The 115,343-nt window shown below is 53.7% G+C and carries 97 protein-coding genes, 2 rRNA genes and 1 pseudogene (1 of these 100 running past the window's edge); 62 read left to right on the plus strand and 38 right to left on the minus strand.

The features are described from left to right. Positions 1–58 precede the first annotated feature (58 nt). Positions 59–2,965, plus strand: a 23S ribosomal RNA gene (locus OGV93_RS01280). Positions 2,966–3,061: 96 nt separating this feature from the next. Next, positions 3,062–3,177 (plus strand): 5S ribosomal RNA (rrf, locus tag OGV93_RS01285). Position 3,178: 1 nt separating this feature from the next. Here rrf and OGV93_RS01290 read toward each other — a convergent pair. Continuing rightward, complete coding sequence (locus OGV93_RS01290) at positions 3,179–3,319, minus strand: hypothetical protein (protein WP_160289483.1); 141 nt, start codon at positions 3,317–3,319, stop codon at positions 3,179–3,181. A 141-nt stretch (positions 3,320–3,460) separates the two neighbouring features. On the opposite strand from OGV93_RS01290, the gene OGV93_RS01295 reads away from it, so the two are divergent. Continuing rightward, positions 3,461–4,759: an MFS transporter gene (locus OGV93_RS01295; RefSeq protein WP_016154060.1), complete on the plus strand. Its 1,299-nt coding sequence runs from the start codon at positions 3,461–3,463 to the stop codon at positions 4,757–4,759. Here OGV93_RS01295 and OGV93_RS01300 read toward each other — a convergent pair. The 5 genes from OGV93_RS01300 to trxC all read right to left on the minus strand — a co-directional run bounded on the left by OGV93_RS01300 (position 4,756) and on the right by trxC (position 10,478). Beyond that, on the minus strand, positions 4,756–5,079 hold the full coding sequence (locus tag OGV93_RS01300) for a YfiM family lipoprotein (RefSeq protein WP_016157180.1): 324 nt from the start codon (positions 5,077–5,079) through the stop codon (positions 4,756–4,758). The genes OGV93_RS01295 and OGV93_RS01300 overlap by 4 nt on opposite strands. A 44-nt stretch (positions 5,080–5,123) precedes the next feature. Beyond that, the gene (gene pssA, locus OGV93_RS01305; protein WP_003835350.1) at positions 5,124–6,479 is read right to left on the minus strand and encodes a CDP-diacylglycerol--serine O-phosphatidyltransferase; all 1,356 of its coding nucleotides are present in this window, start codon (positions 6,477–6,479) and stop codon (positions 5,124–5,126) included. 114 nt (positions 6,480–6,593) lie between these two features. Further along, positions 6,594–9,254, minus strand: a complete 2,661-nt coding sequence (locus tag OGV93_RS01315; RefSeq protein ID WP_016157179.1) for a bifunctional acetate--CoA ligase family protein/GNAT family N-acetyltransferase — start codon at positions 9,252–9,254, stop codon at positions 6,594–6,596. A gap of 36 nt (positions 9,255–9,290) precedes the next feature. Continuing rightward, positions 9,291–9,989 carry a tRNA-uridine aminocarboxypropyltransferase gene (tapT, locus tag OGV93_RS01320; RefSeq protein ID WP_019077411.1) on the minus strand — a complete coding sequence of 233 codons (699 nt, stop codon included), beginning with the start codon at positions 9,987–9,989 and terminating at the stop codon, positions 9,291–9,293. A 69-nt stretch (positions 9,990–10,058) separates the two neighbouring features. Then, positions 10,059–10,478, minus strand: coding sequence for a thioredoxin TrxC (gene trxC, locus OGV93_RS01325; RefSeq protein WP_003037559.1), 420 nt, complete (start codon positions 10,476–10,478; stop codon positions 10,059–10,061). Positions 10,479–10,685: 207 nt separating this feature from the next. On the opposite strand from trxC, the gene OGV93_RS01330 reads away from it, so the two are divergent. After that, positions 10,686–11,765, plus strand: a complete 1,080-nt coding sequence (locus OGV93_RS01330; RefSeq protein WP_016157178.1) for a tRNA/rRNA methyltransferase — start codon at positions 10,686–10,688, stop codon at positions 11,763–11,765. A gap of 33 nt (positions 11,766–11,798) precedes the next feature. Here OGV93_RS01330 and ung read toward each other — a convergent pair whose 3' ends face one another. Next, positions 11,799–12,488 carry a uracil-DNA glycosylase gene (ung, locus tag OGV93_RS01335; protein WP_016154055.1) on the minus strand — a complete coding sequence of 230 codons (690 nt, stop codon included), beginning with the start codon at positions 12,486–12,488 and terminating at the stop codon, positions 11,799–11,801. 317 nt (positions 12,489–12,805) lie between these two features. Here ung and grcA point away from each other — a divergent pair, with 317 nt between their 5' ends. Then, on the plus strand, positions 12,806–13,189 hold the full coding sequence (gene grcA, locus OGV93_RS01340) for an autonomous glycyl radical cofactor GrcA (protein WP_003037563.1): 384 nt from the start codon (positions 12,806–12,808) through the stop codon (positions 13,187–13,189). 112 nt (positions 13,190–13,301) lie between these two features. Here the strand turns inward: grcA and srmB are convergent, their stop codons facing one another. After that, a complete protein-coding gene (gene srmB / locus OGV93_RS01345; protein ID WP_016157176.1) occupies positions 13,302–14,630 on the minus strand; it encodes an ATP-dependent RNA helicase SrmB in 1,329 nt (442 codons plus the stop codon). A gap of 130 nt (positions 14,631–14,760) precedes the next feature. Here srmB and trmN point away from each other — a divergent pair, with 130 nt between their 5' ends. After that, the gene (gene trmN, locus OGV93_RS01350) at positions 14,761–15,498 is read left to right on the plus strand and encodes a tRNA(1)(Val) (adenine(37)-N(6))-methyltransferase TrmN (protein ID WP_016154053.1); all 738 of its coding nucleotides are present in this window, start codon (positions 14,761–14,763) and stop codon (positions 15,496–15,498) included. On the opposite strand, the gene nadB is transcribed toward trmN, so the two are convergent. Further along, positions 15,483–17,105, minus strand: coding sequence for an L-aspartate oxidase (nadB, locus tag OGV93_RS01355; protein WP_047358259.1), 1,623 nt, complete (start codon positions 17,103–17,105; stop codon positions 15,483–15,485). The genes trmN and nadB overlap by 16 nt on opposite strands. Positions 17,106–17,411: 306 nt before the next feature. Here nadB and rseD point away from each other — a divergent pair, with 306 nt between their 5' ends. The 12 genes from rseD (at position 17,412) to acpS (ending at position 27,050) form a co-directional block, all read left to right on the plus strand. Further along, positions 17,412–17,534, plus strand: coding sequence for a rpoE leader peptide RseD (gene rseD / locus OGV93_RS01360; protein ID WP_223306697.1), 123 nt, complete (start codon positions 17,412–17,414; stop codon positions 17,532–17,534). Continuing rightward, entirely contained in the window at positions 17,531–18,106 is a 576-nt protein-coding gene (gene rpoE, locus OGV93_RS01365; protein WP_003037573.1) for an RNA polymerase sigma factor RpoE, read from the plus strand. Before rseD ends, rpoE begins: the two co-directional genes overlap by 4 nt. A 31-nt stretch (positions 18,107–18,137) precedes the next feature. Further along, positions 18,138–18,788, plus strand: coding sequence for an anti-sigma-E factor RseA (gene rseA, locus OGV93_RS01370; protein WP_019077408.1), 651 nt, complete (start codon positions 18,138–18,140; stop codon positions 18,786–18,788). Continuing rightward, positions 18,788–19,744: a sigma-E factor regulatory protein RseB gene (gene rseB / locus OGV93_RS01375; protein WP_016154050.1), complete on the plus strand. Its 957-nt coding sequence runs from the start codon at positions 18,788–18,790 to the stop codon at positions 19,742–19,744. Before rseA ends, rseB begins: the two co-directional genes overlap by 1 nt. Beyond that, on the plus strand, positions 19,741–20,205 hold the full coding sequence (gene rseC, locus OGV93_RS01380) for a SoxR-reducing system protein RseC (protein ID WP_016157173.1): 465 nt from the start codon (positions 19,741–19,743) through the stop codon (positions 20,203–20,205). Before rseB ends, rseC begins: the two co-directional genes overlap by 4 nt. 215 nt (positions 20,206–20,420) lie before the next feature. Continuing rightward, entirely contained in the window at positions 20,421–22,220 is a 1,800-nt protein-coding gene (gene lepA / locus OGV93_RS01385) for a translation elongation factor 4 (protein WP_003037577.1), read from the plus strand. Between the two features lie 15 nt (positions 22,221–22,235). Next, the gene (gene lepB / locus OGV93_RS01390) at positions 22,236–23,210 is read left to right on the plus strand and encodes a signal peptidase I (RefSeq protein WP_016154048.1); all 975 of its coding nucleotides are present in this window, start codon (positions 22,236–22,238) and stop codon (positions 23,208–23,210) included. Between the two features lie 269 nt (positions 23,211–23,479). Next, positions 23,480–24,160 (plus strand): ribonuclease III, encoded by a 681-nt coding sequence (gene rnc, locus OGV93_RS01395; protein ID WP_003037579.1) that lies wholly within the window; start codon positions 23,480–23,482, stop codon positions 24,158–24,160. Next, positions 24,157–25,062, plus strand: coding sequence for a GTPase Era (era, locus tag OGV93_RS01400; protein ID WP_003037581.1), 906 nt, complete (start codon positions 24,157–24,159; stop codon positions 25,060–25,062). The genes rnc and era overlap by 4 nt, the downstream gene beginning before the upstream one ends. 132 nt (positions 25,063–25,194) lie before the next feature. Continuing rightward, positions 25,195–25,923, plus strand: coding sequence for a DNA repair protein RecO (gene recO, locus OGV93_RS01405; RefSeq protein ID WP_016154047.1), 729 nt, complete (start codon positions 25,195–25,197; stop codon positions 25,921–25,923). A 15-nt stretch (positions 25,924–25,938) separates the two neighbouring features. Further along, positions 25,939–26,670: a pyridoxine 5'-phosphate synthase gene (gene pdxJ / locus OGV93_RS01410; RefSeq protein WP_016157172.1), complete on the plus strand. Its 732-nt coding sequence runs from the start codon at positions 25,939–25,941 to the stop codon at positions 26,668–26,670. Next, positions 26,670–27,050: a holo-ACP synthase gene (gene acpS, locus OGV93_RS01415; protein WP_003037588.1), complete on the plus strand. Its 381-nt coding sequence runs from the start codon at positions 26,670–26,672 to the stop codon at positions 27,048–27,050. The genes pdxJ and acpS overlap by 1 nt, the downstream gene beginning before the upstream one ends. 40 nt (positions 27,051–27,090) lie before the next feature. Here acpS and OGV93_RS01420 read toward each other — a convergent pair whose 3' ends face one another. After that, on the minus strand, positions 27,091–27,351 hold the full coding sequence (locus OGV93_RS01420) for a YfhL family 4Fe-4S dicluster ferredoxin (RefSeq protein ID WP_003037590.1): 261 nt from the start codon (positions 27,349–27,351) through the stop codon (positions 27,091–27,093). Positions 27,352–27,406: 55 nt separating this feature from the next. Next, positions 27,407–28,255 carry a MurR/RpiR family transcriptional regulator gene (locus OGV93_RS01425; RefSeq protein WP_016154045.1) on the minus strand — a complete coding sequence of 283 codons (849 nt, stop codon included), beginning with the start codon at positions 28,253–28,255 and terminating at the stop codon, positions 27,407–27,409. A 117-nt stretch (positions 28,256–28,372) separates the two neighbouring features. On the opposite strand from OGV93_RS01425, the gene murQ reads away from it, so the two are divergent. The 4 genes from murQ to tadA are packed head-to-tail and all read left to right on the plus strand — an operon-like array spanning position 28,373 to position 31,834. Next, a complete protein-coding gene (gene murQ, locus OGV93_RS01430) occupies positions 28,373–29,266 on the plus strand; it encodes an N-acetylmuramic acid 6-phosphate etherase (RefSeq protein ID WP_019077406.1) in 894 nt (297 codons plus the stop codon). A gap of 9 nt (positions 29,267–29,275) precedes the next feature. Next, positions 29,276–30,640 (plus strand): PTS transporter subunit EIIC, encoded by a 1,365-nt coding sequence (locus OGV93_RS01435; RefSeq protein ID WP_101700139.1) that lies wholly within the window; start codon positions 29,276–29,278, stop codon positions 30,638–30,640. 3 nt (positions 30,641–30,643) lie between these two features. Further along, positions 30,644–31,279, plus strand: a complete 636-nt coding sequence (yfhb, locus tag OGV93_RS01440; protein ID WP_016157167.1) for a phosphatidylglycerophosphatase C — start codon at positions 30,644–30,646, stop codon at positions 31,277–31,279. A 57-nt stretch (positions 31,280–31,336) separates the two neighbouring features. Then, positions 31,337–31,834 carry a tRNA adenosine(34) deaminase TadA gene (gene tadA / locus OGV93_RS01445; RefSeq protein WP_019077403.1) on the plus strand — a complete coding sequence of 166 codons (498 nt, stop codon included), beginning with the start codon at positions 31,337–31,339 and terminating at the stop codon, positions 31,832–31,834. A gap of 48 nt (positions 31,835–31,882) precedes the next feature. On the opposite strand, the gene mltF is transcribed toward tadA, so the two are convergent. After that, the gene (gene mltF / locus OGV93_RS01450; RefSeq protein WP_080860023.1) at positions 31,883–33,433 is read right to left on the minus strand and encodes a membrane-bound lytic murein transglycosylase MltF; all 1,551 of its coding nucleotides are present in this window, start codon (positions 33,431–33,433) and stop codon (positions 31,883–31,885) included. Between the two features lie 257 nt (positions 33,434–33,690). Between mltF and purL the strand changes: the two genes are divergently transcribed. The 5 genes from purL to glnB all read left to right on the plus strand — a co-directional run bounded on the left by purL (position 33,691) and on the right by glnB (position 42,069). Continuing rightward, positions 33,691–37,578: a phosphoribosylformylglycinamidine synthase gene (gene purL, locus OGV93_RS01455; RefSeq protein ID WP_287109311.1), complete on the plus strand. Its 3,888-nt coding sequence runs from the start codon at positions 33,691–33,693 to the stop codon at positions 37,576–37,578. Positions 37,579–38,139: 561 nt separating this feature from the next. Further along, the gene (gene qseE / locus OGV93_RS01460) at positions 38,140–39,570 is read left to right on the plus strand and encodes a two component system sensor histidine kinase QseE/GlrK (RefSeq protein WP_287109312.1); all 1,431 of its coding nucleotides are present in this window, start codon (positions 38,140–38,142) and stop codon (positions 39,568–39,570) included. Positions 39,571–39,592: 22 nt separating this feature from the next. Continuing rightward, positions 39,593–40,336 (plus strand): two-component system QseEF-associated lipoprotein QseG, encoded by a 744-nt coding sequence (gene qseG, locus OGV93_RS01465; RefSeq protein ID WP_049041523.1) that lies wholly within the window; start codon positions 39,593–39,595, stop codon positions 40,334–40,336. Next, entirely contained in the window at positions 40,336–41,670 is a 1,335-nt protein-coding gene (gene glrR / locus OGV93_RS01470) for a two-component system response regulator GlrR (protein ID WP_312025979.1), read from the plus strand. Before qseG ends, glrR begins: the two co-directional genes overlap by 1 nt. A 60-nt stretch (positions 41,671–41,730) precedes the next feature. Then, positions 41,731–42,069 (plus strand): nitrogen regulatory protein P-II, encoded by a 339-nt coding sequence (gene glnB / locus OGV93_RS01475; RefSeq protein ID WP_002914032.1) that lies wholly within the window; start codon positions 41,731–41,733, stop codon positions 42,067–42,069. On the opposite strand, the pseudogene OGV93_RS23890 reads toward glnB, so the two are convergent. After that, positions 42,066–42,161 (minus strand): annotated as a pseudogene (locus OGV93_RS23890) (hypothetical protein); the annotation flags it as partial. The gene glnB and the pseudogene OGV93_RS23890 overlap by 4 nt on opposite strands. Positions 42,162–42,164: 3 nt before the next feature. Further along, positions 42,165–43,355: an NO-inducible flavohemoprotein gene (gene hmpA / locus OGV93_RS01480; RefSeq protein ID WP_287109313.1), complete on the minus strand. Its 1,191-nt coding sequence runs from the start codon at positions 43,353–43,355 to the stop codon at positions 42,165–42,167. 326 nt (positions 43,356–43,681) lie between these two features. Here hmpA and glyA point away from each other — a divergent pair, with 326 nt between their 5' ends. Continuing rightward, positions 43,682–44,935: a serine hydroxymethyltransferase gene (glyA, locus tag OGV93_RS01485; RefSeq protein WP_003835277.1), complete on the plus strand. Its 1,254-nt coding sequence runs from the start codon at positions 43,682–43,684 to the stop codon at positions 44,933–44,935. A gap of 78 nt (positions 44,936–45,013) precedes the next feature. Here glyA and hcaD read toward each other — a convergent pair whose 3' ends face one another. From hcaD to hcaE, 5 genes are read right to left on the minus strand one after another with little or no spacing between them, the layout of a single operon-like run. Beyond that, on the minus strand, positions 45,014–46,216 hold the full coding sequence (gene hcaD, locus OGV93_RS01490; RefSeq protein ID WP_287109314.1) for a phenylpropionate dioxygenase ferredoxin reductase subunit: 1,203 nt from the start codon (positions 46,214–46,216) through the stop codon (positions 45,014–45,016). A gap of 9 nt (positions 46,217–46,225) precedes the next feature. Beyond that, the gene (gene hcaB, locus OGV93_RS01495; RefSeq protein ID WP_047358253.1) at positions 46,226–47,038 is read right to left on the minus strand and encodes a 3-phenylpropionate-dihydrodiol/cinnamic acid-dihydrodiol dehydrogenase; all 813 of its coding nucleotides are present in this window, start codon (positions 47,036–47,038) and stop codon (positions 46,226–46,228) included. After that, positions 47,035–47,355, minus strand: coding sequence for a 3-phenylpropionate/cinnamic acid dioxygenase ferredoxin subunit (gene hcaC / locus OGV93_RS01500; RefSeq protein ID WP_016154025.1), 321 nt, complete (start codon positions 47,353–47,355; stop codon positions 47,035–47,037). Before hcaC ends, hcaB begins: the two co-directional genes overlap by 4 nt. After that, positions 47,355–47,873 (minus strand): 3-phenylpropionate/cinnamic acid dioxygenase subunit beta, encoded by a 519-nt coding sequence (gene hcaF, locus OGV93_RS01505; RefSeq protein ID WP_016154024.1) that lies wholly within the window; start codon positions 47,871–47,873, stop codon positions 47,355–47,357. Before hcaF ends, hcaC begins: the two co-directional genes overlap by 1 nt. After that, positions 47,870–49,231 (minus strand): 3-phenylpropionate/cinnamic acid dioxygenase subunit alpha, encoded by a 1,362-nt coding sequence (gene hcaE, locus OGV93_RS01510; protein ID WP_286482656.1) that lies wholly within the window; start codon positions 49,229–49,231, stop codon positions 47,870–47,872. Before hcaE ends, hcaF begins: the two co-directional genes overlap by 4 nt. A 135-nt stretch (positions 49,232–49,366) precedes the next feature. Between hcaE and hcaR the strand changes: the two genes are divergently transcribed. Beyond that, positions 49,367–50,248, plus strand: coding sequence for a DNA-binding transcriptional regulator HcaR (gene hcaR, locus OGV93_RS01515; protein ID WP_181598990.1), 882 nt, complete (start codon positions 49,367–49,369; stop codon positions 50,246–50,248). Between the two features lie 4 nt (positions 50,249–50,252). Here the strand turns inward: hcaR and OGV93_RS01520 are convergent, their stop codons facing one another. From OGV93_RS01520 to OGV93_RS01535, 4 genes are all read right to left on the minus strand, one after another. Beyond that, the gene (locus OGV93_RS01520; protein ID WP_200083819.1) at positions 50,253–51,335 is read right to left on the minus strand and encodes a fimbrial protein; all 1,083 of its coding nucleotides are present in this window, start codon (positions 51,333–51,335) and stop codon (positions 50,253–50,255) included. Continuing rightward, positions 51,326–53,821, minus strand: a complete 2,496-nt coding sequence (locus OGV93_RS01525) for a fimbria/pilus outer membrane usher protein (RefSeq protein ID WP_287109315.1) — start codon at positions 53,819–53,821, stop codon at positions 51,326–51,328. The genes OGV93_RS01520 and OGV93_RS01525 overlap by 10 nt, the downstream gene beginning before the upstream one ends. Before the next feature lie 52 nt (positions 53,822–53,873). Beyond that, the gene (locus OGV93_RS01530; protein ID WP_016154019.1) at positions 53,874–54,566 is read right to left on the minus strand and encodes a fimbrial biogenesis chaperone; all 693 of its coding nucleotides are present in this window, start codon (positions 54,564–54,566) and stop codon (positions 53,874–53,876) included. Positions 54,567–54,642: 76 nt separating this feature from the next. Then, positions 54,643–55,221, minus strand: coding sequence for a fimbrial protein (locus tag OGV93_RS01535; protein ID WP_103928467.1), 579 nt, complete (start codon positions 55,219–55,221; stop codon positions 54,643–54,645). A 489-nt stretch (positions 55,222–55,710) separates the two neighbouring features. Between OGV93_RS01535 and OGV93_RS01540 the strand changes: the two genes are divergently transcribed. Next, a complete protein-coding gene (locus OGV93_RS01540) occupies positions 55,711–56,859 on the plus strand; it encodes a 3-phenylpropionate MFS transporter (RefSeq protein ID WP_016157145.1) in 1,149 nt (382 codons plus the stop codon). Here the strand turns inward: OGV93_RS01540 and csiE are convergent. From csiE to OGV93_RS01575, 7 genes are all read right to left on the minus strand, one after another. Next, positions 56,854–58,131 carry a stationary phase inducible protein CsiE gene (csiE, locus tag OGV93_RS01545; RefSeq protein ID WP_094761050.1) on the minus strand — a complete coding sequence of 426 codons (1,278 nt, stop codon included), beginning with the start codon at positions 58,129–58,131 and terminating at the stop codon, positions 56,854–56,856. The genes OGV93_RS01540 and csiE overlap by 6 nt on opposite strands. A gap of 248 nt (positions 58,132–58,379) precedes the next feature. Beyond that, the gene (locus tag OGV93_RS01550; protein WP_287109316.1) at positions 58,380–58,979 is read right to left on the minus strand and encodes a KpsF/GutQ family sugar-phosphate isomerase; all 600 of its coding nucleotides are present in this window, start codon (positions 58,977–58,979) and stop codon (positions 58,380–58,382) included. Then, the gene (locus OGV93_RS01555; RefSeq protein ID WP_003847100.1) at positions 58,976–60,613 is read right to left on the minus strand and encodes an FGGY-family carbohydrate kinase; all 1,638 of its coding nucleotides are present in this window, start codon (positions 60,611–60,613) and stop codon (positions 58,976–58,978) included. The genes OGV93_RS01550 and OGV93_RS01555 overlap by 4 nt, the downstream gene beginning before the upstream one ends. A 17-nt stretch (positions 60,614–60,630) precedes the next feature. Beyond that, the gene (locus tag OGV93_RS01560) at positions 60,631–61,584 is read right to left on the minus strand and encodes an ABC transporter permease (protein ID WP_003037658.1); all 954 of its coding nucleotides are present in this window, start codon (positions 61,582–61,584) and stop codon (positions 60,631–60,633) included. Position 61,585: 1 nt separating this feature from the next. Beyond that, the gene (locus OGV93_RS01565) at positions 61,586–62,575 is read right to left on the minus strand and encodes an ABC transporter permease (RefSeq protein ID WP_008785467.1); all 990 of its coding nucleotides are present in this window, start codon (positions 62,573–62,575) and stop codon (positions 61,586–61,588) included. Continuing rightward, on the minus strand, positions 62,568–64,076 hold the full coding sequence (locus OGV93_RS01570) for a sugar ABC transporter ATP-binding protein (protein WP_016154014.1): 1,509 nt from the start codon (positions 64,074–64,076) through the stop codon (positions 62,568–62,570). Before OGV93_RS01570 ends, OGV93_RS01565 begins: the two co-directional genes overlap by 8 nt. A 103-nt stretch (positions 64,077–64,179) precedes the next feature. Beyond that, positions 64,180–65,163, minus strand: a complete 984-nt coding sequence (locus tag OGV93_RS01575) for an autoinducer 2 ABC transporter substrate-binding protein (protein WP_003037665.1) — start codon at positions 65,161–65,163, stop codon at positions 64,180–64,182. Between the two features lie 420 nt (positions 65,164–65,583). Between OGV93_RS01575 and OGV93_RS01580 the strand changes: the two genes are divergently transcribed. Together OGV93_RS01580 and OGV93_RS01585 are read left to right on the plus strand one after the other, a co-directional pair. Then, a complete protein-coding gene (locus OGV93_RS01580) occupies positions 65,584–66,222 on the plus strand; it encodes a DUF1007 family protein (protein ID WP_279262830.1) in 639 nt (212 codons plus the stop codon). Continuing rightward, complete coding sequence (locus OGV93_RS01585; RefSeq protein ID WP_287109317.1) at positions 66,213–67,193, plus strand: nickel/cobalt transporter; 981 nt, start codon at positions 66,213–66,215, stop codon at positions 67,191–67,193. The genes OGV93_RS01580 and OGV93_RS01585 overlap by 10 nt, the downstream gene beginning before the upstream one ends. Before the next feature lie 83 nt (positions 67,194–67,276). Here the strand turns inward: OGV93_RS01585 and suhB are convergent, their stop codons facing one another. Further along, positions 67,277–68,080, minus strand: a complete 804-nt coding sequence (gene suhB / locus OGV93_RS01590; protein WP_046275219.1) for an inositol-1-monophosphatase — start codon at positions 68,078–68,080, stop codon at positions 67,277–67,279. Positions 68,081–68,198: 118 nt separating this feature from the next. Between suhB and trmJ the strand changes: the two genes are divergently transcribed. From trmJ to sseB, 11 genes are all read left to right on the plus strand, one after another. Further along, positions 68,199–68,930: a tRNA (cytosine(32)/uridine(32)-2'-O)-methyltransferase TrmJ gene (gene trmJ, locus OGV93_RS01595; protein WP_016157139.1), complete on the plus strand. Its 732-nt coding sequence runs from the start codon at positions 68,199–68,201 to the stop codon at positions 68,928–68,930. Positions 68,931–69,147: 217 nt separating this feature from the next. Next, positions 69,148–69,639, plus strand: a complete 492-nt coding sequence (iscR, locus tag OGV93_RS01600) for a Fe-S cluster assembly transcriptional regulator IscR (RefSeq protein WP_005120405.1) — start codon at positions 69,148–69,150, stop codon at positions 69,637–69,639. Positions 69,640–69,806: 167 nt separating this feature from the next. Then, a complete protein-coding gene (gene iscS, locus OGV93_RS01605) occupies positions 69,807–71,021 on the plus strand; it encodes a cysteine desulfurase (protein ID WP_016154009.1) in 1,215 nt (404 codons plus the stop codon). Between the two features lie 25 nt (positions 71,022–71,046). After that, on the plus strand, positions 71,047–71,433 hold the full coding sequence (iscU, locus tag OGV93_RS01610) for a Fe-S cluster assembly scaffold IscU (RefSeq protein WP_002913991.1): 387 nt from the start codon (positions 71,047–71,049) through the stop codon (positions 71,431–71,433). Positions 71,434–71,453: 20 nt separating this feature from the next. Continuing rightward, on the plus strand, positions 71,454–71,777 hold the full coding sequence (iscA, locus tag OGV93_RS01615; protein ID WP_003835203.1) for an iron-sulfur cluster assembly protein IscA: 324 nt from the start codon (positions 71,454–71,456) through the stop codon (positions 71,775–71,777). 108 nt (positions 71,778–71,885) lie between these two features. Beyond that, the gene (gene hscB / locus OGV93_RS01620; RefSeq protein ID WP_016154008.1) at positions 71,886–72,401 is read left to right on the plus strand and encodes a co-chaperone HscB; all 516 of its coding nucleotides are present in this window, start codon (positions 71,886–71,888) and stop codon (positions 72,399–72,401) included. A 15-nt stretch (positions 72,402–72,416) separates the two neighbouring features. Next, complete coding sequence (hscA, locus tag OGV93_RS01625) at positions 72,417–74,267, plus strand: Fe-S protein assembly chaperone HscA (protein WP_287109318.1); 1,851 nt, start codon at positions 72,417–72,419, stop codon at positions 74,265–74,267. A gap of 1 nt (position 74,268) precedes the next feature. After that, entirely contained in the window at positions 74,269–74,604 is a 336-nt protein-coding gene (gene fdx / locus OGV93_RS01630; RefSeq protein ID WP_003037690.1) for an ISC system 2Fe-2S type ferredoxin, read from the plus strand. Between the two features lie 11 nt (positions 74,605–74,615). Further along, positions 74,616–74,816, plus strand: coding sequence for a Fe-S cluster assembly protein IscX (gene iscX / locus OGV93_RS01635; protein WP_003037694.1), 201 nt, complete (start codon positions 74,616–74,618; stop codon positions 74,814–74,816). Between the two features lie 60 nt (positions 74,817–74,876). After that, complete coding sequence (gene pepB, locus OGV93_RS01640) at positions 74,877–76,160, plus strand: aminopeptidase PepB (protein ID WP_016157137.1); 1,284 nt, start codon at positions 74,877–74,879, stop codon at positions 76,158–76,160. Positions 76,161–76,230: 70 nt separating this feature from the next. Continuing rightward, positions 76,231–77,007: an enhanced serine sensitivity protein SseB gene (gene sseB, locus OGV93_RS01645; RefSeq protein WP_016157136.1), complete on the plus strand. Its 777-nt coding sequence runs from the start codon at positions 76,231–76,233 to the stop codon at positions 77,005–77,007. A gap of 222 nt (positions 77,008–77,229) precedes the next feature. Here the strand turns inward: sseB and sseA are convergent, their stop codons facing one another. After that, a complete protein-coding gene (sseA, locus tag OGV93_RS01650; protein ID WP_016154005.1) occupies positions 77,230–78,081 on the minus strand; it encodes a 3-mercaptopyruvate sulfurtransferase in 852 nt (283 codons plus the stop codon). Positions 78,082–78,287: 206 nt separating this feature from the next. On the opposite strand from sseA, the gene OGV93_RS01655 reads away from it, so the two are divergent. From OGV93_RS01655 to OGV93_RS01715, 13 genes are all read left to right on the plus strand, one after another. After that, positions 78,288–83,222: an alpha-2-macroglobulin family protein gene (locus OGV93_RS01655; RefSeq protein ID WP_287109319.1), complete on the plus strand. Its 4,935-nt coding sequence runs from the start codon at positions 78,288–78,290 to the stop codon at positions 83,220–83,222. Further along, complete coding sequence (gene pbpC / locus OGV93_RS01660; RefSeq protein ID WP_080860038.1) at positions 83,223–85,535, plus strand: peptidoglycan glycosyltransferase PbpC; 2,313 nt, start codon at positions 83,223–83,225, stop codon at positions 85,533–85,535. Between the two features lie 136 nt (positions 85,536–85,671). After that, on the plus strand, positions 85,672–86,103 hold the full coding sequence (gene ndk / locus OGV93_RS01665; RefSeq protein ID WP_003037710.1) for a nucleoside-diphosphate kinase: 432 nt from the start codon (positions 85,672–85,674) through the stop codon (positions 86,101–86,103). Between the two features lie 256 nt (positions 86,104–86,359). After that, a complete protein-coding gene (rlmN, locus tag OGV93_RS01670; RefSeq protein WP_016154002.1) occupies positions 86,360–87,526 on the plus strand; it encodes a dual-specificity RNA methyltransferase RlmN in 1,167 nt (388 codons plus the stop codon). A gap of 284 nt (positions 87,527–87,810) precedes the next feature. Further along, positions 87,811–88,800, plus strand: coding sequence for a cytoskeleton protein RodZ (rodZ, locus tag OGV93_RS01675; protein ID WP_047358237.1), 990 nt, complete (start codon positions 87,811–87,813; stop codon positions 88,798–88,800). Between the two features lie 26 nt (positions 88,801–88,826). Further along, the gene (ispG, locus tag OGV93_RS01680) at positions 88,827–89,945 is read left to right on the plus strand and encodes a flavodoxin-dependent (E)-4-hydroxy-3-methylbut-2-enyl-diphosphate synthase (RefSeq protein ID WP_016154000.1); all 1,119 of its coding nucleotides are present in this window, start codon (positions 88,827–88,829) and stop codon (positions 89,943–89,945) included. A gap of 110 nt (positions 89,946–90,055) precedes the next feature. Further along, positions 90,056–91,330, plus strand: a complete 1,275-nt coding sequence (gene hisS, locus OGV93_RS01685; protein ID WP_016153999.1) for a histidine--tRNA ligase — start codon at positions 90,056–90,058, stop codon at positions 91,328–91,330. A 13-nt stretch (positions 91,331–91,343) separates the two neighbouring features. Continuing rightward, a complete protein-coding gene (locus OGV93_RS01690; RefSeq protein WP_200083830.1) occupies positions 91,344–91,964 on the plus strand; it encodes a YfgM family protein in 621 nt (206 codons plus the stop codon). Between the two features lie 10 nt (positions 91,965–91,974). Next, on the plus strand, positions 91,975–93,153 hold the full coding sequence (gene bamB / locus OGV93_RS01695) for an outer membrane protein assembly factor BamB (RefSeq protein ID WP_016153997.1): 1,179 nt from the start codon (positions 91,975–91,977) through the stop codon (positions 93,151–93,153). A gap of 118 nt (positions 93,154–93,271) precedes the next feature. Beyond that, complete coding sequence (gene der / locus OGV93_RS01700) at positions 93,272–94,744, plus strand: ribosome biogenesis GTPase Der (protein ID WP_016153996.1); 1,473 nt, start codon at positions 93,272–93,274, stop codon at positions 94,742–94,744. 300 nt (positions 94,745–95,044) lie between these two features. After that, positions 95,045–96,586 carry a peptide MFS transporter gene (locus OGV93_RS01705; protein ID WP_016157127.1) on the plus strand — a complete coding sequence of 514 codons (1,542 nt, stop codon included), beginning with the start codon at positions 95,045–95,047 and terminating at the stop codon, positions 96,584–96,586. 63 nt (positions 96,587–96,649) lie between these two features. Continuing rightward, the gene (locus OGV93_RS01710) at positions 96,650–97,732 is read left to right on the plus strand and encodes a Gfo/Idh/MocA family oxidoreductase (RefSeq protein ID WP_181636428.1); all 1,083 of its coding nucleotides are present in this window, start codon (positions 96,650–96,652) and stop codon (positions 97,730–97,732) included. A 51-nt stretch (positions 97,733–97,783) separates the two neighbouring features. Continuing rightward, positions 97,784–97,999, plus strand: coding sequence for a zinc ribbon domain-containing protein (locus tag OGV93_RS01715; protein WP_016157125.1), 216 nt, complete (start codon positions 97,784–97,786; stop codon positions 97,997–97,999). Here OGV93_RS01715 and xseA read toward each other — a convergent pair. Continuing rightward, entirely contained in the window at positions 97,996–99,369 is a 1,374-nt protein-coding gene (gene xseA, locus OGV93_RS01720; protein WP_287109320.1) for an exodeoxyribonuclease VII large subunit, read from the minus strand. The genes OGV93_RS01715 and xseA overlap by 4 nt on opposite strands. A 160-nt stretch (positions 99,370–99,529) precedes the next feature. Between xseA and guaB the strand changes: the two genes are divergently transcribed. Then, positions 99,530–100,996 (plus strand): IMP dehydrogenase, encoded by a 1,467-nt coding sequence (gene guaB / locus OGV93_RS01725; protein WP_287109321.1) that lies wholly within the window; start codon positions 99,530–99,532, stop codon positions 100,994–100,996. Between the two features lie 63 nt (positions 100,997–101,059). Beyond that, entirely contained in the window at positions 101,060–102,637 is a 1,578-nt protein-coding gene (gene guaA, locus OGV93_RS01730; protein ID WP_016153990.1) for a glutamine-hydrolyzing GMP synthase, read from the plus strand. A gap of 555 nt (positions 102,638–103,192) precedes the next feature. On the opposite strand, the gene OGV93_RS01735 is transcribed toward guaA, so the two are convergent. Beyond that, positions 103,193–103,396 carry a YfgG family protein gene (locus OGV93_RS01735; protein ID WP_047416419.1) on the minus strand — a complete coding sequence of 68 codons (204 nt, stop codon included), beginning with the start codon at positions 103,394–103,396 and terminating at the stop codon, positions 103,193–103,195. Between the two features lie 350 nt (positions 103,397–103,746). Between OGV93_RS01735 and OGV93_RS01740 the strand changes: the two genes are divergently transcribed. Then, on the plus strand, positions 103,747–106,017 hold the full coding sequence (locus OGV93_RS01740; RefSeq protein WP_181636430.1) for a bifunctional diguanylate cyclase/phosphodiesterase: 2,271 nt from the start codon (positions 103,747–103,749) through the stop codon (positions 106,015–106,017). On the opposite strand, the gene ppx is transcribed toward OGV93_RS01740, so the two are convergent. The 4 genes from ppx to purM all read right to left on the minus strand — a co-directional run bounded on the left by ppx (position 105,997) and on the right by purM (position 111,498). After that, complete coding sequence (ppx, locus tag OGV93_RS01745) at positions 105,997–107,538, minus strand: exopolyphosphatase (protein ID WP_016153985.1); 1,542 nt, start codon at positions 107,536–107,538, stop codon at positions 105,997–105,999. The genes OGV93_RS01740 and ppx overlap by 21 nt on opposite strands. A 4-nt stretch (positions 107,539–107,542) precedes the next feature. Next, the gene (gene ppk1, locus OGV93_RS01750; RefSeq protein WP_003835119.1) at positions 107,543–109,609 is read right to left on the minus strand and encodes a polyphosphate kinase 1; all 2,067 of its coding nucleotides are present in this window, start codon (positions 109,607–109,609) and stop codon (positions 107,543–107,545) included. A gap of 210 nt (positions 109,610–109,819) precedes the next feature. Continuing rightward, a complete protein-coding gene (gene purN, locus OGV93_RS01755; RefSeq protein ID WP_049041566.1) occupies positions 109,820–110,464 on the minus strand; it encodes a phosphoribosylglycinamide formyltransferase in 645 nt (214 codons plus the stop codon). Then, a complete protein-coding gene (gene purM / locus OGV93_RS01760; protein ID WP_019077369.1) occupies positions 110,461–111,498 on the minus strand; it encodes a phosphoribosylformylglycinamidine cyclo-ligase in 1,038 nt (345 codons plus the stop codon). Before purM ends, purN begins: the two co-directional genes overlap by 4 nt. 295 nt (positions 111,499–111,793) lie before the next feature. On the opposite strand from purM, the gene OGV93_RS01765 reads away from it, so the two are divergent. The 3 genes from OGV93_RS01765 to uraA form a co-directional block, all read left to right on the plus strand. Continuing rightward, entirely contained in the window at positions 111,794–113,224 is a 1,431-nt protein-coding gene (locus tag OGV93_RS01765; protein WP_287109322.1) for a 6-phospho-beta-glucosidase, read from the plus strand. Between the two features lie 183 nt (positions 113,225–113,407). Beyond that, a complete protein-coding gene (gene upp / locus OGV93_RS01770; protein ID WP_003835110.1) occupies positions 113,408–114,034 on the plus strand; it encodes a uracil phosphoribosyltransferase in 627 nt (208 codons plus the stop codon). 95 nt (positions 114,035–114,129) lie between these two features. Beyond that, positions 114,130–115,343 carry the 5' portion of a uracil permease gene (uraA, locus tag OGV93_RS01775; RefSeq protein ID WP_016157119.1) on the plus strand. The gene runs 76 nt beyond the window's last position, so the window shows 1,214 of its 1,290 coding nt (coding positions 1–1,214); the start codon lies at positions 114,130–114,132; the stop codon falls past the right edge of the window.

Consider the following 115,343-nt stretch of genomic DNA (forward strand, 5'->3'; position numbering starts at 1 on the left):
CGAGTCTCTCAAATTTTCGCAACACTGAAGTGTTTTACGAAACATCTTCGGGTTGTGAGGTTAAGCGACTAAGCGTACACGGTGGATGCCCTGGCAGTCAGAGGCGATGAAGGACGTGCTAATCTGCGATAAGCGTCGGTAAGGTGATATGAACCGTTATAACCGGCGATTTCCGAATGGGGAAACCCAGTGTGATTCGTCACACTATCATTACGTGAATACATAGCGTAATGAAGCGAACCGGGGGAACTGAAACATCTAAGTACCCCGAGGAAAAGAAATCAACCGAGATTCCCCCAGTAGCGGCGAGCGAACGGGGAGCAGCCCAGAGTCTGAATCAGCATGTGTGGTAGTGGAACGGTCTGGAAAGTCCGACGGTACAGGGTGATAGTCCCGTACACAAAAGTGCATGTGTTGTGAACTCGAAGAGTAGGGCGGGACACGTGGTATCCTGTCTGAATATGGGGGGACCATCCTCCAAGGCTAAATACTCCTGACTGACCGATAGTGAACCAGTACCGTGAGGGAAAGGCGAAAAGAACCCCGGCGAGGGGAGTGAAAAAGAACCTGAAACCGTGTACGTACAAGCAGTGGGAGCCTCTTTATGGGGTGACTGCGTACCTTTTGTATAATGGGTCAGCGACTTATATTCTGTAGCAAGGTTAACCGAATAGGGGAGCCGAAGGGAAACCGAGTCTTAACTGGGCGTTAAGTTGCAGGGTATAGACCCGAAACCCGGTGATCTAGCCATGGGCAGGTTGAAGGTTGGGTAACACTAACTGGAGGACCGAACCGACTAATGTTGAAAAATTAGCGGATGACTTGTGGCTGGGGGTGAAAGGCCAATCAAACCGGGAGATAGCTGGTTCTCCCCGAAAGCTATTTAGGTAGCGCCTCGTGAATTCATCTTCGGGGGTAGAGCACTGTTTCGGCTAGGGGGTCATCCCGACTTACCAACCCGATGCAAACTGCGAATACCGAAGAATGTTATCACGGGAGACACACGGCGGGTGCTAACGTCCGTCGTGAAGAGGGAAACAACCCAGACCGCCAGCTAAGGTCCCAAAGTCATGGTTAAGTGGGAAACGATGTGGGAAGGCACAGACAGCCAGGATGTTGGCTTAGAAGCAGCCATCATTTAAAGAAAGCGTAATAGCTCACTGGTCGAGTCGGCCTGCGCGGAAGATGTAACGGGGCTAAACCATGCACCGAAGCTGCGGCAGCGACACTATGTGTTGTTGGGTAGGGGAGCGTTCTGTAAGCCGTTGAAGGTGGCCTGTGAGGGTTGCTGGAGGTATCAGAAGTGCGAATGCTGACATAAGTAACGATAATGCGGGTGAAAAACCCGCACGCCGGAAGACCAAGGGTTCCTGTCCAACGTTAATCGGGGCAGGGTGAGTCGACCCCTAAGGCGAGGCCGAAAGGCGTAGTCGATGGGAAACAGGTTAATATTCCTGTACTTGGTGTTACTGCGAAGGGGGGACGGAGAAGGCTATGTTAGCCGGGCGACGGTTGTCCCGGTTTAAGCATGTAGGCGGAGATTCCAGGTAAATCCGGAGTCTTGTTAACGCTGAGGTGTGATGACGAGGCACTACGGTGCTGAAGTAACAAATGCCCTGCTTCCAGGAAAAGCCTCTAAGCATCAGGTAACACAAAATCGTACCCCAAACCGACACAGGTGGTCAGGTAGAGAATACCAAGGCGCTTGAGAGAACTCGGGTGAAGGAACTAGGCAAAATGGTGCCGTAACTTCGGGAGAAGGCACGCTGATATGTAGGTGAAGTGATTTACTCATGGAGCTGAAATCAGTCGAAGATACCAGCTGGCTGCAACTGTTTATTAAAAACACAGCACTGTGCAAACACGAAAGTGGACGTATACGGTGTGACGCCTGCCCGGTGCCGGAAGGTTAATTGATGGGGTTATCCGTAAGGAGAAGCTCTTGATCGAAGCCCCGGTAAACGGCGGCCGTAACTATAACGGTCCTAAGGTAGCGAAATTCCTTGTCGGGTAAGTTCCGACCTGCACGAATGGCGTAATGATGGCCAGGCTGTCTCCACCCGAGACTCAGTGAAATTGAACTCGCTGTGAAGATGCAGTGTACCCGCGGCAAGACGGAAAGACCCCGTGAACCTTTACTATAGCTTGACACTGAACACTGGTCCTTGATGTGTAGGATAGGTGGGAGGCTTTGAAGTGTGGACGCCAGTCTGCATGGAGCCAACCTTGAAATACCACCCTTTAATGGCTGGTGTTCTAACGTAGACCCGTGATCCGGGTTGCGGACAGTGTCTGGTGGGTAGTTTGACTGGGGCGGTCTCCTCCTAAAGAGTAACGGAGGAGCACGAAGGTTAGCTAATCCTGGTCGGACATCAGGAGGTTAGTGCAAAGGCATAAGCTAGCTTGACTGCGAGAGTGACGGCTCGAGCAGGTGCGAAAGCAGGTCTTAGTGATCCGGTGGTTCTGAATGGAAGGGCCATCGCTCAACGGATAAAAGGTACTCCGGGGATAACAGGCTGATACCGCCCAAGAGTTCATATCGACGGCGGTGTTTGGCACCTCGATGTCGGCTCATCACATCCTGGGGCTGAAGTAGGTCCCAAGGGTATGGCTGTTCGCCATTTAAAGTGGTACGCGAGCTGGGTTTAGAACGTCGTGAGACAGTTCGGTCCCTATCTGCCGTGGGCGCTGGAGAATTGAGGGGGGCTGCTCCTAGTACGAGAGGACCGGAGTGGACGCATCACTGGTGTTCGGGTTGTCATGCCAATGGCATTGCCCGGTAGCTAAATGCGGAAGAGATAAGTGCTGAAAGCATCTAAGCACGAAACTTGCCCCGAGATGAGTTCTCCCTGACCCTTTAAGGGTCCTGAAGGAACGTTGAAGACGACGACGTTGATAGGTCGGGTGTGTAAGCGTAGCGATACGTTGAGCTAACCGATACTAATGAACCGTGAGGCTTAACCTTACAACGCCGAAGGTGTTTTGGCGGATGAGACATCGAAATTCAGCTTGATTACAGATTACATCGACATGCGAAAAGCGTGTTGATAAACAGAATTTGCCTGGCGGCTGTAGCGCGGTGGTCCCACCTGACCCCATGCCGAACTCAGAAGTGAAACGCCGTAGCGCCGATGGTAGTGTGGGGTCTCCCCATGCGAGAGTAGGGAACTGCCAGGCATCAAACAAGTGAAGAAGCCCATCCTGCCGGATGGGCTTTTTTGCGTCTGCAGAGAATGGAACTGCCGGATGCAGCGTACCATTTTATCCAGCCCATAAAAGCCCACTCTATTTCAAACCGATTTTTCTCTTTCTCGAACATATCTGAATCCTTTCTCTGCTAATGAAAACCGTGATCTTTCTCTCATAATAAATTATAACAATTATATAACATTTATTTCACCAAAAAATACACAACCACCATTGATAAATTAATGCAATCGTTGGCAGGGGTACAATTCTAATGGCTGATAGCAGTGTAACTGAGAACGGGGCGCTGGCAGACGGCGATACTCGGCGTCGTATATGGGCGATTGTCGGAGCATCATCAGGGAATCTGGTCGAATGGTTTGATTTCTATATCTATTCTTTCTGCTCTCTCTATTTTGCTCATATCTTTTTTCCATCAGGAAACACCACCACGCAACTCTTACAAACAGCCGGAGTTTTTGCTGCAGGCTTTCTGATGCGACCGATTGGCGGCTGGCTGTTTGGTCGCATCGCGGATAAGCACGGGCGTAAAAAGTCGATGCTGCTGTCAGTTTGTATGATGTGTATGGGATCGCTGGTGATCGCTTGTCTTCCGGGATATGAAACCATCGGTACCTGGGCTCCTGCTCTATTGCTGCTGGCTAGGTTATTTCAGGGGCTGTCTGTCGGTGGTGAATACGGGACCAGCGCTACCTATATGAGTGAAGTAGCAGTTGAAGGTAAGAAAGGTTTTTATGCTTCCTTCCAGTACGTGACGTTAATCGGCGGGCAGTTACTGGCACTGCTGGTTGTGGTCATATTACAGCAAACGTTAGAAGACTCAGCGCTAAGATCGTGGGGTTGGCGTATTCCATTTGCGTTGGGCGCCGTACTGGCTATTGTTGCGTTATGGCTGCGTCGACAGTTGGATGAAACCTCGAAACAGGACGTTCGCGCGCTGAAAGAAGCTGGTTCTCTGAAAGGTCTGTGGCGTAATCGCAAAGCCTTCATCATGGTGCTTGGCTTTACCGCTGCTGGCTCGCTCTGTTTTTACACGTTCACAACCTACATGCAGAAGTACCTGGTTAACACTGCCGGTATGCATGCCAACGTAGCCAGTGGGATTATGACGGCGGCACTGTGTGTGTTTATGCTAGTGCAACCGTTGTTCGGTGCCTTGTCAGATAAAATTGGCCGACGTACTTCAATGCTGTGTTTTGGCGCGTTGGCCGCGATTTTCACCGTCCCCATTCTGACAGCGTTGCAAAGCGTGACGTCCCCGTATATGGCGTTTGCTCTGGTGATGTGTGCCTTGCTGATTGTGAGTTTCTATACGTCAATCAGCGGTATTCTGAAGGCCGAGATGTTCCCGGCACAGGTGCGCGCTCTTGGGGTTGGATTATCTTATGCGGTGGCCAATGCTCTGTTTGGTGGCTCAGCCGAATATGTTGCGTTATCCCTGAAGTCTGTCGGTATGGAAACAACATTCTTCTGGTACGTTACAGCACTGGCAATAGTCGCATTTTTGGTATCGCTGATGCTGCATGGGAAGGGGAAAGGTCTGCGCCTCTAGTGATGTGCCAGTTGCCAGACCGCATAGCCGGTAGACGCGCCTGCAACATCCCAGGCGAAGTCTTTCCAGCTCCAGCCGCTCCCAGCGGGACGGCTGTCCCATAACTCTTTTGACGCGCCCAGGCTGACAGAGAACATCAGGCCGATAGCCGCGCTGCGATCGCGGCTGTTGCCCTGATGTTGAGCATATTCGTTTCCAGCTGCGGAGAGCATAGCGGAGGCGATAAAGTGTTGAGCCTTGTCTTGTCCGCTCCAGCGGTCGTTTGCCATGTGGCTGCAGCCAGAAATGGCCAGGATACTGAAAAGAATAAACAAGCGCACCGTTGCCTCCATAGGAAAAACCCCGTCACTGGACGGGGTCTTGGTTACAGAATACGGCTAATTAGTCTGTCGATACGGATACGGCGTAGTCGACGGATGAGCTTACGCACTTTGACTGGATAGTCGGCAATGCTTTGCAGGTCGCGATAGTGCTTAACGACGGTAGTATGCGTGCGAATAAGCTCCAGTTCTTTATCGCGCTGGGGAGTCAGCTCTTGCTTCGGATCGTGGATAAGGATGGCGTTTTCCAGATCCAGACGCCAGGCGCGAGGGTTAAGGTTGTTGCCGGTGAGCAGCATCCATTTATCATCAACCCACATGCCTTTCAGATGATAGGTGTTGTCATCATCTTTCCATAAGCGCACGACCAGTTGGTCGGTATTCACGTAATATTGCAGTCTGCTCAGGAAACGGCGCAGGTTAATTTCATACAGGTAGGGCAGCGCGCCGATGATTTTAAATGGCTCATCTTCTGGAATGAAAAAGTCGTTGGCGGTTTTATCACCGACAATGATCTCGACCTTTTTGCCTTCACGCAGCAGCTGAATGATATTGCGCACCAGTATAGCGGGCAGGTTGAAATAAGGGGTACAGATTGTGAGCTTGTGCTCCGCGCAGGGCATAAGGTGGAAAATGGTCTTATTTAACAGACTGGATTTTCCAAGGCCTACCAGAGGCGTTACCGAGAGCTGTTCATTATCCGCATCACCCTGAAAATGGAATGACGCATCGCGCAGTTCCTGACGGTAAAGGCGGATGTCGTTTTTAATTTCCGGGCTTTTAGGGCGATTAATATCATCAAGACGATTAACGCCGCGACCGTTCATCAGGTTCTGCGTGACCCAATCGAACATGATATCGGCCATTTGCGCGTTGCGAATCAACTGATAACGGTCATAGCGATATTTATCATGCTGATGCAGATAAACATCATTCAGGCTGGCCCCGCTGTACAGGACGCTGTCATCGATGATAAAGCCTTTAAAATGCAGGACGCCAAGCGCTTCTCGGGTGTTAATCGGAACACCGTAGACAGGAATATCAATACCTGGGTTTTCTTGTGCCATTCGGCAATACCAGTCAGCGTTGGTATTCGATGCCGCAGCACCAATACGTCCGCGCTGGGCTCGGTGCCAGTCGACAAGCACCCGGACATCCAGTTCAGGACGCTGCCGTTTTGCCGCATAGAGCGCGTCGAGTATGCCTTTGCCACCGTCATCCTGTTCCAGGTACAGCGCAATAATGCAGATCCGTCGCGTCGCGCTGGCTATTTTTTCCAGCAGAGTCTCCCTGAAATTAGCGGGAGCATAAAAGAAATCTACATCATCAACTGACTGAGAAATCTTGGGTAGTTGGGCAAGGTGTTGTTGATGTTTATTACGCTTAAATTTTGACAACATCACAGTGCATTTCTTCTCTGTTCATTGAAGGGTCCTCTGTGCTATGCAGACGACATAAGCGGGTAATGATACCACCAGTACCTATTAATGTGGTCAACATTTCCAGTACCTTACTCACGATTCCTCAAATTGGGCCAGATTAAGCGTTAGCCCAACAATTCCCTCTTCGAGTTGGACGTCAACAGCGAACCCGAGTTTCCGGGCCAGGGCGACCATCCCACGATTGTTTGGCATCGTAATACCATTCAAACGTCTAAGTCCGTGATCTCGGGTATATGCAATTAATTTTTCCATCAACCGGCGACCCAGTCCAAGCCCTTTGAGATCTGAACGAACCAGCACGGCGAACTCGGCGTCAATGTTATCAGGATCCGAGATTGCTCGCGTTACGCCGAGGATCTCTTGCTGATTGTTTTTACAGCGTACCGCAACAAAGGCCATTTCCCGATCGTAGTCGATCTGCGTCATATTGGCTAAATCTTCGTGGGTAAATTCGTTGATCTCACTGAAATAGCGATAATAAAGATCTTCTTTTGTTACCTGAGAAATGAACTGCTGCAGATGAGGTTCATCCTCGGGCAAAATAGGGCGGAACAAGCAACGCTCGCCGTTCTTCAACTCCACCCATTCTTCAAGCTGATGAGGGTAGGGACGTATAGCCAGTCTGCTTTCGTTATCGCCCGTGAAAGGGGCAATGTCCAGCGTGACATCCAGCGCGGTAAATTCACCGGCGGAGGCCAACAGCGGATGAATATCCAGACGCTGAATTTCCGGGCAATCGACGATCAGATTGGAGACCTGCACCAGAAGCTGACTTAACCCGGCGATATCCAATGGGCGTAATGCGCTGCGAGCGCGGATCTTTTTATTTTTGATCCCCTGGATCACCAGATAACGCGCCAGATTCATGTTCAATGGCGGCAACGCCACCACGGCTTGTTCTTCTGGTCGCCACTCAACTCCGCCTTCACCAAGCATAATCAACGGGCCAAATACCGGGTCGTGTTCAACGACGACGCGCAGCTCCTGAGCGCCAGCGCGATTCGCCATACTTTGTACTAATAAACCGTGAATGCGCGCCTGCGGCCAGGCCATTTTTACCCGATCAAAAATCGCATTGGCTGCCTGCTGCACCTCTGTTGCTGTCCGCAGGTAGAGCATTACCCCCTGAACTTCTGATTTATGCGGGATATCAGGAGAACGCAGCTTTAGCGCCACCGGGTAACCGATTTGCTCCGCGATGTGTACGGCTTCAGCGCTGTCGCTGGCGATCCACGTCGGCAGCGTGTGTAAGCCATAGGCTTGTAAAATCGGCTGCACTTCATGGGTATCCAGCGACGTTGCTCCTTCAGCAATCGCCTGCTGTAACAGATTATGCGCCTCGGCGGTGTTGGTGGTCAGGTAGTCGGGCAGCGCAGGGGTTTCCCGCAGTTGCTTCTGGTTACGCCGGTACTCCACCATATGCATAAACGCGGTGATGGTGCCTTCTGGCGTGCGGTAGGTAGGTAATCCGGCTTCGCTAAACAGTCTACGGGCTTCCTGGGAGGAAAACTCTCCGCACCAGTTGGTCAGCAACGAGACGAACTTACCGCGGGGATGACGTTTTACCGCTTCGATTAACGCTTGTGCGCTTTCTGTTCCCGGGGCGGCTGCGCTGGGTGAGTGAATCACCATCAGTGCGTCGAAATCCTGGCTGGCGAGCAAGATATCCAGCGTCTTAACGTAGTGTTCGCTGCTGGCGTCGTCACGCAGATCCAGCGGGTTGGCGATATCAATATGTTCAGGTAAAGCATCGCGTAATTTCTGGCAGGTATCTTCACTCAATGTCGCCAACTTGCCATTTTTTGACCACAGCTCATCTAATGCCAGTGCGGCAGGCGCGGCCCCATTGCTGATGATCATCAGCCTGTCGCCGCGCAGTGGACGCATGTGGCTCAGGGTTTCTACCGCAGAGAAGAGCTCGTGAGTGTCTTGTACGCGTAATAAACCGGCGCGCTGGATAGCCGCGTCCCACGCAGGGTCCATCCCTGCACTGGTATGCAGTAAACGCTGTGCCGCCGGACTACGACCACTCTTAATCACCAGAATGGGTTTATTGCGCGAGGCGCTACGGGCGGCGGAGACAAAGCGCCGGGCATCACTTAAATGTTCGAGATAAAGTAATATCGCGCTGGTTTTACTGTCGCGCGCCAGGTAATCCAGCAGTTCATCAACGTCGATATCAAGGCTGTCGCCCAGCGCGATAAACCAGGAAAAACCCATGTCGCGCTGTTGCGCCCAGTCCAGAATGGTGTTGGAAATCGCCGCTGACTGGGAAATAAATGCCAACTTACCGCGCTTGATGGGAACGGGGGAAAAGCTGGCGTTAAGCCCCTGCCAGGGCGCGAGAAGTCCCAGGCTGTTTGGGCCGAGGAGACGTATGTTGTAGCGTGCGGCGCAGGCCAACAATTCCAGGTGCTGCGATGCGGGAGCTGAAAGAATAATGCAGGTTTTACAGCCTTTCTCGCCAAGCGCTTCGAGTAATGCCAGGTTGCGGCTGGCATTGGTGCACAACACGGCAAGGTCTGGGCTAAAAGGCAGGCTGTTGATATTGGGCCAGGCCAGGACGCCCAACACCGCTTTCCATGCTGGCGTCACTGGTAAAACAGGTCCATTGAAACCGCCGGCAAGCAGGTTACGCATCATCAGGTAACCTGCGCGATTAGGCTTCATTGACGCCCCAATCACCGCAATGGATTTCGGTCGCAGTAGTGCTTCCAGACCACGCTGACTCATATCGGCTTCCTTAATGACACCAGTGACCGAATGATTTTAAACGCTTTCTGGCGAGTCTGCTGTGACGCTTCCCTGATGTTGAGTTTTTCCTGCCAGGTAGCGGGTTTTAAAGCGAGTGAAATGATCGCTCAACCCCTCCGCGGCTTGCGTATCGCCCGCCAGATCCAACAACGCGATGGCCACTTCGGCAGTACAGTATTGCCCTTCTGCGTGAATGCCACGCAGGTGGTAAGCGGAAAGTCGCGATAAATCAACGGAGATCACCGGCAGGTTATCAAGATACGGGCTTTTGCGGAACATTTTACGCGCTTCAGGCCAGGTACCATCAAGCATGATAAACAACGGTGGTTTACCGGCTGGTGGCGCGAAAATCACTTCACGCTCTTCGCCCGCATAGGATGCCGGGAATACAACCATCGGCTGGTAATCCGGATTTTTCACCAGTTCGAGCAGCGCCTGCGGCGGTTCGGTGCGTGACCACTGAAAAGCCGTGGTATCGGGCAAAATATCGGCAATCAAACGTCCCGTGTTGCTGGGCTTCATCGGCTCGGTATCAAACATCACCAGACAAAAGCGGCTTTTGGCCTCAGACGGCACCAGCGTTGCGCACAAGCAGAGCTTCAGCGGCAGCAGGCAGCGCTGACAGCGGCGAATGCGATTACCTCGGGCAAGGAAAGGGCGCGTGGCGCGCGCGAGGCGCTCAGCGCGTAACTGAAGAACAGCGTTATCGGTCATGGGAGAACACGTTGAAAAACGCTATTGTCGCAGAGGTGAAAACGGGGCACAAGATGCGCCCCGTAGAGATTATAATGATTCGTTAAGCCAGCTATCAAACGGGGCTTTAGGTACGGCGCCATTAAGCATGTCGACGATTTCACCTTTTCTGAAGATCATAATGGTCGGGATGCTGCGGATACCGAAACGGGCGCTGAGTTCTCGCTCGGCTTCTGTATTCACTTTAACAAAACGCACTTTACCGCTACGCTCTTCCGCGACATCTTCAAAAATCGGGGCGAAGTTACGGCATGGACCACACCAGGGGGCCCAAAAATCAACCACCACCGGGAGATCGTCTTTTAACAGTTTATCCAGTGTTTCACCGGTCGCATTGATCACCTCCCCATCAAACAGGTCGTGACCACAGCGTCCGCATTTAGCCGCTTCCTGGACACGATCGTCGGGGATGCGGTTGATAGCCTGGCAGCTGGTACAAACGGTATTCATAACTAACCTCTGGATGAGTGGAGTGGACTTCACGGCAGTAACGCCAGTATGTTTCTATTATGTTACATATTATCGGGGAGTCTGTTCTAAACAACAATGCGTTTTATTCAATGAGTACAATAGTCCTTAGCTTTTAAATGAAATAATGGCTAACGACGTGCACATCGGGTAATCTTCGCGCTTCGCGCAGAGCAGGTGGAGAAAAACATGAGCGACGAACTGAAGAATAAAAACGGCAAGGTCAAAGTGATGTACGTCCGCAGTGACGATGACTCGGACAAACGCACCCAAAATCCACGTACTGGTAAAGGCGGCGGTCGCCCCGGTACTTCCCGAGCCGAAGGCGGTCGTCGCCCTGCCCGTGATGACAGAAAGGGTCCGAACAGCGAACGTGGTCGTGAACGTGGTCGTGGCCGCGATGTAGAACGCGACCGTGGACGTGAAGATTCACCATGGCGTACCGTGTCCCGCGCACCGAATGATGATGCAGCAGACAAAGCCGATCACGGTGGTATCAGCGGCAAAAGCTTTATCGATCCTGAAGTATTACGTCGTCAGCGCGCGGAAGAAACCCGCGTTTACGGTGAGAATGCCTGTCAGGCTCTGTTCCAGAGTCGTCCGGACGCTATTGTTCGCGCCTGGTTTGTTCAGAGCGTAACCCCGCGCTTTAAAGAAGCATTACGCTGGATGGCGGCGAACCGCAAAGCCTACCACGTGGTTGACGAAGCCGAGCTGGCGAAAGCCTCCGGCACTGAACACCATGGCGGCGTCTGTTTCCTGATCAAAAAACGTAACGGTACCACTGTTAAGCAGTGGGTTGGTCAGGCCGGGGCGCAGGATTGCGTGCTGGCCCTGGAAGACATTGCTAACCCGCACAATCTGGGCGGCATGATGCGTAGCTGCGCGCACTTCGGTGTGAAAGGCGTAGTGGTACAGGATGCGGCGCTGTTGGAATCAGGTGCGGCTATCCGCACTGCTGAAGGCGGAGCTGAGCACGTTCAGCCGATCACCGGTGACAGTATTGTCGATGTGCTGGACGACTTCCGTAAAGCGGGTTACACGGTAGTGATGACCTCAAGCGTGAAAGGCAAGCCGCTGTTTACTACCACGTTGCCGGAAAAAATGGTGCTGGTATTAGGGCGTGAGCGTGAGGCTCTGCCAGAAGCAGCATGCTCAGCCGACGACCTGTGCGTGGCGATAGACGGTACGGGCAACGTAGAAACGCTCAACGTTTCTGTCGCGACCGGCGTGCTGCTCGCGGAGTGGTGGCGTCAGAACAAAGCCTGATAATAAAAATGCCAGCGATTCGCTGGCATTTTTTTACTCGCTTTCTGCTGGTAATACCGGCGTCCAGTCAATCGGCTTTTCACCTCGCTGTTCCAGCCACTCATTAGCCAGTACAAAATGATTGCAGCCAAAGAAACCGCGATGCGCAGAGAGCGGTGATGGGTGCGGCGCTTTCAATACATGGTGACGCTGCGCATCAATAATCGCACCTTTCTTTTGTGCGTGTGAACCCCAGAGCAGGAATACCACGCCTTCCCGATGTTGGTTAATCAGGCTGATGACTTTATCGGTAAATGTTTCCCATCCCAGACTGGCGTGCGAATGTGCCTGCCCGGCACGGACGGTAAGCACGGTGTTGAGTAACAGCACACCCTGGCGTGCCCAGCTTTCCAGATATCCGTGCGTTGGGCGTGTGAAGCCAGGAATCGTTGCTTCCAGCTCTTTGTACATGTTCAGCAACGAGGGCGGGGTGGCAATACCGGGGCGGACAGAAAACGCGAGACCGTGTGCCTGGCCCGGACCGTGGTATGGATCCTGCCCCAGGATGACGACTTTCACGTCGCCAAGTTCGGTAAAGCGAAAAGCGTTGAATACATCTTTTTGTGGCGGATAAATTGTCATACCTGACTGACGCTCGCCCGCCACAGTATGCAGCGTGTTAACAAAATAAGGCTGCTGTTTCTCTTCTGCCAGCACATCGTGCCAGGTTAATTCGGTGGCCATCTCGCTCTCCTGCGAATTTTCAATCCCCCTAGCTTAACTGCTTCTTTCGACGTCGCAAAATTCTGTACGTTTCTCAAGGGTCTACCCCTTAAAGATAGTTGAAAATTTATGTAAAAAGTTTAGCTGCGCATGTGGCGTAAGTTGATGTAAAACAATAAAATCCACCTATCACCACTTTTCATGTGTGGTTTTTATTGATTTAAATCAAAGATTCAAGGGGGTGTGAGGGGTATATATACACTCAAGCAACAATGGTTTTACCAATTGGCCGGATGACGGCCAACCGAGATCAAATAATTTTGCCGGGGAGGCATCAAATGATTACAGGTATCCAGATTACTAAAGCTGCAAATGACGACCTGCTGAACTCTTTCTGGCTGCTGGACAGCGAAAAAGGCGAAGCACGCTGCATCGTTGCGAAAGCAGGTTTCAATGCTGATGAAGTCGTTGCTGTCAGCAAACTGGGTGAGATCGAATACCGTGAAGTACCGGTAGACGTACAGCCGGAAGTCCGTGTGGAAGGTGGTCAGCACCTGAACGTGAACGTTCTGCGTCGTGAAACGCTGGAAGATGCGGTTAAGCATCCGGAAAAATATCCGCAGCTGACCATCCGTGTTTCTGGTTATGCCGTGCGTTTCAACTCTCTGACGCCAGAACAGCAGCGCGACGTTATTGCTCGTACCTTTACTGAGAGCCTGTAAGGTTCACGGGGAATAACCCCGTCTGGCAGAGAATCTGAAAGCGGAAGATGCCAACGTATCTTCCGCTTTTTTGTGCACAAAAAATGCCGGGCTAAATGGCCCGGCATTCGGTTTACTCTTTGTCGGACTGCTGGGTAGCAGCTCCGCTCGGCTTACGGCGTTTGCCGACATTTTTGGCGTCGCGGTGACGTTTTTTCACCCGCGGTTTCTCTTTCTCTTTCGCTTTTTGCTCGGCGCGCTTCGCCAGCACTTTCTTGGATGGCTTACCGTTAGATTTCTCACTTGGCGCGCGCGTGGTTGGACGCAGTTCGTCGATGACGCGTGCTTTCAGTGGCTCGTCAATGTAGCGGCTCGCTTTGCCGAGCAGCAGATGGTCGTGGGCTTCAACCAAAGAGATCGCAGTACCTTTACGGCCTGCACGACCGGTACGGCCAATGCGGTGCAGATAGGCATCGCCACTGCGCGGCATGTCGAAGTTAAACACGTGGCTGACGTCAGGAATATCGATCCCACGAGCGGCAACGTCGGTTGCTACCAGCACGTTCACACGACCATCGGTCAGGCGTTTGATCGCTTCATTACGTTTGTTCTGCACCATCTCGCCTTCGAGATAGCAGTTATTAATGCCCGCCTGGCGCAACCAGCCTGCCAGCTCGTGCACACGCTCGCGTTTACGTACAAAAACAATCGAGCGGGTCGCTTCCGGCTGTTTTAACAAATGGATCAGCAGGGCCGTTTTGTGCTCGATGTCATCGGCACGGTAGTAAAACTGATGAATCTTCTTGCGTTCGCGGGTAGACGGATCCGCCGAAACTTCAACCGGATCCTCCAGCAGACGCTCAGCAAAATCTTTAATCGCATCGCCTTCCAGCGTGGCGGAGAACAGCATAGTTTGCTTACGCCAGCGGGTTTCTCCAGCGATATGCTCGATGTCCTGGGCAAAGCCCATGTCCAACATGCGGTCTGCTTCATCGAGGATTAGTGTCTCAACCGCATGGCAGTCAAAGTTTTCTTCTTTAATGTACTGCAGCAGACGACCGGTAGTGGCGACCACGATGTCCTGGTTTTCGCTAAAGACTTCCATGTGGTTCATGTAAGCCACGCCGCCGGTAATCGTGGCGATATCCAGATGCGTATTCTTCGCCAGTTCACGGGCGTGTTCGGCAACCTGCATCGCCAGTTCGCGCGTCGGTGTCAAAATCAAAATGCGCGGCGGGCCAGATTTCTTGCGCGGGAAGTCGAGCAGGTGCTGCAACGCTGGCAGCAAATATGCCGCCGTTTTACCGGTGCCTGTCGGCGCAGAACCGAGTACATCACGGCCATCGAGCGCAGGCGGAATGGCGGCAGCCTGAATGGCGGTCGGGCGAGTGAAACCTTTTTCCTGGAGGGCATCCAGAAGGCTTTCATCGAGTTCAAGTTCGGAAAAAGTCGTTACAGTCATGTTCTACCTCTGAGTGGGGCGCTGATTATAGACGTTACGGCTGCAATCTTCATCTGTTTGTATGGATATACCTTCTCAGGTATTGTTTTTATCCTATGTTATCGTTTTTTTTCCAGGAAGGTTGTTCTTCATGCCCCAGTCTACATCCGTACTTAGACGTAATGGATTTACTTTTAAGCAGTTTTTTGTGGCACACGATCGTTGTGCAATGAAAGTCGGAACGGACGGCATTTTATTGGGGGCCTGGGCCCCTGTTGCTGGCGTAAAGCGGATCCTGGATATTGGTACCGGGAGCGGCCTGTTGGCGCTGATGCTGGCCCAGCGCACAGATGAAAACGTCATCATTGACGCTGTGGAGCTTGATGTTGATGCCGCGCAGCAGGCGCAGGAGAACATCGCGCAATCCCCGTGGATGCATCGCGTGAACGTTCATACGGAAGATGTGCAGCAGTGGGTACCGCGCCAGACCGTGCGCTTTGATTTGATCATCAGCAACCCTCCCTATTATGAACAGGGAGTGGAATGTGCCACGCCGCAGCGCGAGCAGGCTCGCTACACCACCACGCTCGATCATCAAGTATTGCTGACGCTGGCGGCAGACAGCATTACGGAAGAAGGTTTTTTCTGTGTGGTGCTGCCCGAACAGATTGGTAACGCCTTTTCCCAGCAGGCACTGGGCATGGGCTGGCATCTGCGATTGCGCACGGATGTAGCAGAAACTGAGGCCCGACTACCGAATCGGGTACTGCTGGCATTCTCCCCGCAGGCCGGGGAGTGCTTTAGTGACAGGCTGGTGATCCGTGGGCCAGACCAACGTTACTCTGAAGGTTACACGGCGCTGACCCAGGCGTTTTATCTGTTCATGTGATGACTTAGCGGTGAGAGAATGGACGGGCCCGCCTCTGGAAGCTGTTCTGGATAATCCAGCGTATAGTGCAGGCCCCGACTCTCTTTACGCATCATCGCGCAGCGGACAATCAGCTCAGCAACCTGCACCAGATTGCGCAGTTCCAGCAAGTTGTTCGACACGCGGAAATGAGCGTAATACTCGTCGATTTCCTGTTGCAACATGGTGATACGGCGTAGGGCGCGCTCCAGACGTTTAGTTGTGCGCACGATACCGACGTAATCCCACATAAATAGCCGCAGCTCATGCCAGTTATGCTGAATCACAACCAGTTCATCCGGGTTTTCTACCCGGCTTTCATCCCAATCCGGGAGGGTGCTGACGCTGCGAGCATAAGGCATTCGCCTGTCGATATCTTCAGCCGCGGACCAGCCGTAAACCAGGCACTCCAGTAATGAGTTTGACGCCATCCGGTTGGCTCCATGCAGGCCGGTGTAACTCACTTCGCCGATCGCATACAGCCCGTCGACATCCGTACGGCCAAAGTCATCCACCATCACGCCGCCGCAGGTATAGTGCGCGGCAGGAACGATGGGAACCGGCTCTTTGGTCAAATCGATGCCCAGTCCCAGCAATTTTTCATAAATCATCGGGAAATGCTGACGAACAAATTCTTCCGGTTTATGGCTGATGTCGAGAAACATGCAGTCAGCGCCCAGGCGCTTCATTTCGTGGTCAATGGCGCGGGCAACAATATCGCGGGGAGCCAGTTCGCCACGCTCGTCAAAATCGGGCATAAAGCGCGAACCGTCCGGGCGCTTCAGATGTGCGCCTTCGCCACGCAGCGCCTCGGTTAGCAGAAAGTTGCGCGCCTGCGGATGATACAGCGCCGTCGGGTGAAACTGGTTAAATTCCAGGTTGGCGACACGGCATCCCGCGCGCCAGGCCATCGCAATCCCATCACCCGAGGAAATATCTGGATTGGTGGTGTATTGGTACACCTTTGACGCGCCGCCGGTGGCCAACACTACTGACTTGGCATGGCAGGTTTCTACGGCTTCTTTATTACGGTTCCAGATCCAGGCTCCGACAACCCGACGCGTTCCCGGCAGACCGATTTTATCGGAGACAATCAGATCGACGGCATTACTGCGCTCAAGAACCCGTATGTTGGGGTGATTTTGTGCCTGGCTGACGAGGGTGGTTTCGACTTCTTTACCGGTGGCATCCGCAGAGTGCAGAATGCGTCGATGGCTATGACCACCTTCACGGGTCAGGTGATAGCTCTCTTCACCGTTGGGCTGAACCTGCGTATCAAATAAGACGCCCTGATCGATAAGCCACTGAACGCAGGTGCGGGCATTGCTGGCGACAAATTCAACCGCATGGCGATCGCACAGGCCGGCCCCGGCAATCAGGGTATCTTCAACGTGGGAATCGATGCTGTCGGTTTCATCAAACACCGCGGCAATACCGCCCTGGGCATAAAATGTCGAGCCTTCGCTGACCGGACCTTTGCTCAGGACAATAACCTGATGTTTTTCGGCCAGGCGCAGCGCCAGTGAGAGTCCGGCAGCCCCGCTGCCAATGATCAGCACGTCACAGGATAATTCAGGAGTCGTATTCATGATTTTTGTTTAATTTACTAAACAGTGTTTGGTCACCATAGCACCACATTGCGCGATACTGCACGTTTTATTTTTAAATGTGTTGCAGTGACTAAACATGAAAAAAAAAGCATGACGAGGACGAAATGAGCAAAAATATTTTGTGAAGCAGGCCGTTAGCACCAGATTATGTGATGAAATAAAGTGGCCGTTGGGTTACTCTGCAAGCGGTGAAATGGGCATTTCTAAACAGATAGTGCGTCGATCGGATTATGTAGACTTATAATGAGAGATAAGACCTGTCTACAACATGACAAACAAAAAACAATGCGTAACGGAACTTTACGAAACTTGAGCACTCTAAGCATTTGCTTGCTCATAGTGAAGCTGATGGAGTGGCGTTTCGAAGGCGCGTGGAAATTTGGTTTGGGGAGACTTTACCTCGGATGAGCGAGCAGTTAACGGACCAGGTCCTGGTAGAACGGGTCCAGAAGGGAGATCAGAAAGCCTTTAACCTACTGGTAGTGCGCTATCAGCATAAGGTGGCGAGTCTGGTTTCTCGCTATGTACCGTCGGGCGATGTACCCGATGTAGTACAAGAAGCATTTATCAAGGCCTATCGTGCGCTGGACTCGTTCCGGGGAGATAGTGCTTTTTATACCTGGCTGTATCGTATTGCAGTCAATACAGCGAAGAATTACCTGGTCGCTCAGGGGCGTCGTCCACCTTCCAGTGATATTGATGCGATTGAAGCAGAAAATTACGAAAGTGGCGGTGCGCTGAAAGAAATTTCGAACCCTGAGAACTTAATGTTGTCAGAAGAACTGAGACAGATAGTTTTCCGGACTATTGAGTCCCTCCCGGAAGATTTACGCATGGCAATAACCTTGCGGGAGCTGGATGGCCTGAGCTATGAAGAGATAGCCGCTATCATGGATTGTCCGGTAGGTACGGTGCGTTCACGTATCTTCCGAGCGAGGGAAGCTATTGATAATAAAGTTCAACCGCTTATCAGGCGTTGACGATAGCGGGATACTGGAAAAGGTATTAGGCATGCAGAAAGAAAAACTTTCCGCTTTAATGGATGGCGAAACGCTGGATACTGAGTTACTCAAAGAGCTGACTCAGGACCCGGAAATGCAAAAAACCTGGGAGAGTTATCACCTGATTCGCGATTCCATGCGAGGTGATACCGCCGACGTTCTCCATTTCGATATTTCCGCCCGCGTAATGGCTGCCATCCAGGATGAGCCAGTACGTCAGACGGTGCCATTGATTCCTGAGGCCCAGCCAGCACCGCACCAGTGGCAGAAAATGCCATTCTGGAAAAAAATGCGTCCATGGGCCGCGCAGCTTACCCAAATGGGTGTGGCCGCGTGTGTATCACTTGCAGTTATTGTTGGCGTCCAGCACTATAATGGGCAATCTGAAACGTCCCAGCAGCCCGAAACGCCGGTATTTAATACATTACCGATGATGGGTAAAGCCAGTCCGGTAAGCCTGGGTGTACCCTCTGACGCGACGGCCAGCGGCGGTCAGCAACAGCAGGTACAGGAGCAGCGTCGTCGTATTAATGCCATGTTGCAGGACTACGAACTGCAACGTCGACTGCACTCTGAACAGCTTCAGTTTGAGCAGGCCCAAACACAGCAAGCCGCTGTGCAGGTGCCAGGAATTCAAACTTTAGGAACGCAATCGCAGTAATGAAGCAACTTTGGTTTGCCATGTCACTTGTGGCTGGTAGCCTGTTTTTCTCTGTAAACGCCTCGGCCAATCCTGCGTCCGGGGCGTTGTTGCAGCAGATGAATCTGGCCAGCCAGTCGCTAACCTATGAGCTGTCATTTGTCAGCATCAATAAGCAGGGTGTTGAATCCCTACGTTATCGCCATGCCCGCTTGGATAACCGTCCGCTAGCGCAACTGTTGCAAATGGATGGACCGCGCCGGGAAGTGGTGCAGCGTGGCAATGAAATTAGCTATTTTGAGCCTGGTCTCGAACCGTTCACGCTGAACGGCGACTATATCGTTGACTCTCTGCCCTCTCTGATTTACACCGACTTCAAACGTCTTGCTCCCTACTATGACTTTATCTCAGTAGGTCGCACCCGCATTGCCGATCGGCTCTGTGAAGTGATCCGCGTAGTCGCCCGTGACGGTACGCGTTACAGCTATATCGTCTGGATGGACACGGAGACTAAGCTGCCGATGCGCGTCGATCTTCTCGACCGTGATGGTGAGACGCTGGAACAGTTCCGTGTTATCGCGTTTACCGTAAACAACGGCGTTAGCGATAGCATGCAGGCGCTGGCGAAAGCCAATCTACCGCCGTTGCTGTCAGTTCCTGCGGGTGAGAAAACCAACTTCAACTGGAGTCCGTCGTGGTTGCCGCAAGGCTTCAGCGAAGTTTCCAGCAGTCGACGTCCGCTGCCGACGATGGATAACATGCCGATCGAATCGCGCCTATATTCTGATGGCCTGTTCAGTTTCTCCGTGAACGTAAACCGTGCGATGCAAAACAGCGCCGATCAGCTGTTGCGAACCGGGCGTAGAACGGTTAGTACCAGCGTGCGTGATAACGCAGAAATTACGATTGTGGGCGAGCTTCCACCGCAAACGGCGAAGCGTATCGCGGACAATATTAAGTTCAGGGCTGCACAATGATTAAAGAGTGGGCGACAGTCGTCTCCTGGCAAAATGGTCTGGCGACGGTCAGCTGTGATGTTAAAGCATCATGTAGCAGCTGTGCTTCGCGGGCCGGATGTGGGAGCCGCGTGCTGAACAAACTTGGGCCGCAGACCACGCATACCATCGTGGTGCCCAGCGACGAACCCTTAGCGCCCGGTCAAAAAGTTGAACTGGGTATTGCCGAGGGTAGCCTGCTGGGTTCAGCGATGTTGGTCTACATGTCTCCGTTGGCGGGGCTCTTTCTCTTCGCGGCGTTATTCCAGGTGCTGTTTGGTTCCGACCTTGCGGCATTAAGCGGTGCCGTGCTGGGGGGCGTGGGCGGATTCCTGATTGCCCGTGGATACTCTCGTAAGCTTGCTGAGCGCGAAGCCTGGCAGCCGGTCATTCTGAACGTTGCTCTTCCACCCGATCTCATTCGCGTCGAAACCCAACAGTGATAGCTTTGCCTGATGGCGCTTGTGTCGCCATCCGGCAAAAGTTTCACCGACTTTGCAAAGTTGTTTCCAGTTCCCGCTATCCTTGCTCTATGAACATTTCCTCGCCTCAGCGTTGTAGTGTAGAATGCGGCGTTTCACTTAAACAGACGTTAAGCTCAGATCAGCGACTTCTCAGAGCCTGCTCAGGCGGGCGTAAGGCACAATAATTACACTATATGAAGAACATACGTAACTTTTCAATCATAGCTCACATCGACCACGGTAAATCGACGCTGTCTGACCGTATTATCCAGATCTGCGGTGGCCTGTCTGACCGTGAAATGGAAGCGCAGGTTCTCGACTCGATGGATCTTGAGCGTGAGCGCGGTATTACTATCAAAGCGCAGAGCGTGACGCTCGATTTCAAAGCATCTGATGGTGAAACCTATCAGCTTAACTTTATCGACACCCCGGGCCACGTTGACTTCTCGTATGAAGTTTCCCGCTCGCTTGCTGCCTGTGAAGGCGCACTGCTGGTGGTTGATGCCGGACAGGGCGTCGAAGCACAGACCCTGGCTAACTGCTATACCGCCATGGAAATGGATCTGGAAGTGGTGCCGGTACTGAACAAAATTGACCTGCCAGCCGCCGATCCTGAGCGTGTGGCGGAAGAGATCGAAGATATCGTCGGTATCGATGCGACGGATGCCGTTCGCTGTTCGGCGAAAACCGGCGTTGGCGTCACTGACGTTCTTGAACGTCTGGTGCGCGACATCCCGCCGCCGGAAGGCGACCCGGAAGGTCCGTTACAGGCGCTGATCATCGACTCCTGGTTCGATAACTACCTGGGCGTCGTATCACTGGTGCGTATTAAAAACGGCACCATGCGTAAAGGCGACAAAATTAAAGTGATGAGCACCGGTCAGGTCTATAACGCTGACCGTCTGGGTATCTTCACGCCAAAACAGGTTGACCGTACCGAGCTGAAATGCGGCGAGGTGGGTTGGTTGGTTTGTGCGATTAAAGACATCCTGGGCGCACCGGTTGGCGATACCCTGACGCAGGCGCGTAACCCGGCGGACAAGCCGCTGCCAGGCTTTAAAAAAGTGAAGCCGCAGGTTTACGCCGGTCTGTTCCCGGTGAGCTCTGACGACTACGAAAACTTCCGTGACGCGCTCGGCAAGCTGAGCCTCAACGACGCCTCCCTGTTCTATGAACCGGAAAGCTCAACCGCGCTGGGCTTCGGCTTCCGCTGTGGCTTCCTCGGTCTGCTGCACATGGAGATCATTCAGGAACGTCTGGAACGTGAATACGATCTGGATCTGATCACTACCGCGCCGACCGTAGTCTACGAAGTCGAAACCACGGCGAAAGAGACGATCTACGTCGATAGCCCGTCCAAGCTGCCGCCGTTGAACAACATTTACGAACTGCGTGAGCCGATTGCTGAGTGTCACATGCTGCTGCCGCAGGCTTACCTCGGTAACGTCATCACGCTGTGTATCGAGAAGCGCGGCGTACAGACCAACATGGTTTACCACGGTAACCAGGTGGCGCTGACCTATGAAATTCCGATGGCGGAAGTGGTACTCGACTTCTTCGACCGTCTGAAGTCAACTTCTCGCGGCTATGCGTCGCTGGACTATAACTTCAAACGTTTCCAGGCGTCTGACATGGTGCGCGTTGATGTTCTCATCAACAACGAACGTGTCGATGCGCTGGCGCTGATTACCCACCGCGACAACTCCCAGAGCCGTGGTCGTGAACTGGTCGAGAAGATGAAAGATCTGATCCCTCGCCAGCAGTTTGATATCGCGATCCAGGCGGCCATTGGTACGCACATCATCGCGCGTTCAACGGTTAAGCAGTTGCGTAAAAACGTTCTGGCGAAATGCTACGGTGGCGATATCAGCCGTAAGAAAAAGCTGCTGCAAAAACAGAAAGAGGGTAAAAAGCGCATGAAGCAGATCGGTAACGTCGAACTGCCACAGGAAGCCTTCCTCGCCATTCTGCATGTCGGTAAAGACAGCAAATAATCTTAAGGAGTTGGCATGGCGAACATGTTTGCCCTGATTCTGGTGATTGCCACACTGGTGACGGGCATTTTATGGTGCGTAGATAAATTCATCTTCGCGCCTAAACGCCGGGAGCGTCAGGCAGCAGCGCAAGCTGCTGCAGGTGATTCACTGGATAAAGCAACGCTGAAAAAAGTGGCCCCTAAGCCAGGCTGGCTGGAAACCGGGGCATCCGTTTTCCCGGTTTTAGCTATTGTGCTGGTGGTGCGTTCATTTATTTATGAGCCGTTCCAGATCCCGTCTGGTTCGATGATGCCGACACTGCTTATCGGTGACTTTATCCTGGTGGAGAAATTTGCCTACGGGATTAAAGATCCGATTTACCAGAAAACGCTGATCGAAACCGGCCATCCGAAACGCGGTGATATCGTGGTGTTTAAATACCCGGAAGATCCGCGTCTGGACTACATCAAACGTGCTGTCGGTTTACCGGGAGACAAAGTGACGTACGATCCGGTGGCGAAAGAGGTAACTATTCAGCCAGGATGCAGTTCCGGTCAGGCGTGTGAAAACGCGCTGCCGGTAACGTACTCTGATGTTCAGCCAAGTGATTTTGTGCAGACATTTGCGCGTCGTAACGGCGGTGAAGCGACCAGCGGCTTCTTTGAGGTTCCGCTGAATGAAACGAAAGATAACGGTATTCGCCTCTCCGAGCGTAAAGAAACGCTGGGTGAGGTAACGCACCGCATTCTGACCGTGCCAATCGCGCAGGATCAGGTGGGGATGTATTACCGCCAGCCAGGCCAGCAGTTGGCAACCTGGATCGTCCCGCCGGGACACTACTTCATGATGGGTGATAACCGTGACAACAGCGCGGACAGCCGTTACTGGGGATTTGTGCCGGAAGCGAATCTGGTTGGTAAAGCAACCGCTATCTGGATGAGTTTCGATAAGCAAGAAGGCGAATGGCCGACCGGTGTGCGCTTAAGCCGTATTGGTGGCATTCACTAATCGCTGATAATCGTTCACGTTGTCGTCATTATGGCGACAGCGTGAATTATTTCTCGGATAAATTCCCGCAGACTAACGACATCCCTTGTCGTTGTGTATAGAATATTCCCCCGAAGTTTGAGGTTGGCACCGACAGGTTGCCACGGCACACGAAACAGCGTTGGTTTGTGTATAAATGCATTCAGCCGAAGCGGGATGGCTAAGCGAAATGCGTATATCAGGTCTGTTTCGTGTGCTGAATTGTTGACGCATTCATTTATTGGTATCGCATGAACCCCATCGTAATTAATCGGCTTCAACGGAAGCTGGGCTACACTTTTAATCATCAGGAGCTGTTGCAGCAGGCATTAACTCACCGTAGCGCCAGCAGCAAACATAACGAGCGTTTAGAATTTTTAGGCGACTCTATTCTGAGCTTTGTTATCGCTAATGCGCTGTATCACCGTTTTCCGCGTGTGGATGAAGGTGATATGAGTCGCATGCGCGCGACGCTGGTTCGCGGCAATACGCTGGCTGAATTAGCCCGTGAGTTTGACCTCGGTGAATGTTTACGTTTGGGGCCAGGCGAGCTGAAAAGCGGCGGTTTCCGTCGTGAATCGATCCTGGCAGATACCGTTGAAGCTTTGATCGGCGGCGTCTTCCTCGACAGCGATATTCAAACCGTTGAACAACTGATCCTGAACTGGTATCAGACTCGTCTGGATGAAATTAGCCCAGGCGATAAACAAAAAGATCCGAAAACGCGCCTGCAGGAATATTTGCAGGGTCGCCACCTGCCGCTACCGTCCTATCTGGTGGTGCAGGTTCGTGGTGAAGCACACGATCAAGAATTTACTATCCACTGCCAGGTCAGCGGCCTGAGTGAACCGGTGGTTGGCACAGGTTCGAGCCGTCGTAAGGCTGAGCAGGCTGCCGCCGAACAGGCGTTGAAAAAACTGGAGCTGGAATGAGCGAAGAGAAAACTTACTGCGGATTTATTGCCATCGTCGGTCGCCCGAACGTCGGCAAATCCACCCTGTTGAATAATCTGCTTGGGCAGAAGATTTCCATAACCTCACGTAAGGCTCAGACAACACGTCACCGTATTGTTGGCATCCATACCGAAGGTGCGTATCAGGCAATTTATGTTGATACCCCGGGCCTTCATATGGAAGAAAAACGGGCGATTAACCGCCTGATGAACAAAGCGGCAAGCAGCTCGATTGGTGATGTTGAACTGGTTATTTTCGTTGTGGAAGGCACCCGCTGGACGCCGGACGACGAAATGGTGCTCAACAAGCTGCGCGACGGTAAAGCCCCGGTTATTCTGGCTGTGAACAAAGTTGACAACGTTCAGGAAAAAGCCGATTTACTGCCGCACCTGCAGTTTCTGGCAAGCCAGATGAACTTCCTTGATATTGTCCCGATTTCTGCCGAAACCGGCCTGAATGTTGATACCGTTGCGGGCATCGTGCGTAAGCACCTGCCGGAAGCCATTCATCACTTCCCGGAAGATTACATCACCGACCGTTCTCAGCGCTTTATGGCGTCTGAAATCATCCGTGAAAAGCTGATGCGTTTTCTGGGGGCTGAACTGCCGTACTCCGTTACCGTGGAGATTGAGCGCTTTATATCTAACGAGCGCGGTGGTTACGATATTAACGGTCTGATCCTCGTTGAACGTGAAGGGCAGAAGAAGATGGTTATTGGCAACAAAGGGGCCAAAATTAAAACCATCGGCATCGAAGCGCGTAAAGACATGCAGGAGATGTTCGAAGCGCCCGTTCACCTTGAGCTGTGGGTGAAAGTGAAATCCGGCTGGGCCGATGACGAGCGCGCGCTGCGTAGCCTCGGTTACGGCGACGACGTCTAATTTTTCATAGGTTATGGCTTTCGAGGTGCAGGAAGGCGGCAAGACCGCAGATCCTCGGGAGTTTACTCAAGTGAGTGACTGGGGTGAGTGGGCGCAGCCAACACACCTGCAGCTTGAAAGACGGCGGGTATGATGGAAGGATGGCAACGCGCTTTTGTCCTGCATAGCCGCCCGTGGAGCGAAACCAGTCTCGTGCTGGACGTCTTCACGGAAGAATCGGGTCGTGTGCGCCTGGTGGCTAAAGGCGCGCGCTCCAAACGTTCTAATCTCAAAGGCGCGCTCCAGCCTTTTACTCCGTTGTTGCTTCGCTTTGGTGGACGTGGTGAGGTCAAAACCTTACGCAGTGCCGAAGCCGTTTCTCTGGCTCTCCCCCTTAGCGGTATCACACTGTACAGTGGCTTGTATATCAACGAGCTTATCTCTCGCGTACTTGAGTATGAGACCCGCTTTTCTGAACTCTTTTTCGACTACCTGAACTGTATTCAGGCGCTGGCTGGCGCGACGGGTTCGCCAGAGCCTGCGCTGCGTCGCTTTGAGCTGGCCTTACTTGGACATCTGGGGTACGGCGTCGATTTTACCCACTGTGCGGGTAGTGGCGAGCCGGTGGACGACACCATGACCTATCGTTACCGGGAAGAAAAAGGGTTTATCGCAAGCGTAGTGATTGATAACGCCACCTTTACCGGACGCCATCTGAAAGCACTCGAATCGCGGGAATTTCCGGATGCTGATACGCTTCGCGCCGCGAAACGCTTTACCCGCATGGCGTTAAAGCCGTATCTTGGTGGTAAGCCGTTAAAAAGCCGGGAACTGTTCCGGCAATTTATGCCAAAACGCGCAGTAAAAACAAAAAATGATTAACGAGGATGGATTGCCATGGCCGAATTACTGTTAGGCGTCAACATTGACCACATTGCCACTTTACGTAATGCACGCGGCACCGCATACCCTGACCCGGTTCAGGCGGCGTTTATCGTTGAGCAGGCGGGCGCAGACGGCATTACCGTGCACTTGCGTGAAGACCGTCGCCATATTACCGATCGCGACGTGCGCATTTTGCGCCAGACGCTGGATACGCGTATGAATCTGGAAATGGCGGTAACCGAAGAGATGCTGGCGATTGCCGTTGAGACTAAGCCGCATTTTTGCTGCCTGGTGCCGGAAAAACGTCAGGAAGTGACGACTGAAGGTGGCCTGGATGTCGCTGGTCAGCGTGACAAGATGCGTGATGCCTGCAAACGCCTGGCGGACGCAGGCATTCTGGTTTCGCTGTTTATCGATGCTGATGACGAACAGATTAAGGCCGCTGCTGAAGTCGGCGCGCCGTACATCGAAATTCACACCGGCTGTTACGCCGATGCGAAAACCGACGCTGAACAGGCCAGCGAACTGGCGCGTATCGCCAAAGCGGCGACCTTTGCCGCCAGCCTTGGTCTGAAGGTGAATGCGGGGCACGGCCTGACGTACCACAACGTTAAAGCCATCGCCCGAATCCCGGAAATGCACGAGTTGAACATTGGCCATGCCATTATCGGCCGCGCGGTGATGAGCGGTCTGAAAGATGCAGTAGTCGAAATGAAGCGCCTGATGCTGGAAGCGCGTGGCTAATGGCGATTCTGGGATTAGGTACGGATATCGTGGAGATTGCCCGCATCGAAGCGGTGATCTCCCGTTCCGGCGACCGTCTGGCAAGACGCGTGCTCAGCGACAACGAATGGGCAATCTGGGAGACGCATCAGCAACCGGTGCGCTTTCTGGCGAAGCGTTTTGCGGTCAAAGAGGCGGCAGCAAAAGCCTTTGGTACCGGTATTCGCAACGGTCTGGCGTTTAATCAGTTTGAAGTCTTTAACGACGAACTCGGTAAGCCGCGTCTGCGGTTATGGGGGGAGGCGTTAAAACTGGCGGAAAAACTCGGTGTCGCACATATGCATGTGACGCTGGCCGATGAGCGTCACTACGCCTGCGCCACGGTGATTATCGAGAGCTAACGTTTTGTCGGCCTGATAAGCATAGCGTCATCAGGCAACGTTACAGCTTATCGGCGTGGTGCATCAGTACAAACTTATCCCACAGCTGCTCTTCCGTTTCGACATGTGCCGGATCTTTCAAAATAGTATTGGGGATCGGGCACACCTTCTGGCAGGTTGGCGTGTCGTAATGGCCTACGCATTCCGTACACTTGTCGCTGTTAATCTCGTAAATGCTGTCACCCATCGAAATCGCCTCATTCGGGCATTCGGGCTCGCACATATCGCAATTGATACACTTTTTAGTGATTAACAGGGCCATCAGGAAACTCTCAAAACATCACAAATCGGGCGGGCATTATACGCGCATTCTTTGCTCAGACCAGTTTTTTTACCAGTGCTTCGCTGTGGCGAATGCGTTCCGGGGCATGCTCCAGATCTTGCTGCACCAGCGCCATAAACAGTAAATCAGTGAGCATCATTTGCGCATGGGTAGAGGAAATCGCTGCGCTGCGCGTGGCCTGTTCTTCAGCAATCGTGTACAGACAATGAGTTGCGCGCTGTTGCAGGGCGTTAGGTGTAAATCCGGTGATGGCGAGAATTTTGGCTCCGGCGCGCAACGTTTCATCCGCAGCCAGGTTGAGTTCGCGGCGTTCTCCGGTATACGAAATGGCCAGCAGCAGATCGTTGGGTGAAAGCGCCTGCACCGCCGCCAGCAGGGCGTGCATATCGCGTTCAACCACCGCGTTAAACCCAATCTTTAGCAGTTTCCAGGCAAAATTCTGCGCTACCAGACCCGATGCGCCAATCCCGGTCAGGATAATGCGCCGGGCTGAGCGCAGCATCGTGACGCTCTCTATCAGTTTCTCTTCGCTGTTGACGTCCAGCGTCGCATGCATCGCCGCCACGTTCTCTTTAATCAGTTTTTCGCCCACCATACGCATGGGGTCGTCACCGCGAATCTGATTATGCACCGGAATGGAATGAGGGTTGGGATTGCTGGCCAACGCTTCGCTAATCGCCAGTTTCAGCGCCGGAAACCCTTTAAAGCCCATCTTTTGCGCGAACTTCACCACGCTGGACTGGCTGACGCCTGCTTCAAAGGCCAGCTGCTGTGAGCTGAGATGACGCGCGGTATCCGGCTGAGCAAGAAGATAATCCGCAAGTTTTTTATCGCTTTGCGCGAGGTCCGGGTAACGCTGACGAATGCGAATTAAACAGTTCATGCTGTCTCCTGGCGAAAACGTGATGGCGATTGCAAAACAAAATTTCACTCGCCTGGATGAATATAATATTCCATTATGACAGATTATTATGAATTAAAAATTCCTAAGGAACAAAAAATGAATCTCGGTGCATTAGTTTCAGAAACCCGCAATCCACAGACCATGGATCTGGATGCGCTCTCAACGTTGGAGTTGGTTCATCGATTTAATCAACAGGATACGCTGGTAGCGGAAGCAGTAAAAGCAACTCTGCCTCAAGTTGCGTGTGCGGTCGATGCGGCAGCCAACGCGTTAAAAGCCGGTGGACGCATTATTTACATGGGCGCAGGGACCAGCGGACGTCTTGGAGTGCTGGACGCGTCTGAGTGCCCACCGACCTTCGGTGTACCGCATGGTCTGGTGGTTGGGCTGATTGCCGGGGGGCCGGGCGCGCTGCTCAAGGCGGTAGAAGGCGCGGAAGATAACCCGCAGTTAGGCGAGGATGATCTGCGCGCACTCAACCTTACCGCACAGGATCTGGTGGTTGGTCTGGCGGCTTCAGGTCGCACGCCGTATGTGATTGGCGGGCTGAAATATGCGCGTTCGGTGGGTTGTACGACGGCGGCTATTTCCTGCAATCCGGATTCTCCTGTCGCGCATGAAGCGGATATTGCAATCTCCCCGGTGGTGGGACCGGAGGCGTTGACCGGGTCAACACGACTGAAATCCGGCACCGCGCAAAAATTGGTGCTCAATATGATCTCCACCGGTGCGATGGTGAAATTTGGCAAGGTGTACCAGAACCTGATGGTGGATATGCAGGCAACCAACGTCAAACTGGTCGATCGGGCGTGCCGTATGGTGGTTGAAGCCACCGGCATTGCGCGTGAACAGGCGCAAGCGCTGCTAAAGCAGACTGATTTTGATGTTAAGCCAGCGATTTTAATGGCGCTCACCGGCCTGGATGCCGCTACCGCCCGCGAAAAGCTTGCCGCTCACCAGGGTTTTTTACGCGCGGCGTTAGAACACTAAGAGGTGTATATGGATAAGACGGCGGTGCTGGCCAGCGACATTCTGCTGGGCGTAGGCGGAGAGCAAAATATTCTGCGCCTGGAAAATTGTATGACCCGCGTCAGGGTGGAAGTTCAGGATGACGGTCAGATTGATATTCCCCGTCTCAGGCAACTGCCCGGTGTTAGCGGTTACGTGAAGCAGGGCGCGCAGCATCAGATAATCGTCGGCCCCGGTAAAGCTGCCAAGGTGGTGGATGCCATGCGCTCCCTGATTGCCGGTGGCGGCGAGCGTGCAGATGTGAATAATATCGAGCGCACCAAATCAGAGGCCAAAGCGAAGTACAAAGCGCCAATGAGCGATGCGCTGCGCAAGCTGGCGAACGTCTTTATCCCTCTTATTCCTGCGTTTATCGCCTCCGGTTTGATCACCGGCATTATAAACATCCTTAAGCGACCGGATATCGTGGGGGATTTTGCGACCCATTATCCGAATATGCTGGGGCTGATGGGCATATTTGGCAGCGCCGTGTTTGCCATCATGAATATTCTGGTTGGGGTGAATACCGCCAAAGTCTTCGGCGGCTCTCTGGCGATGGGCGGGGTGATGGCGGGGATCCTCTCCAGTCCGCAGCTGGCGCAGATTACCCTGTTTGGCGAAGCGTTGCAGCCGGGGCGCGGCGGGGTGATCGCAGTGCTGCTGGTGGTTGCGCTGATGTGTTGGATCGAGCGCAAATTCCGCGAGCTGTTGCCGGAATCGCTGGAGCTTATACTTAACCCGCTGCTGACCACCATCATTACCGGGGCTATCGCGATTGTGGCGCTACAACCGCTTGGAGGCTGGATTTCTGAATCTATCGCTCACGGCGCATCCTGGGCTATCGACCGCGGCGGTTTCCTGGTTGGTGCCATACTGGCGGGAACTTTCCTGCCATTGGTGCTCACCGGACTTCATCAAGGGTTGGTGCCCATCCACGTTGAGCTGGTACAGGCGCACGGTTATAACGCGCTCTTTCCTATCCTGGCGATGGCAGGCGTTGGACAAGTAGGGGCTGCGATAGCGGTGTTGATGAAAACCCGCAATGCGCGGCTAAAGAAAGTGATCAAAGGAGCGCTGCCGGTCGGGCTGCTGGGCATTGGCGAGCCGCTTATTTTTGGCGTCACGCTGCCGTTGGGTAAACCGTTTATCGGTGCCTGCCTTGGCGGAGCGGTAGGCGGGGCGCTGATTAGCTACTGGAAGGTGGCGACGGTTATCACCTTTGGCATCTCCGGTTTGCCGCTGGCACTGACGATTGTTGCCGGAAAAGTGATGTTCTATCTGTTAGGCTATCTGGTAGCAGTTATCGCCGGGTTCCTGTTTACCTGGCTATTGGGGTTCAACGATCCAGAGGAATAAGGTTTGACCAATCACCAGCGCCGCGTTGTTTTTTTTGATTTGGATGGCACGTTACATCAGCAGGATATGTTCGGTAGCTTTATACGTTATCTGCTGCGTCGCCAGCCGCTGAACGCGTTGCTTGTGCTGCCTCTGCTACCGGTGATTGCGCTGGCGCTGCTGATACAAGGGCGCGCCGCCCGCTGGCCAATGAGCCTGCTGTTGTGGGGATGCACTTTTGGTCGTAGCGAGGCGCGTCTGAAAGGGCATCAGGCTGACTTTGTGCGCTGGTTTCGCAGTAACGTGACGGCCTTTCCGCTCGTGCAGCAGCGGCTGACAACCTACCTGTTAAGCTCTGACGCCGAAATCTGGCTTATTACTGGCTCCCCGCAGTCGCTGGTCGAGCAGGTGTACTTCGACACGCCGTGGCTACCGCGTGTCAATCTGATCGCCAGTAAAATGGCGCGGGGATTCGGCGGGTGGGTGCTGCCTCTGCGCTGTCTGGGCCATGAGAAAGTGACGCAACTGGAACGCCACATTGGTGCGCCGCTTCAGCTTTACAGTGGCTACAGCGACAGTAATCAGGACAATCCTCTGCTCTCTTTTTGCCAGCATCGCTGGCGCGTCACGCCGCGCGGAGAGCTGCAACAACTCGAATAGAGTAAACGATAGCGTCTGTGTATAATGCGCCCGCTTTGATTACTGGAGTTACCCCCTTTGTCTGAAGTTGAATTTAGCCACGAATACTGGATGCGTCATGCTTTAACGCTGGCTAAGCGCGCCTGGGATGAGCGTGAAGTCCCGGTGGGCGCGGTATTGGTACATAACAACCGCGTGATTGGCGAAGGCTGGAACCGTCCGATTGGTCACCATGATCCGACTGCCCACGCTGAAATTATGGCGCTGCGTCAGGGCGGCCTGGTGCTGCAAAACTACCGTCTGTTGGATACCACGCTGTATGTCACTCTGGAGCCGTGTGTGATGTGCGCAGGCGCGATGGTGCACAGCCGTATCGGCCAGGTCGTTTTTGGCGCGCGCGATGCGAAAACGGGGGCAGCCGGGTCATTAATGGATGTACTGCATCACCCTGGAATGAATCATCGGGTGGAGGTGACCGAAGGGGTGCTACGAGATGAATGCGCCACGTTGCTCAGTGATTTCTTTCGCATGCGTCGTCAGGAAATCAAAGCGCTGAAAAAAAACGCCAATTTGTAAATGCCGGTCTGATTGCCTGATGACGCTGCGCTTATCAGGCTTCCGAGGCTACTTGCCCTCTTTTTTCTGCGGTGAAAACAGCAGGGAAGGGGAGTGCGACAGGTAATTTGACGACGTCTGAGACAAAAACGCCGAAAGCGGCAATTCATTTTTACCTATTAGCTCTGCCGGCGTCACCGCCGGGTAATCCTGCGCCAGTTGCTGCGTTTCAAGCGCCCGTTTTTCTTTCTCCTGCAGATACCCCACCAGGCTAATCTGGTACTTACGGATATTTTCTACATAAGCGTAGGCTTCGTGGCCTCGCGCATAACCATAGGTCAGCTTGTTGTAATACGGCTTTTGGCTGAGCAGTGGCAGACGCTGTTTTACGTCGGACCAGCTGTTCGGATTGCCTTTGGTTTTCACTGTCAGCGCCCGTGCATCCAGCATGTGCGCATAACCCATGTTGTAGGCTGCGAGCGCAAACCAGATGCGTTCCCCTTCGGGGACGGTATCGGGCACTTTACTCATCATATCCTGCAAATACCGTGCGCCGCCGCTGATGCTTTGTTCGGCATCGGTGCGGTCAGTCAGTCCGAGACTTTGAGCGGTATTTTTGGTCAGCATCATCAACCCGCGTACGCCGGTCGGGGAAGTGGCCTGCGCGTCCCAGTGTGACTCCTGATAAGAGATTGCGGCGAGCAGTCGCCAGTCTATCTCCTGCGCATATTTCTCAAACAGCGGCTTAAGGTCCGGCAATACGCTGTCTACGGCGCGTAAAAAGGTGCGGGTATCAACATAGTCAAAATCATCGCCATGTCCGAGATACTTTTCTTCTAGTCGCGCCAGAGAGCCGTCTTCATTCATGGTGTTAAAAAAATCCAACAGGGCGGCAGACAGCGTGTTGTCATCGTCCAGGCGACTAAACCAGGTCACCGGCTGTTCGTCAGATACGTCCAGCGCTACGGCCAGTTCAGGATGTACGCGCTGGTATAAGCTGATGGCGACGGAATCGGCAATGGTGTAATCCAGCTTCCCGGCGATAACATCATCAAGCAGTTCAGTAGTGCCCTTTTTGTCATCCACCTTCCAGCTCAGATCGGGAAATTTATTCTCTTTAAGTAACTGGAGATCGTTAACCACCACGTGTCCCGGGGCGATGGTCAGCTGATTTTCGTTCACAGTGGCAAGAGTGCGCGGGCGGTATTGCCCAACCCGATACACCAACTGTTGTGAAACCGAATAGTAGGTTGGGCCGGGCTGGTAATTTTTCACCCGCTCGCTGTTATATACCAGGCCTGCGGCTAACAGATCGGCATGGCCGTTATCCAGGTCGTCAAAAAGCTGGCTGATGTTCTGGCGCACGGTGACTTTTAACTTCACGCCCAGGTAGTTGGCGAACGCCTGAGTCAGTTCATAATCCAGGCCGAATTTCTTGCCGTTGAGGGTCGCGTAAGTTAACGGCGAGTCGAGGGTACTGACGCGCAGTTCTCCCCGCGACTGAATGGCGGCGATACGATTTTCGGCTTTACCGAACCAGGGAATAGATGGCCAGAGGGCCGCTGCCAACAACAGCGTTAATATGCCGATGAACAGATAATTAATCTTTAATTTTTTCAATTAGTTAATTCTCTGAACCGTACGTTGTCTCTGCCTGCTGTGGTGATGATTAAGAAGTGAAGTCGTCATTAATGAGCGGCATTTTGCTTAAACTTGCGTCAGTTGGCAACTTATTCAGAAACCAGACCGCATTTGATGATAAGAGACGGTCGTGATTTTATTTCGACGCAAACGGTTTCGTCGGCGCGGTAGATTCTTTATAATGACGCCCGTTTCCCCCACTTGGGCACACCGAAAGCTTAGAAGACGAGAGACTTATGATGGAAATTCTGCGTGGTTCACCTGCACTGTCTGCATTCCGTATTAACAAACTGCTGGCACGTTTTCAGGCTGCCAACCTCCAGGTCCACAATATTTACGCCGAGTACGTCCATTTTGCCGATCTGAATGCACCGTTGAATGAGGATGAGCACGCCCAGCTTGTACGCCTGCTGAAATATGGTCCTGCTCTTCACAGCCATGCCCCTGAAGGCAAACTGCTGCTGGTTACGCCTCGCCCTGGCACCATCTCCCCGTGGTCTTCTAAAGCGACTGATATTGCCCACAACTGCGGCCTGCAACAGATTAGCCGTCTGGAACGTGGCATTGCCTGGTATGTAGAAGCCTCTACGCTGACCGCTGAGCAGTGGCAGATGGTTGCCGACGAACTGCACGACCGCATGATGGAAACGGTTTTCTCTGCGCTGAACGATGCCGAAAAACTGTTTGTCCATCACCAGCCTGCGCCGGTCTCCAGTGTTGATCTGCTGGGTGAGGGACGCCAGGCGCTGATCGACGCTAACCTGCGTCTCGGTCTGGCGCTGGCGGAAGACGAAATCGACTATCTGCAGGATGCGTTTACCAAACTGGGACGCAACCCGAACGACATTGAACTGTACATGTTTGCGCAGGCTAACTCCGAGCACTGCCGCCACAAAATTTTTAACGCCGACTGGGTTATCGACGGTAAACAGCAGCCCAAGTCGCTGTTCAAGATGATTAAAAACACTTTCGAAACCACGCCGGACCACGTGCTGTCTGCTTATAAAGACAACGCCGCGGTAATGGAAGGTTCTGAAGTGGGCCGCTACTTTGCCGACCACAAAACCGGCCGCTACGATTTCCATCAGGAGCCAGCCCACATCCTGATGAAGGTTGAAACCCACAACCACCCGACGGCTATCTCTCCGTGGCCGGGCGCGGCTACCGGCTCCGGCGGCGAAATCCGCGACGAGGGTGCAACCGGTCGTGGTGCAAAACCGAAAGCCGGGCTGGTGGGCTTCTCCGTTTCCAACCTGCGTATTCCTGGCTTTGAACAGCCGTGGGAAGAAGACTTTGGTAAGCCGGACCGTATTGTTACCGCGCTCGATATCATGACCGAAGGTCCGTTGGGCGGCGCGGCATTTAACAACGAATTCGGTCGTCCGGCGCTGACCGGCTACTTCCGAACCTACGAAGAAAAGGTCAACAGCCACAACGGCGAAGAGCTACGCGGTTACCATAAACCGATCATGCTGGCGGGGGGGATCGGTAACATCCGTGCCGATCATGTGCAAAAAGGTGAGATCGTCGTTGGCGCCAAGCTGATCGTCCTCGGCGGCCCGGCGATGAACATCGGGCTTGGCGGCGGGGCGGCCTCCTCTATGGCTTCCGGCCAGTCTGATGCCGATCTTGATTTCGCTTCGGTACAACGCGACAACCCGGAAATGGAACGTCGTTGCCAGGAAGTTATCGACCGCTGCTGGCAGATGGGCGATGCGAACCCGATCCTGTTTATCCATGACGTTGGCGCAGGCGGTCTGTCTAACGCCATGCCGGAGTTGGTAAGCGATGGCGGTCGCGGCGGTAAGTTCCAGCTGCGCGATATCCTTAGCGACGAGCCGGGTATGAGCCCGCTGGAAATCTGGTGTAACGAATCCCAGGAGCGTTATGTGCTGGCGGTTGCCGCTGACCAGCTACCGCTGTTTGACGAACTGTGTAAGCGCGAGCGCGCGCCGTATGCGGTGATCGGTGAGGCCACTGAAGAACAGCATCTCACACTGAGCGACAGCCACTTCGATAACCAGCCGATCGACATGCCGCTTGATGTGCTGCTGGGTAAAACCCCGAAAATGACCCGCGATGTGCAGACGCTGAAAGCCAAAGGCGACGCCCTGAATCGTGGCGAAATCTCGATTGCAGATGCGGTTAACCGCGTGCTGCATCTGCCGACTGTCGCTGAGAAAACGTTCCTCGTGACGATCGGCGACCGTACCGTTACCGGCATGGTGGCGCGTGACCAGATGGTTGGTCCGTGGCAGATCCCGGTAGCCAACTGCGCGGTCACCACCGCAAGCCTGGATAGCTACTACGGTGAAGCGATGTCTATCGGTGAGCGTGCGCCAGTTGCGCTACTGGATTTCTCGGCTTCTGCGCGTCTGGCGGTAGGTGAAGCGCTGACTAACATTGCGGCAACGCAGATTGGCGATATCAAACGCATTAAACTGTCGGCCAACTGGATGGCGGCTGCGGGTCACCCCGGTGAAGATGCCGGGCTGTACGAAGCGGTAAAAGCCGTTGGGGAAGAATTATGTCCGGCGCTTGGCCTGACTATTCCGGTGGGCAAAGACTCTATGTCGATGAAAACCCGCTGGCAGGAAGGTAATGAGCAGCGTGAAATGACTTCGCCGCTGTCGCTGGTGATCACCGCCTTTGCCCGCGTGGAAGACGTGCGCCACACGATAACCCCACTGCTCTCTACTGAAGACAACGCCCTGCTGCTGATTGACCTCGGTCTTGGTCACAACGCGCTGGGCGCGACGGCGCTGGCACAGGTTTATCGTCAACTGGGCGACAAGCCTGCCGACGTGCGTAACGTTGAGCAACTGAAAGGCTTCTACGACGCCATTCAGGCGCTGGTCGCGCAGCGTAAGCTGCTGGCCTACCATGACCGTTCCGACGGCGGACTGCTGGTTACGCTGGCGGAAATGGCCTTCACCGGTCACTGCGGTATTGACGCTGATATCCACTCTCTGGGTGACGATCGTCTGGCGGCGCTGTTTAATGAAGAGCTGGGCGCAGTGATCCAGGTTCGCGCTGCTGACCGTGAAGCGGTTGAGGTGTTGCTGGCACAACATGGCCTGGCAGATTGCGTGCACTATCTCGGCCAGTCGGTAACGGGTGACCGTTTCACCCTGAGCGCCAACGGTCAGCCGGTGTTCAGCGAAAGCCGCACCACGCTGCGCATGTGGTGGGCGGAAACCACCTGGCAGATGCAGCGTCTGCGCGACAACCCGGAGTGTGCCGATCAGGAACACGACGCGAAAACCAACGATGCCGATCCTGGCCTCAACGTTAAACTGTCGTTTGATATCAACGAAGATGTTGCCGCCCCGTTCATCGCTACCGGCGCGCGTCCAAAAGTGGCCGTGCTGCGCGAGCAGGGCGTGAACTCCCACGTTGAAATGGCGGCTGCCTTCCACCGTGCGGGCTTTGACGCCATCGATGTGCATATGAGCGACCTGCTGGGCGGACGTATCGGTCTGGGTAACTTCCAGGCGCTGGTAGCCTGTGGCGGTTTCTCTTACGGCGATGTGCTCGGTGCAGGGGAAGGCTGGGCGAAGTCGATTCTGTTCAACAACCGCGTCCGTGATGAGTTCGAAACCTTCTTCCATCGCCCGCAAACGCTGGCGCTCGGGGTGTGTAACGGTTGCCAGATGATGTCTAACCTGCGTGAACTGATCCCGGGAAGCGAGCTGTGGCCACGCTTTGTGCGTAACCACTCCGATCGTTTTGAAGCCCGCTTCAGCCTGGTCGAAGTGACGCAAAGCCCGTCTTTACTGCTTGCCGATATGGTTGGTTCGATGATGCCGATTGCCGTTTCTCACGGTGAAGGCCGTGTGGAAGTGCGTGACGGCGCGCATCTGGCCGCGCTGGAGAGTAAGGGACTGGTGGCGCTGCGCTACGTTGATAACTTCGGTAAGGTGACCGAGACCTACCCGGCTAACCCGAACGGTTCGCCGAACGGAATTACTGCCGTTACTACTGAAAATGGTCGCGTCACCATTATGATGCCGCACCCGGAACGCGTATTCCGTACCGTGAGCAACTCCTGGCACCCGGAAAACTGGGGCGAGGACAGCCCGTGGATGCGTATCTTCCGCAACGCGCGTAAGCAGCTCGGGTAATCAGCTCGATAACCCTTAAGCCCCTCTGCGTGAGGGGCTTTTTTTTGTCTGTCATTTTGTATGCCGCTATCCGACAATGCGTTTAAGTGTCGGGAAATCCCGACATAGGTGGGGTTACGTTGTCGTCAAAAAGAGACACTTAATTATATGATTTATAATGAATTTGTTTTTAAGTGCTGCAAGTGTTGCTGATTGGAGACGGTAAGGGTGAAAAATAGCCAAAATCATTTTTCATATGAATAAGAACATTTTCTATATTTATCATTGTGTTAATAAAGTGTTTTGAATATTGGCACAGATGCTGCATAATATAGCCCAGTGGCTCATTCACCTTCTTATGTCAGCCCCTTCGGGACGTGCTACATAAACTTCGAATGACGCACAACAAGGTGCCTGCCGTCCAACATCTGATATTAGCATCGCTCATATCAACCTTCGGGCGAAACGTCGAGTTAGGCACCGCCTTATTCCACAACAAAGCCGGGTTAATCCCGGCTTTGTTGTATCTGACGTTCCCCTCAGTTAGCATCAACCTAATTCCTGTCCATTGAGAGTAACGCCTTGAAGCGCTGGTCTGTTTTCCCCCGATCTTTACGTCAATTGGTTACGTTGGCATTTTTGCTTATCCTGCTGCCGTTGTTAGTTTTGGCCTGGCAGGCGTGGCAAAGTCTGAATGCCCTGAGCGCGCAGGCGGCGCTGACGAACCAAACCACGCTGATTGACGCCAGACGCAGCGAAGCGATGACCAATGCCGCGCTGGAGATGGAGCGTAGCTACCGGCAATACTGTGTGCTTGATGACCCGACGCTGGCTAAGGTTTACCAGAGCCAACGTAAACGCTACAGCGACATGCTGGATGCGCATGCGGGCGTGTTGCCGGATACCAAGCTTTATCAGGCACTGCGTCAGGACCTCAACGATCTCGCGCAGTTGCAGTGCACTAACAGCGGTCCTGACAGCGTGGCGGCGGCGCGGCTGGACGCTTTCGCCAGTGCCAATACTGAAATGGTACAAGCGACGCGCACGGTCGTCTTTTCTCGTGGGCAGCAGCTACAGCAGGAAATCGCCGAACGTGGGCAGTTCTTTGGCTGGCAGGCGCTGGTGCTGTTTCTTGTCAGCCTGGCGATGGTGTTGCTGTTTACCCGCATGATAATCGGTCCGGTGAAGGGCATAGAAAAAATGATCAATCGTCTGGGGGAAGGGCGCTCGCTGGGCGATAGCGTATTATTTACGGGACCCCGGGAGCTGCGCTCCGTGGGGCAGCGCATTATCTGGCTGAGCGAACGTCTCTCCTGGCTGGAGTCACAACGACATCAGTTTTTACGCCACCTGTCTCATGAGCTGAAAACGCCTCTGGCGAGCATGCGCGAAGGTACCGAGCTGTTAGCCGATCAGGTCGTTGGGCCGTTAACGCCAGAGCAAAAAGAGGTGGTCGGTATTCTCGATGACAGTAGCCGCAACCTGCAAAAACTGATTGAGCAACTGCTCGATTACAACCGCAAGCTGGCGGATGACGAGGTTGAGCTTGAACGAGTGGAAATCGCGCCGCTGGTGGAAAGTGTCGTTTCTGCACATAGCCTGCCCGCTCGCGCCAAAATGATACATACTGATGTTGCGCTTGCGGTGAACGCCTGCCTGGCAGAACCGATGCTATTGATGAGCGTGCTGGACAATCTTTATTCCAATGCGGTGCACTATGGCGCTGAATCCGGTAACATTTGGATCCGCAGCAGTTTGCATGGCTCAATGGTATACATTGATGTAATGAATACCGGCACACCGATTCCAGAAGCAGAACAGACCATGGTCTTCGAGCCTTTTTTCCAGGGTAGCCATCAGCGAAAAGGGGCGGTAAAAGGAAGCGGGTTGGGGCTGAGCATTGCCAGAGATTGCATCCGCCGTATGCGGGGCAAACTGTATCTGGTTGATGAGCATGCGCAAAACGTTTGTTTTCGCATAGAACTGCCGCTATCTGCAGCGAAAAATCACTAAAATAAACCTAAGTCTGGTGAGTATGCCATACGTTGTTGTCCGAATGCTTAAACGACATTTTTTCCGTCGCGTCATCCTCGCAAGCCTGCCGTGTCTGGCGCTGGTAGGCTGCGTCCCGAACGCGGTGAATCATATTATCGGCGACCCCTCGCAGGAGAAAATTCCGCCTCATCAACTGGCGGACTACCTTGCAACCGACTGTAGCGATATCTGGTCGCTGTCTGGTCAGCCCACAGAGACCAATCCGCTGTACTGGCTGCGGGCGATGGATTGCGCCAATCGCCTGATGCCGGTACAGGCGCGTAGTGAAGCCAGCACGATGATGCCTGATACCTGGCAGGGGGCTTTCAGGCGCGGGATCCTGCTTGATAACGCCAACATTACGCCGCCTGAAAGGCGGGAGACGGTTACGCGCCTCGACGCATTAAGCCCGCAAATTCCGCCACAGGTACGCCCGCTGTATCAGGTCTGGCGCAGCAGTCAGACGTTGCAGTTGCAACTGGCCGAAGAGCGTATGCGCTACAGCAAGCTTCAGCAGGCGTCAGACAGCGATCTTGATACGCTACGTCAGCAGCAGCAACATTTGCAGTCTCAGCTCGATCTCACGACCCGCAAGCTGGAGAATCTGACCGATATTGAACGCCAGCTTTCCACGCGCAAACCTGCCGGTAGTTACAACCCTGATGCGCCGCACGGGAACGATAAACTCACCCCACCTGATAACGAGGAAGGCGCAGCGCCGTCTGCCGATGAGGTCACGCCATGATAAGCCGTAAGCCCGCGCATCTGCTGCTGGTGGATGACGATCCCGGCCTGTTGAAATTACTTGGAATGCGCCTGACCAGCGAAGGCTACAGCGTCGTAACCGCAGAAAGCGGGCAGGAAGGGCTACGAGTGCTGAACCGTGAAAAAGTGGATCTGGTTATTAGCGATCTGCGCATGGATGAAATGGACGGCATGCAGCTGTTTACTGAAATCCAGAAAGTGCAGCCGGGAATGCCGGTTATTATCCTCACCGCTCACGGTTCCATCCCCGACGCCGTTGCGGCGACTCAGCAAGGGGTGTTCAGCTTTCTCACTAAGCCGGTGGATAAAGACGCGTTATACCATGCGATCGACGGGGCGTTGGAACAGTCTGCGCCTGCCGCTGATGACAGCTGGCGTGAGTCCATCGTCACCCGCAGCCCACTGATGCTGCGCCTGCTGGAACAGGCGCGCATGGTGGCGCAATCGGACGTAAGCGTATTGATCAACGGCCAAAGCGGAACCGGGAAAGAAGTTTTTGCCCAGGCCATTCATAACGCCAGCTCGCGCAGCCACAAGCCCTTTATTGCCATTAACTGCGGCGCATTGCCGGAACAACTTCTGGAGTCTGAACTGTTTGGTCATGCGCGCGGCGCCTTTACCGGCGCGGTGAGCAATCGTGAAGGGCTGTTTCAGGCCGCGGAAGGCGGGACGCTGTTTCTCGATGAGATTGGCGATATGCCCGCGCCGTTGCAGGTTAAATTGCTACGTGTATTGCAGGAGCGAAAAGTCAGGCCGCTGGGCAGTAACCGCGATATCGATATTGATGTGCGGATCGTTTCCGCGACCCACCGTGATTTACCCAAAGCGATGGCTCGGGGGGAATTTCGCGAAGATTTGTACTATCGCCTCAACGTGGTGAGCCTGAAGATCCCAGCGCTGGCCGAGCGTACGGAAGATATTCCGCTGCTGGCAAACCATCTGCTGCGCCAGTCTGCTGAACGACACAAACCGTTCGTGCGCGCCTTTTCTACCGATGCCATGAAACGACTAATGACCGCCAGTTGGCCTGGTAACGTGCGTCAGTTGGTTAACGTGATTGAGCAGTGCGTGGCGTTGACCTCTTCGCCGGTGATCAGCGACGCGCTGGTGGAGCAGGCGCTGGAAGGGGAGAACACCGCGCTGCCGACCTTTGTTGAAGCGCGTAACCAGTTTGAACTCAACTACCTGCGTAAGCTGTTGCAAATCACCAAGGGCAATGTGACCCATGCGGCGCGAATGGCGGGGCGCAACCGCACCGAATTCTACAAGTTGCTCTCTCGCCATGAGCTGGATGCAAACGATTTCAAAGAATAAATCTGCGGATTATGTTAGTTTTATTCGATCAAAAGACAGGCGACCTTTTCAAGGAATAGCATGAAAAAGATTGATGCGATTATTAAACCCTTCAAGCTGGACGACGTCCGCGAAGCGCTGGCTGAAGTCGGCATTACCGGTATGACTGTAACAGAAGTGAAAGGGTTTGGCCGTCAGAAAGGCCATACTGAGCTGTACCGTGGTGCGGAATATATGGTGGATTTTCTGCCGAAGGTAAAAATTGAAATTGTGGTCACCGACGACATCGTCGATACCTGCGTCGACACCATTATTCGTACTGCCCAGACCGGTAAAATCGGTGACGGTAAGATTTTTGTCTTCGACGTGGCACGCGTGATTCGTATTCGCACCGGTGAAGAAGACGACGCGGCAATCTAAGCCGCGCCGTGCTTGCCGGATGGCGGTGTAAACACCTTATCAGGCCTACAATATCCCGTAGGCCTGATAAGCGCAGCGCCATCCGGCATGAGTAATTACAAGACTTTATGCGGGCCGAAGCATTCGTAATGAATGTTCTCGTTTTTCACGCCCAGATCGACCAGCTGCTTCGCGGCAAACTGCATAAAGCCAACCGGACCGCACAGATAAAACTGCATCGCCGGATCGCTGATTGCGCCTTCCAGTTTGTTCAAATCCATCAGACCAACGCTATCAAACGCACCTTTCGCGCGATCGGCTTCGGTTGGCTCACGATACCAGGTGTGTGCGCTAAAGCGTGGCAGCGTTTTGCCCAGTTCATTCACTTCATCGGCAAAGGCATGTACATCGCCATTTTCTGCCGCGTGGAACCAGTTAACCTGCGCCGTATGATTCGCTTTTGCCAGCGTATCCAGCATCGCCAGCATCGGGGTTTGACCCACGCCTGCTGAAATCAGAGACACTGGGGTATCGGTCGCGACGTCCATAAAGAAATCGCCCGCAGGTGCGGCTAAGTGAACGATGTCGCCAACATTCGCATGGTTGTGCAGCCAGGTGGAAACCTGACCACCGTCTTCACGCTTCACAGCAATACGGTAGCCTTTGCCATCGGGTTTACGGGTCAGTGAGTACTGACGAATTTCCTGATGCGGGAAACCTTCCGGCTTCAGCCAGACGCCCAGGTATTGCCCCGGATGATATTCAGCCACTGCGCCACCGTCGACAGGTTCAAATTCAAAGCTGGTGATAAGCGCACTGCGTGGGGTTTTTGCCACGATGCGGAAAGGACGGGTACCTTCCCAGCCGCCATTTTTATTGGCATTTTCGCTGTAGATCTGCGCTTCACGGTTGATGAAAACGTTCGCCAGCACGCCGTATGCTTTGCCCCATGCCTCCAGAACTTCCTGGCCCGGGCTGAACATTTCGTCCAGCGTTGCCAGCAAATGGCCACCTACGATGTTGTACTGCTCCGGTTTAATCTGGAAGCTGGTATGCTTCTGCGCGATTTTCTCAACGGCAGGCAACAGCGCCGCCAGGTTCTCGATATTGCTGGCATACGCGGCAATAGCGTTAAACAGCGCTTCCCGCTGATCGCCATTACGCTGGTTACTCATGTTGAAGATTTCTTTCAGCTCTGGGTTATGCGTAAACATGCGATCGTAGAAATGGGCGGTCAGCTTCGGGCCTGTTTCAACCAGCAGGGGAATGGTGGCTTTCACTGTAGCGATGGTTTGTGCGTCAAGCATACGGTCTTCCTTTATCTGAAATTATAATGATGTATGTCAAATGCATCTTATAAAAAATACCCCTGCATTGTAAATGGTTCTTTGTCACTTTGCGTTGTAAAGGTTACATCGTGAAAAATCTGCATCACAAACCTGAAAAGAAATCCGTTGAAATTCAGCAGACCTTTGTTCTCCAAAGCCTTGCGCGCCGTGAAGGTAATCGTTTGCGTAAAATCCTTTGTCAAGACCTGTTATCGAAGAATGATTCGGTTATACTGTTCGCCGTCGTCCAACGGGACTGCCTTTTTAGGCCGAAATTCTATTGTTAGCTGAGTCAGGAGATGCGGATGTTAAAGCGTGAAATGAACATTGCCGATTATGATGCCGAACTGTGGCAGGCTATGGAGCAGGAAAAAGTACGTCAGGAAGAGCACATCGAACTGATCGCCTCCGAAAACTACACCAGCCCGCGTGTTATGCAGGCGCAGGGTTCTCAGCTGACCAACAAATACGCTGAAGGTTATCCGGGCAAGCGCTACTACGGCGGTTGCGAGTACGTTGATATCGTTGAGCAATTGGCTATCGATCGTGCAAAAGAGCTGTTTGGCGCTGACTACGCTAACGTACAGCCGCACTCCGGCTCTCAGGCTAACTTCGCTGTTTACACCGCTCTGCTGCAACCGGGTGATACCGTTCTGGGTATGAACCTGGCGCAAGGCGGCCACCTGACTCACGGTTCCCCGGTTAACTTCTCTGGCAAGCTGTACAACATCATCCCTTACGGTATTGATGAGTCCGGTAAAATTGACTACGAAGATATGGCTAAGCAGGCCAAAGAGCACAAGCCGAAGATGATCATCGGCGGCTTCTCTGCTTACTCTGGCGTTGTTGATTGGGCAAAAATGCGTGAAATCGCCGACAGCATTGGCGCATACCTGTTCGTTGACATGGCGCACGTTGCGGGCCTGATCGCCGCAGGCGTTTACCCGAACCCGGTTCCACACGCACACGTAGTGACCACCACCACCCACAAAACCCTGGCGGGTCCGCGCGGCGGCCTGATCCTGGCTAAAGGCGGTGACGAAGAGCTGTACAAAAAGCTGAACTCCGCGGTGTTCCCAAGCGCGCAGGGCGGCCCGCTGATGCACGTGATCGCGGCGAAAGCCGTGGCGCTGAAAGAAGCGATGGAGCCTGAGTTTAAGGTTTACCAGCAGCAGGTTGCCAAAAACGCCAAAGCGATGGTGGAAGTGTTCCTGAACCGTGGCTACAAAGTGGTTTCTGGCGGTACTGAAAACCACCTGTTCCTGCTGGATCTGGTTGATAAAAACCTGACCGGTAAAGAAGCTGACGCCGCACTGGGCCGCGCTAACATCACTGTTAACAAAAACAGCGTGCCGAACGATCCGAAGAGCCCGTTTGTGACTTCCGGTATCCGTATCGGTTCTCCGGCTGTAACTCGCCGTGGCTTTAAAGAAGCGGAAGTGAAAGAGCTGGCTGGCTGGATGTGTGACGTTCTGGACAACATCAATGACGAAGCCGTTATCGAGCGCGTCAAAGGTAAAGTTCTGGATATCTGCGCACGCTTCCCGGTTTACGCGTAATTCTGCTTAACGCAAAACGAAAGGCCGCTGATGCGGCCTTTTTTCATGCCTGATAGCGCTGCGCTTATCAGGCTGCTATCACAACGACTTCAGCGCTACGCCTTCATCGCACAGCGCTTCCTCGCTTACTACTCGTCCTGAATGAATTAACTTACGCAGTGCGCGCACTTCGCGTCCGTTGTTGAGCGCTACTGCGCCAATTAGCTTCCCATCATGCAGTTGGAACCAGATAGCCTTGCCGTCATCCGGATTGCCACGACATAACCATGTTTGCCCTTGCATATCGCCAACAAATTGCAGATTGTCATTAAATTGGTCGGTCCAGAACCAGCCTGGCGTCTTCTCCGGCAACGGCAGATTAAGCATTGCGGCAGCGGCAATCTGTGCCTGGTTATTGGCATTTTCCCAGCTTTCTACCCGTTCTAACGAACCGTCAGGCTGGCGCGTTATCGCCACATCACCGGCGGCAAAAATCGCGGGATCGGAGGTGATGCAGGCGGAGTCAACGATAATACCGTTAGCCGTCTCCAGCCCCGCTTCGCGAGCCAGCGCATCATTCGCCACGATGCCGATGCCATAAACCAGCGCATCGGCCTGTAGCGTCTCGCCGTTTTGCAGGGTAAGCGAGAGAAACTCTCCCGCTTCAGCGTGCTCAATGGCGCTGTTGAGCAGCACCCGCACCCCTGCCTGTCGGTGGCGGTTTAGCAGACAGTCGCGCACCGGAGCAGGGGCGTTGCGACCCATTACCGTTGAGGCCAGCTCCACTAACGTCACCCGACAGCCGCGTTGGATCGCGCTGGCCGCTAATTCCAGGCCAATGGTGCCCGCACCGACAATCACAATCGACTTGCCCGGCAGCAAGGCACCGCGCAGACGCTCGGCATCTGTGGCGTGACGCAGGGTAAAGCAACGTTCGCCCAGTTTATCCAGTAACGGCAGCGGTCTGGCGGCGGCCCCGGTCGCCAACAGCAACTGCGACCAGCGGTAGGACTGACCATCGGCGAGCATCAGCGTGCGCGAGGTGCGGTCAATCTGACGCAGCGTGACGCCAAGATGCAGCTGTACGTTGTTCTCCCGCCACCAGTCAGCGTTCAGGATCGGCTGTCGCTGTGGATTTTCGTCCAGCAGCATCGCTTTGGAGAGCGGAGGGCGTTCATAGGGCAGATACAGCTCATCAGAAAATAGATGCAATTCGCCGTTAAATCCTTGCTGACGCAGTGCGACGGCGGCCATTGCCGCAGCCTGACCACCGCCGACGATAGCGATAATTTTATGGCTCATAACGCCTCCTCAGAGATCCAGTCCGGCGGCAACGTGACGAATACCGCGAATGCCCAAACCGGCATCGGCATTGATCATCACGCCACTCAATGTGCGATTGTTGCGCTTTGACGCCAGCATCACATACGGGCCGGTAAAATCCGCTGGCTCAGGAAAAAACTGCAACGGCAAAATGGCGGCGATTTTTTCCGGCGTCAGCGACTGCATAATCGACGTATCGCCCTGGCCCAGCGCCTGTGGGCCGCGCAGATCGGTCGCCATGCCGCACGGACCGACGCCGTTGACGCGCACCTTTGGCGCCAGCTCGTAGGCTAACTGGCGAATCAACCCGGTGGCGGCATGTTTAGAGGCGGTATACAACGGACCGCCGCCGCCGGGATACCACGCCGCGTTGGAAAGGGTAAAGATGATGTTGCCTTCGCTGGCGATAAGCGCAGGGGCGCAGGCTTTTGCGCCCAGCAGATAGCCCAGCACGTTGACGTTAAACAGCTCATGAAAGCCGCTCTCCAGCGCGTCCGCTGGCGTATTGACCAGCGAGGCGTTGTGATCCCATATCCCGGCGTTGCCGATCAAACAGTCCAGGGTGCCGTAGCGCGCCAGAATTTGATCCACCGCGCGCTGATAGTCGGCGTAGCAGGTGACGTTGCCTTCTACTGCCAGCACATGTTCGCCAAAATGTTGGCGCAGGCTGGCGACTTTGGCTGGCGAAAGTTCCAGCGTGGCGACCCGCGCGCCTTCCTCAATGAAACGCTCGACCAGCGCCAGGCCAAGACCGGAGCCGCCGCCGGTGATAAAGACCACGTTATCGCGTAAATCGCTCATCTCGCGTCCTCTGGAATATCAACGAACACATCGCTACCTTCCACGTACACCGCGTAGGTGGTCAGCGGATCGGTGGCAGGTAAACACAACGCCTTACCGGTTTTCAGGCAGAAACTGGCGGCATGCAGCGGGCATTCCACCGTCGCGTCGTCTTCCAGATAACCTTCCGACATCGAGGCATTACCGTGGCTACAGCGATCGTTAATGGCATAAAACTCGCCGCCAACGTTGAACAGCGCGATGACGGGCGAGGTGTCGAGCCGGAGCGCTTCACCCTCCGGCAAATCCCCTACGGGGCAGGCATAAATACGACTCATCAGAACAATACACTCAGGTTATGGGAGGTGATCACCGCTTGATCCAGCACGATCTCACGCTCCAGTAAGCGCCACTCATCGCCCGGTAAACGGCGCACTTTGTCCATGCGCATGCCGACGTAAAAGGTTTCATCGCGCTCTTTTTGCGCGCGATACAGCAGATAGTTAAGACGCACGGCGAATACATCCGGCACTTCGGTTTCACTGACCTGGCAGTTGCTGATCAGGTGCCGGGTACGCGACGGCGGCTCCTCTGCCCAGGCCATCCCGGTTTCCAGTCGTGCAATACGGCGTTCAAGCTGATCTTTGTTGTCGTTAAAAATCCAGGTGGTTGGCGGCTGCACGCCTTTGCGACGGTCGCGCGTCTGGGCATTGACCGTTGTGCGCATGGTATAGCGAATGTCGTCATCCAGCTGTGCCAGCCAGTCGCGAAACTGCCAGTCATCCAGCAGGCTGGCTTCATGGTAGAGAAACTGCGTAATGCGGTGATGCAGTTCCAGGGAAACTAAAGCACTCATTTCATCACCTCCTGCTGGTAAGCGGCGGTTTTTTCCTGCACTTCCTGCCAGCTTTCGCTGCTGAGTAAATCAGCCCAGCGCTGATACATGCCGCGGGCGGCGGTTTCTGAGAAGATGTAGTTGGTGATCCCCGGAATGCCGTCTTCACGGCGTTTCTCCTGACCTAACCCCATTTCCAGGCACAGTTTGCTATTACGCGCCCGATGGCCCTTCAGAAGTTTTTGAATTTCACTCCAGTTTTCCGAGTCGTCCTGCTCAAGGAATCCGGCGGGGCCAAAAGCGCGCGTAGCGCTGTTTTCAAATGCGGCTTTCACTTCATCAGAGGCGGCTTTATCGGTAATACAGAACGCCCACACTTCAACCTGATCAGGACCGCGCGGATGCCAGACGCGCAACGTAGCGGTACCATTGAGCCAGGAAAGCGTTGGAAAAATGTTGTTGTGACCGGCCAGACGCAGGGCACGAACCTTACCCAGACGCTGTTCAGCTTCCGCGTAGGTGTCGCGGTAGTAGCTGGAGACTTCGCCGTCGACCCACACGTTGGCATCCGGCTTTTCGGTAAAGAAGAAGCCGCTGCCGTGCCCGTCCTGGCCGAACTGTAGTGCATCTTTGGCGGTTTCCCACACCGGGCGAGCGGTTTGTCCGTCACCGAGGCGTTTATCGCTACCGTCGTCTTTTGCCCCCAACACCTGCACAGCGGAGGCATGACTGAACAATGCGTGATACTGATCGCTGGCAAACTGTTCGGCGGGGAATTTCCAGTTACAGTCGATGGTCCACTTCTGTACGCCGCCGACGATTTCTGTGCCGCCTTCGCGGCGGTCAAGCACACCGTCGAGATACCACGCGATGTCGCCGAGATAATCGTGTAGCGTGGGCGCGGTGGTGTCCCAGTTGCCGAAAATCAGCCCTTTATAGCTCTCTACGCCAGGAACTTCGTTCAGTCCCCAGTGCGATTTGCATAGCCCTTGCGGGTAAGCGCGAGGCTCCAGCGGGACGTCGATCAGCTCGCCATTGATACCGTACGACCAGCCGTGATACGGGCAGGTAAAGGCGCGAGTGTTCCCGCAGTCGGCGTAGCTGACGCGCATCGCCCGGTGGCGGCACTGGTTGAGAAACGCTTTGATGCTGCCGTCTTTCTGGCGAACCACCACGACCGCATCCTCGCCCATGTAGGTGTTAAAAAAATCACCGGCTTTGGGGATTTGGCTTTCGTGGGCGAGAAATAGCCAGCAGCGCCCGAAGATGCGCTCCAGCTCCAGTTGGTAAATTTCTGGGTCAGTATAAATCCGTGGGGTTACACGACCGTTTTGCGTGTCGATCAGTTGGTAGATGTCTAAATTTGAGGGTGTGGTCATATTTTTTAATCCTGAAAGATAAGATGTATTGACCTTCTATTTTTGTGCCATAAGGATGTTGCTGGTTAGTTATCAATCTGTGAAATAGTAAATTTCTACCAGTTGAGACATTTTTTCGATAACAAGGAGAAGGGCATGGAACTGAGGCACTTACGCTATTTTGTGGCGGTGGCGCAGGCGCTGAATTTCACCCGGGCGGCAGAAAAGCTGCATACCTCTCAGCCGTCGTTAAGCAGCCAGATCCGCGATCTGGAAACCTGCGTGGGCGTTCCGTTACTGGTGCGGGACAAGCGAAAAGTTGCGCTGACGGCGGCCGGGGAGTGCTTTTTACAGGATGCGCTGGCGATCCTTGAGCAGGCGGAAAATGCCAAAGTTCGCGCCCGTAAAACGGGGCAGGAAGATAATCATTTCGCTATTGGTTTTGTCCCTTCCGCTGAGGTGAATTTGCTCCCGAAGGTGCTACCCTTATTTCGTTTAAAACAACCGGATACGCACATTGAGCTGGTAAGCCTGATAACCACCGAACAGGAAGAAAGGATCCTCAACGGAGAACTGGACGTGGGCTTAATGCGTCACCCGGTGTACAGCCCGGAGCTGGATTATCTGGAGCTGATTCATGAGCCGCTGGTCGTGGTGTTACCGGTGAATCATCCGTTAGCCAATGAGCAAGCGATCTCCGCAGAACAGCTGCACGGCGTAAATTTTGTCAGTACCGATCCTGCTTATTCCGGGGCGCTAGCGATGATTGTCAAAAACTGGTTTCAGCAGCAGAAAAGCCAGCCCAATATTGTGCAGGTAGCGACCAATATTCTGGTGACCATGAATCTGGTCGGCATGGGGCTGGGGGTGACTTTGATACCCGGTTATATGAATAATTTTAATACCGGGCAGGTGGTTTTTCGGTCAATCGTCGGTGAAGCGCCAACGCTGGCATTGTTGATGGCATGGAAGAAGGGCGAGCTAAAGCCCGCCCTGCAGCAATTCATCGAACTGGCACAACGCCAGAGGATAGAGTAAACCGCTATTTCACGAGAACGGTAATCGTGGCTGTACCGCTAAATTTACCTGGGGCTGGCGTTCCACCGAGGAGATTGATCGGCCATGCCTCCAGGCTGATGCGCCCCTCGCCGGTATCACCGATAGCGATCAACCCATTTGTGAACGGGATATTGATGTGGGTGTCGTCGATACGAGCCATTCTCACGCCGATGTCCGGGATATTATCGGCCTCCCGGCGGCGGGCGACTAACGTGTACTGATCAAGCACATCATCGCCATCAATCCTCATTTCCATATCATTGTTGATGCTTGATGTATCGCCACAGTTGTAGACAATATCAAAATTGACTGGTGTATAGCCGTCCGGCATCTCATTGCGGGTAGTGAAACGACTGGTGTTGATATAACCGAGATCGACCTGAATGACGTCGCCCTGGTTGATTTTACAGTCCTGGGGCACGGTAATGCTCCCCTGGATGTGCAGCTCGGCGATATTTCCCAGGCGGTTCATTAACGGAGGGGAGGTCGTCGTGCTCCATCCGGCCCGTACGGAGGCGATTGGGGTATCTGGAATCACCAGTTCACCTAAGAAGGGTTTGGTGACGTACAGCGTAAAACGGGTACGTGCACCAATCGTCACCGGCGCGGCGCGATTCTCCGCCGGATCGTAGATACACACGCTGTCTTTTTCGCTGCTTATCCCATACGAGCCGCTTTCTCTCAATGGGTCACGGTTTGTCGGTAAGACGGCTGTGGCGCCGGGAATATCGTCAACTTCGGTTTTAATATCCAGATTATCATTCAGATGGTAAAAGCCGCTGAGTTGACCGATTCCGGGTAGCGCGCTGGTGACCGTATAGAACAGCGCCACTTTGCTACCCGCGCCACAGTCGCAATCAATTTGATAGGCACCGCCTGAGAGCGGTGTCGGCAGCTCCAGCGAGGTTCCGGCGACGTTCTGGGCTTGCGTCCAGTCGCTGGAAACATCGGCGTTAAAGCGACCTGCTGCGACGCAGGACCCGTTCGCCGCGTAGACCGGGGCGATAGATAGCGCCAGCAGCGCGGCGGCAATCCCATTTTTCATCCACGAATTCTTTATTGACATAGTGCGTTCCCATTATGTATTGCGGCGCTGCGAGCGGCATCTTCCTGCAGGCTGAAGGTAAACTGGCACTGTTGATCAGGCTGATTGCCCCAGCGCACGGACCACCTCTGCGGCTGATTGTTCACGCCGGTGATATACAGCACGCCGCCTTCATCGACGATGCTTTGCTGCGTCTGGCTGCTGGCTACTGCGCCGAAGGACAGCGCATTCCCTCGCGCATCGGTGAGTTTCAACAGCACGCGGTAGCCGGTCTGGGCAATAAAGTGCGCCGTTACGGCGGCACCGCGATTAGGCACCACGGTACGCACGGTTTCGGTCACATCGACATTATCCGGCATCATAGTGGTATCGAGAGAGATGGCGTTTTCCTGATACGCGGTCAGATAGGGGATAATGGCATAGCCAAAATAGTCGGTGGCGATGCCCGGATAGTTTTTCACCCGGATACCTGCCGCGCCGTTGGCGTCAATCAGCGCAAAGGCATTACCCAGCGGCTGCGACAGCGTCACGCCGTGGGGATGGGCGACAATACCACCGGAGAGGCCGTAGCTCATCTGCTGGCTATCGCTGCTGTAGTCGTAGCCCGCATTCATGGTGCCATAGGCAGAGCGATAGCTGCCGTACAGGCTGCTGCTATCACCACCGCCGCCTTCGCTTTGCCGCTGTTTGAGGCTATAGCTCAGTCGACGGTCTTCCAGCAGCGAGCCGTTGATACCCACTTCGTGCTGTGTGGCGCGATCGCGTTGATCGGTGGTGCGCCAGGTTGCCCGCGCATGCGACAGCCAGCGATCCAGCGGTACGCTCAGGCTGAGCGACAGCGTGCGATCGTTGTCGCTGTCCTGCGAATCGGTGAACTGGCCGCTGAGGTTATAGCTCACGCCCCATAGATTGCCGTTCAGGCCGATGGACAGGTTTTTATCCTGCCCCCCGCGATCCCAGTACTTCTGCTGCGAGCCGGAGGCGTAGAAGCTGATACCAGAAAACAGCGACTGGCTGACGGTGAACTGAGCTTCATCGCGCAGGCGGTCGTCGGCGCTGATGTCCTTCTGGTTGGCGTCGGAGAAGTTGAAATAACCGCTGCTGGTGTAGCGATAGTAGCTTACTGACACGCTGGTGCCGCTTTCCGGTAGATCTTTGATGTACTGGGTACGCCAGCTGTAGCCGTGATAGTTTTCATCGTTATCAAGCTGGGTATCCGCACGGCTGACATCCATCGATACCGCTCCAAGTTCGCCGAGTGTAGAGCCGAGACCCAGCGCCAGCGCCCGATAGTCCTGCGAGGCATTCAGGCCACCGTACAGGGTCAACACGTTGTTCAGGCCATAGCTGGCGGTGCTTTCAAGGAACTCCGGTTCGTTGCTGTCCTGCGAGCTGGCGGCGCGAAAGCGCCCGGCGGTGGCGCTGTATTTGAGATATCCCGGCCTCTGCATCTGCGGTAGCGCGGAGAACGGCTGGACGAAGTGCCGCACGCTACCGTCGGCCTCTTCGATAGTGACGTCTAAATCGCCGCTGAAGGAAGAGGGGTAGAGGTCGTTGATTTCAAAAGCGCCGGCCGGGACATTGCTTTGATACAGGGTGTAGCCGTTTTGCCGTACCGTGACGATAGCGCTGGAGTTGGCGATACCGCGAATGGTCGGCGCAAAGCCGCGCTGGCTGTTGGGCAGCATGGTTTCATCGGAGTACAGCCGCACGCCGGTAAACTGATAGCTGGTGAATACCGTGCCTTCCGTTGCACTCTCGCCCATTACCAACTGCGATTTCAGACTTTTGATATCCCGCTGCAACCAGCTATTAATGCTCTCCCAGCGTGTGTCGTTATCGTTGTGCGTCCAGGTGGAATAATTGCGCAGCCGCCAGGGGCCGATATTGGCGCCGTTTTGCATATTCAGATACTGGCGCTGGGTGTTATCGCTGTCGTATTGGTTCTGCGAGCCGCTAAAGGCGTAGTTGGTAAACAGCACCGGCATACCGTCGTCCCAGCGGGAGGGGTCAATATAGCCGCGGGCGTCGCGGTACAATGCAATCTGCGGTACGCTGAGATTCAGCCGGCTGTGGTTGAAGTCGAACTGAGAGACGCTGCCGGGGATGGCCTGCGCCAGATCGGCAATTATCGTACGGTTGTCCTGCTCCGCAAGCTGCGGATAGTTGTCGATCTTAAAGCCCAACTCACGTAGCTGCCCAAGGGTGAACTGAGGAATCAGCTGGTGGTCTTTACCGGCGATGAACGGCAGCGTACGTTGTACCGTTTTCTTTTTATTAATATAAATATCAACAATATATTCACCAGGGAGCTGGGCGTTATTCTGAGAAAATACGTTGAGATCCACTGCCCGCTGGCCACTTTTCTCCGTTTCCAGCAGCGCCGGGTCAAAATAGAGATCGCTGGCCCAGGCCTGGCATGCGCTCAGGCATCCGCTGACAATCGCGCAATGTATCCAGAAAGAGAGCCGTTTCGTGGTTAATAAATGCGGTGTTAATTGCACCATTTCGCTTGTCATTCCTTGAGAGCTATTATCGTGTGGTCAACGTGGGGGACGGCTATTGCAGCGTTCGGGTTTCCGTTTTGGTGGCCCCGCCGTAGTCGTTAATGGCTGCCCACTGCACCGTTTTCCCTGCAGAAGCGGGAACCTCGATCTGTTTATGCTCGCCGGGAGCGATATAGTCGATTTTACTGGTGAGATCGGTTTTCCCGAGCGCAATACCGGCAAAGACGACGTGATAAGCCGATGGGTTATAGATGTCTAACTTATTATTGCTATATTTATATTCGAGAGATTTATAGGCATCGTAAGGTTTACCCGTTAAATTGGCTGGCCGATAGAATAGTTTGATACGCGTTTTAAATACCAGGGTCAGCATATTATTATCGCTGTCGGCAGACTGGCTTTTTGCCGGGATCGCGCGGACGTTAATAAAGAAAAGTGATTCTTTGTTATTAATGATGTTTTCAGATGATTTAATTATTCGTAGTGATGAATCGCTGCCTGAATCCAGACGAAATAGCGGTGGCGTAATAATAAAAGGACCACGCGCCGTTCCTTGCGCATTATCGACCCACGACTGTAATAAATAGGGCAGGTTCTCGCTGCGGTTAGCCACTGGCAGGGCGGCCTCTTTTTTCCCGGCATCGTAGATGACGCGAGTTCTCTCTAGCACAATTCCACCCGCGAGGCACTGGCTGACCCAGCCGCCAAGCAGCATCGATAATACGAGAATAGTGTGTTTTTTCATCACAGTCATCCTTAACCAGACGTCAGAAAACGTCTCTTTCCGTCCTTGCTGGAAGAAAAGAGACGACGTACGGGAATTAGCGGTAGTCTATGGTGACATCCACGCTGGCGTTGGCTTCCCCAGGGGTGATCAGTGATGAATCAACGGTGGAGACGTAATAGGCTTGCAGACCTACGGTAGTGGTGCCATCGGCTTCCGGGGTAAAACTAACTTTCGGCGTGGTGAGCTTATTCAGCGACATTTGCTGGCCGTCGCTGGCTCTGTCGATACGGATACCCACGCCTGTTGCGGCGGTATCCAGGCCGCTAACGGCGACCAGAGCGTCGTGATCGGGCGCAGTCACGGTGCTGCCTGTGCGCGTTTCCAGCCACACCTGGAACGAGTTGTCCGTTGTACCATCAACGTGTTCCCACGGGGTGGTTGGGCAATTTTTTAACGGAATATCAACCGGAATCGCCGGGGAACGGTCGCCGACGCTTTTAAACTGAGCAGCGGCGTAGTGACCCAGTTCTACGTTGATGACATCGCCATTAGAAAACTCACAGGTGCTGGTTAGAATTTCACCCGTAAATTCAATGGTGCCATCTGTCGCCCATGCGCTTCCCGCAGAAAGCGCTATCAGGCTAACTGCTATAGATTTTGTAATTTTGTTCATTAAATTCCCTCTTATCCGATAAACCTATTGACAATTAAATTTATGAAAACATACAGGTTAAAATTAATTGCGGGGCGATGGTATTCGATATTCGTGCATAAGCAAGTTAAGGCGTGATGTTTTCAGATTATATTTATTAAAAATAAGCGAATTAACTGTCATTGTATTAAATAATATTAAATTAGTGAGGGGTGAAATATTATAATAACGAATGTTTTTGCTAAGTATTATACTCGTGATGATATTAAGCCCTTAATATTCAGTTGCGTGTTTTTTAGCTAAATATTTTCCTTTCTTGCATTCCTGTTTACTCATCCCATCACATCTTCTGCTGTAAAATTGTACAGGTGTAAATGATTGTGGATTCGGATAGCCAACAGTGTTGGTTAAAAGTGATGTTTGTCACAATTATCTGGTAAATGTGAACAGTAGTACTCTTCAGAATGCGGCTTGTGTCATTAGACTAGGGCTTCTAAAACGGGAGGACCCATGGCTTTGCATTCCACGCGCTGGCTGGCGCTCGGTTATTTCACCTACTTCTTTAGCTACGGTATTTTTCTGCCTTTCTGGAGCGTCTGGCTCGAAGGGCTGGGGCTGACGCCGGAAACCATCGGTTTACTGCTGGGCGCGGGGCTGATTGCCCGTTTTCTCGGCAGTTTGCTGATTGCGCCGCGCGTAAGCGATCCCTCTCGTCTGATCTCTGCTTTACGTATTCTGGCGCTGTTGACGCTGGTGTTTGCGCTGGCCTTCTGGGCGGGCACCAACGTGGCGTGGCTGATGGTGGTGATGGTCGGCTTTAACCTGTTTTTCTCGCCGCTGGTGCCGTTGACCGACGCGCTGGCCAACACCTGGCAAAAACAGATAACCATGGACTACGGTCGGGTAAGACTGTGGGGATCCGTTGCCTTTGTGATTGGCTCCGCGCTGACCGGCAAGCTGGTGAGCCTGTTTGACTATCGGGTGATCCTGGTCCTGCTGTCGCTTGGCGTTGCGTCGATGCTATTGGGGATGATGATCCGCCCGAGCGTGCAGCCGGCGGGGGAAAACCGTCAGCAGGAGAGCGCGGGATGGCCCGCCTGGCGTGGGTTGATAACCCAAAGCTGGCGTTTTCTGGCCTGTGTGAGTTTGTTGCAAGGTGCGCATGCCGCTTATTACGGGTTCAGCGCCATCTACTGGCAGTCTGCCGGATATTCCGCTTCGGCGGTGGGCTATTTGTGGTCATTAGGCGTGGTGGCGGAAGTGATTATTTTTGCGCTCAGTCACAAGCTATTCCGCCGCTTTAGCGCGCGCGATTTGCTGCTGCTTTCCGCCGTTTGCGGCGTGGCCCGTTGGGGGTTGATGGGCTGGAGCACTGAGCTACCGTGGCTGATTGTGGTGCAAATCCTCCATTGCGGAACCTTTACCGTCTGCCACCTGGCGGCAATGCGCTATATCGCGACGCGCCAGGGCAGCGAAGTGATACGTTTGCAGGCGGTGTATTCTGCGGTGGCGATGGGCGGCAGCATCGCCATCATGACCGTATTCGCAGGCTACCTGTACCAGAATCTGGGCAACGGCGTATTCTGGGTGATGGCGCTGGTGGCGCTACCGGCAATCTTTCTGCGCCCGAAGGTGGTGGCGCAGCCTGCAACGTTATGATTCGAGGATTTTGCGGATCTGCTGCTGCTGATGCGGCGTAAGTGCCAGATCCGCATGAATCAACGGCGGTGAAAACAGCGGCAGCGGCGTGGTATACGGCGTAATAATCAGCGTGACTCCGCGCGGCGAACCCTGTTTTTGAAAGTCCTGCATCGGCATATGTTTTACGTTGAGCGGCAGCAGCGTCAGTTCGCGCAGCTGTTGCTCAATATGCGCTTCAAGTTGTTCATTGTTGCCGGTCAGCAGGATAATCTGCTTCTCGTGCAAATCCTTCTCCTGCATCAGCCAGGCACCGAAAATAACGGCGACCAGCCCGATCTCTTCTTCTGAAAACTGCACATCGTACTCCGCTTCGAAGCCATGTATCGCCTCGCGGGTAGTACGAACCAGACGGGGATAAAGTCGGCTGAACTCCTCCGGCAGCGTGTTATCTATGCCAATGGCAAACACGCTGCGGTTAAGCGCCTGGGCAAGGTGAATATACAGCTGATCGTTCAGTCCTTGCTCATCGCTGAAGCGTACATTGCCATACTCGCGAAAACGCAGCACCAGCCGTGCAATAGCAAGACGCAGGCGACGATCCTGCTGGTGGTTATCGCGCACAGGGTCGGGGATACGGAGCATTGAGAACAACAACGCCATAAACAGCGATTCGCCCGGCGGCGCACTCTGCATGACGTGGCGCTGCCAGTGGCGGCCAATTTCCTCAGCGAGCGGATACTCTGCGCAGGATTGCGCCCAGCGTTGCTGGAGCGGATTAAATTCCGGGGTGACTCCCGCGTGATGCTGTAGCAGACAATACTGTAAATACAGGCGCAGGAACTGGATGTCACGGTACTCAAACGGCTTCTGCAAGCGCCGGGAGCACAGATTAATGAGCGCATGCAGATTGGTGTCGTCATACAGCGTACGCGCGATACCTTGTTGTTTCAGCGCCATTTTTAATGCGGGTGTGAAATGCTGGGCGATAAAAGTCGGGCAGATCCGCAGACCGCGGCGCAGCCACTGCAACAGACACAGGCGCTGATTTAGCGGGGTCCCTTCGATCGTATAGCCGCCATTCAGCGCGGTGGTAATCGCGAGTCGGTGATAGCGCTGGATTTCGAGTCCTGCGCCAATAATATCTTCCTCAACAGTGGCATCATCAACGCCATTGAGGCGACTGAAGGTTTGAGCTGTAGCGATTTGCCCTGGCAGGAAAAGCGTCAGCAGCACCTGGCAACGGCGCTGGGGAGCGGAAAGTACAGATGGTGGAGCAAGCGTTGACATCATCTGTAGGATCTCCCGTAAGTATGTTTGATAAGAATAGCTAAAGTTTGCTCATAGATTTGGAGAATGGAATGCTTTCCACCAGGAATGCTGGAGAGCGTCACAGAATTTTTAACGTGCGGAACAGATAGCAGGAGTGGAACGCAGCGCGTTAACTGGCTTTTTCACTGTTTTATCTTCTATTGAGACATAAAAAAAACCCGCCTGAGGGTGACGGGTTGAGAAGACGAGTGGAAATGCGCGGTCTGGTGTTACTGCTCGCGGCTCAGCGTTAATCCCACATCACCGCCAGGATGTACAGACAATAGCGTCTCTTTTGAGTAACCGCTTTCGCTCATCAGACAGGCGCAGGCGGCGTCAAAGATAGCCAGGACCAGTAAAATTGAGGTGGTGGCCAACATGTTCAACGGGTCGGCCTCACGCTGGACGCCGGTGGAAATCACCAGCCTCGACGCTTTAGCAATGGCTGAGTCGGCGTTTTCAGTCACGCTCAGGATGGGCACATTTCTCGCAGCCAGTCCGGGCAGCAGTCGGGTGAGTTCATCCGAATTTCCCCCGCGTGATAGCATAATGACCAGGTCGTCGGCGCGTAAAAAACCGAGATCGCCATGCGCCGCATCCGTCGCGTTGAGGTAAATCGCCGGACGTTCCACGCAGGCGAGCATGTGCGCAACTTTACGCGCCGCAATACCGGATGTACCGACGCCAGTGACGACGATTTTCCCCTGGCAACCGCGCAGCTCCGCCATTAGCGACTGCCAGACCGGTTCAGTCAGATGCTGTCCCAGACCTGCGAGGGCATCGCTATAGAGCTGAAATACGTCGGTGGCCTGAGACCAGGAGTCACTCATGCGTCCTCCTGCATCAGTTGGCGGTATTTCATATGATCCTGATACATCTCGTGGAATACCCGATATTTGCGATCGTAGTACTGCTTAATGCGATTGGTCTGCGGGGTGACCGTTTTACCAATCCGGCTCATTGCCGACATCGCTTCCGGGAAAGTGTCGAACACGCCTGCGGCGATAGTCCCCATCATGGCGCCGCCCAGCAGCATGGCTTCGCTCTCTTCAGGCAGCAGCATGGCGCAACCGGTGGCGTTGGCATGCTCCTGAACGAAGATCGGGTTTTTCGTCCCGCCGCCGCTGGCCATAATCGTATCGATGGTGTAGCCGCTTTGGTTCATCGTTTCAATGATATGGCGCGTTCCCAGCGCAATGGCCTGGATGGTTGCGAGGTACTGGAGCGCCATATCTTCCGGCGTGCGGGACAGCTTCAGTCCGGTGATTGCTCCCGTGAGCGTGGGGTTAGCGCGCGGCGAGCGGTTGCCGTGGAAATAGGGCAGGATGTGCATGTCACGGGTCAAAAAGGCGATATCTTCCGGCTCACCAGCCATTTTGCGCAGCAGCGCATTCAGCACTTCATAAATGGTTTGCCCCTGAGACTTAGCCTGCGTCAGCAGGGTTTCGTAACACGGATGCGACTGAATAACGTGGTCGATTAACGCCCCGGTTGCTGACTGCCCGCCTTCATTAAGCCAGTATTCCGGCAGTACGGCTGAGTAGTAAGGGCCCCAGACGCCGCCGATAAAACGCGGCTCTTTGGAAATCGCCATGTGTCCGGTGGAGGTGCCACCAATTAGCGCGACACGACGGTCAAAATCCGCCACCTCGCCGGAAACACCGCTTGCGCCGAGCGTACCGAGTGTGCCGGCGTGGGCATCGATTATTGAAACGCTGACCGCGGTCCCCGGAATCAGTCCCATTTCGCTGGCGGCGCGCGCGGACAGCCCGTGACCGAGCGGTTCGCCCATGGTTTTCACGTAGCGACCAATTTTGGCAGCATCATGTTCCAGCAGGTCTTCCAGACCAATCTGGCGGAAGTAGCTGGCATCCCATTTGTCTTCATGGCCCATATAGGTCCATTTACACACTGTCGAACACAATGAGCGTGTGTCATCGCCTGTTGCGCGCCAGGTCAGGAAATCGGGCAGATCAAAGTAGTAACCCGCATTGGCCCAGGTATTGGGCATATGCTGCTTCAGCCACAGCAGCTTTGGCGTTTGCATTTCCGGGGAGATAATGCCGCCAACGTAGTCCAGCACCCGATGATGCAGGGCGTTAATGCGTTCAGCCTGGGTAATGGCGCGGTGATCCATCCACACAATGATGTTCTGTTCGCTGCGCCCGGACGGGCTGATGGTCAGCGGTTTACCTTCTTTATCCAGCACCACCAGTGAGCAGGTAGCGTCAAAGCCCAGACCTTTCACCTGGATTGGGTTGATATCTGACTGGTTAATCGCATCGCGAACCGCGTTACACACCGCCTGCCAGATGTTATCGGAAGACTGCTCAACAAAATCGGCCTGCGGGCGGTAAATCTCGATAGCCCGACTGGCCTGGCCGACCATTCTGCCGTTGAGATCAAACACGCCGGCACGGGCGCTTCCGGTTCCGACATCCACACCAATAAAGTAACTTGCCATAATTTTTTCTCCTGAAATCAGGCTTTACGATTCTGTAATGCGATAAAGAGGATCAGCACCGCGCCCCACAGCGCCATCGTCAGATAGCTGCTGACCCCCAGCAAGTTAAGGCCGCTTTCCAGCATTTGCAGCACAATCAGCGCCAGTACCAGGCCGATAATGCGCCCGAAACCGCCATCCGGGTTGATGCCGCCGAGGACGGAGGCAAGGATGGTGACCAGCAGGTATGACTCACCGTATCCGGCTTTTGCCGAGTTGAATTTCGCCATCATCAGAATGGCGGCGACCCAGCCGAGCAGGGCAGAAATCACGTACACGGAAATTTGTACCCGGACGGTATTTACGCCGCTGTAGCGGGTAGCCTGTTCATTGGAACCCACGAGATACAGACTGCGCCCAAGCGTGGTGTGCTCCAGCAGTACCCACAGCAGGATTGCCACCAGGAAAAAGAGCAGCAGTGCTACCGGAATACCGGCAATCGTGGCGTTACCAAGATATTGAATGGCGGTCGGGAAACCGGAAATCACCGTCCCATTGGAAAGCAGAATATTCAGCCCGGAGATAAGCGTCATCGTGCCGAGCGTGGCGAGAATCGGCGAAACCCCGACCCAGGCAATCAGCGCGCCGTTGAGCGTACCGATTGCGACCGCCACGGCAGCGCCTGCCAGCAGCGCCAGCACCAGAAACAACGGGTTATCCGGATGGGTGACGATAATCGCCGCCATTACCAGCGAGCAGGCATTCGCTCCTGCAATTATCGACAGGTTTATGCCGCCGGTCAGCATGGTCATGCCCATCCCGAGGGCCAGCATGCCAAGGATTGGCAGCTGCGAGCCAATCGACTGGAAGTTAGCGACGCTGAAAAAACGGCTGCCGAGCAGGGCCGAGAAGACCAGGGCGACGACCACAATAATGACGCATTGCAGACGAATGATGGCATCACCGGGTAAAAATCTGGCGATTGTTTTCATCTCAAAGCTCCCTTGCCAGTTTGCGTTTTTCGTTCCAGGCCGTGGCGCTAATGCTGACCAGGATAATGGCGCCGCTGAACACGGTGTGCCAGTAAGAGGAGACGCTGAGCAGCGTCAGGCCATTTTGTAAGAAGGCCAGCAGAACCACGCCGAGCAGTGTTCCGGTTAATGTTCCGCGTCCGCCGCTCATGCTGGTTCCGCCGAGCACGACCGCCGCCAGTACCGTCAACTCAAAGCCGAGCAGCGAATTGGGCGCAACTGACTGGGTGATTTGCGCCTGAACCACGGCGGCAACGCCTGCCAGAATGCCCATGTAGCCATACACGTAGAAATGCAGCTTCAGCAGATTCAGCCCCAGGCGCGAAGCCGCATCACGATTACCGCCCATGGCGTAAACCTGACGGCCAAGACGGGTATAGTTCATCAGCACGGCGGTAAAGATGATCACAGCCGCCAGGCACAGCAGGGGCAGTGTCAAGCCGTAGTCGTAGCCATCCGCCGCGGTGAACGAGAACCAATTGATGCCGTTCATAAACCAGTCCGGAAAGCCGTACAGCCAGGTGCCTTTGGTGGCGTACACCAGCAGACCGTAGTAAACGTTCAACGTGGCGATGGTAATGATGATGGCCGGAACGCGCAGCCAGTAGACCAGGAAACCATTAATAAGTCCCAGCAGCAGACCCACCGCAATCGCGATGATTAACGCCAGCGCGAAGTTGCCGCCGTGGCCGATAACCCAACTGGCCATCGCATACTGGGCTATCGCGGTCATCGCCGGAAATGAGATGTCGATCCCGCCGGAAATCAGTACCACAAACAGCCCGCAGGCAAGGATGCCGAGAATCGCATAGCTGGTAGCCACATCCGTCAGGTTCCCCAAAGACAAGAACTCATCGGTGCTGATGCTCAGCCCAACGGCAAGGGCCACAACCAGCAGGCCCAGCCAAAACTCATGTTGCCCGATTAAACGGGAGAGATGCATCTTATTCATTGATTACCTCGACCACTTCAGCAATCTCCTCTTCACGGCACTGATGAGGATTAAATTCCGCCACCAGCCTGCCGCGACGCATCACCAGCACGCGGTGGCTGTTGTAATACGCTTCCGGGATTTCATCGCAAATCATCAGCACCGCCATACCCTGTTCCGCCAGATCGCGGGCTATCTGGTAAATACCCTCTTTGTTGGCGATATCTACGCCTACGGTAGGGGAGTCGAGGATCAGGATGCGGGGATTAGTCGCCACCCATTTGGCAATGGCGATACGCTGGGCATTACCGCCGGAAAGGGTTTTAACCGGCAGGTGTGGATCGGACACTTTGATATTCAGCTCGCGGATCAAGTCGGCGACCAGCTTTTGCGCTTTACGGTGATCGAGCAGGCCGCTGCCGGTATGCAGTTGATCAAACACCGTGACGATGGTGTTGTCGTAGATCGACTGCTCCATGATCAGCCCTTGCGTCAGGCGATCTTCTGAGACGTAGCCGATCCCATGTTTGATGGCATCATGGTTATTGCGAAGAGTGACCGGCTGGCCGTTAATGCGAATCTCACCGCTTTCTGGGTGCGTCATGCCAAACAGGCTCAGACAAAGTTCGGTGCGTCCGGCGCCCAGCAGGCCCACAATGGAGACAATCTCGCCGCCGTGCAGCGACAGATTAATGTTTTGGTATTTGCCTCTGCGGCTGAGGTTGCGCAGCTCCAGCAGGGGCTCTTGCTCAATAGCGGGTCTTTCCGGCAGCGGGCTATAGTGGAAGCGTTGTCCGGTCATCAGGAAAGCCAGCTCGTGGCTGTCGAGTTCGCTGGCAGGATAAGTGCCCACCAGTTTGCCGTCGCGCATCACGCTGATGCGGTCAGCCACTTCCATCACTTCATCCAGACGGTGGCTGACAAACACTACACAAATTCCGGCAGCTTTTAGTTCGTTAACGACCCGTAGCAGGCCATTAACCTCCTGACGGGTTAGTGAGGCGGTGGGCTCGTCCATAATCACCAGACGCGCGTCGGCGGCAATCGCCCGGCAAATGGCGACCAGTTGTCGGTCGGCAATCGAGAGTTTTTCAACCTTTTTATCGGGATCGATGTTCACACCGATGCGCTTCATGGCTGCCAGCGCCTGCTGCTTCATGGCGCCACGACGTACCCAGATATCGCCACCGGGCAGATAGCGGTTGACCGCGATATTCTCCGCGACGCTAAAGTTAGGGAACAACGACAGGTCCTGATAAATAACCTGAATGCCATAATGGGAAGAGAGCTGCGGCGTCAGGTGATGGAACAATTTGCCATCGAGTAAAATCTGCGCGCCTTTTTCCGGATGATAAACTCCGGAGATCACTTTAATAATGGTACTTTTACCACAGCCGTTTTGACCCGCCAGACAGTGAACTTCGCCTTTTCTCAGCGTCAGATTCACGTTATCCAGCGCCAGCACGCCCGGGAATTGTTTGCTGATATTCTCAAGAGTGATAAATGCGGTGGTGTCTGCCATGGACAATACCCCTGCGAGCGCCCGGATGGACGCTGAGTGTTAGTTTGGTTGATAGCGCCGGCCAGACGGCCGGCGTTAAGGTTCCCTGGTGTTGGCTAAAGCCTTAGAAACCAAGTGATTGTGCGTTGTCTTTGGTGACTTCGAGGATCTTGTTAAAGCGGATCACTTTCTTCTCCGTGTCGATATCGGCTTTCCCTAAACCATCGATACTCAGGTCGGCGTTAACTTCTTTGCCCTGCAACAGCTGATCGGCAACCGTTACCAGCGCGTAGCCCGCGTCTTTTGGATCCCACAGCAGCGCTTTTTTGATATCACCGCGCATCAGGTAAGGTGCAGCCTGTGCTGGCATTGCAATCCCGACAACGGCGATTTTATCTTTGGCGCGTTTTTTCTGCACAGCCTGACCCGCCCCGATTGGACCCAGCGAGCCGAAACCGATAATGCCTTTCATCTGCGGATAGGTTTTCATCAGGTCCAGCGTCGTGGCGTAGGATTTATCGATGCTTTCCGCGACCGGCAGACGTGAAGTGACCTCAAACATTTCCGGATATTTTTCTTTCTGGTACTTAATTGCATAATCCGCCCACGCGTTATGCAGCGGCACAGTTAGTGAACCGACATAGATGGCGTAACCCCCTTTGCCGCCCATGTTTTTTGCTAACTCATCGACGTTGGCCTGCGCGTATTTTTCACTATCGATGGTTTCGATATCCCATTGGCCAATTTGCTCATCCGGGGATTCGTGCGTCAGAACGACAATGCCTTTATCGCGCGCTTTTTTCAGTACTGGCTCAAGGACCTTGGCATCATTCGGTACCACGATGATGGCGTTGACGTTTTTGGCGATCAGATCTTCAATCACTTTGACCTGCTGTGCCGGATCCGGCGTGGAAGGCCCGGTCTGGTAAGCATTCACATCCAGTTTTTTTGCTGCTTCATTAACACCGGTTTCCATCCGGTTAAACCACGGAATCCCGGTGACTTTGGCAACCACAGCAATTTCATATTTTTCCGCCGCAAAGGACGTGCCGGACAACATGCATGCAGAAACCAGGGTTGCACTGAGTAATGCGAGTTTGAATTTCATAGTTGTACCTTTCGTAGGGGGCAGGACATGTCACGGCGTGAAGTTAACAACGAATGGAAGAGGGAATGAATTACAAGTTTGGTGAATGTGATCGATGCCCATTATTGTAATTTTATGGAAAATAAACGGTTAAATATTAGTTAAATTTGCACGGAAATACACTCAGGGATTTAAATTTAGTGTTAACAAAACATTAAAATGAAACCATAAATTAACAAATTGTTATCATTTTACTTAAGTTGTGGCGACGAAAAGGTATTTGGGAGGATGTTGCTGAAGAAGAAATTGTTGAAATTGAGAACTGAATCGATACCGGAAAAGGGGGCTCAACATTTTTTCGTTCAATGGTATCCTCAGCACACTTTCGCCAAACACGGCATCATTATTTGTGGCGGTGTAGATTTTTCTCGTGGAGAACTCATGCAAGGCGTTAAACGTATCATTATGACGTTGTTTCTCGCGATCCTGCCCTTTGGCGCAGGTGCGCATCCCCACAGCTTTATCCATTTGAAAACCGAGATAGTGAGCGAGAATGACCAGTTCGTCGCGCTAAAAATGCGCTGGACGATGGATGAAATCACCTCGGCAGATCTGCTTTACGATGCGGGAAATGCCAAACCTGGTGATGAGATCTGGAAAAAACTGGCGGCAGAAGTGATGGCCAACGTCCTCGGGCAGCACTATTTCACCGAAGTGTGGCACGACGGGAAAAAGGTAAAGTTTAAAAACAGGCCGACGGAATATGGCATGGAGCGTGAAGAACATCAGGCAGTGCTGACGTTCGTGTTGCCGCTGGCGGAAGCTCAGCCGCTGAGCGGTCAAAAATATACCATTTCAACCTTCGACCCCACCTACTACGTTGATATGAGCTATGACAAAGACAGCGATGCCTGGCTGGCGCAGGCCATAAGTCAGCAATGCCGTATTTCAGTACATACGCCGACGCCGAATGAACAAATGCTGAGCTTTGCGCAGTCGCTGGATAAAGAAGACGCACCGCCGGAGGATATGGAATTGGGTAAACAGTTTGCACAGACGGTGACGCTGCAATGTCCGTAGTTTATCAACAACGCGCCGCCAGACGCCGCTGGCTCACGCTATGGCCGCTGGCGGTGTTTTTACTGCTGGCTGCAGCCGGCATACTGTGGCTATGGCAGGCCTGGCCGCAGGTGATGATGAAGAGTGTCGTCTGGCAACGTGACGTTAACCAGCAGATGAGTGGTTTGCTGAAAGCCGTTGCCGCCAATCCGGCCCAGGCCGGGGGATCGCTGCTGCTGTTTAGTTTTCTCTATGGCGTGCTGCATGCGTTGGGACCAGGACATGGAAAAGTCGTCATTACCACCTGGCTGGCAACGCATCCCTCGAAGCTGAGATCGAGTATTGGCCTGACGCTGGCCTCATCTTTATTACAGGGACTGGTCGCCATCGGGCTGGTGGTTGTGGTGCTCACCATTTTGCAGTTGCCTGCACGACGGCTACATATGAGTAGTTTCTGGTTGGAGAAAGGGAGTTATGCGCTGGTTGGCGTGTTGGGCGTTTTATTGTGCGTCCGTGCGCTGAAGAAATTGCGCCAGTTGCTGCGTCGCCCGAAATTTATCGCCTTCACGCCGCACCATGTGCATCACGAGGGCTGTGGCTGTGGGCATCAGCATTTGCCTGATCCTGAACAGCTGCAAAGCGGTGATGACTGGCGCGCCCGGCTGATGATCGTTTTGTCTATGGGAATGCGGCCATGCTCCGGGGCAATTATGGTTTTACTGTTTAGCAAAGTGGTTGGCGTTTTTAGCTGGGGCATGGCGTCGGCGCTGGCGATGGCGGCCGGAACCTCTTTGACGATTACGTCACTGGCTTTGCTGGTACACAGTTTCCGCTCGCTGGCGGTGAGACTTAGCGGACATAAAGCGCCGGTGCTGTGGCGACAGATTGGCTGGACGACGCTGGCATTAGCCGGTGGTGCGGTGCTGATTGCTGCTGCGGTAGTGATGTGGGTGAGCGCGGTGCCGATGGGGCGAGGGATTAGACCGTTTTAATCAAAGCCGGATGGCGGCTTCGCCTTATCCGGCCTGTATCAACACGTGGCCCGGTAAGCATGACACCACCGGGCTGTACTGAATTAACGCTTCAGCGCGTCGCTCAGTTCGTCACGCATGTTAGCCAGCATGGCTTTCACTACGCGCGGATTACCTGCAACGATGTTGCCAGTCGCCATGTAGTTATGACCGCCGGTGAAGTCGCAAACCAGTGCGCCTGCTTCACGAGCAATCAGCTCACCTGCGGCGAAATCCCATGGTTTCAGACCGATTTCGAAGTAACCGTCAACACGTGCAGCGGCAACGTAAGCCAGATCCAGCGCAGCAGAACCTGTGCGGCGGAAGTCAGCGCACTCGGTAAACATCTTGCCAAGAATTTTCATGTAAGACGCGGCGTGCTGTTTCGCTTTGAACGGGAAACCGGTGGCGATGATGGTGCCGTCCAGATCGCGTGCGGTGCTGCCACGCAGACGGTAGCCGTTCAGCTGTGCGCCCTGGCCGCGGGTTGCGGTGAACAGTTCGTTACGCATTGGATCGTAAACAACGGCGACTTCAGTACGGCCTTTAATGCGTACTGCGATGGAAACCGCGAAGTGCGGCAGACGTTTTACGAAGTTGGTAGTGCCATCCAGTGGATCGATAACCCATTGAACATCCTGATCTTCACCAACATGCTCACCGCTTTCTTCGGTGATGATGGTGTGCTGTGGGTAAGATTTGCGAATTGTTTCGATAATAATCGCTTCGGCGGCTTTATCGACATTAGTCACGAAATCATTGCTGCCTTTCTGGCTGGTTTCTACAGAGTCTGGCGTTTCGTAGTGTTTGGCAATTACATTACCCGCCTTGCGCGCTGCGCGCACGGCGATGGTCAGCATCGGATGCATCGGTCTCTCTCACTGGATGTTAAAGAACGGGAAAACGGCGCAGAGTATAGCAGCGAGTTCGGAATATGTCTTCGTTTTATGATAATATGCCCGAATAATCTTTAGCCGAAGAAATACAATGCTGCAAAATATTCGAATCGTGCTGGTGGAAACCTCTCACACTGGCAACATGGGCTCTGTGGCCCGCGCAATGAAAACCATGGGTTTAACTAATCTGTGGCTGGTAAATCCACTGGTTAAACCGGACTCCCAGGCCATCGCCCTGGCGGCAGGTGCCAGCGATGTGATCGGCAGCGCGCAGATCGTCGATACTCTCGATGAAGCGCTGGCGGGTTGCAGCCTGGTGGTGGGTACCAGCGCGCGCTCCCGTACGCTGCCGTGGCCAATGCTGGATCCGCGTGAATGCGGTTTAAAAAGCGTCTCTGAAGCAACGAACTCGCCGGTGGCGCTGGTGTTTGGACGTGAACGCGTTGGCCTGACCAACGAAGAGCTGCAGAAGTGCCATTATCATGTCGCCATTGCCGCGAACCCGGAATACAGCTCGCTCAACCTGGCGATGGCGGTGCAGGTCATCTCTTATGAAGTTCGCATGGCCTGGCTGGCAACGCAGGAAAGCGACAAGACCGCAGAATACGAAGAAGCTGAGTATCCGCTGGTCGATGATTTAGAGCGTTTTTACGGTCATCTGGAACAAACGCTGCTGTCGACTGGGTTTATCCGCGAAGGACATCCGGGGCAGGTGATGAACAAGCTGCGCCGTCTGTTCACTCGTGCGCGTCCTGAGAGCCAGGAGCTGAACATTTTGCGCGGAATTTTAGCTTCTATAGAGCAGCAGAATAAAGGCAAGTAAGCGTTTTGATGCCGGATGGCTGCACGATTTCCAGGCCGGATTAGCGAAGCGCCATCCAGTAAGTGAAAATGGCACTGAAGGTTAAATACCTGACTAAATTAGTCAAGTAAATAGTTGACTGATTTAGTCGGGAATGTCAGACTTGCCCCTGCTATGCAATACCCCCATTTTACAATAAAAAACCCCGGGCAGGGGCGAGTTTGAGGCTAAGTAAGACATGAGACTGACATCAAAAGGGCGTTATGCCGTGACCGCAATGTTGGACGTTGCGCTCAACTCCGAAACGGGCCCGGTACCGTTGGCTGATATTTCTGAACGTCAGGGAATTTCCCTGTCATATCTGGAGCAGCTGTTTTCCCGTTTGCGTAAAAACGGTCTGGTTTCCAGCGTACGTGGACCAGGCGGCGGGTATCTGCTGGGTAAAGATGCCGGCAGCATCGCAGTAGGTGAAGTGATTAGCGCTGTTGACGAGTCTGTAGACGCGACCCGTTGCCAGGGCAAAGGCGGTTGTCAGGGCGGCGATAAATGCCTGACCCACGCGCTGTGGCGCGATCTGAGCGATCGTCTGACCGGTTTCCTCAACAACATTACGTTGGGCGAACTGGTGAATAATCAGGAAGTCCTGGATGTGTCTGGTCGCCAGCACACACATGACGCTCCACGCAGCACCCGCACGCAAGACGCTATCGACGTCAAACTGCGTGCCTAATAAAAATTACGCAATATCTTCTGGTTGCATCAAGGCAGCCAGAAAGATGAAGCGTAAAAAGTATTTCAGAATCAGGCCGGGGTGCCAGACGCCCCGTTAACTCGGTCGTACATCCAGCCGGTTGCCTGATTCCTTGCATTGAAGCGATGTACGGAGTTTATAGAGCAATGAAATTACCGATCTATCTCGACTACTCCGCAACCACGCCGGTGGACCCGCGTGTTGCCGAGAAAATGATGCAGTGTCTGACCCTGGACGGAAACTTTGGTAACCCAGCGTCTCGTTCACACCGTTTCGGCTGGCAGGCTGAAGAGGCGGTAGATATCGCCCGTAACCAGATTGCCGACCTCGTGGGCGCTGACCCGCGTGAAATCGTCTTTACTTCCGGTGCGACTGAATCCGATAACCTGGCGATTAAAGGTGCAGCCAACTTTTATCAGAAAAAAGGCAAGCACATCATCACCAGCAAAACCGAACACAAAGCCGTGCTGGACACCTGCCGTCAGCTGGAGCGCGAAGGGTTTGAAGTGACCTACCTCGCCCCGCAGCGTAACGGCATTATCGACCTGAAAGAACTTGAAGCGGCAATGCGTGACGACACCATTCTGGTCTCCATCATGCACGTTAACAACGAAATCGGCGTGGTACAGGATATCGCAACCATCGGCGAAATGTGCCGTGCCCGCGGTATCATCTATCACGTTGATGCGACTCAGAGCGTGGGCAAACTGCCTATCGATCTGAGCCAACTGAAAGTTGACCTGATGTCCTTCTCCGGCCACAAAATCTATGGTCCGAAAGGTATCGGCGCGCTGTACGTTCGTCGTAAACCGCGTATTCGTATTGAAGCGCAGATGCACGGCGGCGGTCACGAGCGCGGCATGCGTTCCGGTACGCTGCCTGTGCACCAGATAGTCGGGATGGGTGAAGCTTACCGTATCGCCAAAGAAGAGATGGAAACCGAGATGGCGCGCCTGCGCACTCTGCGTAACCGTCTGTGGAACGGCGTGAAAGATATGGAAGAGGTGTACCTCAATGGTGACCTCGAGCAGGGCGCGCCGAACATTCTCAACGTTAGCTTCAACTTTGTTGAAGGCGAGTCGCTGATTATGGCGCTGAAAGACCTGGCTGTGTCCTCCGGTTCTGCATGTACCTCTGCAAGCCTGGAGCCATCCTACGTGCTGCGCGCGCTGGGGATGACCGACGAGCTGGCACATAGCTCAATTCGTTTCTCTTTAGGTCGTTTCACTACCGAAGAAGAGATTGACTACGCCATCAATCTGGTTCGCAACTCCATCGGCCGCCTGCGCGACCTTTCCCCGCTGTGGGAAATGTTCAAACAGGGCGTGGATTTGAACAGTATTGAATGGTCACATCACTAATCGGTACCGATAAGGAGAATTCATCATGGCTTATAGCGAAAAAGTAATCGATCATTACGAGAATCCACGTAACGTGGGCTCTTTTGACAACAGCGACGAGAACGTGGGCAGCGGCATGGTGGGTGCACCGGCCTGTGGCGACGTGATGAAGTTGCAGATCAAAGTCAACAATGAGGGTATCATTGAAGACGCGCGTTTCAAGACTTACGGCTGCGGTTCCGCTATTGCCTCCAGCTCTCTGGTTACCGAATGGGTAAAAGGGAAATCTCTGGACGAAGCACAGGCGATCAAAAATACCGATATCGCCGACGAGCTTGAACTGCCACCGGTGAAAATTCACTGCTCTATTCTGGCTGAAGACGCGATTAAAGCCGCGATTGCGGATTACAAAAGCAAACGTGAAGCAAAATAATTAAGAGTTGAGGTTTTATTATGTCGATTACCTTAAGCGACAGTGCAGCAGCGCGTGTAAATACCTTCCTGGCAAACCGCGGTAAAGGGTTTGGTCTGCGTCTGGGCGTGAGAACCTCCGGCTGCTCAGGTATGGCTTATGTACTGGAATTTGTTGACGAGCCGGCGGCTGAAGATACCGTGTTTGAAGACAAAGGCGTAAAAGTCGTGATCGACGGTAAGAGCCTGCAATTCCTCGACGGTACGCAGTTAGACTTCGTCAAAGAAGGTCTGAACGAAGGGTTTAAGTTCACTAACCCGAACGTGAAAGACGAATGTGGATGCGGCGAAAGCTTCCACGTGTAACGCGCTTACTGATAACCCCACCGTGGTCGCCTGCGCGTGGGGTTTGTTTTACCTGACTCTCTGGTTTTGCCTCATCGAACAACAGAGAATCGATGCCCTGAGAATGTTATGGACTACTTCACCCTCTTTGGCTTACCGGCCCGTTATCAGCTCGATACTCAGGCGCTGAGCCTACGTTTTCAGGATCTGCAACGTCAGTATCATCCTGATAAATTCGCCAGCGGTTCTCAGGCGGAACAACTTGCTGCGGTTTCGCAGTCCGCCACTATCAACCAGGCCTGGCAAACGCTGCGTCATCCTTTGATGCGCGCCGAATACTTGTTGTCTTTACACGGCTTTGATATCCGCAGCGAGCAGCACACGGTGCGCGATACCGCGTTTCTGATGGAACAGCTGGAGCTGCGCGAAGAGCTGGACGAGATTGAACAGGCAAAAGACAATCAACGGCTGGATGCGTTTATGCAACGCGTCAGCGAAATGTACAACGTTCGCCATCAACTGATGGTGGAACAGCTGGATAGCGAGACGTGGGACGCAGCGGCAGATACCGTGCGTAAGCTGCGTTTTCTCGATAAACTGCGAAGCAGTGCAGAACAACTCGAAGAAAAACTGCTCGATTTTTAATTTCCGGAAGCGAAAATGGCCTTATTACAAATTAGTGAGCCTGGTCTGAGCGCCGCGCCGCACCAGCGTCGTCTGGCGGTCGGTATCGATTTAGGCACCACCAACTCCCTGGTTGCGACCGTACGCAGCGGCCAGGCCGAAACGCTGGCAGATCATGAAGGTCGCCACCTGTTGCCGTCAGTGGTTCACTATCAGCAGCAGGGCTACTCGGTCGGTTACGATGCCCGCGCCAATGCTGCGCTGGATACGGCAAACACCGTCAGCTCGGTAAAACGCATGATGGGCCGCTCTCTGGCGGATATCCAGGCGCGTTACCCGCATCTGCCTTATTCATTCCAGGCGAGCGAAAACGGCCTGCCGATGATTGAAACCGCTGCCGGTTTGCTTAATCCGGTGCGCGTATCCGCTGACATTCTGAAAGCGCTGGCCGCGCGGGCAACCGAATCGTTGTCCGGCGAACTGGATGGCGTAGTGATCACCGTTCCGGCTTACTTTGACGATGCACAGCGTCAGGGGACGAAAGACGCCGCGCGTCTGGCGGGCCTGCACGTATTGCGTCTGCTGAACGAACCGACCGCTGCGGCGATCGCTTATGGCCTGGATTCCGGTCAGGAAGGCGTGATCGCGGTCTATGACCTTGGTGGCGGTACTTTTGATATTTCTATTCTGCGCCTGAGTCGCGGCGTGTTCGAAGTGCTGGCGACCGGTGGTGATTCCGCGCTGGGCGGCGACGATTTTGACCATTTGCTGGCCGACTATATTCGCGAGCAGGCGGGCGTTGCCGATCGCAGCGATAACCGCGTACAGCGCGAACTGCTGGATGCCGCGATTGCAGCGAAAATCGCACTCAGCGACGCCGATTCTGTGACGGTTAACGTGGCGGGATGGCAGGGTGAAATCAACCGTGAAACCTTTAATGAACTCATTTCCGCACTGGTTAAACGTACGCTGCTGGCCTGCCGCCGTGCGCTGAAAGATGCGGGCGTTGAGCCGCAGGATGTGCTGGAAGTGGTAATGGTCGGTGGTTCAACGCGCGTGCCGCTGGTACGTGAACGCGTCGGTGAATTCTTTGGCCGTACGCCGCTGACCTCTATCGACCCGGACAAAGTGGTCGCTATCGGTGCGGCAATCCAGGCGGATATTCTGGTCGGGAATAAGCCGGACAGCGAAATGCTGCTGCTTGACGTTATCCCGCTGTCTCTGGGACTGGAAACCATGGGCGGTCTGGTGGAGAAAGTGATCCCGCGTAACACCACTATCCCGGTGGCGCGCGCGCAGGACTTCACCACGTTTAAAGATGGCCAAACCGCGATGTCCATTCACGTGATGCAAGGCGAGCGTGAGTTGGTGCAGGACTGTCGTTCACTGGCGCGTTTTGCGCTGCGCGGTATCCCGGCGTTGCCGGCAGGCGGCGCGCATATCCGCGTGACCTTCCAGGTCGATGCTGATGGGCTGCTGAGCGTCACCGCTATGGAGAAATCCACCGGCGTTGAGTCCTCGATTCAGGTCAAACCGTCCTACGGTCTGACCGACAGTGAAATCGCCTCCATGATTCAGGATTCGATGAGTTTTGCCGAGCAGGACGTTAAAGCTCGTATGCTGGCAGAACAGAAAGTCGAAGCGGCACGCGTACTGGAGAGTTTATCCGGTGCGCTGAACGCTGATGCCGCGCTGTTAAGCGCCGCAGAACGTCAGGCTATCGACACCGCCGCCGCGCACTTGGGCGAGGTAGCACAGGGTGACGATGTTGACGCGATAGAACAAGCCATTAAAAACGTAGACAAACAAACCCAGGAATTCGCCGCTCGCCGTATGGACAAATCCGTCCGTAGCGCGCTGAAAGGCCATTCCGTGGACGAGGTTTAATATGCCAAAGATTGTTATTTTGCCTCATCAGGATCTCTGTCCCGATGGCGCAGTTCTGGAAGCTGAGACCGGCGAAACCATTCTCGACGTTGCCCTGCGTAACGGTATCGAGATTGAACACGCCTGTGAAAAATCCTGTGCCTGCACGACCTGCCACTGCATCGTACGTGAAGGTTTTGATTCTTTGCCGGAAAGCACAGAAGAAGAAGACGACATGCTGGATAAAGCCTGGGGACTGGAGCCGGAGAGCCGTTTAAGCTGTCAGGCACGGGTAACCGAGGACGATTTAGTGGTCGAAATCCCACGTTACACAATCAATCATGCACGTGAGCATTAACAGAGGGTAGTATGGGACTGAAGTGGACCGATAGCCGCGAAATCGGCGAGGCGCTGTACGACGCGTTCCCCGATCTCGATCCCAAGACCGTTCGTTTCACCGATCTGCATCAATGGATCTGTGACCTGGAAGAGTTCGATGATGATCCACAGGCATCGAACGAAAAAATCCTTGAGGCCATTTTACTGGTCTGGCTGGACGAAGCCGAATAAGTCAACGGGCTGCCCACGGGTGGCCCGTTTTCCTGTATGCGCGAAATAAGGATAAATAAAATGACAGAAGCCATGAAAATTACGCTTTCCACGCAACCCGCTGACGCTCGCTGGGGTGAAAAGGCGACATACAGCATTAATAATGACGGTATTACCCTGCACCTGAACGGAAAAGATGATCTCAGCCTTATCCAGCGCGCCGCGCGTAAAATTGACGGCCTGGGTATTAAACATGTCCAACTGGATGGTGAAGGCTGGGATACCGAACGTAGCTGGGCGTTCTGGCAGGGTTACAAAGGACCAAAAGGCACCCGCAAAGTTGAGTGGGCCGCTCTGGACGAGGCGCAGCGCAAAGAGCTGGATAACCGTCTGAAGATTATTGACTGGGTGCGCGATACCATTAACGCACCTGCAGAAGAGCTGGGCCCGGAACAGCTGGCGCAACGCGCGGTAGACCTGCTGTGCGGCGTGGCCTGCGACAACGTCTCGTACCGTATCACCAAAGGTGAAGATCTGCGCGAGCAGAACTACATGGGGCTGCATACCGTGGGTCGAGGCTCTGAACGCCCGCCGGTGCTGCTGGCGCTGGATTACAACCCGACTGGCGACAAAGAAGCTCCAGTTTATGCCTGCCTGGTTGGCAAGGGAATTACCTTTGACTCCGGCGGATACAGCATCAAGCAAAGCGCATTTATGGACTCAATGAAGTCCGATATGGGCGGTGCGGCAACGGTCACCGGCGCGCTGGCTTTTGCCATCACCCGTGGCCTGAACAAGCGTGTGAAGCTGTATCTGTGCTGCGCGGATAACCTGATCAGCGGCAACGCCTTTAAGCTTGGCGATATCATTCACTATCGCAACGGTAAAAAAGTTGAAGTGATGAATACCGATGCTGAAGGGCGTCTGGTACTGGCCGATGGCCTGATCGATGCCAGCGCGCAAAAACCTGAATTGATCATTGATGCTGCCACGCTGACCGGCGCGGCGAAAACCGCACTGGGCAACGATTACCACGCGCTGTTTAGCTTTGATGACCAACTGGCCGCGCGTTTGTTGGCAAGTGCGGCTCAAGAAAACGAGCCGTTCTGGCGTTTGCCATTGGCAGAGTTCCACCGTAGCCAACTGCCGTCAAATTTTGCCGAGCTGAACAATACCGGCAGTGCGGCCTACCCGGCGGGTGCAAGCACCGCGGCGGGCTTCCTGTCCCATTTCGTGGAAAATTACCAGCAAGGCTGGCTGCACATCGATTGCTCTGCAACCTATCGCAAAGCGCCGGTTGAGCAGTGGTCTGCGGGCGCAACCGGTCTGGGTGTGCGCACCATCGCGAATCTGCTGACCGCATAATTCATGACTGTATTGCCGGATGGCGCTACGCTTATCCGGCTTACATGTATTCATCCAATTTGTGATACTTATGTCCGAAACAAAAAATGAATTAGAAACGTTGCTGGAGCAAGCAGCGACAGAGCCTGCGCATCGTCCGGCATTTTTCCGTACATTACTGGAATCCACCGTCTGGGTGCCGGGTACTGCCGCAGAAGGCGAGGCGGTAGTAGAAGACAGTGCCCTCGACCTTCAACACTGGGAAAAAGAAGACGGCACGACCGTGATCCCGTTCTTCACCTCCCTGGAAGCCCTGCAACAGGCGGTTGAAGATGAGCAAGCATTTGTCGTTATGCCGGTGCGTACGCTATTTGAAATGACGCTTGGCGAAACGCTCTTTCTCAACGCTAAACTGCCGACCGGCAAAGAGTTTATGCCGCGTGAAATCAGCCTGCTGATGGGGGAAGAGGGTAATCCGCTAAGCACCCAGGAAGTACTGGAAGGTGGTGAATCGCTGATCCTTTCTGAAGTCGCCGAACCTCCGGCGCAGATGATTGACTCACTGACCACGCTGTTTAAAACCATTAAGCCGGTAAAACGCGCATTTCTCTGCTCAATCAAAGAAAGTGCGGAAGCCCAGCCGAATCTGCTGATTGGTATTGAAGCTGAAGGTGATATTGAAGAGATCATCCATGCTGCGGGTAGCGTCGCGACCGATACGTTGCCGGGTGATGAACCCATTGATATCTGCCAGGTGAAGAAAGGTGAGAAGGGCGTGAGTCACTTTATCACTGAGCACATCGCACCGTTCTACGAACGCCGCTGGGGCGGTTTCCTGCGCGATTTCAAACAGAACCGGATTATCTGAGTGAAGGAAAGCCGCCACGAAGGATAATACCTCGCGCACTGAATAATTTTGCCGCTAACTCAGTTGGCTTTTTCTCCCTCAAAAGGGAGTATTAGTTCGCTACGATGAGCCTGCTTTGCTAAAGCAGCACAGCCTGCTGGAAAGGCCCCGAACCGGACTGGCACAAAAAAACCGCTCATTGAGCGGTTTTTTTGTGGGTGAAAAAGATGAGTAAATGAGAATTTATTGAGTCTCAGCCGGTTCTACCGGTAAATCGTTACGCGCGCCCCATTCGCTCCATGCGCCGTCATACAATGCGACGTTAGAAACGCCCAGCGTGGCAAGCGCCAGCACAACCACCGCCGCCGTGACGCCTGAGCCGCAGCTGGCGATAATGGGGCGGTCAAAGCTTACGCCATGGCTGAAGAAAATAGCATCCAGTTCGTCGGTAGTTTTCAGTTCACCGTCACGAACCAGCTCTGTCCACGGTACGTTAAGCGCACCAGGCACATGGCCACGCTTGAGGCCCGGACGCGGCTCGTCAACTTCGGCATTAAAACGCGCAGCCGGTCGGGCATCGACAATCTGCGCCGTTTTTTCATGACTGGCCAGCAGTACGTCGGTAACGCGCACAACCGCTTCAGGCGTAAATGCCACGTTAAATTCACCTTCCGGTAAATCCTCATTTCCTTCTTTGAGCATTAGCTCATCGCGCTGCCAGCCAGCCAGACCGCCCGCCAGAATGGAGACATTCTCGACACCAAATGTCCGCAGCATCCACCATGCGCGTGGCGCGGAAAACAGGTTGCCATCATCGTAGACAACCAGGTGTTTATCCTGATGAACGCCCAATTCGCGCATCGCTACGGCAAAGGCTTCCGGTCGCGGCATCATATGCGGTAGCGGTGACGTATGGTCGGAAAGCGCTTCAATATCAAAAAAGACTGCGCCAGGAATATGGCCCGCGCGATACTCCTCGCCAACATCGCGATCTTCCTGTCCTGGAGGTGCCATCCGGGCATCAAGAATTTGTATTTCCGGGTCGTCAATGTGTTCGGCAAGCCAGTCGGCAGCGACAAAAAAGGCGGTGGTCATAGGCATCTCCATTTTTACCAGGTATTGGCAAATTGTCGGATGTTTAGTGCAATGCGACAAGTAAAAGAGGCTGATTTGTCAGGCGAATCCACATTAATCACGAAAAATAGGACAACGTAGAACAGTTACTGGCTTCCACAGCCGAAAATCTGACGCATAATAGTTGTTCTACGTAGCTAACGGGCCACTACGGCCAGGGATGAAAAATGAAACATTTACGCGTAGCGGCCTGTATGCTGATGCTGGCACTGGTTGGGTGCGATAATAATAACGAAAAATCACCGACGGCTGCGAAGCCTGATGCGCCTGCACCGCAGACTGCGCCAGCAAAAGATAAGGCCCAATTACAAAAGCTGATTCAGCAAAGCCAGGGTAAGTCGCTGACGCTGCTTGATGCCTCCGAGGTCCAACTCGACGGCGCGGCAACGCTCGTTTTGACCTTTTCCATTCCCCTCGATCCGGAACAAGATTTTTCTCGCGTAGTGCACGTTGTTGATAAAAAAAGCGGCAAAGTGGATGGTGCCTGGGAGCTGGCGCCAAATCTAAAAGAGCTACGCTTACGCCATCTCGAACCTAACCGGGAACTGGTGGTTACCATTGAGCGTGATTTGCTGGCGCTGAATAAAGCGACGTTCGCTATCGATTATGAAAAAAACATTACCACCCGCGACGTCCAGCCAAGCGTAGGGTTCGCTAGTCGCGGCTCGCTGCTGCCGGGAAAAGTGATTGAAGGGTTACCGGTGATGGCCCTTAACGTTAATAGCGTGGATGTGAACTTCTTTCGCGTGAAGCCTGAATCGCTCGGTGCGTTTGTCAGCCAGTGGGAATACCGTAATTCGTTGTCAAACTGGGAGTCAGACAATCTGCTGAAAATGGCGGAGCTGGTTTATACCGGACGCTTTGACCTCAATCCTGAGCGTAACACCCGAGAGAAGCTGCTACTGCCACTGAGCGATATCAAGCCGTTGCAGCAAGCAGGCGTTTACATTGTGGTGATGAATCAGGCCGGACACTATAACTACAGCAATGCTGCTACGCTGTTTACGCTCAGTGACATTGGTGTCTCTGCGCACCGTTACCACAATCAACTGGATGTCTTTACGCAGAGTCTGGAAAACGGCGCTGCGCAGCAGGGTATTGAGGTCACGTTACTCAACGAAAAAGGGCAGACGCTGGCGCAGGCTACCAGTGACGCGCAGGGTCACGTCAAGCTGGAAACCGATAAAGACGCGGCCTTATTGCTGGCCCGTAAAGACGGGCAAACCACGCTGCTGGACCTGAAGCTCCCGGCGTTGGATCTGGCTGAATTTGATATTGCCGGCGCGCCGGGATACAGCAAGCAGTTCTTTATGTTTGGCCCCCGTGACCTCTATCGCCCTGGCGAAACGGTGATCCTCAACGGATTACTGCGAGATAGCGACGGCAAAACGCTGCCTGACCAGCCGGTGAAGCTGGAGGTCGTTAAGCCCGACGGACAGGTGTTACGCTCGGTAGTGAGCCAGCCAGAAAACGGTCTGTATCGCTTTAGCTGGCCGCTGGACAGCAGCGCGCCAACCGGCATGTGGCATATTCGTGCCAATACTGGCGACAACCAGTCGCGGATGTGGGATTTCCACGTCGAAGATTTCATGCCTGAGCGGATGGCGCTCAATCTCACCGCCAATAAGATGCCGGTGGCTCCAACTGATGAAGTGAAGTTCTCGGTGGTGGGCTACTACCTGTATGGCGCGCCCGCCAACGGCAATGCTCTGCAAGGGCAGCTTTTCCTGCGCCCGCTGCGGGAAGCGGTGCAGGCATTACCGGGGTTCCAGTTTGGTAATATTGCCGAAGAAAATCTTTCTCGCAGCCTCGATGAGGTTCAGTTGACGCTGGATGACCACGGTCGCGGCGAAGTGACTACCAACAGCCAATGGCAGGAGACGCATTCTCCGTTACAGGTGATTCTGCAAGCCAGCCTGCTGGAGTCGGGTGGCCGTCCGGTGACGCGTCGGGTTGAACAAGCCATCTGGCCTGCGGATACGCTGCCAGGTATTCGTCCGCAGTTTGCGGCGAGAGCCGTTTATGACTACCGCACCGATACCACCGTCAATCAGCCTGGCGTTGATGAAAACAGCAATGCCGCTTTTGATATTGTGTATGCCGATGCGCAAGGCGAGAAAAAAGCGGTGTCCGGTTTACAGGTGCGTTTGATCCGTGAACGCCGTGATTATTACTGGAACTGGTCTGAAGGCGAGGGCTGGCAATCGCAGTTCGATCAAAAAGATCTGGTTGAGGGTGAGCAGACCCTGGATCTGAAGGCCGATGAGACCGGTAAAGTCAGCTTCCCTGTCGAGTGGGGTGCCTATCGCCTGGAAGTGAAAGCTCCGAATGATGCGGTGAGCAGCGTTCGCTTCTGGGCTGGTTATAGCTGGCAGGATAACAGCGACGGCAGCGGGGCAGTGCGTCCCGATCGCGTGACCCTGAAACTGGATAAACCCGGCTATCGTCCCGGCGATACCATGAAGCTACACATTGCCGCACCCGCTGCAGGCAAAGGTTACGCGATGGTGGAGTCCAGCGAAGGCCCGCTGTGGTGGCAAGAGATAGACGTACCGACGGATGGTCTTGATATCTCCATCCCGGTCGATAAAACCTGGAATCGCCATGACTTGTATCTCAGCGCGCTGGTGGTTCGTCCTGGCGACAAGTCTCGTTCGGCAACGCCAAAACGGGCAGTCGGCTTACTGCATTTGCCGTTAGGCGATGAAAACCGTCGTCTGGCGCTGGAGCTGGAAAGCCCGGCGAAAATGCGTCCAAATCAGCCGTTGACCGTCAAGATTAAAGCCAGCGTTAAAAATGGCGACGTGCCAAAACAGGTTAACGTGCTGGTCTCAGCCGTTGACAGCGGGGTGTTGAACATTACCGATTACGCCACGCCGGATCCGTGGCAGGCGTTTTTCGGGCAAAAACGCTATGGCGCGGATATTTATGATATTTACGGCCAGGTGATCGAAGGGCAAGGACGTCTGGCGGCGCTGCGCTTTGGTGGTGATGGCGATGAGTTAAAACGCGGCGGCAAGCCACCGGTTAATCACGTCAATATCGTGGCGCAACAGGCGCTGCCGGTGACGCTTAACGAGCAGGGCGAAGGTACGGTGACGTTACCAATTGGTGATTTCAACGGCGAGCTGCGGGTAATGGCGCAAGCCTGGACGGCGGATGACTTTGGCAGTAGCGAAAGCAAAGTGATTGTCGCCGCGCCGGTAATTGCTGAACTGAACATGCCGCGCTTTCTGGCGGGGGGCGATACCTCGCGCCTGACGCTGGACGTGACCAATCTGACTGACAAACCGCAAACGCTGATTATTAATCTTGCGGCAAGCGGTCTCCTGGAGCTGATCGGGCAAGATCCCGCGCCGGTGAATCTGGCGCCAGGCGTACGGACTACGCTGTTTATTCCGGTGCGTGCGCGGGAGGGCTTTGGCGATGGCGAAATTCAGGCGCAAATTAGCGGTCTGAATCTACCGGGTGAAACGCTGCCTGTTCAGCATAAACAGTGGAAAATTGGCGTGCGACCGGCGTTCCCGGCGCAAACTGTTAATTACGGCGTCGCACTTCAGCCGGGCGCAACCTGGCAGCTTCCGGGCGAAGAACTGACGAATTTCTCTCCTGTGACGATGCAGGGACAACTGCTGTTCAGCGGTAAGCCACCGCTGAATCTGGCGCGCTATATCCGTGAACTGAAAGCTTACCCTTACGGTTGCCTCGAGCAAACGGCGAGCGGGTTGTTCCCATCCTTATACACCAATGCCGCGCAGTTGAAGGCATTAGGTATCGCGGGCGACAGCGATGAAAAACGCCGTGCGGCAGTAGAGATTGGCATCTCTCGTTTACTGCAAATGCAGCGTGATAACGGCGGTTTTGCGCTGTGGGATAAGAACGGGTCGGAAGAGTACTGGCTGAGCGCGTATGTGATGGATTTCCTCGTTCGCGCGAATGAACAGGGCTATAGCGTTCCGGCAGAGGTGATTAACCGGGGTAACGAGCGGCTGCTGCGCTATTTGCAGGATCCGGGCATGATGTCGATTCGCTATACCGACGACGCATCAGCAAGCCGGTTTGCCGTACAGGCCTACGCCGCGCTGGTGCTGGCTCGTCAGCAGAAAGCCCCGCTCGGCGCGCTGCGTGAGATCTGGGAGCGTCGTGCACAGGCGGCTTCCGGTTTACCGCTGATGCAACTGGGGATAGCGCTGAAAAACATGGGCGACGCCAACCGCAGTGAACAAGCGTTGACGCTGGCGCTGAATACGCCACGCCGTGATGCGCAGCAGTGGATGGCGGATTACGGCAGTCAGCTACGTGACAACGCGCTGATGCTGGCATTGTTGGAAGAGAACAAGCTTAAACCTGAAGTGCAGAATACGCTGCTGAACACTTTGTCAGAACAGGCCTTTGGGCAGCGCTGGCTCTCTACTCAGGAAAACAATGCGCTGTTCCTTGCCGCGCGTACGTTACAGGACTTGCCTGGCTCGTGGCAGGCGCAAACGTCACTCTCTGAACAGGCGTTAGCCGGGGAGAAATCACAAACGCGTAATCTGGATGCTGACGCGCTGTCTACGCTGAACGTCACCAATACCGGTAATCTGCCGCTGTGGCTGCGTCTGGATGTGAGTGGTTACCCGCAAACCTCGCCGACGCCTGCCAGCAACGTCCTGCACATCGAGCGTCAGATCCTGGGGCTCGACGGGAACAGCAAAGCGCTGGATTCTCTGCGCAGCGGCGAGCTGGTACTGGTCTGGCTGGAGGTAAAAGCCAGCCAGAATGTACCGGATGCATTGGTGGTTGACTTACTGCCAGCCGGCCTGGAGCTGGAAAACCAGAATCTGGCCAACGGCAGCGCCAGCCTGCAGGACAGCGGCAGCGAGGTAGCGAATTTGCTCAATCAGATGCAGCAGGCGGATATCCAGCACGTTGAGTTCCGTGACGATCGCTTTGTCGCCGCGGTAGCGGTCAACGAAGGACAGCCTGTGACGCTGGTCTATCTGGCGCGGGCGGTAACGCCGGGGACCTATCAGGTTCCTGTGCCGCAAGTGGAGTCAATGTATGTTCCGCAGTGGCGCGCGACCGGTGCGACAGAGGGGCTTTTGATTGTCAGACCGTAAATGATGCGCGGGTTGGGGAAACGCGGCTGCTGGCTCTGGCTGGCAGCCGTTGCGCTATTGCTGGTAGCGGTGGTTTGGGCGGCAGATAAAATCTGGCCGCTGCCGCTTCACGAAGTCGATCCGGCACGTGTCGTGGTGGCTTACGATGGTACGCCGCTATGGCGCTTCGCCGACGCGGACGGTATCTGGCGTTATCCGGTGACTATTGATGAGGTGTCCCCCCGTTACCTTGAGGCGTTAATCAACTACGAAGACCGCTGGTTCTGGAAACATCCCGGCGTCAATCCGTTTTCAGTGCTGCGCGCGGCATGGCAGGACCTCTCCTCAGGTCGCGTCGTTTCAGGCGGCAGTACGCTCACCATGCAGGTCGCACGATTGCTCGATCCCCACCCGCGAACTTTCGGCGGCAAGTTCCGCCAGCTCTGGCGCGCATTGCAGCTGGAATGGCATCTTTCTAAGCGCGACATCCTGACGCTATATCTTAACCGTGCGCCGTTTGGCGGCACGCTGCAGGGCGTGGGGGCGGCGAGCTGGGCCTACCTTGGTAAATCTCCCGCACAGTTGAGTTATTCCGATGCCGCGCTGCTGGCCGTGTTGCCGCAGGCACCGAGCCGTCTGCGCCCGGACCGCTGGCCGGATCGCGCTGAAGCGGCGCGCAATAAAGTGCTTGAGCGCATGGCTACGCAGGGCGTTTGGCCTGCCAGACAGGTGCAGGAGTCACGCGAAGAACCGGTCTGGCTGGCGCCCAGACAAATGCCGCAGCTAGCGCCGTTATTCTCGCGCATGATGCTGGGAAAAAGCCGGAGCGATAAAATCGTGACCACCCTTGACGCCGGATTGCAGCGCCAACTGGAAGAGCTGGCGCAAAACTGGAAGGGCCGCTTACCTGCGCGCAGTTCGCTGGCGATGATTGTGGTCGATCACACTGATATGAGCGTGCGTGGCTGGGTGGGGTCGGTAGATATGAATGACGACTCCCGCTTTGGCCATGTGGATATGGTGAATGCGATCCGCTCGCCGGGCTCGGTGCTGAAGCCGTTTATCTATGGTCTGGCGCTGGATGACGGATTAATTCATCCTGCTTCATTGTTGCAGGATGTGCCGCGTCGAACCGGAGATTATCGACCAGGGAATTTTGACAGTGGTTTTCATGGTCCGGTGAGTATGAGCGAAGCGCTGGTGCGCTCGCTGAATTTACCCGCCGTGCAGGTACTTGAAGCCTATGGCTCGAAGCGTTTTGCCGCATCGTTACGTAACGTTGGCTTACCGTTGTATCTGCCCGCAGGTGCCGCACCGAATCTGTCGCTGATTTTGGGCGGGGCAGGGGCCAGACTGGAAGACATGGCGGCGGCGTACAGTGCGTTTGCCCGTCAGGGAAAAGCGGGGAAACTGCGCCTGCAGCCAGACGATCCACTGCTGGAGCGTCCGTTGATGTCGGTGGGCGCGGCGTGGATTATTCGCCGCATTATGGCCGACGAAGCGCAACCGCTGCCGGATAACGCGCTGAGCAGAGTGGTTCCGCTGGCGTGGAAAACGGGTACCAGTTATGGCTATCGCGATGCGTGGGCGATTGGCGTTAACGCCCGTTATGTGATGGGTATCTGGACTGGCAGACCCGACGGTACGCCGGTGGTGGGCCAGTTTGGTTTTGCCAGCGCCGTGCCGCTGCTCAATCAGGTCAACAATCTTTTGCTCTCTCGCGGGACAAATCAGCCGGAGGATCCGCGCCCTGAATCCGTTAGCCGCGGCGTAGTGTGCTGGCCGGGTGGGCAGTCACTTGCGCCCGGAGACAGTAACTGTCGACGCCGTCTGGCAACCTGGCTGCTGGACGGCAGCCAGCCGCCCACGTTGTTATTGCCCGAACAGGAGGGCGTGAGTGGCATTCGTTTCCCCGTCTGGCTGGATGATGAAGGCAAACGTGTGGCGGCGGATTGCCCGCAGGCGCGCGAACAAACGTTAATCGTCTGGCCTTTACCGCTGGAGCCATGGCTGCCGGAGTCAGAGCGCCGTGGGGCGAGATTACCACCGGTTTCTGCCACGTGTCCGCCGCTGGGGCAGGATGCTTCGCTGCCGTTGCAGTTGACAGGGGTTCGTGATGGCGCGATTGTGAAGCGTTTACCCGGCTCTGCGCTGGCCTCATTGCCGGTACAAACCAGCGGTGGGACTGGCGATCGCTGGTGGTTTCTTAACGGTGAACGGCTGGATGAACGCGGACGCCGTCTTACGCTACGGCTGGCGACCAAAGGGGATTATCAACTGCTGGTGATGGATGACGCCGGACAGGTGGCGACGGTGAGATTTTCGTTGCAGTAGACCACCAGGTGACTTTTGTTGCTAAAATTCATCTTATTTTAAAGAAATGTTATCTTCGTCAATAGTCAATTGCCGGGATGCTCTTTATAATCCGCGCCAGGTAAACAACAACAAAACATCTTTTTCAGAGGTAATCATGGCTATTGAACGTACTTTTTCCATCATCAAACCAAACGCGGTGGCAAAAAACGTTATTGGGAGCATCTTTGCGCGCTTTGAAGCAGCAGGGTTCAAAATTGTCGGTACTAAAATGCTGCACCTGACCGTTGAGCAGGCGCGTGGCTTCTATGCTGAGCATGATGGTAAGCCGTTCTTTGACGGTCTGGTTGAATTCATGACCTCCGGTCCAATCGTTGTTTCTGTTCTGGAAAGCGAAAATGCCGTACAGCGTCACCGTGATCTGCTGGGTGCAACCAACCCGGCGAATGCGCTGGCGGGTACTCTGCGTGCAGACTACGCTGATAGCTTCACTGAGAACGGTACTCACGGTTCCGACTCCGTTGAATCTGCCGCGCGTGAAATCGCCTATTTCTTCGGTGAAGGCGAGGTTTGCCCGCGCACGCGCTAATCTCCTGCGTCTTTCACATCGCATCGTTTTCTATGCTTTCGGGGAGGCTCGAACGTGCCGCTTTCCTGCGATGCGAAATCCTTTGGAGAGGAATTAGCGATTTACATATTATTTTCGCTAATGCTTCGTGCAAACGTGGCATACCTGCGCCAGACTTTGTACAATGCAACGCCCCGGAAGAGCAGAACGCTTGCCGGGGCGTTTCTTTTTAACCCTCCACGGGCCACAACGTGTAACAACGAGGCCGGAAAAAATTATGTCTGAATTAGTTAACACCTCTGAAGTCGTCATTCCTGCGGTTCCAAATAAAAATGGAAAAATCAACCTGCTGGATCTGAACCGTCAGCAAATGCGCGAATTCTTCAAAGATATGGGTGAAAAACCGTTTCGTGCCGATCAGGTCATGAAGTGGATGTACCACTATTGCAGCGACAACTTTGATGACATGACTGACATCAATAAGGTGCTGCGTAACAAGCTGAAAGAAGTGGCTGAAATTCGCGCCCCGGAAGTGGTGGAAGAGCAGCGTTCCTCTGACGGTACGATCAAATGGGCCATCGCGGTTGGCGATCAGCGCGTAGAAACCGTGTATATCCCGGAAGACGATCGCGCGACCCTGTGTGTTTCTTCACAGGTCGGTTGTGCATTAGAGTGTAAATTCTGCTCTACGGCGCAACAGGGCTTTAACCGTAACCTGCGGGTGTCGGAAATCATTGGTCAGGTCTGGCGTGCGGCGAAAATCGTCGGCGCGGTGAAAGCAACGGGCGTGCGTCCTATCACTAACGTAGTGATGATGGGGATGGGCGAGCCGCTGCTCAACCTGACCAACGTGGTGCCAGCGATGGAAATCATGTTGGATGACTTCGGTTTTGGGCTGTCCAAGCGTCGCGTCACGCTCTCCACCTCAGGCGTTGTCCCTGCGCTGGATAAGCTGGGCGATATGATTGATGTCGCGCTGGCGATTTCTCTGCATGCGCCGAACGATGAAATTCGTGACGAAATTGTACCTATCAACAAAAAGTACAATATCGAAACATTCCTTGGCGCGGTTCGTCGTTATCTGGAGAAGTCCAACGCTAACCAGGGTCGTGTGACCATTGAGTATGTGATGTTAGATCACATCAATGATGGTACTGAACACGCGCATCAGTTGGCAGAGCTGCTGAAAGATACGCCGTGTAAGATTAACCTGATTCCGTGGAACCCGTTCCCAGGCGCGCCATATGGCCGTAGCTCTAACAGCCGTATCGATCGTTTCTCCAAAGTGTTGATGAGCTATGGTTTCACTACCATCGTGCGTAAAACACGTGGCGATGACATCGATGCAGCCTGCGGTCAGCTGGCGGGTGACGTTATCGACCGTACCAAGCGTACTCTGCGTAAGCGTATGCAGGGCGACGCTATCGATATCAAGACCGTTTGATGTTGAGTGCACTACGGTATAATTCATGTACCGTAGTGCAACGTAAGCCAAATGAGGTTCTTTGTTGTTGTTGTCAGGTCAATAATAACGGTGCGTTTTTGTCGACTTTAAGGCAGTATGTAACGGCGCAACAAGCCTTTAGCCCTCAGGTTTACGTTGTTTTGTCTTTGATAGTCTGACCGTTTTATACTGTCTGACGAAGGTTAACTGACCAGATGTTTCGCGGTGTGGGTGAGCATTGTGGCTCGCCGTCATCAGAACCCAAATTTACGCAGCTGTAGCGAATGAATACTGAAGCCACGCACGACAAAAATGAAGCACTATCCACCGGCGTTCGTCTGCGCAATGCCCGTGAACAACTCGGATTCAGCCAGCAGGCAGTCGCGGAGCGACTTTGCCTGAAGGTCTCCACGGTACGTGATATTGAAGAAGATAAGGCACCAGCCGATCTCGCTTCAACATTCCTGCGCGGGTATATCCGTTCTTATGCGCGTCTGGTGCATATTCCTGAAGAAGAACTGTTGCCAGGGCTGGAAAAACAGGCTCCGATTCGCCCAGCCAAAGTCGCACCGATGCAGAGCTTCTCGCTCGGTAAGCGTCGTAAAAAACGCGACGGCTGGTTAATGACCTTTACCTGGCTGGTGCTGTTTGTCGTTGTCGGACTGACGGGAGCCTGGTGGTGGCAGAACCATAAAGCGCAGCAGGAAGAGATCACCACCATGGCCGATCAATCCTCCGCTGAGCTGAATGCCGGTAAAGATGGTGCGCAGAACGTACCGTTAGATACCAGCGCCGCAGCGGGCCAGGGTACTACCCCGGCTCCAGACGATGGCGCGGTGGCGGACGCAGCGCCTACGCCAGATGTTGCTGCAACCCCGGCACCTGCCGCTGATGCGCAGCAGAATGCCGTTGTGGCACCTTCTCAGGCTAACGTCGATACCGCAACTGCAGCGCCAGCTACCGCGGCGCCGCTGCCGACTGACCAGGCGGGTGTCACTACCCCTGCCGCCGATCCTAACGCACTGGTAATGAACTTTACCGCCGATTGCTGGCTGGAAGTGACCGATGCGACCGGAAAAAAACTGTTCAGTGGTATGCAGCGTAAGGACGGCAATCTGAATCTGACGGGTCAGGCGCCGTACAAACTGAAAATTGGCGCTCCGGCGGCAGTGCAGATTCAGTTCCAGGGTAAACCTGTCGATCTGAGTCGTTTTATCAGAACTAACCAGGTTGCGCGTCTGACCGTTAATGCCGAACAATCACCGGCTCAGTAACAGACGGCAATGCGGGAGATTTTTTAATGCATAACCAGGCTCCAATTCAACGTAGAAAATCGACACGCATTTACGTTGGGAACGTGCCGATCGGCGATGGCGCGCCCATCGCCGTACAGTCTATGACCAATACGCGTACCACAGATGTGGAAGCGACGGTTAATCAGATCAAAGCGCTGGAACGCGTCGGCGCAGATATTGTTCGTGTCTCTGTACCGACAATGGATGCCGCAGAAGCGTTCAAGCTTATCAAACAGCAGGTTAATGTTCCGCTGGTTGCCGATATTCACTTCGACTATCGTATCGCGCTGAAGGTGGCGGAATACGGCGTCGATTGCCTGCGTATCAACCCAGGCAATATCGGTAATGAAGAGCGTATTCGCATGGTAGTGGACTGCGCTCGTGATAAAAATATTCCTATCCGTATCGGCGTCAACGCCGGATCGCTGGAAAAAGATCTGCAGGAAAAATACGGTGAACCGACGCCGCAGGCGCTGCTGGAATCCGCTATGCGCCATGTGGATCACCTCGATCGTCTGAACTTCGATCAATTCAAAGTCAGCGTTAAAGCGTCTGACGTTTTCCTCGCCGTAGAATCCTATCGCCTGCTGGCGAAACAGATCGATCAACCGCTGCATTTGGGGATCACCGAAGCCGGTGGTGCACGCAGTGGGGCGGTAAAATCAGCGATCGGTTTAGGATTGCTGTTGTCCGAAGGGATCGGCGATACGCTGCGTGTCTCTCTGGCGGCGGATCCGGTGGAAGAGATCAAAGTTGGCTTCGATATCCTGAAATCGCTGCGCATTCGTGCCCGCGGGATCAACTTTATCGCCTGCCCAACCTGCTCGCGTCAGGAGTTCGACGTTATCGGTACGGTGAACGCGCTGGAACAACGTCTGGAAGATATCATTACGCCAATGGATGTTTCGATCATCGGCTGCGTGGTGAACGGTCCTGGCGAAGCGCTGGTTTCTACGCTGGGCGTGACGGGCGGTAACAAGAAAAGCGGTCTGTATGAAGACGGCGTGCGTAAGGATCGACTCGATAACGACGATATGATTACGCAGCTTGAAGCCCGCATTCGCGCCAAAGCGAGTATCCTGGACGAAGCGCGTCGTATTGACGTGCAGCAGCTTGAAAAATAACAACGTGATGGGAAGCGGCGTGCTTCCCGTGTATGATTGAACCCGCATGGCGCCCGCATTGTTCGGGTTAGCGCTGAGGGTTCATTTTTATATTCATAAAGAGAATAAACGTGGCAAAAAACATTCAAGCCATTCGCGGCATGAACGATTATCTGCCTGGCGAAACCGCCATCTGGCAGCGCATTGAAGGCACTCTCAAAAACGTGCTCGGCAGCTACGGTTACAGTGAAATCCGCTTGCCGATTGTAGAGCAGACCCCGTTATTCAAACGCGCGATCGGTGAAGTCACCGACGTGGTTGAAAAAGAGATGTATACCTTTGAGGACCGTAATGGCGACAGCCTGACGTTGCGTCCTGAAGGGACTGCGGGCTGCGTACGCGCCGGCATCGAACATGGTCTCCTGTACAATCAGGAACAGCGTCTGTGGTATATCGGGCCGATGTTCCGCCACGAACGTCCGCAAAAAGGGCGCTATCGTCAATTCCATCAACTGGGTGTCGAAGTGTTTGGCCTGCAAGGTCCGGACATCGATGCTGAACTGATTATGCTGACCGCTCGCTGGTGGCGCGCGCTGGGTATTTCTCAACATGTCAGCCTTGAGCTGAACTCAATTGGTTCGCTTGAAGCCCGCGCTAACTACCGTGATGCGCTGGTCGCCTACCTGGAACAGCACAAAGAGAAACTGGACGAAGACTGCAAGCGCCGTATGTACACTAACCCGCTGCGCGTTCTCGACTCCAAAAACCCGGAAGTACAGGCGCTGCTCAACGACGCACCTGCGCTGGGCGACTATCTTGATGACGACTCTCGCGAGCACTTTGCGGGCCTGTGCAAACTGCTGGAATCCGCAGGTATTGCCTATACCGTCAATCAGCGTCTGGTTCGTGGTCTTGATTATTACAACCGCACCGTATTTGAGTGGGTTACCAGCAGCCTGGGCTCTCAGGGTACCGTGTGTGCCGGTGGGCGTTACGACGGTCTGGTAGAGCAACTTGGCGGTCGCGCAACGCCGGCCGTGGGCTTTGCCATGGGTCTGGAACGACTTGTTTTGTTAGTTCAGGCAGTTAATCCGGAATTTAACGCAGATCCTGTTGTCGATATATACCTGGTCGCTTCGGGGGCGGATACGCAGTCGGTTGCAATGCGGCTTGCAGAACGTCTGCGCGATGAAGTTCCTGGTGTGAAACTGATGACAAACCACGGTGGCGGCAACTTTAAGAAACAGTTCGCCCGCGCCGACAAGTGGGGCGCCCGCGTTGCACTGGTACTGGGCGAGTCCGAAGTGGCTGACGGTACTGTTGTAGTGAAGGATTTGCGCTCTGGTGAGCAAACGGCAGTAGCGCAGGATAGCGTTGCCGCGCATTTGCGCACTCTACTGGGCTAAGGAGAAGGACAGCGTGGAAATTTACGAGAACGAAAACGACCAGATTGATGCAGTAAAACGCTTCTTTGCTGAAAACGGCAAAGCGCTGGCTGTTGGGGTCATTTTAGGGGTTGGCGCGCTGGTTGGCTGGCGTTACTGGACCAGCCATCAGACTGAGTCCGCACGCTCTGCTTCTCTGGCATATCAAAATACGGTGACTGCGGTTAGCGCGGGTAAACCGGATAGCCTTCCTGCTGCAGAGAAATTTGCCGCAGAAAACAAAAATACCTACGGCGCGTTAGCTTCACTGGAACTGGCGCAGCAGTTTGTTGACCAAAATGAACTTGAGAAAGCCGCAAGCCAGCTGCAACAAGGCTTAGCAGCGACCAACGATGAGAATCTCAAAGCGGTGATTAACCTGCGTCTGGCTCGTGTTCAGGTTCAGCTTAAACAGGCTGATACCGCGCTGAAAACACTCGACACCATTAAAGGTGAAGGGTGGACGGCCATTGTTGCCGACCTGCGCGGTGAAGCATTGCTGAGCAAAGGCGATAAACAAGGTGCGCGTAGCGCATGGGAAGCGGGCGTGAAAAGCGATGCCTCTCCTGCTCTGAGCGAAATGATGCAGATGAAAATCAATAATTTGTCCATCTGAGAGGGACCCGATGCAATTGCGTAAATTACTTCTGCCAGGGCTGCTTTCCGTTACCCTATTGAGCGGCTGTTCACTGTTTAGTGGCGAAGAAGATGTCGTTAAGATGTCCCCATTACCGGTGGTTGAAAACCAGTTTACTCCGTCTACGGACTGGAGCACCTCTGTAGGTAACGGTATTGGTGATTTCTATTCCAATCTTCATCCTGCGCTGGCGGATAACGTTGTCTATGCAGCCGATCGCGCCGGCGTCGTTAAGGCGTTGAATGCGGACGACGGCAAAGAAGTCTGGTCTGTTAATCTGGGTGAGAAAGACGGCTGGTTCTCCCGCGCCTCTGCACAGCTTTCTGGCGGTGTAACCGTGTCCGGTGGCCATGTTTACATTGGCAGCGAAAAAGCGCAGGTTTATGCGCTGAACACCAGCGATGGTACCACCGCATGGCAGACGAAAGTTGCCGGTGAAGCGCTGTCTCGTCCTGTTGTGAGCGATGGCGTGGTATTAATCCACACCAGTAACGGTCAGTTGCAGGCCTTGAACGAAGCTGACGGCGCTATCAAATGGACCGTTAACCTCGACATGCCTTCACTGTCTCTGCGCGGCGAATCTGCCCCAGCGACCGCCTTTGGCGCAGCTATCGTTGGCGGTGATAACGGCCGCGTAAGCGCCGTGCTGATGCAGCAGGGCCAGATGATTTGGCAGCAGCGTATTTCTCAGGCGACAGGTCCAACGGAAATCGATCGTCTGAGCGACGTTGATACCACGCCGGTTATCGTCAATGGCGTTGTCTACGCGCTGGCTTATAATGGTAACCTGACGGCGCTGGATCTGCGCAGCGGTCAGATCATGTGGAAACGTGAACTGGGCTCAGTGAATGATTTCATCGTCGACGGTAACCGTATCTACCTGGTAGACCAGAACGACCGTGTACTGGCGCTGACCACCGACGGCGGTGTGACGCTGTGGACGCAAAGCGATCTGCTGCACCGTCTGTTGACGTCCCCGGTATTGTATAACGGCAATCTGGTCGTGGGTGATAGCGAAGGCTACCTGCACTGGATTAACGTTGACGATGGCCGCTTTGTCGCCCAGCAGAAAGTTGACAGCTCTGGTTTCCTGACCGAGCCGGTCTCTGCTGATGGTAAACTGCTGATCCAGGCGAAAGACGGTACGCTGTACTCTATTACGCGTTAATCGTCCCGGCCGCTCGCTTTGAAAAACGGCTCCTGGTGCAGGGGCCGTTTTACTGTTTTTAACAACGGCGCAAAAAATGTGCCCGTTGTCTGATGATTTATTAAATGAGGCTTTAAACATGGTACCTGTGGTCGCGCTTGTCGGGCGCCCTAACGTTGGCAAATCCACGTTATTTAACCGTCTAACTCGCACCCGAGATGCGCTGGTTGCGGATTTCCCGGGTCTGACTCGTGACCGTAAGTACGGTCGTGCGGAAATTGAAGGCCGCGAGTTTATCTGTATTGATACCGGCGGTATTGATGGCACCGAAGACGGTGTAGAAACCCGCATGGCGGAACAGTCGCTGTTGGCGATCGAAGAAGCGGACGTTGTGCTGTTCATGGTAGATGCGCGTGCTGGCCTGATGCCTGCGGATGAAGCCATTGCGAAACATCTGCGTTCGCGCCAGAAACCGACGTTCCTGGTAGCCAACAAAACTGACGGACTCGATCCTGATCAGGCGGTCGTCGATTTCTACTCGCTGGGTCTGGGTGAAATTTATCCGATCGCGGCATCCCATGGTCGTGGCGTTCTCAGCCTGCTGGAGCATGTTCTGCTGCCGTGGATGGATGACGTTGCTCCTCAGGAAGAAGTGGATGAAGATGCAGAATATTGGGCGCAACTGGAAGCCGAAGAGAACGGCGAAGAAGAGCCTGAAGACGACTTCAACCCGCAGGATCTGCCGATCAAACTGGCGATTGTTGGTCGCCCGAACGTAGGTAAGTCCACGCTTACTAACCGTATTCTCGGCGAAGACCGCGTAGTGGTTTACGACATGCCGGGGACCACGCGTGACAGTATTTATATCCCGATGCAACGCGATGAGCGCGAATATGTGCTCATTGATACCGCGGGCGTGCGTAAGCGCGGCAAAATTACCGAAGCAGTAGAAAAATTCTCAGTTATCAAAACGCTGCAGGCGATTGAAGATGCCAACGTGGTGATGCTGGTGATTGACGCGCGCGAAGGAATTTCCGATCAGGACCTGTCGCTGCTGGGCTTTATCCTCAATAGTGGGCGTTCACTTGTTATTGTGGTCAACAAGTGGGATGGCCTGACGCAGGAAGTGAAAGAGCAGGTCAAAGAGACTTTGGACTTCCGTCTGGGCTTTATTGATTTTGCGCGTGTACACTTCATCTCTGCGCTGCACGGCAGCGGCGTGGGTAATCTGTTTGAATCGGTCCGCGAAGCGTATGACAGCTCCACCCGTCGCGTCAGCACCGCGATGCTGACGCGCATTATGACTATGGCGGCAGAAGATCATCAGCCGCCGCTGGTGCGTGGTCGTCGTGTGAAGCTGAAATATGCCCACGCCGGTGGTTATAACCCACCAATCGTGGTGATTCACGGCAACCAGGTCAAAGACCTGCCGGATTCCTACAAGCGCTATCTGATGAACTATTTCCGTAAGTCTTTGGATGTGATGGGGACGCCGATCCGCATTCAGTTCAAAGAAGGGGAAAACCCGTTTGCGAACAAGCGTAATACGCTGACGCCGACGCAGATGCGTAAACGTAAGCGTTTGATAAAACACATCAAAAAAAGCAAGTAACCGTTGCTGATGCTGATAAAAACCCGTGCTTGTCGCGGGTTTTTTTTCGACGTTCCATCGACAGCCTCAGCCCGTGCGATGTCAATCACTATTCATTTTTTACCAAGTTTAAATCTAAGAAAGTAGACATTTGTCGAGTTTTCGTCTTAAAGTCCGGGGGCTGGTACTAGACAAAACTAGCCTTAGGTTATCAAATGGTTAAATAAATTTTCGCCGCATGTAAAAAATCGGTCAGATACGTAACTGGCTGGCGTACATCGCGGTGTTTACACACACGACGACATAACTTTCGGGAGAATTATGCAATCCTCTGTTAATCAAAAAGAAAGCCGAACTTTCTTCGGCCATCCTTATCCGCTCGGCTCGCTGTTCTTCACAGAGATGTGGGAGCGCTTCTCGTTTTATGGCATTCGCCCGTTACTGATCCTGTTTATGGCTGCTACCGTTTATGACGGCGGCATGGGGCTGGCACGTGAAAATGCCTCGGCGATTGTGGGTATCTTTGCCGGTACGATGTACCTCGCTGCGCTGCCGGGTGGCTGGCTGGCTGATAACTGGCTCGGCCAACAGAAAGCGGTGTGGTACGGTTCCATCCTGATTGCCCTCGGCCATTTGTCAATTGCGCTCTCCGCCATTATGGGGAACAACCTGTTCTTTATTGGTCTGATGTTTATCGTGCTCGGCTCCGGTCTGTTTAAGACCTGTATTTCGGTCATGGTTGGCACGCTGTATAAAAAAGGCGATGCGCGTCGCGACGGCGGTTTCTCGCTGTTCTACATGGGCATCAACATGGGGTCGTTTATCGCGCCGCTGATTTCCGGCTGGCTGATTAAAACCCATGGGTGGCACTGGGGCTTTGGCATCGGTGGTATCGGGATGTTGGTGGCGTTGATCATTTTCCGTGTATTTGCCGTTCCATCAATGAAACGCTACGACAGCGAAGTGGGGCTCGACTCCACCTGGAATAGCCCGGTAGTGAAACGTAACGGCGTGGGAGCGTGGCTGTTGGCGCTGGCTGTCGGTGCGGCGGTTATCGTTACGCTGATAGCGCAAGGCGTGATTGTAATTAATCCGGTCGCGGTTGCCAGCATGCTGGTGTACGTGATTGCAGCCTCCGTTGCGCTCTACTTTATCTACCTGTTCATCTTTGCCGGTCTGAACCGTAAAGAGCGCGCCAGACTGCTGGTCTGCTTTATCCTGCTGGTTTCCGCCGCGTTCTTCTGGTCCGCGTTTGAGCAGAAGCCAACCTCATTCAACCTGTTCGCCAACGACTACACTAACCGTATGATCGGTGATTTTGAAATCCCGGCGGTCTGGTTCCAGTCGATAAACGCGCTGTTTATTATCCTGCTGGCACCGGTATTCAGCTGGGCATGGCCGAAGCTGGCAAGCATGAACATTCGCCCGAGTAGCATCACCAAGTTTGTGATCGGTATCCTCTTTGCGGCGGCAGGCTTTGGTCTGATGATGCTGGCGGCGCAAAACGTTCTCAGTAACGGCGGGGCAGGCGTTTCTCCATTCTGGCTGGTGGGCAGTATCCTGATGCTGACGCTTGGCGAGCTGTGCCTTAGTCCGATCGGTCTGGCGACAATGACGCTGCTGGCGCCGGAAAGAATGCGCGGGCAGATGATGGGCCTGTGGTTCTGCGCCAGTGCGCTGGGCAACCTGGCCGCAGGTTTGATTGGCGGTCATGTGAAGGCTGACCAACTGGATATGCTGCCGGATCTCTTCGCACGCTGCTCGATTGCGCTGCTGATCTGTGCTGCGGTACTGATCATCCTCATTGTTCCGATTCGTCGCATGCTGGAAAATACGCAAACTAAACCGGCAACTAGCGCCTGATAACACCTCGATTGTGCCGGGGCAGACGTTATGTCCCGGCTATTCAATTAACGAGGTAAGAGCATGCTGTTAGGATTTGTTGGGCTTGGTGCAGTCGTTGAAACGGCATACTTGCCCGCATTACGTAATATGTTCGGTGATGCACTACGCTGTGTGGGATTTGATGTTCAATCCGCAAAGCAGCCCGCAGACGTGACACGCTGTGCGTCGCTCGCTGAACTTCTTGCAATGCCGCTTGATACCCTGTTTATTACCACCGCATCCCTGCATCACCTCGATGTGCTTGAACAGGCGCTGGCGGCTCCCATCGCTCGTATTGTGGTCGAAAAGCCTCTTGTCGCCACGCTTTCCCAAATTGAAAAACTGAAAACGCTGCTGACTCAACCGGATGCTGCCAACCGCGTGCTGGCACTCGACCATTGGATGGCACGCAATGGTGCAATGCAGCTGGCGTTGGGCAAACTCGGAGCGCAGTGGCAGGGCGATAATCCACAACAGGCACTTGTCTCTCATTTTTCACACATTGTTAAAATCGACGGTTTTTTGCAGGAACCGAGCGGGTTTAACGCTGTTGGAGAACCCATTGCGCTTAACTTTGCCACCGGTGAGCCGGATACCCGTGAGCTTCGTCATCCGGACGGTGTGATTCTGGACATTGGCACACATGTACTGGCAATGCTGCGTGAAACAGTGCGTTACCTGGGCGGTAATGACAGTATGACCTTGCAGGTGAAGAGCGCTAAAGACCGTCTGGGACGAAATATTGTAGAGGGCGACCTGACCACAGCAGAAGGAGAGGCGCATCTGCAGGGACAGATTAGCGGCATTCCGCTGGACATCTGGCTGAATAAATACGCGGGGCCGGCTGGCGGACAAAAAGGTTTGCGCCTTTGTCTGCGCGATGGTCGTGTCATTAGCCATGATCGCCGTGGTGTCGAGGATGTGCTCGAATTGATTGACGGTGATGTTGTACAACGCTGGAGTCTGCCTGGTAGTGTATATGCCCATTGTCTGGTGGAGCATATTCTGGGCGCGCAAAGTCTGTTTGAACGCAGTCCACAGGAAGTGAGCCGCACGACGCAGCGCAGGCTGGAGGAAGTGGAGTGCCTGTTAACGTTACAGCAGCAGTTACGCGGGCGGCATTAAACGCATCGTGTTAAACTCAGCGCAGTAATGGATCCCTGTACTGGAGTCGCTATGTCTATTATTTGCCCGGATTGTCATGCAGAGCTGGAGCCGCAAAACGGTATGGCGCACTGTGATAACTGTAATAAAGATATTCAGTTAGAAGCGCACTGCCCGGAGTGCAATCAGCCGCTGCAGGTGCTTAAAGCCTGTGGCGCGGTGGATTATTTCTGCCAGAACGGTCATGGCCTTATCTCGAAGAAACGCGTGGCGTTTGTGCCGCTTTAATCCTGTTTTTTCCTGTGCGTTTTCTTTGTCTTCGTGACAGCTCTCACTTCGCTTTCCACCCATCCGTCAGACAGGCGGGTGGTGAGCACATCACCTGCTGTAACCTGTTTAGTCTGTTTCAGCACTTCACCCTCTTTTGCGGTCGTCACGCTATAACCGCGGGCCAGCGTGGCCAGTGGGCTGACTGCCTCAAGATGGGTAACCGCGTTGCCAAAACGCTCGCGCTGTTCGCTTAAACGCGCACGGATACTTTCCGCCAGGCGGTATTCCAGTTGCTGAATACGTGTTTGCGCACGGTAAATACGCGGCTGCGGGTTTTGCTGATTCAGACGCTGCAGCATGCGCTGCTGACGCTGATTTGCCTGTTTAATCTTATTCTCAAGTGCGAAGTTCATTCTCTGACGCAGTCGTTCCAGCACGGTCTGTTGACGGGCCAGACGCAGTTGCGGATGCTGCTGTTGCAAGCGGTGATGAAGTTGGGTAAATCGACGAGTACGATTGGCGAGGTAGTAGTCCATCGCCATCTCCAGACGCTGCTGACCATGCTGTATTTGACGCAGCAGTTCAAGCTGATTACGGCTGACAATTTCTGCCGCCGCCGACGGCGTAGGTGCCCGTAAATCTGCAATAAAATCGGCAATAGTGACATCGGTTTCATGGCCGACGGCGCTGACGACTGGAATGCGGCTGGCAAAGATCGCCCGTGCAACACGTTCGTCGTTAAAGCTCCACAAATCTTCCAGCGAGCCGCCGCCGCGCCCGACGATCAGCACATCGCACTCGCCCCGCGCGTTCGCCAGTTCAATGGCCCGAACGATCTGCCCTGGCGCATCATCGCCCTGGACTGCGGTCGGGTAGATAATAACGGGCAGGGAAGGGTCGCGACGCTTCAGGACGTGGAGGATATCGTGCAGCGCGGCGCCGGTTTTAGAGGTGATTACCCCGACGCAGTGGGCCGGTGAGGGCAGCGTTTTTTTGAACTGCTGATCGAATAGCCCTTCAGCCTGCAGTTTGGCCTTGAGTTGCTCATATTTTTGCTGCAGCAAACCTTCGCCCGCTGGCTGCATGCTCTCAACAATTATCTGATAGTCGCCGCGCGGCTCGTACAATGTAATGTTGGCGCGTACCAGTACCTGCTGACCGTGCTGTGGTCGGAACGTTACCCGGCGATTGCTGTTGCGAAACATCGCGCAGCGTACCTGAGCGGTGTCATCTTTGAGCGTGAAATACCAGTGACCGGAGGACGGCTGCGTGAAATTCGAAATTTCACCGCTGATCCACACTTGTCCCATTTCCTGCTCAAGCAGCAAACGAACCGTCTGATTCAGGCGGCTTACGGTAAAAATTGAGGTGGTCTGAGAGGATAACATGTGAGCGGGATCAAATTCTAAATCAGCAAGTTATTCAGTCGAAAGTAACATGCTCACAGAGGAGCGCAAGGTTTTTTTGCAAAAAAGTGTGGATGCAATCGGTTACGCTCTGTATAATGCCGCGGCAATATTTAATAACCTCCCAGGTGAGATATTGCCCATGCTACGTATCGCAAAAGAAGCCCTGACGTTTGACGACGTCCTCCTCGTTCCCGCTCATTCTACCGTTCTGCCGAATACTGCTGATCTCAGCACCCAGTTGACGAAAACCATTCGCCTGAACATTCCTATGCTCTCCGCAGCAATGGACACCGTGACGGAAGCGCGCCTGGCAATTGCCCTGGCTCAGGAAGGCGGCATCGGTTTTATCCACAAAAACATGTCTATTGAGCGCCAGGCGGAAGAAGTTCGTCGCGTGAAGAAACATGAATCTGGCGTCGTGACCGACCCACAAACCGTACTGCCAACCACCACTCTGCGCGAAGTAAAAGAACTGACCGAGCGTAACGGTTTCGCAGGCTACCCGGTAGTGACTGAAGATAACGAACTGGTCGGCATCATCACCGGTCGTGACGTACGGTTTGTGACTGATCTGAATCAGCCGGTTAGCGTCTACATGACGCCGAAAGAGCGTCTGGTGACCGTTCGTGAAGGCGAAGCACGCGATGTTGTCTTTGCCAAAATGCACGAAAAACGCGTCGAGAAAGCGCTGGTTGTTGACGACAGCTTCCATCTGCTCGGCATGATCACCGTTAAAGATTTCCAGAAAGCGGAACGTAAACCTAACGCCTGTAAAGACGAGCATGGTCGTCTGCGCGTTGGGGCTGCTGTAGGCGCAGGTGCGGGTAACGAAGGGCGTGTTGACGCGCTGGTTGCCGCTGGCGTTGATGTTCTGCTGATTGACTCCTCTCACGGTCACTCAGAAGGCGTACTGCAGCGTATCCGTGAAACTCGTGCTAAATACCCGGATCTGCAGATCATCGGGGGGAACGTTGCGACTGGTGCAGGCGCTCGCGCGCTGGCGGAAGCCGGCTGCAGCGCTGTTAAAGTCGGTATCGGCCCAGGCTCCATCTGTACTACCCGTATCGTTACCGGCGTCGGTGTACCGCAGATCACCGCCGTTTCTGACGCTGTTGAAGCGCTGGAAGGCACTGGTATCCCGGTTATTGCCGATGGCGGTATTCGTTTTTCCGGCGACATCGCAAAAGCGATCGCTGCGGGTGCTTCTGCAGTGATGGTTGGCTCTATGCTGGCGGGGACTGAAGAATCTCCGGGCGAAATCGAACTGTATCAGGGCCGTTCTTACAAATCATACCGTGGTATGGGCTCTTTGGGCGCGATGTCCAAAGGTTCTTCCGACCGTTATTTCCAAAGCGATAACGCCGCTGACAAACTGGTCCCGGAAGGTATCGAAGGTCGCGTTGCGTATAAAGGTCGCCTGAAAGAGATCATTCACCAGCAGATGGGTGGCCTGCGCTCCTGTATGGGTCTGACCGGCTGTGGTACTATCGACGCGCTGCGAACAAAAGCAGAGTTTGTACGTATCAGCGGTGCGGGTATTCAGGAAAGTCACGTCCACGATGTGACCATCACCAAAGAGTCCCCTAACTACCGCATGGGCTCCTGATAAGTTTCCGCGCCCGGCTATATGCCGGGCGAATTTGTTTCACTTGCCTCGGAATTAGCGTCAATGACAGACAATATTCATAAACATCGCATTCTCATCCTTGATTTCGGATCTCAGTACACTCAGCTGGTTGCTCGTCGCGTACGTGAACTGGGCGTCTATTGTGAACTGTGGGCGTGGGATGTTACGGAAGCACAAATTCGCGAATTCAACCCAAGCGGTATCATTCTTTCCGGTGGTCCGGAAAGCACCACTGAAGAAAACAGCCCGCGTGCGCCGGAATACGTTTTCACTGCGGGCGTGCCTGTGTTCGGCGTGTGCTACGGCATGCAGACTATGGCAATGCAGCTCGGTGGTCATGTTGAAGGTTCTAACGAACGTGAATTCGGCTATGCGCAGGTTGAAGTTCAGACCGACAGCGCGCTGATCCGCGGTATTGAAGACTCTCTGACCGCAGACGGCAAACCACTGCTGGACGTGTGGATGAGCCACGGCGACAAAGTGACCGCTATTCCGGAAGGTTTCGTGACCGTTGCCAGCACCGACAACTGCCCGTTTGCCATCATGGCGCACGAGGAAAAACGTTTCTACGGTGTGCAGTTCCATCCGGAAGTTACCCACACCCGTCAGGGGATGCGCATGCTGGAGCGTTTTGTGCGCGACATCTGCCAGTGTGAAGCGCTGTGGACCCCGGCAAAAATTATCGATGACGCCGTTGCCCGCATTCGTGAGCAGGTTGGCACTGATAAAGTGATCCTCGGCCTCTCCGGCGGCGTTGACTCCTCCGTCACCGCGATGCTGCTGCACCGTGCGATTGGCAAAAACCTGACCTGTGTGTTCGTCGACAACGGTCTGCTGCGTCTCAACGAAGCTCAGCAGGTGATGGATATGTTCGGCGACCATTTCGGCCTGAACATCATTCATGTTGAAGGTGAAAAGCGTTTCCTGGACGCGCTGAAAGGCGAGAACGATCCGGAAGCTAAACGTAAAATCATCGGCCGCGTGTTCGTGGAAGTCTTCGACGAAGAAGCGCTGAAGCTGGAAGACGTTAAGTGGCTGGCGCAGGGAACCATCTATCCGGACGTGATCGAATCCGCGGCTTCTGCCACGGGTAAAGCGCACGTCATCAAATCTCACCACAACGTGGGCGGTTTGCCGAAAGAGATGAAGATGGGTCTGGTTGAACCGCTGCGTGAGCTGTTCAAAGACGAAGTGCGTAAGATTGGTCTGGAACTGGGTCTGCCGTACGACATGCTGTACCGTCACCCATTCCCGGGTCCGGGTCTGGGCGTACGCGTGCTGGGCGAAGTGAAGAAAGAGTACTGTGACCTGCTGCGCCGTGCGGATGCTATCTTCATTGAGGAACTGCACAACGCTGACTTGTACAACAAAGTGAGCCAGGCGTTCACCGTGTTCCTGCCAGTACGTTCCGTTGGCGTCATGGGCGATGGCCGTAAGTACGACTGGGTTGTTTCCCTGCGTGCTGTTGAAACCATCGACTTTATGACCGCGCACTGGGCGCACCTGCCGTATGACTTCTTAGGCCGCGTCTCTAACCGCATTATCAACGAAGTTAACGGTATTTCCCGCGTGGTGTATGACATCAGCGGTAAGCCGCCAGCTACGATTGAGTGGGAATAATATTCCTCCCGTTTAGCGGTTTCTGAACCGGTAGTATGTAAAAGCCCTCTGTTTACAGAGGGCTTTTTATTGCGCGAATTTTATCGATGCGACAGTCCTGCTCGATAGTAGGGTTAATCACACACTTAACGTCTGCGCTCCATTCAACACCGCTTCTTATTTACGGAAATAATGAAAAATACTCAGGGTATTACCCTGTAGAATTTAATAACGGTAACAATTCAGATAAGCATTTAAATTTATGCTAAATATGAATGTTTTAGTCAGTGATATTTTCTGGCGATATTAATTAGCGTCTATTTGAGCGCAGTGTCTCTTTTTTATATCCAGTACACTGGAACGTAAAAAATCAGCGCGAATGGCGCGGTGAAGTGGGATTAAAAGATGGTGTATTTGTGCGAAAAACACGGTTGATTATCCGATATATCAGCACGTGTGGGCGGGCAAGACTGCGTGAAGTTTCATTACTCAAATCCCTTACCGGATGGTTAAATGTCAGGCGATTAGCCATCCGGTAAGGAATCTTAATGCTGTGGGTATCCTCGGCGCGAGCGATCAGCGTACGTCAGTTTGTGCAGGAGATGCCTGTTGCGGTAGGGTGATCTGCTGAGATTCTTTTTTGTTCTGGTGGTGGTGCCACGCACCTATGGCGGAGTAGACGAAGCGTCCGAAGAAGAAAAGAAAGCTGATAAGCAGTACGATCCGGATCATGCGACTGTTAAATCGGTGTCGTTTGCGTAGGCTGGTAACCTGGCTCACAAAAGGTTCCTTGTAGTGTACCCAACTGAGGGCGATAGTCACATTAAGGCATACTGTGAGGGAATGGTCAATTTTTCGTTATGTAAAATTGCTTCAGTTGTTTTATCTATTTATGTTATGGAAATTAATGTTATTATTTGCATTAATAATGAGATAACGATAAAAAACCATGAAAAGAGTAATAATTGATTAATGAGGGACTTATTTATTGATGTGTATCAAGCATCACCCTTTGCTGACAACTAAAATTGATGAGTCATTTTAATGTATTTAACTTTATCGTTTTAACGTCAGGTGGGATGCCTGTCCGAATACCCCCTGCAGGATGTGCGGGATTCTACTGAGCATCTATGAAACTCAATAAAAATTATATTGGTATTAGAGATAGATGGTGGGCGTTACCTCTCATCTTGCCTTCCTTGCTGTTGCCTATATTGAGCACTGCTAACACCTATGCCCATATTAGTACCGGGAACGTAATTCTTTTCTACCTGCCTTTAGCGCTGATGATTAGCCTGATGTTGTTTTTTGGCTGGGCGGCATTACCAGGAATTATCATTTCCATCATCTGGTACAAATATCCGCAGGTTGGGTTATTTGAAATGCTCTCAATAATTTCGCACTTTATAGTTACGATAGTGCTTAGTTGGGGAGGGTATAAAGTTTTTGCTCCCCGGCGGAATAACGTTTCTTACGGTGACTCCCACCTGATGTTTCAGCACATGTTTTGGCAGGTTTTCTGCCCGGCAACGCTGTTTCTGCTATTCTTCCATTTCGCCGCGTTTGTGGGCGTCTATGAGAGCAAATCCGGCATGGTGGGCGTTATGCCCCTTAATACCGGCACGTTGATCAACTATCAGGCCATGCTGGCCGGGAATCTGGTTGGGGTTCCACTGTGCTACTTTATCATTCGCACGATTCGTAATCCTTTGTATATCAGAGGTTATTTATCTCAGTTAAAGCAGCAGTTTGATACCAAAGTTACCAAAACAGAGTTTGCGGTCTGGCTGATTATATTGACCATACTAATGACATTGTTGTGTATGCCGCTAGATGAGAAAAGCTCAATATTTAGCACGAATTATACCTTGTCACTGATGCTGCCCGTCATGCTATGGGGAGCAATGCGTTACGGTTATAAATTTATTTCGTTAATATGGATGCTCGTACTCATTACAGCAATTCATTATTATCAACGCTATATGCCTTGGTATTCGGGTTACGATGTGCAGCTTGCCATTACCTCATCGAGTTACCTGGTTTTCTCCTTCATCGTGAATTTTATTGCCGTACTGGCAACGCGCCAGAGAATTGTCGCCAGACATTCTCATCGTCTGGCCTTCTTTGACCCCATGGTGCATATTCCGAATTTGCGCGCTTTGAACCGGGATTTGAGAAAGGCGCCATGGTCAGTGCTTTGCTTTTTGAGTGTTCCGGGTATGGAACTGCTGGTGAAAAATTACGGCATTATGCTACGTATCCAGTACAAGCAAAAACTTGCCCAGTGGGTAAAGCCATTGCTGAAACAAGATGAGCATGTCTATCAGTTATCGGGTAATGATTTAGTTCTGCGTTTTAACACCGAGTCGCATCAGGAGCGTATTGAAGCGCTGGACAGGCATATCAAGCAGTTTCGTTTTATCTGGGATGGCATGCCTTTACAGCCGCAGGTGGGGATTAGTTTTTGCTATGTCCGTTCTCCGGTTAATCACATCTACTTGTTACTGGGGGAGTTAAGCACCATCGCCGAGCTTTCTCTGGCGACCAATGCGCCAGAGAATTTGCAGCGCCGAGGCGTGATGCACCTGCAACGTGACCTGAAAGATAAGGTTGCGATGATGAATCGTCTGCAGCTGGCGCTGGAGCACCATCGCTTTTTCCTGATGGCGCAGCCGATTTCAGGCGTGCGCGGCGATGTTTATCACGAAATTCTGCTGCGGCTAGAGGGAGATGATGGTAAAACCATCGGTCCTGACAGCTTCTTACCGGTAGCGCATGAGTTTGGATTGTCATCCAGCATCGATCTGTGGGTGATTGAAAATACGCTGAAGTTTATGGCGCAGAATCGGGAAAAAATGCCCGCCCGTCGGTTTGCTATTAACTTATCTCCCACGTCGGTATGCAGGGCCCGGCTTCCGCATGACATCAACCAACTGCTGATTAAGTACAAAGTTGAACCGTGGCAGCTGATTTTTGAAGTAACGGAAAGCAATGCCTTAACCAATGCGGAACAGGCGCAGGCAACGTTACTGCAGCTGCAATCATTGGGCTGTCAGATTGCGATTGATGATTTTGGTACCGGATATGCCAGCTATGCGCGGCTGAAGAATGTGAATGCCGATATCCTGAAAATTGATGGCAGCTTTATTCGCAACATCGTTTCGAATAGCCTCGACTATCAAATCGTGGCCTCTATTTGCCATCTGGCGCGGATGAAAAGAATGCTGGTGGTCGCGGAGTACGTCGAAAGCGAAGAAATACGCAGTGCGGTAATTTCGCTGGGGATTGATTACATGCAGGGGTATCTGATTGGTAAACCACAGCCGTTGCATGAAATGCTGGAAGAACAGGTGCCAGAAGAACTGGCACCTGCTGAGAGCTTATGCGGCGATATCGGGTGAACTCTCTTCTTCAATTTTGAGACGCCAGCCGGTAACGGCTTCCCAGTATTGCTGCTCTTTTTCCAGATCGAGCAGCACCAGCGCATTCTGGCTAAACCAGTCATGCGGAAAGCGTAAGGTCCAGTGGTTGTCGTCGGTAATTAGGGTCAGCGTCGGTGGCGTGGTGGTCGCCTGTCGCTGATTATTCAGCAGCACGCCCAGGCGCAACAGCTGAATTAACGGCAGAAACTGTTTTTTCTTGAACAGCGTAAAGCGCGGCAAATCATCCAGTTTCACCGCTTTGCGATGATATCGAACCAGGGTTGCCATCATCAGTTGTTGTTCCTGATTGAAACCCGGTAAATCGCTGTTTTGGAGGATATACGCCGAGTGGCGATGTAAACCGCTGTGGTTGATGTTCAGCCCAACCTCATGCAGCATCGCCGCCCAGCGCAGCAACGCTTCCAGTTGTGGATTGGCCAGCTTTGGCTGCTGCGTATGCCACTGATCGTACATTTGCATCGTCGTTTCCAGTACGCGCCGGGCCTGTTCGCTGTCGATGTTGTACTGGTTCGCCAGGCTGCTCGCAGTACGGCTGCGAACGTCCTGGTGGCGAAAACGACCTTCCATCTCATACAGCACGCCTTCGCGTAGTGCGCCATCAGAAAGGCGGAGTTCGCGGATAGCCAGTGCGTCAAAAACGCCGCACAGAATCGCGAGTCCCGGCACAAACACCGCTTTTCGCTCTTCAGACAGCCCCGGCAGGCTGAGCGCATCGAATGACGCATGCTTCAGCACTTCGGTTCGCAGTTTGTCCAGGCGTTCAGGGGTGATAAAACCATCTTTCTCACCCATCTCCAGCAGCACTTCGTGTGCCGCTTTAATCGTGCCCGACGCGCCCAGCGCAACGTTCCAGCCCTGAATTCGAAACTGCCAGGTTAAGGTTTCAAGCTTTTGCGCTGCCGCCATGCGCGCACGCTGGAAGTTTTCCCGACTAATAGCGCCGCCCGGGAAATACATCTGAGCAAAACTGACGCAGCCCATACGACGGCTTTCCACCAGTTTGGGCTCGAAATCTTCGCCGATCACCAGTTCTGTTGAACCACCGCCGATATCAATAACCAGCTTACGACCCTTTTCCGGCTGGGTGTGCTCCACGCCCATAAAAATCAGTCGGGCTTCTTCATTACCGGAAATAATCTCAATCGGGTAGGGGATAACTTTTTCTGCTCGCTTGAGAAAATCGGTCGCATTTAGCGCCTGACGCAAAGTATGGGTTCCCACGATGCATACGCTTGATGGGGGAAAGCCCTGCAGACGTTCGGCGAACAGCGACAGGCAGCTTAATCCGCGCTCCATTGCCTCTTCGCTCAGCTTGTTATCTTCGCCGAGGCCATCCGCCAGATGAACGCGCTGTTTCAGTCGCCCGATAATCTGCATTGCGCCATCAACCACGCGGGCAATGACCATATGGAAACTGTTTGAACCAAGGTCGACCGCAGCAAATTCCTGCGGTCGTGGAGTCTTGTCGTGTATTGGCATAGCGTTAGTCAGGTTGCTCGAGTGATTTGATGTAGTCGTATATCGCCAATTGTGACTGAACCTTACGGCGGTTTCCGCGCGGTACGTAGCGATTACTGAGTTCTTTATCGATGAAGCGAGCCTTCACCGTGTCGCTGAACAGGATATCGATAATATCCAGCACCCGTTGCTTAAGACGCGGGTCTAGCAGCGGGGTGGCGACTTCGATGCGATAGTCGATATTCCTGGTCATCCAGTCTGCGGAGGAGAGGTATACCTGCTTGTCGCCACCGTTTTCGAAGATATAAACCCGGTCGTGTTCAAGGTAGCGGTCAACTATGCTTATCACGCGAATATTGTCGCTAATGCCTTCCAGATTCGGAATCAAAGAGCACATACCGCGAATCAATAAATTGACTGGCACGCCTGAGCTTGAGGCCGCATAGAGACGATCAACCAGGCCTTTATCGACCAGGTTATTCAGTTTTAGGGTGATACCGGAAGGCTGTCCTTGCTGCGCGTTGGCGATTTCTTTGTCAATCATCGCGTACAGCAAACGGCGCGAGTTCTGCGGAGAAACCAGCAGATAATCGAACGTCACCGGACGATACGGGTTCTCGATGAAGTTGAACACCCGACGAACCTCGTTGGTAATGCGTGAGTCGGCGGTAAGTAACGAGTAGTCGGTATAGAGACGCGCCGTTTTTTCGTTGAAGTTCCCCGTCCCGATATGTGCATAGCGCACAACTTCATCACCTTCTTTACGCGAGATAAGGAACAATTTGGCGTGAATTTTCAGGCCCGGCGCGGAGAAGATAACGTGAACGCCTGCCTCGGTAAGACGCTTGGCCCAATGAATGTTGGCTTCTTCATCAAAGCGAGCCTGCAACTCCACCACCACGGTGACTTTCTTACCGTTGTGCGCAGCATGGATCATCGAATCAATGATGCGCGAGTCTTTGGCCACACGGTAGATGTTGATTTTAATCGCCAGCACGCTCGGGTCGAAAGAGGCCTGGCGCAACAGTTCAAGAACGTGCTCAAAAGTGTGATACGGATAATATAGCAGCACGTCGCGTTCGCGAACGGCGTCAAAGCCGTTACGAAACTTCTCGTTATCGAACCAGATATGGCGCAAACGCGGCAGCGGTTTGTTCACCAGGTTAGCTTTGCCAACGTTGGGGAAATTAATAAAGTCTTTGAAGTTATGGTAACGCCCGCCGGGAACAATCGAGTCGTAGCGAGAAATCGTCAGCTTTTCACGCAGTACCTCGACCAGCGCATTCGGCATGTCGCGCTGATAGACAAAACGTACAGGCTCTGCGGTCAGACGCTGTTTCAGACTGGACGACATCAGCTCCATCAGGCTCGATTCCATCTCGTGCACCAAATCGTATTCGGCGTCGCGAGTCATTTTCATCGAATAGGCGTTCAGCGCATCGTAATCAAAGAACCCTTTGAAAATGTCGTCAAGGCAGTAGCGTAAGATGTTGTCCAGCAGGATCATCGGTTTGCGACGGCGCGGGGTTTCCGGCGGTAGATTCACAAAACGGGGAACCTTGTCGGAAGGGATTTCCAGCAGCGCGTAGCGGATCGTATCGCCGCGGATAATTTCCACCGCCAGATAGGTGTAGTCATCTTTCAGAAACTGAACTAAATCCGTCTCGCGGTTGATCAGGATCGGTGTAATGTGCTGGCGAAGATATTGTTTGAAGTAGTGGCGTAACCAGCTCTGTTGATTGACCGACAACTGACGTTCATTGATAAGGAAAATCTGGTTGCGCGCCATCTCCAGCAGCAACTCGTTGTACAGGCCGTCAAATTCCTGATCGGCTTTTAATACGCGGGCCTGGATTTTACCTAACAGATGGCGGGAGTGAGAGTTTGAACCCTGTTCTTCGCTAATAATGATTCGGCGCTTCAGTTCGGCAAAACGAACCTTATAAAACTCGTCGAGATTATTGGAATAGATGCCTAAGAAACGCATCCGTTCGATCAACGGGTTTGACTTATCAGCAGCTTCCTGGAGTACACGTTCGTTGAACGCTAACCAGCTGAGTTCTTTCTCGATGTATAGCTTTTCCTGACCCATTACCACTTTTACTCCGTTTCATTCACGGGACACTACCGATTTATTATGGCGAGCATTGCTCTCAGATGTCCAACAGTGCCAGAAAAATATGACAATAAACCGTCTGATAGCAAAGAGAAAGGGGGAGCGTAGATGAATACCGGAGATGTTAACCGGAAAAGGTATTTATGCCTGTAAACCGGATGGTGAGATCCGGTTTACAGGTTGATTTTATTCTTCGTCGGCGGCGTAGCCTTGTGGCGGCAGACAAACGCCGTCCAGCCATGCTGCGTTATCACGCATCTTCAGGCGACCATCAGTAAACCAGCTTACCACCAGCGGGTAAATGGTATGTTCCTGGGCCTGGACTCGTGCCGTGACATCATCTTCGCTGTCGCCTTCAAATACCGGAACCTTGGCCTGGAGAATAACCGGTCCGCCGTCCAGTTCATCGGTGACGAAATGGACGGAAGTGCCATGCTCTTCATCGCCGTTTTCCAGAACCTGACGGTGCGTGTGCAGGCCAGGATACTTCGGCAATAAAGACGGGTGGATATTCAGCAATCGTTCAGAATAGTGAGCAACAAACGCCGGGCTTAGAATGCGCATATAACCGGCCAGCACCACGACATCGGGGGCATAAGCGTCGATCTCTTGTATTAGTTGCTGGTCGAATGCTTCGCGACTGGCAAACTGGGCGGCTTCCAGCGAGTGTGCAGGAATATTCGCTTCGCGTGCGCGCTCAAGGCCGAACGCATCGGCCTTGTTACTGAATACTGCACGTATGGTGCCATTGATTTTATTCTGTTCGCAGGCATCCATTATCGCCTGCAAATTGCTTCCGTTGCCGGAAATGAGCACCACAATGTTTTTCATTCAATGACCACACGCTGTTCGGAATCAGAAGCTTTGATGATACCGATTTTCCATGCGTTTTCACCTTTCTCATTGAGCAAAGCAAGGGCTTTGTCCACTTCAGAAGCCGGCAGGGCGATAACCATGCCTACGCCGCAGTTAAAGGTGCGATACATCTCATGCTGGCTGACGTTACCCGCCGTTTGCAGCCAGTTGAAGACGGCTGGCCACTGCCATGAAGATTCGTCGATCACAGCCTGCGTGTTGTCTGGCAGAACGCGTGGAATATTTTCCCAGAAGCCACCGCCGGTCAGGTGGGCAATGGCATGCACATCAACCTTCTCAATCAGTTCCAGAATGGATTTGACATAAATGCGGGTCGGGGCCAGTAAGTGATCGGCCAGCGGCTTGCCTTCAAGCTCGGTGGTTTCCGGGTCACAACCGCTAACTTCAACAATTTTGCGCACCAGAGAGTAGCCGTTGGAGTGCGGACCGCTGGAGCCGAGTGCAATCAGTACGTCGCCGTCAGCCACTTTTGAACCGTCGATGATCTCTGATTTTTCGACGACGCCAACGCAGAAGCCTGCCACGTCGTAATCTTCGCCGTGGTACATCCCCGGCATTTCAGCCGTTTCACCGCCGACAAGCGCACAGCCAGACTGCAGACAGCCTTCGGCAATACCGTTAATGACGCTGGCTGCGGTATCCACATCCAGTTTGCCGGTAGCATAGTAGTCGAGGAAAAACAGCGGTTCAGCGCCCTGAACCACGAGGTCGTTGACGCACATTGCGACGAGGTCAATGCCGATAGTGTCGTGGCGTTTCAGATCCATCGCCAGACGCAGTTTTGTGCCGACGCCATCAGTGCCGGAAACCAGTACCGGTTCACGATATTTTTGCGGCAATGCGCACAGCGCACCGAAGCCACCCAGACCACCCATAACTTCCGGACGACGAGTTTTCTTTACTACGCCTTTGATTCGATCAACCAGAGCATTACCTGCATCAATATCAACACCGGCATCTTTGTAGCTAAGAGAGGTTTTATCGGTCACTGCCTGCTTCCCCACATGTTTACTTGCAGTAAAAGTTAAATTCGGCGCAATTCTAACAGGGAAAGCAAACGTTTGCGAGCCTGCTCTGCATCAAGTTTTATGTGCTGATTTTTTCAGCATTTTACAATCATTTATCTATTTGTTTGAACTGCGCCACGAAAATGAAACCGGGTACAGTCTTGTGCTTGAAACCTGTCTGCTGAATACACAGTATCGTACTGAAACCGGTTTCTGTTTTCTGTTGCGGACCTCATCAACAGCGTTTTGCACAGAGTAATCACGAGAGGGGAAGGGTATGTCAGGATTTAAAGCAGATTTCATGTGGGGTGGTGCCGTAGCCGCTCATCAACTGGAAGGTGGCTGGCAGGAAGGTGGAAAAGGAATTAGCGTTGCCGATGTCATGACGGCGGGGGCGCATGGCGTGGCGCGTGAAATCACTGACGGTGTGATTGCCGGTAAAAACTACCCTAACCACGACGCCATCGATTTTTATCACCGCTATAAAGACGACATTAAACTGTTTGCCGAAATGGGGTTTAAATGTTTTCGCACTTCGATTGCCTGGACGCGTATTTTCCCCTTAGGCGACGAAGCGCAACCCAATGAGGCTGGCCTGCAGTTCTATGATGACCTGTTTGACGAATGCCTGAAATATGGCATTGAACCGGTGATTACGTTGTCGCATTTCGAGATGCCATACCATCTGGTGACGGAATATGGCGGCTGGCGTAACCGTAAGCTTATCGATTTCTTTGTCCGTTTTGCCGCAGTGGTTTTTACCCGTTACCAGCACAAAGTGAGGTACTGGATGACGTTTAATGAAATTAACAACCAGGCAAATTATCACGAAGACTTCGCGCCTTTTACTAACTCTGGCCTGAAATACCAGCCCGGTGAAGACCGCGAGCCGGTTATGTACCAGGCGGCGCACTATGAACTGGTGGCAAGCGCGCTGGCGGTAAAGACTGCGCGTGAGATTAACCCGGCATTGCAGATAGGGTGCATGATTGCCATGTGTCCTATCTATCCACTGACCTGCGCGCCGGACGATATGATGATGGCGATGAACGCCATGCACCGGCGTTACTGGTTTACCGATGTCCATGTGCGCGGCAAATACCCACGGCATCTTCTCAACTACTTTGCCCGGCGTGGCTTTGATCTTGATATCACTGAGGAAGACCGTCAGGCGCTGACTGAGGGTTGTGTCGATTACATCGGCTTTAGCTACTATATGTCTTTCGCAACGCAGGCCACGGCAGACAACCCACAGCTGGACTACGACGAGTCGAAAAGTCTGGTTTCCAACCCGTACGTGCATAAATCGGACTGGGGCTGGCAGATTGATCCCGTTGGTCTGCGCTATTCGCTGAACTGGTTCTGGGATCATTACCAACTGCCGCTGTTTATCGTCGAAAACGGCTTTGGTGCGATTGACGTGCAGCAGGCCGACGGATCGGTGGATGATTCCTATCGTATTGACTATATGGCCGCACATATCAGTGAAATGAAAAAAGCGGTAGTGGAAGATGGCGTGGACCTGATGGGCTATACCCCGTGGGGCTGTATTGATTTAGTCTCGGCCGGGACGGGGGAGATGAAAAAACGCTACGGCTTTATCTATGTTGATAAAAATAATGACGGAAGCGGAACGTTAGCACGCTCGCCGAAGAAATCTTTTTCATGGTATCAAAACGTTATCCAGACCAATGCTGAATATCTATAAAATTCATAGTATTGACAGCCAGCCCCGCCAATAATGCGGGGCTTGTTTTATACTCATCATCCAGACGCAAACGACTTTGGTTGATCCATATCAAGCGTATCCAGTGTTGCGCCAGAGACGAAAAGCGGTATAATCCGGCGATTTTTTTTGTGGTTGCCACTCGTCTGAGGAAAGGAGAAGAGTATGAAGATCGTGGAAGTCAAACACCCACTCGTCAAACACAAGCTGGGACTGATGCGTGAAAACGACATCAGCACTAAACGCTTTCGTGAACTCGCCTCGGAAGTTGGCAGCCTGCTGACTTATGAAGCAACCGCTGGTCTGGAAACCGAAAAGGTGACCATTGAAGGCTGGAACGGTCCGGTTGAAGTTGACCAAATCAAAGGTAAAAAAATCACCGTTGTGCCAATCCTGCGTGCGGGCCTGGGCATGATGGAAGGCGTACTGGAAAACGTTCCGAGCGCGCGTATCAGCGTGGTTGGTATGTACCGTAACGAAGAAACGCTGGAGCCGGTTCCGTACTTCCAGAAGCTGGTATCTAACATCGATGAGCGTATGGCGCTGATCGTTGACCCGATGCTGGCAACCGGCGGTTCCGTTATCGCCACCATCGATCTGCTGAAAAATGCAGGCTGCACCAGCATTAAAGTGCTGGTCCTGGTTGCGGCACCGGAAGGTATCGCGGCACTGGAAAAAGCGCACCCGGATGTTGAGCTGTACACGGCCTCCATCGATCAGGGGTTGAACGAGCACGGATACATTATTCCGGGGCTCGGCGATGCCGGCGATAAGATTTTTGGTACCAAGTAAACGAATAAGTGAAAAGAAGCCGACTTTAAGAGTCGGCTTTTTTTTGAATATAACAACCCAAGGCTAATAACAAACAACACTCAGAGGAAAACACTATGACGCGCCGTGCTATCGGGGTGAGTGAAAGACCGCCGCTTTTACAGACAATCCCGCTTAGTTTGCAGCACCTGTTCGCCATGTTTGGCGCAACGGTACTGGTGCCAGTCCTGTTCCACATCAACCCGGCTACCGTTCTGCTGTTTAACGGCATTGGTACGTTGCTGTATCTCTTTATCTGTAAAGGTAAAATTCCTGCGTATCTGGGTTCCAGCTTCGCATTTATTTCCCCGGTACTGCTGTTGCTGCCGTTAGGGTATGAAGTGGCACTGGGTGGTTTCATTATGTGCGGCGTTCTGTTCTGCCTGGTTTCTTTCATCGTTAAGAAAGCAGGAACCGGCTGGCTGGATGTCATGTTCCCTCCTGCGGCGATGGGCGCAATCGTTGCCGTCATCGGTCTGGAGCTGGCTGGCGTCGCTGCGGGCATGGCGGGGTTACTGCCAGCAGAGGGGCAATTACCGGATTCAAAAACCATCATCATCTCAATGGTGACGCTGGCGGTTACGGTATTTGGCTCTGTACTGTTCCGCGGTTTTATGGCGATTATCCCGATTCTGATTGGGGTGCTGGCCGGCTACGCGCTCTCCTTCGTGATGGGGGTCGTGGACACCACGCCGATTGCGCAGGCCCACTGGTTTGCTCTGCCAACGTTCTACACGCCGCGCTTTGAATGGGTTGCCATTCTGACCATCCTGCCGGCGGCGCTGGTGGTCATCGCTGAACACGTTGGACACCTGGTGGTGACGGCGAATATCGTGAAAAAAGATTTGATTCGCGATCCTGGCCTGCATCGTTCTATGTTTGCCAACGGCCTGTCTACGGTTATCTCTGGTTTCTTCGGCTCTACGCCGAACACCACGTACGGCGAAAACATTGGCGTAATGGCGATTACTCGTGTTTACAGTACCTGGGTTATCGGCGGCGCGGCAATTTTTGCCATTCTGCTCTCCTGTGTGGGCAAACTGGCTGCGGCGATCCAAATCATTCCACTGCCGGTCATGGGTGGCGTATCGCTGCTGCTGTACGGCGTGATTGGTGCTTCCGGTATTCGCGTACTGATCGAGTCAAAAGTTGATTACAACAAGGCGCAAAACCTGATCCTGACCTCGGTTATTTTGATCATCGGCGTGAGTGGTGCGAAAGTTCACATTGGTGCCGCTGAGCTGAAAGGCATGGCGCTGGCGACCATTGTTGGCGTTTGTCTGAGCCTGAT

Source organism: Citrobacter sp. Cb031, assembly GCF_030336725.1.
Taxonomy (GTDB): domain Bacteria; phylum Pseudomonadota; class Gammaproteobacteria; order Enterobacterales; family Enterobacteriaceae; genus Citrobacter; species Citrobacter braakii.

What these genes read in the sequence shown, in the direction of transcription:
- hscB (WP_016154008.1), top strand. Translation starts at nt 71,886, where the DNA reads ATGGACTACTTCACCCTCTTTGGCTTACCGGCCCGTTATCAGCTCGAT.
- pdxJ (WP_016157172.1), top strand. Translation starts at nt 25,939, where the DNA reads ATGGCCGAATTACTGTTAGGCGTCAACATTGACCACATTGCCACTTTA.
- ppx (WP_016153985.1), bottom strand. Translation starts at nt 107,538, where the DNA reads ATGCCAATACACGACAAGACTCCACGACCGCAGGAATTTGCTGCGGTC.
- rpoE (WP_003037573.1), top strand. Translation starts at nt 17,531, where the DNA reads ATGAGCGAGCAGTTAACGGACCAGGTCCTGGTAGAACGGGTCCAGAAG.
- OGV93_RS01575 (WP_003037665.1), bottom strand. Translation starts at nt 65,163, where the DNA reads ATGAAATTCAAACTCGCATTACTCAGTGCAACCCTGGTTTCTGCATGC.
- OGV93_RS01740 (WP_181636430.1), top strand. Translation starts at nt 103,747, where the DNA reads ATGAAACTCAATAAAAATTATATTGGTATTAGAGATAGATGGTGGGCG.
- rodZ (WP_047358237.1), top strand. Translation starts at nt 87,811, where the DNA reads ATGAATACTGAAGCCACGCACGACAAAAATGAAGCACTATCCACCGGC.
- grcA (WP_003037563.1), top strand. Translation starts at nt 12,806, where the DNA reads ATGATTACAGGTATCCAGATTACTAAAGCTGCAAATGACGACCTGCTG.
- sseA (WP_016154005.1), bottom strand. Translation starts at nt 78,081, where the DNA reads ATGACCACCGCCTTTTTTGTCGCTGCCGACTGGCTTGCCGAACACATT.
- rseD (WP_223306697.1), top strand. Translation starts at nt 17,412, where the DNA reads ATGCGTAACGGAACTTTACGAAACTTGAGCACTCTAAGCATTTGCTTG.
- fdx (WP_003037690.1), top strand. Translation starts at nt 74,269, where the DNA reads ATGCCAAAGATTGTTATTTTGCCTCATCAGGATCTCTGTCCCGATGGC.
- iscX (WP_003037694.1), top strand. Translation starts at nt 74,616, where the DNA reads ATGGGACTGAAGTGGACCGATAGCCGCGAAATCGGCGAGGCGCTGTAC.
- OGV93_RS01525 (WP_287109315.1), bottom strand. Translation starts at nt 53,821, where the DNA reads ATGGTGCAATTAACACCGCATTTATTAACCACGAAACGGCTCTCTTTC.
- hcaD (WP_287109314.1), bottom strand. Translation starts at nt 46,216, where the DNA reads ATGAGCCATAAAATTATCGCTATCGTCGGCGGTGGTCAGGCTGCGGCA.
- OGV93_RS01290 (WP_160289483.1), bottom strand. Translation starts at nt 3,319, where the DNA reads ATGTTCGAGAAAGAGAAAAATCGGTTTGAAATAGAGTGGGCTTTTATG.
- OGV93_RS01705 (WP_016157127.1), top strand. Translation starts at nt 95,045, where the DNA reads ATGCAATCCTCTGTTAATCAAAAAGAAAGCCGAACTTTCTTCGGCCAT.
- csiE (WP_094761050.1), bottom strand. Translation starts at nt 58,131, where the DNA reads ATGATGTCAACGCTTGCTCCACCATCTGTACTTTCCGCTCCCCAGCGC.
- rseC (WP_016157173.1), top strand. Translation starts at nt 19,741, where the DNA reads ATGATTAAAGAGTGGGCGACAGTCGTCTCCTGGCAAAATGGTCTGGCG.
- pssA (WP_003835350.1), bottom strand. Translation starts at nt 6,479, where the DNA reads ATGTTGTCAAAATTTAAGCGTAATAAACATCAACAACACCTTGCCCAA.
- hcaE (WP_286482656.1), bottom strand. Translation starts at nt 49,231, where the DNA reads ATGACCACACCCTCAAATTTAGACATCTACCAACTGATCGACACGCAA.
- srmB (WP_016157176.1), bottom strand. Translation starts at nt 14,630, where the DNA reads ATGACTGTAACGACTTTTTCCGAACTTGAACTCGATGAAAGCCTTCTG.
- hmpA (WP_287109313.1), bottom strand. Translation starts at nt 43,355, where the DNA reads ATGCTTGACGCACAAACCATCGCTACAGTGAAAGCCACCATTCCCCTG.
- OGV93_RS01765 (WP_287109322.1), top strand. Translation starts at nt 111,794, where the DNA reads ATGTCAGGATTTAAAGCAGATTTCATGTGGGGTGGTGCCGTAGCCGCT.
- rseA (WP_019077408.1), top strand. Translation starts at nt 18,138, where the DNA reads ATGCAGAAAGAAAAACTTTCCGCTTTAATGGATGGCGAAACGCTGGAT.
- rnc (WP_003037579.1), top strand. Translation starts at nt 23,480, where the DNA reads ATGAACCCCATCGTAATTAATCGGCTTCAACGGAAGCTGGGCTACACT.
- OGV93_RS01715 (WP_016157125.1), top strand. Translation starts at nt 97,784, where the DNA reads ATGTCTATTATTTGCCCGGATTGTCATGCAGAGCTGGAGCCGCAAAAC.
- xseA (WP_287109320.1), bottom strand. Translation starts at nt 99,369, where the DNA reads ATGTTATCCTCTCAGACCACCTCAATTTTTACCGTAAGCCGCCTGAAT.
- ung (WP_016154055.1), bottom strand. Translation starts at nt 12,488, where the DNA reads ATGGCCACCGAATTAACCTGGCACGATGTGCTGGCAGAAGAGAAACAG.
- OGV93_RS01530 (WP_016154019.1), bottom strand. Translation starts at nt 54,566, where the DNA reads ATGAAAAAACACACTATTCTCGTATTATCGATGCTGCTTGGCGGCTGG.
- OGV93_RS01520 (WP_200083819.1), bottom strand. Translation starts at nt 51,335, where the DNA reads ATGTCAATAAAGAATTCGTGGATGAAAAATGGGATTGCCGCCGCGCTG.
- upp (WP_003835110.1), top strand. Translation starts at nt 113,408, where the DNA reads ATGAAGATCGTGGAAGTCAAACACCCACTCGTCAAACACAAGCTGGGA.
- suhB (WP_046275219.1), bottom strand. Translation starts at nt 68,080, where the DNA reads ATGCATCCGATGCTGACCATCGCCGTGCGCGCAGCGCGCAAGGCGGGT.
- hscA (WP_287109318.1), top strand. Translation starts at nt 72,417, where the DNA reads ATGGCCTTATTACAAATTAGTGAGCCTGGTCTGAGCGCCGCGCCGCAC.
- OGV93_RS01425 (WP_016154045.1), bottom strand. Translation starts at nt 28,255, where the DNA reads ATGAACTGTTTAATTCGCATTCGTCAGCGTTACCCGGACCTCGCGCAA.
- OGV93_RS01295 (WP_016154060.1), top strand. Translation starts at nt 3,461, where the DNA reads ATGGCTGATAGCAGTGTAACTGAGAACGGGGCGCTGGCAGACGGCGAT.
- acpS (WP_003037588.1), top strand. Translation starts at nt 26,670, where the DNA reads ATGGCGATTCTGGGATTAGGTACGGATATCGTGGAGATTGCCCGCATC.
- glnB (WP_002914032.1), top strand. Translation starts at nt 41,731, where the DNA reads ATGAAAAAGATTGATGCGATTATTAAACCCTTCAAGCTGGACGACGTC.
- hcaC (WP_016154025.1), bottom strand. Translation starts at nt 47,355, where the DNA reads ATGAGTCGTATTTATGCCTGCCCCGTAGGGGATTTGCCGGAGGGTGAA.
- iscA (WP_003835203.1), top strand. Translation starts at nt 71,454, where the DNA reads ATGTCGATTACCTTAAGCGACAGTGCAGCAGCGCGTGTAAATACCTTC.
- iscU (WP_002913991.1), top strand. Translation starts at nt 71,047, where the DNA reads ATGGCTTATAGCGAAAAAGTAATCGATCATTACGAGAATCCACGTAAC.
- hcaF (WP_016154024.1), bottom strand. Translation starts at nt 47,873, where the DNA reads ATGAGTGCTTTAGTTTCCCTGGAACTGCATCACCGCATTACGCAGTTT.
- era (WP_003037581.1), top strand. Translation starts at nt 24,157, where the DNA reads ATGAGCGAAGAGAAAACTTACTGCGGATTTATTGCCATCGTCGGTCGC.
- ppk1 (WP_003835119.1), bottom strand. Translation starts at nt 109,609, where the DNA reads ATGGGTCAGGAAAAGCTATACATCGAGAAAGAACTCAGCTGGTTAGCG.
- guaB (WP_287109321.1), top strand. Translation starts at nt 99,530, where the DNA reads ATGCTACGTATCGCAAAAGAAGCCCTGACGTTTGACGACGTCCTCCTC.
- trmJ (WP_016157139.1), top strand. Translation starts at nt 68,199, where the DNA reads ATGCTGCAAAATATTCGAATCGTGCTGGTGGAAACCTCTCACACTGGC.
- glyA (WP_003835277.1), top strand. Translation starts at nt 43,682, where the DNA reads ATGTTAAAGCGTGAAATGAACATTGCCGATTATGATGCCGAACTGTGG.
- iscS (WP_016154009.1), top strand. Translation starts at nt 69,807, where the DNA reads ATGAAATTACCGATCTATCTCGACTACTCCGCAACCACGCCGGTGGAC.
- pepB (WP_016157137.1), top strand. Translation starts at nt 74,877, where the DNA reads ATGACAGAAGCCATGAAAATTACGCTTTCCACGCAACCCGCTGACGCT.
- OGV93_RS01420 (WP_003037590.1), bottom strand. Translation starts at nt 27,351, where the DNA reads ATGGCCCTGTTAATCACTAAAAAGTGTATCAATTGCGATATGTGCGAG.
- sseB (WP_016157136.1), top strand. Translation starts at nt 76,231, where the DNA reads ATGTCCGAAACAAAAAATGAATTAGAAACGTTGCTGGAGCAAGCAGCG.
- OGV93_RS01710 (WP_181636428.1), top strand. Translation starts at nt 96,650, where the DNA reads ATGCTGTTAGGATTTGTTGGGCTTGGTGCAGTCGTTGAAACGGCATAC.
- trxC (WP_003037559.1), bottom strand. Translation starts at nt 10,478, where the DNA reads ATGAATACCGTTTGTACCAGCTGCCAGGCTATCAACCGCATCCCCGAC.
- OGV93_RS01585 (WP_287109317.1), top strand. Translation starts at nt 66,213, where the DNA reads ATGTCCGTAGTTTATCAACAACGCGCCGCCAGACGCCGCTGGCTCACG.
- trmN (WP_016154053.1), top strand. Translation starts at nt 14,761, where the DNA reads ATGCCCCAGTCTACATCCGTACTTAGACGTAATGGATTTACTTTTAAG.
- OGV93_RS01330 (WP_016157178.1), top strand. Translation starts at nt 10,686, where the DNA reads ATGAGCGACGAACTGAAGAATAAAAACGGCAAGGTCAAAGTGATGTAC.
- lepA (WP_003037577.1), top strand. Translation starts at nt 20,421, where the DNA reads ATGAAGAACATACGTAACTTTTCAATCATAGCTCACATCGACCACGGT.
- OGV93_RS01435 (WP_101700139.1), top strand. Translation starts at nt 29,276, where the DNA reads ATGGATAAGACGGCGGTGCTGGCCAGCGACATTCTGCTGGGCGTAGGC.
- OGV93_RS01535 (WP_103928467.1), bottom strand. Translation starts at nt 55,221, where the DNA reads ATGAACAAAATTACAAAATCTATAGCAGTTAGCCTGATAGCGCTTTCT.
- lepB (WP_016154048.1), top strand. Translation starts at nt 22,236, where the DNA reads ATGGCGAACATGTTTGCCCTGATTCTGGTGATTGCCACACTGGTGACG.
- purN (WP_049041566.1), bottom strand. Translation starts at nt 110,464, where the DNA reads ATGAAAAACATTGTGGTGCTCATTTCCGGCAACGGAAGCAATTTGCAG.
- ndk (WP_003037710.1), top strand. Translation starts at nt 85,672, where the DNA reads ATGGCTATTGAACGTACTTTTTCCATCATCAAACCAAACGCGGTGGCA.
- bamB (WP_016153997.1), top strand. Translation starts at nt 91,975, where the DNA reads ATGCAATTGCGTAAATTACTTCTGCCAGGGCTGCTTTCCGTTACCCTA.
- hcaB (WP_047358253.1), bottom strand. Translation starts at nt 47,038, where the DNA reads ATGAGCGATTTACGCGATAACGTGGTCTTTATCACCGGCGGCGGCTCC.
- rlmN (WP_016154002.1), top strand. Translation starts at nt 86,360, where the DNA reads ATGTCTGAATTAGTTAACACCTCTGAAGTCGTCATTCCTGCGGTTCCA.
- der (WP_016153996.1), top strand. Translation starts at nt 93,272, where the DNA reads ATGGTACCTGTGGTCGCGCTTGTCGGGCGCCCTAACGTTGGCAAATCC.
- pbpC (WP_080860038.1), top strand. Translation starts at nt 83,223, where the DNA reads ATGATGCGCGGGTTGGGGAAACGCGGCTGCTGGCTCTGGCTGGCAGCC.
- rseB (WP_016154050.1), top strand. Translation starts at nt 18,788, where the DNA reads ATGAAGCAACTTTGGTTTGCCATGTCACTTGTGGCTGGTAGCCTGTTT.
- tapT (WP_019077411.1), bottom strand. Translation starts at nt 9,989, where the DNA reads ATGACCGATAACGCTGTTCTTCAGTTACGCGCTGAGCGCCTCGCGCGC.
- OGV93_RS01565 (WP_008785467.1), bottom strand. Translation starts at nt 62,575, where the DNA reads ATGAATAAGATGCATCTCTCCCGTTTAATCGGGCAACATGAGTTTTGG.
- nadB (WP_047358259.1), bottom strand. Translation starts at nt 17,105, where the DNA reads ATGAATACGACTCCTGAATTATCCTGTGACGTGCTGATCATTGGCAGC.
- OGV93_RS01580 (WP_279262830.1), top strand. Translation starts at nt 65,584, where the DNA reads ATGCAAGGCGTTAAACGTATCATTATGACGTTGTTTCTCGCGATCCTG.
- recO (WP_016154047.1), top strand. Translation starts at nt 25,195, where the DNA reads ATGGAAGGATGGCAACGCGCTTTTGTCCTGCATAGCCGCCCGTGGAGC.
- OGV93_RS01540 (WP_016157145.1), top strand. Translation starts at nt 55,711, where the DNA reads ATGGCTTTGCATTCCACGCGCTGGCTGGCGCTCGGTTATTTCACCTAC.
- OGV93_RS01570 (WP_016154014.1), bottom strand. Translation starts at nt 64,076, where the DNA reads ATGGCAGACACCACCGCATTTATCACTCTTGAGAATATCAGCAAACAA.
- hcaR (WP_181598990.1), top strand. Translation starts at nt 49,367, where the DNA reads ATGGAACTGAGGCACTTACGCTATTTTGTGGCGGTGGCGCAGGCGCTG.
- iscR (WP_005120405.1), top strand. Translation starts at nt 69,148, where the DNA reads ATGAGACTGACATCAAAAGGGCGTTATGCCGTGACCGCAATGTTGGAC.
- OGV93_RS01550 (WP_287109316.1), bottom strand. Translation starts at nt 58,979, where the DNA reads ATGAGTGACTCCTGGTCTCAGGCCACCGACGTATTTCAGCTCTATAGC.
- ispG (WP_016154000.1), top strand. Translation starts at nt 88,827, where the DNA reads ATGCATAACCAGGCTCCAATTCAACGTAGAAAATCGACACGCATTTAC.
- OGV93_RS01555 (WP_003847100.1), bottom strand. Translation starts at nt 60,613, where the DNA reads ATGGCAAGTTACTTTATTGGTGTGGATGTCGGAACCGGAAGCGCCCGT.
- OGV93_RS01655 (WP_287109319.1), top strand. Translation starts at nt 78,288, where the DNA reads ATGAAACATTTACGCGTAGCGGCCTGTATGCTGATGCTGGCACTGGTT.
- purL (WP_287109311.1), top strand. Translation starts at nt 33,691, where the DNA reads ATGATGGAAATTCTGCGTGGTTCACCTGCACTGTCTGCATTCCGTATT.
- qseG (WP_049041523.1), top strand. Translation starts at nt 39,593, where the DNA reads ATGCCATACGTTGTTGTCCGAATGCTTAAACGACATTTTTTCCGTCGC.
- guaA (WP_016153990.1), top strand. Translation starts at nt 101,060, where the DNA reads ATGACAGACAATATTCATAAACATCGCATTCTCATCCTTGATTTCGGA.
- OGV93_RS01315 (WP_016157179.1), bottom strand. Translation starts at nt 9,254, where the DNA reads ATGAGTCAGCGTGGTCTGGAAGCACTACTGCGACCGAAATCCATTGCG.
- OGV93_RS01560 (WP_003037658.1), bottom strand. Translation starts at nt 61,584, where the DNA reads ATGAAAACAATCGCCAGATTTTTACCCGGTGATGCCATCATTCGTCTG.
- murQ (WP_019077406.1), top strand. Translation starts at nt 28,373, where the DNA reads ATGAATCTCGGTGCATTAGTTTCAGAAACCCGCAATCCACAGACCATG.